This is a genomic window from Streptomyces sp. NPDC003720, assembly GCF_042875075.1.
Lineage (GTDB): Bacteria > Actinomycetota > Actinomycetes > Streptomycetales > Streptomycetaceae > Streptomyces.
The window spans coordinates 57,672-171,803 of the sequence record NZ_JBIANZ010000011.1 but is presented as its reverse complement, the minus strand read 5'-3'; the positions used below and the strand labels follow the sequence as shown (position 1 = coordinate 171,803).

Annotated in this window: 98 protein-coding genes, 4 pseudogenes and 1 riboswitch (2 of these 103 running past the window's edge); of the genes and pseudogenes, 73 read left to right on the top strand and 29 right to left on the bottom strand. The window is 71.7% G+C overall.

The genetic code is table 11. The annotated features are described in order from the left end of the window. Positions 1-595: the start of a tetratricopeptide repeat protein gene (locus ACFYU0_RS28905; protein WP_389304948.1), read on the bottom strand. 2,348 nt of this gene lie to the left of the window's left edge; 595 of the gene's 2,943 nt are visible here — the first part of the coding sequence; the start codon lies at positions 593-595; the stop codon falls past the left edge of the window. Then, positions 595-2,421 (bottom strand): HSP90 family protein, encoded by a 1,827-nt coding sequence (locus ACFYU0_RS28900; RefSeq protein ID WP_389304946.1) that lies wholly within the window; start codon positions 2,419-2,421, stop codon positions 595-597. Before ACFYU0_RS28900 ends, ACFYU0_RS28905 begins: the two co-directional genes overlap by 1 nt. A 202-nt stretch (positions 2,422-2,623) precedes the next feature. Between ACFYU0_RS28900 and recG the strand changes: the two genes are divergently transcribed. The 8 genes from recG to mutM all read left to right on the top strand — a co-directional run bounded on the left by recG (position 2,624) and on the right by mutM (position 9,917). Further along, on the top strand, positions 2,624-4,840 hold the full coding sequence (gene recG / locus ACFYU0_RS28895; protein ID WP_389304944.1) for an ATP-dependent DNA helicase RecG: 2,217 nt from the start codon (positions 2,624-2,626) through the stop codon (positions 4,838-4,840). Between the two features lie 107 nt (positions 4,841-4,947). Then, a complete protein-coding gene (rsmD, locus tag ACFYU0_RS28890; RefSeq protein ID WP_351664363.1) occupies positions 4,948-5,535 on the top strand; it encodes a 16S rRNA (guanine(966)-N(2))-methyltransferase RsmD in 588 nt (195 codons plus the stop codon). A 26-nt stretch (positions 5,536-5,561) separates the two neighbouring features. After that, on the top strand, positions 5,562-6,041 hold the full coding sequence (gene coaD / locus ACFYU0_RS28885; RefSeq protein WP_250399907.1) for a pantetheine-phosphate adenylyltransferase: 480 nt from the start codon (positions 5,562-5,564) through the stop codon (positions 6,039-6,041). A gap of 57 nt (positions 6,042-6,098) precedes the next feature. After that, positions 6,099-7,211: a cell division initiation protein gene (locus ACFYU0_RS28880; RefSeq protein ID WP_389304941.1), complete on the top strand. Its 1,113-nt coding sequence runs from the start codon at positions 6,099-6,101 to the stop codon at positions 7,209-7,211. Between the two features lie 146 nt (positions 7,212-7,357). Continuing rightward, a complete protein-coding gene (locus ACFYU0_RS28875; RefSeq protein WP_351664359.1) occupies positions 7,358-8,002 on the top strand; it encodes a DUF177 domain-containing protein in 645 nt (214 codons plus the stop codon). A gap of 2 nt (positions 8,003-8,004) precedes the next feature. Beyond that, a complete protein-coding gene (gene rpmF, locus ACFYU0_RS28870) occupies positions 8,005-8,178 on the top strand; it encodes a 50S ribosomal protein L32 (RefSeq protein WP_007493396.1) in 174 nt (57 codons plus the stop codon). 8 nt (positions 8,179-8,186) lie between these two features. Beyond that, positions 8,187-8,978 carry a ribonuclease III gene (gene rnc, locus ACFYU0_RS28865; protein WP_389304939.1) on the top strand — a complete coding sequence of 264 codons (792 nt, stop codon included), beginning with the start codon at positions 8,187-8,189 and terminating at the stop codon, positions 8,976-8,978. An 81-nt stretch (positions 8,979-9,059) separates the two neighbouring features. Beyond that, positions 9,060-9,917 (top strand): bifunctional DNA-formamidopyrimidine glycosylase/DNA-(apurinic or apyrimidinic site) lyase, encoded by an 858-nt coding sequence (mutM, locus tag ACFYU0_RS28860; protein WP_351664355.1) that lies wholly within the window; start codon positions 9,060-9,062, stop codon positions 9,915-9,917. Between the two features lie 28 nt (positions 9,918-9,945). Here mutM and ACFYU0_RS28855 read toward each other — a convergent pair whose 3' ends face one another. Beyond that, a complete protein-coding gene (locus ACFYU0_RS28855) occupies positions 9,946-10,344 on the bottom strand; it encodes a helix-turn-helix domain-containing protein (protein ID WP_351664353.1) in 399 nt (132 codons plus the stop codon). Positions 10,345-10,459: 115 nt separating this feature from the next. Between ACFYU0_RS28855 and ACFYU0_RS28850 the strand changes: the two genes are divergently transcribed. Continuing rightward, complete coding sequence (locus tag ACFYU0_RS28850) at positions 10,460-11,044, top strand: flavodoxin family protein (RefSeq protein WP_389304936.1); 585 nt, start codon at positions 10,460-10,462, stop codon at positions 11,042-11,044. Positions 11,045-11,077: 33 nt separating this feature from the next. Here the strand turns inward: ACFYU0_RS28850 and ACFYU0_RS28845 are convergent, their stop codons facing one another. Beyond that, positions 11,078-11,380, bottom strand: coding sequence for a muconolactone Delta-isomerase family protein (locus ACFYU0_RS28845; protein ID WP_389304934.1), 303 nt, complete (start codon positions 11,378-11,380; stop codon positions 11,078-11,080). A gap of 157 nt (positions 11,381-11,537) precedes the next feature. On the opposite strand from ACFYU0_RS28845, the gene ACFYU0_RS28840 reads away from it, so the two are divergent. Beyond that, entirely contained in the window at positions 11,538-11,927 is a 390-nt protein-coding gene (locus ACFYU0_RS28840; RefSeq protein WP_351664347.1) for a hypothetical protein, read from the top strand. A 242-nt stretch (positions 11,928-12,169) separates the two neighbouring features. Next, positions 12,170-12,880 (top strand): hypothetical protein, encoded by a 711-nt coding sequence (locus ACFYU0_RS28835; protein WP_389304932.1) that lies wholly within the window; start codon positions 12,170-12,172, stop codon positions 12,878-12,880. 459 nt (positions 12,881-13,339) lie between these two features. On the opposite strand, the gene ACFYU0_RS28830 is transcribed toward ACFYU0_RS28835, so the two are convergent. Together ACFYU0_RS28830 and ACFYU0_RS28825 are read right to left on the bottom strand one after the other, a co-directional pair. Then, positions 13,340-13,897, bottom strand: coding sequence for an AAA family ATPase (locus ACFYU0_RS28830; protein ID WP_389304930.1), 558 nt, complete (start codon positions 13,895-13,897; stop codon positions 13,340-13,342). Further along, positions 13,894-14,652, bottom strand: coding sequence for a GntR family transcriptional regulator (locus ACFYU0_RS28825; RefSeq protein ID WP_389304928.1), 759 nt, complete (start codon positions 14,650-14,652; stop codon positions 13,894-13,896). Before ACFYU0_RS28825 ends, ACFYU0_RS28830 begins: the two co-directional genes overlap by 4 nt. Positions 14,653-14,845: 193 nt before the next feature. Between ACFYU0_RS28825 and ACFYU0_RS28820 the strand changes: the two genes are divergently transcribed. From ACFYU0_RS28820 to ACFYU0_RS28805, 4 genes are read left to right on the top strand one after another with little or no spacing between them, the layout of a single operon-like run. Continuing rightward, entirely contained in the window at positions 14,846-15,373 is a 528-nt protein-coding gene (locus ACFYU0_RS28820) for a hypothetical protein (protein WP_380972166.1), read from the top strand. 26 nt (positions 15,374-15,399) lie between these two features. Further along, entirely contained in the window at positions 15,400-16,788 is a 1,389-nt protein-coding gene (repSA, locus tag ACFYU0_RS28815) for a replication initiator protein RepSA (RefSeq protein WP_389305154.1), read from the top strand. Then, a complete protein-coding gene (locus ACFYU0_RS28810; RefSeq protein WP_380972169.1) occupies positions 16,785-16,979 on the top strand; it encodes a helix-turn-helix transcriptional regulator in 195 nt (64 codons plus the stop codon). Before repSA ends, ACFYU0_RS28810 begins: the two co-directional genes overlap by 4 nt. Next, complete coding sequence (locus tag ACFYU0_RS28805; RefSeq protein ID WP_389304924.1) at positions 16,979-18,220, top strand: tyrosine-type recombinase/integrase; 1,242 nt, start codon at positions 16,979-16,981, stop codon at positions 18,218-18,220. The genes ACFYU0_RS28810 and ACFYU0_RS28805 overlap by 1 nt, the downstream gene beginning before the upstream one ends. Before the next feature lie 20 nt (positions 18,221-18,240). On the opposite strand, the gene ACFYU0_RS28800 is transcribed toward ACFYU0_RS28805, so the two are convergent. Then, positions 18,241-19,341 (bottom strand): CAP domain-containing protein, encoded by a 1,101-nt coding sequence (locus ACFYU0_RS28800; RefSeq protein ID WP_389304922.1) that lies wholly within the window; start codon positions 19,339-19,341, stop codon positions 18,241-18,243. Positions 19,342-19,522: 181 nt separating this feature from the next. Between ACFYU0_RS28800 and ACFYU0_RS28795 the strand changes: the two genes are divergently transcribed. The 4 genes from ACFYU0_RS28795 (at position 19,523) to ACFYU0_RS28780 (ending at position 26,051) form a co-directional block, all read left to right on the top strand. Further along, positions 19,523-19,804 (top strand): acylphosphatase, encoded by a 282-nt coding sequence (locus tag ACFYU0_RS28795; protein ID WP_351664343.1) that lies wholly within the window; start codon positions 19,523-19,525, stop codon positions 19,802-19,804. Between the two features lie 381 nt (positions 19,805-20,185). Further along, positions 20,186-20,389, top strand: coding sequence for a hypothetical protein (locus tag ACFYU0_RS28790; RefSeq protein ID WP_018544743.1), 204 nt, complete (start codon positions 20,186-20,188; stop codon positions 20,387-20,389). 243 nt (positions 20,390-20,632) lie between these two features. Then, the gene (locus ACFYU0_RS28785) at positions 20,633-24,406 is read left to right on the top strand and encodes an AAA family ATPase (RefSeq protein ID WP_389304919.1); all 3,774 of its coding nucleotides are present in this window, start codon (positions 20,633-20,635) and stop codon (positions 24,404-24,406) included. 226 nt (positions 24,407-24,632) lie between these two features. Continuing rightward, positions 24,633-26,051 carry a sugar porter family MFS transporter gene (locus ACFYU0_RS28780; protein ID WP_351664338.1) on the top strand — a complete coding sequence of 473 codons (1,419 nt, stop codon included), beginning with the start codon at positions 24,633-24,635 and terminating at the stop codon, positions 26,049-26,051. Positions 26,052-26,714: 663 nt separating this feature from the next. Here ACFYU0_RS28780 and ACFYU0_RS28775 read toward each other — a convergent pair. Continuing rightward, entirely contained in the window at positions 26,715-28,190 is a 1,476-nt protein-coding gene (locus ACFYU0_RS28775) for a cytosine permease (RefSeq protein WP_389304916.1), read from the bottom strand. A gap of 170 nt (positions 28,191-28,360) precedes the next feature. Here ACFYU0_RS28775 and ftsY point away from each other — a divergent pair, with 170 nt between their 5' ends. After that, on the top strand, positions 28,361-29,563 hold the full coding sequence (ftsY, locus tag ACFYU0_RS28770; protein ID WP_389304914.1) for a signal recognition particle-docking protein FtsY: 1,203 nt from the start codon (positions 28,361-28,363) through the stop codon (positions 29,561-29,563). A 378-nt stretch (positions 29,564-29,941) separates the two neighbouring features. Here ftsY and ACFYU0_RS28765 read toward each other — a convergent pair whose 3' ends face one another. After that, positions 29,942-30,607: a bifunctional DNA primase/polymerase gene (locus ACFYU0_RS28765; protein ID WP_351664330.1), complete on the bottom strand. Its 666-nt coding sequence runs from the start codon at positions 30,605-30,607 to the stop codon at positions 29,942-29,944. A gap of 457 nt (positions 30,608-31,064) precedes the next feature. Between ACFYU0_RS28765 and ACFYU0_RS28760 the strand changes: the two genes are divergently transcribed. The 6 genes from ACFYU0_RS28760 to ftsH all read left to right on the top strand — a co-directional run bounded on the left by ACFYU0_RS28760 (position 31,065) and on the right by ftsH (position 40,736). Then, a complete protein-coding gene (locus ACFYU0_RS28760) occupies positions 31,065-32,543 on the top strand; it encodes a hypothetical protein (protein ID WP_389305152.1) in 1,479 nt (492 codons plus the stop codon). Positions 32,544-32,874: 331 nt separating this feature from the next. Next, the gene (locus tag ACFYU0_RS28755) at positions 32,875-34,224 is read left to right on the top strand and encodes an ammonium transporter (RefSeq protein ID WP_351664328.1); all 1,350 of its coding nucleotides are present in this window, start codon (positions 32,875-32,877) and stop codon (positions 34,222-34,224) included. Beyond that, the gene (locus ACFYU0_RS28750; RefSeq protein WP_100828472.1) at positions 34,221-34,559 is read left to right on the top strand and encodes a P-II family nitrogen regulator; all 339 of its coding nucleotides are present in this window, start codon (positions 34,221-34,223) and stop codon (positions 34,557-34,559) included. Before ACFYU0_RS28755 ends, ACFYU0_RS28750 begins: the two co-directional genes overlap by 4 nt. A gap of 26 nt (positions 34,560-34,585) precedes the next feature. After that, positions 34,586-37,033 carry a [protein-PII] uridylyltransferase gene (locus ACFYU0_RS28745; RefSeq protein ID WP_389304911.1) on the top strand — a complete coding sequence of 816 codons (2,448 nt, stop codon included), beginning with the start codon at positions 34,586-34,588 and terminating at the stop codon, positions 37,031-37,033. A gap of 126 nt (positions 37,034-37,159) precedes the next feature. Further along, positions 37,160-38,707, top strand: coding sequence for a signal recognition particle protein (ffh, locus tag ACFYU0_RS28740; protein ID WP_389304909.1), 1,548 nt, complete (start codon positions 37,160-37,162; stop codon positions 38,705-38,707). 91 nt (positions 38,708-38,798) lie between these two features. Beyond that, positions 38,799-40,736: an ATP-dependent zinc metalloprotease FtsH gene (gene ftsH / locus ACFYU0_RS28735; protein ID WP_351664322.1), complete on the top strand. Its 1,938-nt coding sequence runs from the start codon at positions 38,799-38,801 to the stop codon at positions 40,734-40,736. 27 nt (positions 40,737-40,763) lie between these two features. Here the strand turns inward: ftsH and ACFYU0_RS28730 are convergent, their stop codons facing one another. Then, positions 40,764-41,648 carry a class I SAM-dependent methyltransferase gene (locus ACFYU0_RS28730; RefSeq protein ID WP_389304907.1) on the bottom strand — a complete coding sequence of 295 codons (885 nt, stop codon included), beginning with the start codon at positions 41,646-41,648 and terminating at the stop codon, positions 40,764-40,766. A gap of 525 nt (positions 41,649-42,173) precedes the next feature. On the opposite strand from ACFYU0_RS28730, the gene ACFYU0_RS28725 reads away from it, so the two are divergent. The 17 genes and pseudogenes from ACFYU0_RS28725 to ACFYU0_RS28645 all read left to right on the top strand — a co-directional run bounded on the left by ACFYU0_RS28725 (position 42,174) and on the right by ACFYU0_RS28645 (position 55,285). Then, positions 42,174-42,770, top strand: a complete 597-nt coding sequence (locus tag ACFYU0_RS28725) for a hypothetical protein (protein ID WP_389304905.1) — start codon at positions 42,174-42,176, stop codon at positions 42,768-42,770. Positions 42,771-43,095: 325 nt separating this feature from the next. Further along, on the top strand, positions 43,096-43,515 hold the full coding sequence (gene rpsP, locus ACFYU0_RS28720) for a 30S ribosomal protein S16 (RefSeq protein ID WP_132889815.1): 420 nt from the start codon (positions 43,096-43,098) through the stop codon (positions 43,513-43,515). 5 nt (positions 43,516-43,520) lie between these two features. Beyond that, positions 43,521-43,760: an RNA-binding protein gene (locus ACFYU0_RS28715; protein WP_109381758.1), complete on the top strand. Its 240-nt coding sequence runs from the start codon at positions 43,521-43,523 to the stop codon at positions 43,758-43,760. Positions 43,761-43,844: 84 nt separating this feature from the next. Beyond that, on the top strand, positions 43,845-44,390 hold the full coding sequence (gene rimM / locus ACFYU0_RS28710) for a ribosome maturation factor RimM (RefSeq protein ID WP_351664315.1): 546 nt from the start codon (positions 43,845-43,847) through the stop codon (positions 44,388-44,390). Continuing rightward, positions 44,387-45,220, top strand: a complete 834-nt coding sequence (gene trmD / locus ACFYU0_RS28705) for a tRNA (guanosine(37)-N1)-methyltransferase TrmD (protein ID WP_351664313.1) — start codon at positions 44,387-44,389, stop codon at positions 45,218-45,220. The genes rimM and trmD overlap by 4 nt, the downstream gene beginning before the upstream one ends. Before the next feature lie 135 nt (positions 45,221-45,355). Further along, complete coding sequence (gene rplS / locus ACFYU0_RS28700; RefSeq protein WP_199212174.1) at positions 45,356-45,706, top strand: 50S ribosomal protein L19; 351 nt, start codon at positions 45,356-45,358, stop codon at positions 45,704-45,706. 45 nt (positions 45,707-45,751) lie between these two features. After that, on the top strand, positions 45,752-46,456 hold the full coding sequence (gene lepB / locus ACFYU0_RS28695; RefSeq protein ID WP_351664311.1) for a signal peptidase I: 705 nt from the start codon (positions 45,752-45,754) through the stop codon (positions 46,454-46,456). Beyond that, positions 46,449-47,543 (top strand): annotated as a pseudogene (gene lepB / locus ACFYU0_RS28690) (signal peptidase I); the annotation flags it as partial. The gene lepB (ACFYU0_RS28695) and the pseudogene lepB (ACFYU0_RS28690), both read left to right, overlap by 8 nt. Continuing rightward, complete coding sequence (gene lepB, locus ACFYU0_RS28685) at positions 47,434-48,441, top strand: signal peptidase I (protein WP_351664309.1); 1,008 nt, start codon at positions 47,434-47,436, stop codon at positions 48,439-48,441. The pseudogene lepB (ACFYU0_RS28690) and the gene lepB (ACFYU0_RS28685), both read left to right, overlap by 110 nt. 111 nt (positions 48,442-48,552) lie before the next feature. Further along, positions 48,553-49,329, top strand: a complete 777-nt coding sequence (lepB, locus tag ACFYU0_RS28680) for a signal peptidase I (protein WP_351664307.1) — start codon at positions 48,553-48,555, stop codon at positions 49,327-49,329. Beyond that, positions 49,319-49,843 (top strand): NUDIX hydrolase, encoded by a 525-nt coding sequence (locus tag ACFYU0_RS28675; protein WP_389304900.1) that lies wholly within the window; start codon positions 49,319-49,321, stop codon positions 49,841-49,843. The genes lepB (ACFYU0_RS28680) and ACFYU0_RS28675 overlap by 11 nt, the downstream gene beginning before the upstream one ends. Before the next feature lie 56 nt (positions 49,844-49,899). Continuing rightward, entirely contained in the window at positions 49,900-50,208 is a 309-nt protein-coding gene (locus tag ACFYU0_RS28670) for a DUF2469 domain-containing protein (RefSeq protein WP_003965949.1), read from the top strand. Positions 50,209-50,322: 114 nt separating this feature from the next. After that, entirely contained in the window at positions 50,323-50,688 is a 366-nt protein-coding gene (locus tag ACFYU0_RS28665; RefSeq protein WP_389304898.1) for a YraN family protein, read from the top strand. A 1-nt stretch (position 50,689) separates the two neighbouring features. After that, positions 50,690-52,309 carry a YifB family Mg chelatase-like AAA ATPase gene (locus tag ACFYU0_RS28660; RefSeq protein ID WP_389304896.1) on the top strand — a complete coding sequence of 540 codons (1,620 nt, stop codon included), beginning with the start codon at positions 50,690-50,692 and terminating at the stop codon, positions 52,307-52,309. Next, positions 52,306-53,466: a DNA-processing protein DprA gene (gene dprA, locus ACFYU0_RS28655; RefSeq protein ID WP_351664299.1), complete on the top strand. Its 1,161-nt coding sequence runs from the start codon at positions 52,306-52,308 to the stop codon at positions 53,464-53,466. Before ACFYU0_RS28660 ends, dprA begins: the two co-directional genes overlap by 4 nt. Before the next feature lie 353 nt (positions 53,467-53,819). Beyond that, the gene (gene whiG / locus ACFYU0_RS28650; protein WP_351664297.1) at positions 53,820-54,662 is read left to right on the top strand and encodes an RNA polymerase sigma factor WhiG; all 843 of its coding nucleotides are present in this window, start codon (positions 53,820-53,822) and stop codon (positions 54,660-54,662) included. A gap of 65 nt (positions 54,663-54,727) precedes the next feature. After that, a complete protein-coding gene (locus ACFYU0_RS28645) occupies positions 54,728-55,285 on the top strand; it encodes a helix-turn-helix domain-containing protein (RefSeq protein WP_351664609.1) in 558 nt (185 codons plus the stop codon). A 236-nt stretch (positions 55,286-55,521) separates the two neighbouring features. Here ACFYU0_RS28645 and ACFYU0_RS28640 read toward each other — a convergent pair whose 3' ends face one another. Further along, entirely contained in the window at positions 55,522-56,097 is a 576-nt protein-coding gene (locus ACFYU0_RS28640; protein ID WP_389304893.1) for a peptidoglycan DD-metalloendopeptidase family protein, read from the bottom strand. Positions 56,098-56,385: 288 nt separating this feature from the next. On the opposite strand from ACFYU0_RS28640, the gene rpsB reads away from it, so the two are divergent. From rpsB to ACFYU0_RS28615, 5 genes are all read left to right on the top strand, one after another. After that, a complete protein-coding gene (gene rpsB, locus ACFYU0_RS28635) occupies positions 56,386-57,300 on the top strand; it encodes a 30S ribosomal protein S2 (protein WP_351664293.1) in 915 nt (304 codons plus the stop codon). Positions 57,301-57,473: 173 nt separating this feature from the next. Beyond that, positions 57,474-58,310: a translation elongation factor Ts gene (tsf, locus tag ACFYU0_RS28630; RefSeq protein ID WP_351664291.1), complete on the top strand. Its 837-nt coding sequence runs from the start codon at positions 57,474-57,476 to the stop codon at positions 58,308-58,310. Positions 58,311-58,502: 192 nt separating this feature from the next. Next, positions 58,503-59,261, top strand: a complete 759-nt coding sequence (gene pyrH, locus ACFYU0_RS28625) for a UMP kinase (protein WP_351664289.1) — start codon at positions 58,503-58,505, stop codon at positions 59,259-59,261. A 185-nt stretch (positions 59,262-59,446) separates the two neighbouring features. After that, on the top strand, positions 59,447-60,004 hold the full coding sequence (frr, locus tag ACFYU0_RS28620) for a ribosome recycling factor (protein ID WP_067041614.1): 558 nt from the start codon (positions 59,447-59,449) through the stop codon (positions 60,002-60,004). Further along, the gene (locus ACFYU0_RS28615) at positions 60,004-61,107 is read left to right on the top strand and encodes a phosphatidate cytidylyltransferase (RefSeq protein ID WP_351664287.1); all 1,104 of its coding nucleotides are present in this window, start codon (positions 60,004-60,006) and stop codon (positions 61,105-61,107) included. The genes frr and ACFYU0_RS28615 overlap by 1 nt, the downstream gene beginning before the upstream one ends. Positions 61,108-61,177: 70 nt before the next feature. Here ACFYU0_RS28615 and ACFYU0_RS28610 read toward each other — a convergent pair whose 3' ends face one another. Further along, positions 61,178-61,831: a YceI family protein gene (locus ACFYU0_RS28610; protein WP_351664285.1), complete on the bottom strand. Its 654-nt coding sequence runs from the start codon at positions 61,829-61,831 to the stop codon at positions 61,178-61,180. A 339-nt stretch (positions 61,832-62,170) separates the two neighbouring features. Between ACFYU0_RS28610 and ACFYU0_RS28605 the strand changes: the two genes are divergently transcribed. The 6 genes from ACFYU0_RS28605 to ACFYU0_RS28580 all read left to right on the top strand — a co-directional run bounded on the left by ACFYU0_RS28605 (position 62,171) and on the right by ACFYU0_RS28580 (position 69,331). Next, complete coding sequence (locus ACFYU0_RS28605) at positions 62,171-63,310, top strand: PP2C family protein-serine/threonine phosphatase (protein ID WP_351664283.1); 1,140 nt, start codon at positions 62,171-62,173, stop codon at positions 63,308-63,310. A 123-nt stretch (positions 63,311-63,433) separates the two neighbouring features. After that, entirely contained in the window at positions 63,434-64,540 is a 1,107-nt protein-coding gene (gene rlmN, locus ACFYU0_RS28600) for a 23S rRNA (adenine(2503)-C(2))-methyltransferase RlmN (protein ID WP_389304888.1), read from the top strand. A gap of 23 nt (positions 64,541-64,563) precedes the next feature. Beyond that, positions 64,564-64,671: riboswitch (TPP riboswitch) on the top strand. Between the two features lie 81 nt (positions 64,672-64,752). Then, positions 64,753-65,838 carry a thiamine ABC transporter substrate binding subunit gene (locus ACFYU0_RS28595; protein ID WP_389304885.1) on the top strand — a complete coding sequence of 362 codons (1,086 nt, stop codon included), beginning with the start codon at positions 64,753-64,755 and terminating at the stop codon, positions 65,836-65,838. 47 nt (positions 65,839-65,885) lie between these two features. Further along, positions 65,886-67,487, top strand: coding sequence for an ABC transporter permease (locus ACFYU0_RS28590; RefSeq protein WP_389305149.1), 1,602 nt, complete (start codon positions 65,886-65,888; stop codon positions 67,485-67,487). Further along, positions 67,487-68,509 carry an ABC transporter ATP-binding protein gene (locus tag ACFYU0_RS28585; RefSeq protein ID WP_389304883.1) on the top strand — a complete coding sequence of 341 codons (1,023 nt, stop codon included), beginning with the start codon at positions 67,487-67,489 and terminating at the stop codon, positions 68,507-68,509. Before ACFYU0_RS28590 ends, ACFYU0_RS28585 begins: the two co-directional genes overlap by 1 nt. A 24-nt stretch (positions 68,510-68,533) precedes the next feature. Continuing rightward, positions 68,534-69,331: a maleylpyruvate isomerase family mycothiol-dependent enzyme gene (locus ACFYU0_RS28580; protein WP_351664275.1), complete on the top strand. Its 798-nt coding sequence runs from the start codon at positions 68,534-68,536 to the stop codon at positions 69,329-69,331. Positions 69,332-69,406: 75 nt separating this feature from the next. Here the strand turns inward: ACFYU0_RS28580 and ACFYU0_RS28575 are convergent, their stop codons facing one another. The 7 genes from ACFYU0_RS28575 to ACFYU0_RS28545 form a co-directional block, all read right to left on the bottom strand. Continuing rightward, positions 69,407-70,099, bottom strand: a complete 693-nt coding sequence (locus tag ACFYU0_RS28575) for an LAETG motif-containing sortase-dependent surface protein (protein ID WP_389304881.1) — start codon at positions 70,097-70,099, stop codon at positions 69,407-69,409. Between the two features lie 161 nt (positions 70,100-70,260). Further along, positions 70,261-71,385, bottom strand: coding sequence for an LOG family protein (locus ACFYU0_RS28570; RefSeq protein ID WP_389304879.1), 1,125 nt, complete (start codon positions 71,383-71,385; stop codon positions 70,261-70,263). A gap of 44 nt (positions 71,386-71,429) precedes the next feature. Further along, entirely contained in the window at positions 71,430-71,837 is a 408-nt protein-coding gene (locus ACFYU0_RS28565; RefSeq protein ID WP_351664272.1) for a VOC family protein, read from the bottom strand. A gap of 111 nt (positions 71,838-71,948) precedes the next feature. Then, positions 71,949-73,364, bottom strand: a complete 1,416-nt coding sequence (locus ACFYU0_RS28560; RefSeq protein WP_389304877.1) for a hypothetical protein — start codon at positions 73,362-73,364, stop codon at positions 71,949-71,951. After that, positions 73,346-74,086 carry an ATP-binding cassette domain-containing protein gene (locus ACFYU0_RS28555; protein ID WP_351664268.1) on the bottom strand — a complete coding sequence of 247 codons (741 nt, stop codon included), beginning with the start codon at positions 74,084-74,086 and terminating at the stop codon, positions 73,346-73,348. The genes ACFYU0_RS28560 and ACFYU0_RS28555 overlap by 19 nt, the downstream gene beginning before the upstream one ends. Positions 74,087-74,295: 209 nt before the next feature. Beyond that, positions 74,296-75,678, bottom strand: a complete 1,383-nt coding sequence (locus tag ACFYU0_RS28550) for an aspartate aminotransferase family protein (RefSeq protein ID WP_351664266.1) — start codon at positions 75,676-75,678, stop codon at positions 74,296-74,298. Then, a complete protein-coding gene (locus tag ACFYU0_RS28545; protein ID WP_351664264.1) occupies positions 75,663-76,184 on the bottom strand; it encodes an Lrp/AsnC family transcriptional regulator in 522 nt (173 codons plus the stop codon). The genes ACFYU0_RS28550 and ACFYU0_RS28545 overlap by 16 nt, the downstream gene beginning before the upstream one ends. A 205-nt stretch (positions 76,185-76,389) precedes the next feature. Between ACFYU0_RS28545 and ACFYU0_RS28540 the strand changes: the two genes are divergently transcribed. Together ACFYU0_RS28540 and ACFYU0_RS28535 are read left to right on the top strand one after the other, a co-directional pair. After that, a complete protein-coding gene (locus tag ACFYU0_RS28540; RefSeq protein WP_351664262.1) occupies positions 76,390-77,829 on the top strand; it encodes a gamma-aminobutyraldehyde dehydrogenase in 1,440 nt (479 codons plus the stop codon). 166 nt (positions 77,830-77,995) lie between these two features. Further along, positions 77,996-79,183 (top strand): spermidine/putrescine ABC transporter substrate-binding protein, encoded by a 1,188-nt coding sequence (locus ACFYU0_RS28535; RefSeq protein WP_351664260.1) that lies wholly within the window; start codon positions 77,996-77,998, stop codon positions 79,181-79,183. Here ACFYU0_RS28535 and ACFYU0_RS28530 read toward each other — a convergent pair. Then, entirely contained in the window at positions 79,180-80,295 is a 1,116-nt protein-coding gene (locus tag ACFYU0_RS28530; RefSeq protein WP_389304873.1) for an acyltransferase family protein, read from the bottom strand. The genes ACFYU0_RS28535 and ACFYU0_RS28530 overlap by 4 nt on opposite strands. A 60-nt stretch (positions 80,296-80,355) precedes the next feature. Continuing rightward, the gene (locus ACFYU0_RS28525) at positions 80,356-82,755 is read right to left on the bottom strand and encodes an ATP-binding cassette domain-containing protein (RefSeq protein WP_389304871.1); all 2,400 of its coding nucleotides are present in this window, start codon (positions 82,753-82,755) and stop codon (positions 80,356-80,358) included. A gap of 173 nt (positions 82,756-82,928) precedes the next feature. Here ACFYU0_RS28525 and ACFYU0_RS28520 point away from each other — a divergent pair, with 173 nt between their 5' ends. Then, positions 82,929-83,456, top strand: a complete 528-nt coding sequence (locus ACFYU0_RS28520; RefSeq protein ID WP_351664254.1) for a hypothetical protein — start codon at positions 82,929-82,931, stop codon at positions 83,454-83,456. A 33-nt stretch (positions 83,457-83,489) separates the two neighbouring features. Here ACFYU0_RS28520 and ACFYU0_RS28515 read toward each other — a convergent pair whose 3' ends face one another. Together ACFYU0_RS28515 and ACFYU0_RS28510 are read right to left on the bottom strand one after the other, a co-directional pair. Beyond that, positions 83,490-84,176: a glycerophosphodiester phosphodiesterase gene (locus tag ACFYU0_RS28515; RefSeq protein WP_389304868.1), complete on the bottom strand. Its 687-nt coding sequence runs from the start codon at positions 84,174-84,176 to the stop codon at positions 83,490-83,492. A gap of 127 nt (positions 84,177-84,303) precedes the next feature. After that, a pseudogene (locus ACFYU0_RS28510) lies at positions 84,304-85,460 on the bottom strand (adenosine deaminase). 123 nt (positions 85,461-85,583) lie between these two features. Between ACFYU0_RS28510 and ACFYU0_RS28505 the strand changes: the two are divergent. Further along, positions 85,584-86,372: a DUF4190 domain-containing protein gene (locus ACFYU0_RS28505; RefSeq protein WP_351664250.1), complete on the top strand. Its 789-nt coding sequence runs from the start codon at positions 85,584-85,586 to the stop codon at positions 86,370-86,372. 43 nt (positions 86,373-86,415) lie between these two features. Here the strand turns inward: ACFYU0_RS28505 and ACFYU0_RS28500 are convergent, their stop codons facing one another. Continuing rightward, positions 86,416-86,979 (bottom strand): NADAR family protein, encoded by a 564-nt coding sequence (locus tag ACFYU0_RS28500; RefSeq protein WP_389304866.1) that lies wholly within the window; start codon positions 86,977-86,979, stop codon positions 86,416-86,418. A 211-nt stretch (positions 86,980-87,190) separates the two neighbouring features. On the opposite strand from ACFYU0_RS28500, the gene ACFYU0_RS28495 reads away from it, so the two are divergent. The 8 genes from ACFYU0_RS28495 (at position 87,191) to ACFYU0_RS28460 (ending at position 96,856) form a co-directional block, all read left to right on the top strand. Continuing rightward, positions 87,191-88,729 (top strand): gamma-aminobutyraldehyde dehydrogenase, encoded by a 1,539-nt coding sequence (locus ACFYU0_RS28495; RefSeq protein WP_351664246.1) that lies wholly within the window; start codon positions 87,191-87,193, stop codon positions 88,727-88,729. A gap of 51 nt (positions 88,730-88,780) precedes the next feature. Next, positions 88,781-90,028, top strand: a complete 1,248-nt coding sequence (locus ACFYU0_RS28490) for a PotD/PotF family extracellular solute-binding protein (protein WP_389304864.1) — start codon at positions 88,781-88,783, stop codon at positions 90,026-90,028. Beyond that, positions 90,025-91,188, top strand: a complete 1,164-nt coding sequence (locus tag ACFYU0_RS28485; protein ID WP_351664243.1) for an ABC transporter ATP-binding protein — start codon at positions 90,025-90,027, stop codon at positions 91,186-91,188. The genes ACFYU0_RS28490 and ACFYU0_RS28485 overlap by 4 nt, the downstream gene beginning before the upstream one ends. A 2-nt stretch (positions 91,189-91,190) precedes the next feature. Beyond that, on the top strand, positions 91,191-92,120 hold the full coding sequence (locus ACFYU0_RS28480; protein WP_351664242.1) for an ABC transporter permease: 930 nt from the start codon (positions 91,191-91,193) through the stop codon (positions 92,118-92,120). Continuing rightward, complete coding sequence (locus tag ACFYU0_RS28475) at positions 92,121-92,921, top strand: ABC transporter permease (RefSeq protein ID WP_389304861.1); 801 nt, start codon at positions 92,121-92,123, stop codon at positions 92,919-92,921. 23 nt (positions 92,922-92,944) lie between these two features. Next, a complete protein-coding gene (locus ACFYU0_RS28470; RefSeq protein WP_351664240.1) occupies positions 92,945-94,375 on the top strand; it encodes an FAD-dependent oxidoreductase in 1,431 nt (476 codons plus the stop codon). 123 nt (positions 94,376-94,498) lie between these two features. Next, positions 94,499-94,972: a hypothetical protein gene (locus ACFYU0_RS28465; protein ID WP_351664239.1), complete on the top strand. Its 474-nt coding sequence runs from the start codon at positions 94,499-94,501 to the stop codon at positions 94,970-94,972. A 69-nt stretch (positions 94,973-95,041) separates the two neighbouring features. Continuing rightward, positions 95,042-96,856: a chitinase gene (locus ACFYU0_RS28460; RefSeq protein ID WP_389304858.1), complete on the top strand. Its 1,815-nt coding sequence runs from the start codon at positions 95,042-95,044 to the stop codon at positions 96,854-96,856. 73 nt (positions 96,857-96,929) lie between these two features. Here the strand turns inward: ACFYU0_RS28460 and ACFYU0_RS28455 are convergent. Continuing rightward, a pseudogene (locus ACFYU0_RS28455) lies at positions 96,930-97,184 on the bottom strand (phosphatase PAP2 family protein); the annotation flags it as partial. Positions 97,185-97,833: 649 nt separating this feature from the next. Next, positions 97,834-99,168 carry a 4-aminobutyrate--2-oxoglutarate transaminase gene (gene gabT, locus ACFYU0_RS28450; protein ID WP_351664237.1) on the bottom strand — a complete coding sequence of 445 codons (1,335 nt, stop codon included), beginning with the start codon at positions 99,166-99,168 and terminating at the stop codon, positions 97,834-97,836. Between the two features lie 288 nt (positions 99,169-99,456). Between gabT and ACFYU0_RS28445 the strand changes: the two genes are divergently transcribed. The 3 genes from ACFYU0_RS28445 to ACFYU0_RS28435 all read left to right on the top strand — a co-directional run bounded on the left by ACFYU0_RS28445 (position 99,457) and on the right by ACFYU0_RS28435 (position 104,893). Then, positions 99,457-101,583, top strand: coding sequence for an ATP-binding protein (locus ACFYU0_RS28445; RefSeq protein ID WP_389304855.1), 2,127 nt, complete (start codon positions 99,457-99,459; stop codon positions 101,581-101,583). Positions 101,584-101,722: 139 nt separating this feature from the next. Then, a complete protein-coding gene (locus tag ACFYU0_RS28440; RefSeq protein WP_351664235.1) occupies positions 101,723-103,294 on the top strand; it encodes a PucR family transcriptional regulator in 1,572 nt (523 codons plus the stop codon). Between the two features lie 153 nt (positions 103,295-103,447). Continuing rightward, on the top strand, positions 103,448-104,893 hold the full coding sequence (locus tag ACFYU0_RS28435; RefSeq protein ID WP_389304853.1) for an aldehyde dehydrogenase family protein: 1,446 nt from the start codon (positions 103,448-103,450) through the stop codon (positions 104,891-104,893). A 240-nt stretch (positions 104,894-105,133) separates the two neighbouring features. On the opposite strand, the pseudogene ACFYU0_RS28430 reads toward ACFYU0_RS28435, so the two are convergent. After that, a pseudogene (locus tag ACFYU0_RS28430) lies at positions 105,134-105,269 on the bottom strand (LacI family transcriptional regulator); the annotation flags it as partial. 222 nt (positions 105,270-105,491) lie between these two features. Here ACFYU0_RS28430 and ACFYU0_RS28425 point away from each other — a divergent pair. Continuing rightward, the gene (locus tag ACFYU0_RS28425) at positions 105,492-107,429 is read left to right on the top strand and encodes an acyl-CoA dehydrogenase family protein (RefSeq protein ID WP_389304851.1); all 1,938 of its coding nucleotides are present in this window, start codon (positions 105,492-105,494) and stop codon (positions 107,427-107,429) included. A gap of 30 nt (positions 107,430-107,459) precedes the next feature. Here the strand turns inward: ACFYU0_RS28425 and ACFYU0_RS28420 are convergent, their stop codons facing one another. Beyond that, the gene (locus tag ACFYU0_RS28420) at positions 107,460-107,921 is read right to left on the bottom strand and encodes a hypothetical protein (RefSeq protein ID WP_351664232.1); all 462 of its coding nucleotides are present in this window, start codon (positions 107,919-107,921) and stop codon (positions 107,460-107,462) included. Between the two features lie 276 nt (positions 107,922-108,197). Between ACFYU0_RS28420 and dxr the strand changes: the two genes are divergently transcribed. From dxr to ispG, 3 genes are all read left to right on the top strand, one after another. Next, positions 108,198-109,463 carry a 1-deoxy-D-xylulose-5-phosphate reductoisomerase gene (gene dxr / locus ACFYU0_RS28415; protein WP_389304849.1) on the top strand — a complete coding sequence of 422 codons (1,266 nt, stop codon included), beginning with the start codon at positions 108,198-108,200 and terminating at the stop codon, positions 109,461-109,463. Then, a complete protein-coding gene (locus ACFYU0_RS28410; RefSeq protein ID WP_351664230.1) occupies positions 109,460-110,764 on the top strand; it encodes a site-2 protease family protein in 1,305 nt (434 codons plus the stop codon). Before dxr ends, ACFYU0_RS28410 begins: the two co-directional genes overlap by 4 nt. A 170-nt stretch (positions 110,765-110,934) precedes the next feature. Then, positions 110,935-112,092 carry a flavodoxin-dependent (E)-4-hydroxy-3-methylbut-2-enyl-diphosphate synthase gene (gene ispG, locus ACFYU0_RS28405; protein ID WP_389304848.1) on the top strand — a complete coding sequence of 386 codons (1,158 nt, stop codon included), beginning with the start codon at positions 110,935-110,937 and terminating at the stop codon, positions 112,090-112,092. A 212-nt stretch (positions 112,093-112,304) separates the two neighbouring features. On the opposite strand, the gene ACFYU0_RS28400 is transcribed toward ispG, so the two are convergent. Further along, positions 112,305-114,132 carry the 3' portion of a SpoIIE family protein phosphatase gene (locus tag ACFYU0_RS28400; protein ID WP_351664228.1) on the bottom strand. The gene runs 23 nt beyond the window's last position, so only the last 1,828 of its 1,851 coding nucleotides appear in the window; its start codon lies beyond the right edge, outside the window; it ends in the stop codon at positions 112,305-112,307.

The following is a 114,132-nucleotide window of genomic DNA, read 5'->3' as shown; positions in this document are numbered from 1 at the left end:
GCACCGGCCGCCACAGCCGCAGCGCCTCGGCGTCCTCACCGCACTCGACCTGCCAGGCGCCCTGCACGTGCAGCTCGCAGGCGTGGCAGTCGGCCATCGCGTCCCGGTCCGCGGCCAGCCAGGCGGCGTACGCCCGCCGCGCCCGGGGCAGGTCGCCGATGTGCGAGGCCACGCCGAACTCGGAGGCCCGCACGGCCCGTTCGGAGTGCCCGGCGAGCCGGTAGCGGTGCTCCATCTCGCCGAGCCACTTCTCGACCGCGGCCAGCGGCACGTGCGGCTGGTCCAGCATGCCCGCCGACATCCACTTGAAGACCCAGTGCAGCGAGTGCGTCTCGTACTCGTCGAAGTCCCCGGGCCGTTCGTCCCACAGGCGCAGCAGCCGCGCGAACGGGACGAACATCCTGTCCTTCTCGGAGCTGTAGTTGTAGACCTTCAGCTGGTGCCCGAGCGCCTCGATCACGGCGAGCGGGTTGTTCAGCCGCTCGGCCTGAGCGAGCAGCTCCTCCGCGCGCGCGTTGCGGGCCGGCCCCTCCGGCCGCTCCGCGTTCTCCGCCATCGCCCGGCGCAGCGCGTCGAAGTCCGCGATCCCGTCCATCAGTGACCGTTCTCCCCGTGTGTGGCCCACTCCAGCAGGCCGATGAACGCCCGGTTCAGCAGCGCCGAGTCCGCCGGCCTGAGCGGGCGCTGCGCCATCAGCAGCGCCTGTCCGTACAGCGACTCGGTGGCGGTGCCGATCAGCTCCGGGTCCCGGACCGCGGCGATCCGCCGGACCAGCGGGTTGAGGTGGTTGAGCACCAGCCGCGCGCGCGGTGCGCCGCCGCGCAGCGAGCCCAGGATGCCCGCCCACAGGTCGTCGGCCCGCTCCTCGGCCTCGGCCCGGGCCTGTTCGTGCCGGGCGGCCCGGTCGTCCAGGTGCAGCGCGGGCACCGACAGCGGGTGGAACGCGCGCAGCACGACGTCGCAGCCCAGCGGGCCGAGCTTCGCGCGCGCCGCCGCCAGGAAGCCGGACAGGGCCAGTTCCTCCGCCGGGTCCACCGCGTCCAGGTGCGCGGTCACCGTGTCCGCGTCCAGCTCGGCGACCACCGTGCCCGGCCGCACCGAGGGCAGCGCCTCCACCAGCTCGCTGTCGTACGTGTAACCGCCGTTGACCACCCCGACGCCCTGCGCGGAGGCGATCGGCGCGACCTGCCGGTACTCCTCGACCGTCCGCGTGAAGTGCACGACCGGGTGCCGCTGTGCGAACTCCTCCAGGGAAAGCCGGCCGTCGGTGGTCTCGAACGGCAGCCACGGCAGCATCGTGCGGAGCATCTCCCCGTCGTGCCGGGCCAGGGACTTCACCCCCAGATGGTGCACGGCGAGGAAAGCGCCCAGCCGCTCCGGATCGCCGGCCGCCAGCCCGGTCAGCCAGGACCTGATCCGCTCGCCCAGCGCCTCCCGCACGGCCGCCAGCGTCTCGTCCTCGTACAGCGCCTCGCGCGAGGCCGTGGGCCGCAGGCTGTCGGTGTCCAGCACGCAGCGCACGAAGAACGCCCAGTCCGGCAGGAGCTGTTCGGCCCGCTCGGTGAGCAGCATGCCCTTCAGGTGCACCCGGTGCGTGGCCCGCTGCGCCGGGCTGACCGCCGACGGCAGCACGTATGCCACCCCGCGGATCCCGGCGACCGGTACGTCCAGGCCGATCGAGTCCAGCGGCGTGAACCCGAACAGCTCCTGGCAGTGCCGGGCCAGCGCCACCCGCCGGGCGGCCGGCGACGGGTGGGGCCGGTCCCAGGGCGCCGGCAGGTCGGTGACCGCCTCCTCGCCCACCCGGACGTCGTACGGCAGCAGCGAGCCGAAGTCCCGGGCCAGGTCCAGGACCCGCTCGGGCGACAGCCACTCCTTCGCACCGGCCCGCGCCACCAGGTGCACGGTGGTGCCCGGTTCGGGCCGCTCCGCGTCCGGCAGCGTGCGCACGGTGTACGAACCGTCGTCGCACGCCGTCCACTCCACCGGCGGCGCCCCGGGCGTACGGGCGCTTCGGCTGACCACCCGGATCCGCTCGGCGACCACGAAACAGGCCAGCAGACCGATGCCGAACTGCCCGAGGAAGTCGGCCCGGGCCTCCTGCACGCCGTCCGCCCGCTTGGAGCTGCGGCCGATGGTCGCCAGCAGGCTGTGCACGTCCGACTCGGTGAGCCCGACGCCGGTGTCCTCCACCCGCAGCGTCCCGTCCGCCGCGTGCAGCCGCACCCGCGCCGGGGCGCCGGGATCCCCGGACCGCCGGGCCGTGATGGCGTCCACGGCGTTCTGCAGCAGCTCGCGCAGATAGACCCTGGGGCTGGAGTACAGGTGATGGGAGAGCAGGTCCACCAGACCGCGCAGGTCGACCTGGAACGTGTGGGGTGACGGGGATGCCTGGGGTGACTGTGGGATCTGGGAGTCCATCGTCGCGGCGCCGGCGGGGGGAGCGTGCGTTCGGCGCGGGGTCGGGCGGTCCCAGGTGGGGCGGTGACCGCGGGGGATGGCCGGAGCGCGCCATCCTAGGGCCGGAACGAGCCGCCTGACCAGCGGTTTCCCGAATCCTTACGAGGCGCGGACCCGAAGCCGCCGGGCGTTCGCTACGGCTTTGTCAGTGCGGTGGTGTGCAATGGATCTCGTGCCCGCACTGGAAGAACCACTGAAGCAGTCACTGAAGTCAGTGCTCGGCCCCGCCACCGCGAAGGTGATGGCCGAGCACCTCGGCCTGGCCACCGTCGGCGACCTCCTGCACCACTACCCGCGCAGATACGAGGAGCGCGGCCGGCTCACCCCCCTCGCCGAGCTCCCGATGGACGAGCACGTCACGGTGGTCGCCCAGGTCGCCGACGCCCGCCTGCACACCTTCGCCTCGTCCAGGGCCCCGCGCGGCAAGGGGCAGCGCCTCGAGGTCACGATCACCGACGGCAGCGGCAGGCTCACGCTGGTCTTCTTCGGCAACGGCGTGCACAAGCCCCACAAGGAGCTGCTTCCGGGCACCCGCGCGATGTTCGCCGGCAAGGTGTCCGTCTTCAACCGCCGCCTCCAGCTCGCCCACCCGGCCTACGAACTGCTTCACGGCGACAGCGAGGAGACCGTCGAGACCTGGGCCGGCGCCCTGATCCCGATCTATCCGGCGACCGCCAAACTGGAGTCCTGGAAGATCGGCAAGGCGGTCCAGACGGTGCTGCCCACCGCCCAGGAGGCCGTCGACCCGCTGCCGCCCTCCCTCCAGCAGGGGCGCGGCCTGGTCACCCTTCCCGAGGCCCTGCTCAAGATCCACCGCCCGCACACCCAGGCCGACATCGCCGACGCCCGGGCCCGCCTGAAGTGGGACGAGGCCTTCGTCCTCCAGGTCGCCCTCGCCCGCCGCCGCCACGCCGACGCCCAGCTCCCGGCGGTGGCCCGCAGACCCCGGCCTGACGGCCTCCTCACGGCGTTCGACGACCGGCTGCCCTTCACCCTCACCGAGGGCCAGCGCAAGGTCTCCGAGGAGATCTTCGACGACCTCGCCACCGAGCACCCGATGCACCGCCTCCTCCAGGGCGAGGTCGGCTCCGGCAAGACGCTCGTCGCGCTGCGCGCCATGCTCGCCGTGGTCGACGCGGGCGGCCAGGCCGCGATGCTCGCGCCCACCGAGGTCCTCGCCCAGCAGCACCACCGCTCGGTCACCGAGATGATGGGCGAGCTGGCCGAGGGCGGGATGCTGGGCGGCGCCGAGCACGCCACCAAGGTCGTGCTGCTCACCGGCTCGATGGGCGCGGCCGCCCGCCGCCAGGCCCTGCTGGACCTGGTCACCGGCGAGGCCGGCCTGGTCATCGGCACCCACGCCCTGATCGAGGACAAGGTCCAGTTCCACGACCTCGGCCTGGTGGTCGTGGACGAGCAGCACCGCTTCGGCGTCGAGCAGCGCGACGCCCTGCGCGGCAAGGGCAAGCAGCCCCCGCACCTGCTGGTCATGACGGCGACCCCCATCCCGCGCACGGTCGCCATGACCGTCTTCGGCGACCTGGAGACCTCCGTCCTCGACCAGCTCCCGGCCGGCCGTTCGCCGATCGCCAGCCATGTCGTCCCCGCCGCCGACAAGCCGCACTTCCTCGCCCGCGCCTGGGAGCGGGTGCGCGAGGAGGTGGAGAACGGCCACCAGGCCTACGTGGTCTGCCCGCGGATCGGCGACGAGGAGGACGAGTCCGGGAAGGGCGCCAGGAAGTCCGCCGAGGACGAGGCCGAGAAGCGCCCGCCGCTCGCGGTGCTCGAGGTGGCCGACCAGCTCGCCCGCGGCCCGCTGCGGGGACTGCGGGTCGAGGTGCTGCACGGCAGGATGCACCCGGACGACAAGGACGCCGTCATGCGCCGCTTCGCGGCCGGCGAGGCGGACGTCCTGGTCGCCACCACGGTCATCGAGGTCGGCGTCAACGTGCCCAACGCCACCGCCATGGTGATCATGGACGCGGACCGCTTCGGCGTCTCCCAGCTCCACCAGCTCCGCGGCCGGGTGGGCCGCGGCTCGGCCCCCGGCCTCTGCCTCCTGGTCAGCGAGATGCCCGAAGCGAGCGCCGCCCGCCAGCGGCTGAACGCCGTCGCCTCCACCCTCGACGGCTTCGAGCTCTCCCGCATCGACCTGGAGCAGCGCCGCGAGGGCGACGTCCTCGGGCAGGCCCAGTCCGGCGCCCGCACCAGCCTGCGCGTCCTCGCGGTCATCGAGGACGAGGAACTCATCGCCGAGGCCAGACAGGAGGCGGCGGCGGTGGTGGCGGCCGACCCCGAGCTGGAGGGCCTTCCGGGACTGCGGACCGCTCTGGACGCCCTGCTGGACGCGGAGCGGGAGCAGTACCTGGAGAAGGGCTGACCAGGGCCGACGAGGAGGCGCCCGGCCGTACGGCGTATGCGGCTACCGCCGCGCGGGCGCGACCGGCGACAATGAGGCGTACCACCGCCCACGGAGAAGGACCCCACATGACCCGCGTGATCGCCGGCCGGGCCGGCGGACGGCGCCTGTCAGTACCACCCGGCACCGGAACCCGCCCCACCTCCGACCGCGCCCGCGAGGGTCTCTTCTCCACCTGGCAGTCCCTGCTCGGCGGCCCCCTCGACGGCGAACGGGTCCTCGACCTCTACGCCGGATCCGGCGCCGTGGGCCTGGAGGCCCTCTCCCGGGGCGCGGGCCACGCCCTCCTGGTCGAGGCGGACGCCCGCGCGGCGAGGACCGTCCGGGACAACGTGCGCAGCCTGGGCCTGCCCGGCGCCGAGGTGAGAGCGGGCAAGGCGGAACAGGTGATCAGAACGGCACCGCCGGCCGCCCCCTACGAACTGGCCTTCCTGGACCCCCCGTACGCCGTCACGGACGACGATCTTCGGGAGATTCTGCTCACACTCCGCACGGAGGGCTGGCTCGCCGAGGAAGCCCTCGTCACCGTGGAGCGCAGCACCAGAGGCGGCCCGTTCCACTGGCCGGACGGCTTCGAGGCGATCCGGTCCCGTCGTTACGGCGAGGGAACGTTTTGGTACGGTCGCGCCGCCTCTACGTGCGAAGACGCACGATGACCGGACCGGAGAGCGAGGGATCACTAGTGCGCCGCGCCGTCTGTCCCGGGTCGTTCGACCCGATCACCAACGGACACCTCGACATCATTGCCCGCGCCTCGCGTCTGTACGACGAGGTCTACGTGGCGGTGATGATCAATCAGTCCAAGAAGGGCCTGTTCGAGATCGAGGAGCGGATCGAGCTGATCCGCGAGGTCACCGCCGAGTACGGAAACGTCCGGGTCGAGGCCTTCCACGGCCTCCTCGTCGACTTCTGCAAGCAGCGCGACATCCCCGCCATCGTCAAGGGCCTGCGCGCGGTCAGCGACTTCGACTACGAGCTGCAGATGGCCCAGATGAACAACGGCCTCACCGGTGTCGAAACGCTGTTCGTGCCCACCAACCCCACCTACAGCTTCCTCTCCTCCTCACTGGTCAAGGAGGTCGCGGCCTGGGGCGGTGACGTCTCCCACCTGGTGCCGCCCGCGGTTCTCGAGGCCCTGAACGGACGTCTGCACAAGGGCTGATGGGACTACAGTCGTCCCGTCCGTCTCCAACACAGCAGTAGAGAGTGGCGAGCACAGGTGGACGTCCAGAAGAAGCTCGACGAGATCGTCTCCACGGTCTCCGGCGCCCGGTCCATGCCGATGTCTGCCTCGTGCGTGGTCAACCGCGCCGAGCTGCTCGCGCTGCTCGAAGAGGTGCGCCAGGCGCTGCCCGGCTCCCTCGCACAGGCGCAGGAGCTGATCGGCGACCGTGAGCAGATGGTCGAGCAGGCCCGCGCCGAGGCCGGGCGGATCATCGAGAACGCCCACGCCGAGCGCGGCTCGCTGATCTCCGACACCGAGATCGTCCGCCGCTCCCAGGCCGAGGCCGACCGGATCCTCACCGAGGCCCGCACGGAGGCCGAGGAGATCCGCGCCGAGGCCGACGACTACGTCGACTCCAAGCTCGCCAACTTCGAGGTCGTCCTCACCAAGACCCTCGGCTCGGTCGGCCGCGGACGGGAGAAGCTGCTCGGCACCGGCCCCGGCCTGGACGAGAACGGCTACGAGGACGAGGACGCGCCCGAGCGCAGCCAGGACCCCGAGACCCTGCGCCACAACGCCGACGCGTACGTCGACGTCAAGCTCGGCGCCTTCGAGGCGGTCCTCGCCAAGACCCTGGAGGCGGTCGGCCGCGGCCGGCAGAAGCTGCACGGCCGGATCGCCACGGACGACCTCGGCGCCCTCGCCGACGACACCACGACCTTCCAGCACTCCAGCGACGCCGACTACCTGGCCGACCTCGCGGCCCTCGCCGACACCCCGGCCGAGCGCCCCGCCCCGGCCCGGCCGCAGCAGCCCGCCCAGCCCCCGCAGCCGTCGTACGAGCCGCAGCCGGCCTACGGCTACCAGCAGCAGCCCGACGCCTACGGGTCCTTCCCGGAGCAACCCGACTACGCGCAGCAGGACCAGTACGGCTATCAGCAGGCCGACCCCTACGCCTATCAGGGCGGCTACGACCCCCAGCAGGCCGCCTACGACCCGCAGCAGGCGCCGTACGACCCGCAGCAGGTCCACCAGTCCCAGCAGCCGCACCAGTCCCAGCAGGCGCAGGACCAGCAGGGCTACGCCCTCGACGAGACCAGCCTCTTCGACACCGGCATGATCAGCGCGGAGCAGCTGCGGGCGTACGAACAGGGGCGCGGTCTGTAGGCCCGGGCCCCCTGAGCCACCACCGGATTGGGCCCTGAGCGAAAGGTCCAGTATCCTGGCTCTTCGGTCGCGTGTACGTCCGCGATCTCCGCTGCCCGGAACACCGTCGGGCGGCGGCCCTCCGAGTTCGAAGATCGAAAGCAGGAATGGCTTCCAACGCACGGCTGGACCACCGCAACCCCCTCGTGTTCGACACGCACGAGCTGGGTCGGCGTCCTGGCGCGCTGCAGCGCCTGACCCGCACGATCGACGCCCCCAGGGACCTCGGTCTGCAGGGAGTCATCGGAGTGCCGGAAGGCGCCCCGGTGGAGCTCGAACTCCGGCTCGAGTCGGTCATGGAAGGGGTGCTCGTCACAGGCACCGCCCGTGCACAGGCCGAGGGGGAGTGCGTAAGGTGTCTGGAGCCGGTCGGGCTTGAGCTCGAAGCGGACTTCCAGGAGCTGTTCTCGTACCCTGACGCCGACGACCGGGGCCGCGTGATCGCGGAACCGGGCGACGACGCCGAGGACGACGAGGACAGGTTCTACCTCGAGGACGGACTCTTCGACCTCGAACCTCTGCTGCGCGATGCGGTGGTGCTCGCACTGCCGATGCAGCCGGTGTGCCAGGAAGACTGTCCGGGCCTGTGCTCCGAGTGCGGAGCGCGGCTCGCGGACGACCCGGACCACCACCACGACGCCGTCGACATTCGTTGGGCGGCATTGCAGGGACTCGCCGGCACCATGCAGGACGGCGAGAAGGACGAGATGAGCGGCGCCGAACCGGGCGTCGACGAGAAGCAGGAGAAGTAGCCGTGGCTGTTCCGAAGCGGAAGATGTCGCGCAGCAACACGCGCCACCGCCGGTCGCAGTGGAAGGCTGCGGTCCCCACCCTGGTTGCGTGCGAGCGCTGCCACGAGCCCAAGCTGCAGCACATCGCGTGCCCGTCTTGCGGCACCTACAACAAGCGCCAGGTCCTCGAAGTCTGAGCGGGCTGGTGAGAGGCACTGTGTCCAGTCCCAAGAAGGCGACGGAAAACCAGGCCTCGTCCCACACGCTTCTGGAAGGGCGGCTCGGCTATCAGCTCGAGTCCGCCCTTCTGGTGCGTGCGCTGACCCACCGTTCCTACGCGTACGAGAACGGCGGTCTGCCGACGAACGAGCGGCTGGAGTTCCTCGGGGACTCCGTGCTCGGCCTCGTCGTCACGGACACGCTGTACCGCACCCACCCCGACCTCCCCGAAGGCCAACTGGCCAAGCTGCGGGCCGCGGTGGTCAACTCGCGTGCGCTGGCGGAGGTGGGCCGCGGCCTCGACCTGGGCGCCTTCATCCGGCTCGGCCGGGGTGAAGAGGGCACGGGCGGCCGGGACAAGGCGTCCATCCTCGCCGACACCCTTGAAGCGGTGATCGGCGCGGTCTATCTCGACCAGGGCCTCGACGCGGCCTCCGAACTGGTGCACCGCCTGTTCGACCCGCTGATCGAGAAGTCCTCGAATCTCGGCGCCGGCCTGGACTGGAAGACCAGTCTCCAGGAGCTGACCGCGACCGAAGGGCTCGGCGTCCCCGAGTACCTGGTCACGGAGACCGGCCCGGATCACGAGAAGACCTTCACTGCTGCCGCCCGCGTCGGAGGCGTCTCGTACGGCACCGGCACCGGCCGCAGCAAGAAGGAGGCGGAGCAGCAGGCCGCCGAGTCCGCCTGGCGGGCCATCCGGTCCGCCGCGGACGAGCGCGCCAAGACGGCCGCGGAGGCCGTCCAGGACGACGACACGTCGTCCGCGCCCGCCTGACGAGCAACACCGAGCGCCCGCCCCGCCGTTCACGCCGGGGTGGGCGCTCGCCTTCATCCCACGGTTCGTACGGGGGTCACGATGCCCGAGTTGCCCGAGGTCGAGGTCGTCCGGCGCGGCCTGGAGCGGTGGGTCGCCCACCGCACGGTCGCCGAGGTCGAGGTACTGCACCCGCGTGCCGTGCGCCGGCACGTCGCCGGCGCCGACGACTTCGCGCACCGGCTCAAGGGCCACCACATCGGCACGCCCAGCCGGCGCGGCAAGTACCTGTGGCTGCCGCTGGAGGAGACGAACCAGTCCGTCCTCGCCCACCTCGGCATGAGCGGCCAGCTCCTGGTGCAGCCGCACGAGACGGCGGACGAGAAGCACCTGCGCGTCCGGGTCCGGTTCGCCGACTCCCTCGGCACCGAGCTGCGCTTCGTCGACCAGCGCACCTTCGGCGGGCTCTCGCTGCACGACAACACCCCCGACGGGCTGCCCGACGTCATCGCGCACATCGCCCGCGACCCCCTCGACCCGCTGTTCGACGACGAGGCCTTCCACCTGGCCCTGCGCCGCAAGCGCACCACCATCAAGCGGGCCCTGCTGGACCAGTCGCTGATCAGCGGGGTCGGCAACATCTACGCGGACGAGGCCCTGTGGCGCTCCCGCCTCCACTACGAACGGCCCACGGCCGGCCTCACCCGGCCGCGCACCGCCGAACTCCTCGGCCACGTACGGGACGTGATGAACGCGGCCCTCGCCGTCGGCGGCACCAGCTTCGACAGCCTCTACGTCAACGTCAACGGCGAGTCGGGCTACTTCGACCGGTCCCTTGACGCCTACGGCCGCGAGGGCCTGCCGTGCAAGCGGTGCGGTACGCCCATGCGCCGCCGCCCGTGGATGAACCGGTCCAGCTACTTCTGCCCGAAGTGCCAGCGGGCGCCGCGCGCCCAGTAGCCGACGCGCCCAGTAGCCGAGCGGAGGACTAGGACGGCTGCCGGGCGTCGTAGGCCGCGCGGGACGCGAGCACGTCGTCCATCGAACCCTCCACGCAGTGGATGAGGGCGAGCAGCCGCTCCGCGACGCGGTGGCCGAGCGGGGTCAGTTCGTAGTCCACGCGGGGCGGGTTGGTCGGCTGGGCCTCGCGGTGCACCAGACCGTCGCGCTCCAGCGCGTGCAGCGTCTGGGACAGCATCTTCTCGCTCACGCCGTCGACCCGGCGGCGCAGCTCGTTGAAGCGCAGCGAGCCCTCGTGGAGCGCGCCGAGGGTCAGTCCGCCCCAGCGGCCCGTGACGTGCTCGAGGGTGCCGCGCGAGGGGCACGCCTTGGCGAACACGTTGAACGCGAGGTCGTCCCCGATGGCGGGCTGCTGGTCTGTGCTCATACCACAAGCGTACGCGAACGCAGCGCTCACCACCAGGTTGCACTAACCAGAAGTTAGTGCTTTCCTTTCGTCATCTTCAGTGAGCAGCCCCTTCGTGTACCTCCGAGGAGTTCCCATGACCACGCCCGTTGTCTCCATCGCCTACCACTCCGGCTACGGCCACACCGCCGTGCTCGCCGAGGCCGTCCGCGCCGGTGCCGCCGAGGCGGGCGCGGAGGTCCACCTGATCGCGGTCGACGAGATCACCGACGAGCAGTGGGAGACGCTGGACCGCTCCGACGCGATCGTCTTCGGCTCGCCCACCTACATGGGCACCGCCTCCGGCGCCTTCCACGTCTTCGCCGAGGCGTCCTCCAAGCGCTGGTTCGGCCAGGACTGGAAGGACAAGCTGGCGGCCGGCTTCACCAACTCCGGTTCCAAGAGCGGCGACAAGCTGCACACGCTGCAGTTCTTCCAGATCCTCGCCGGGCAGCACGGCATGCACTGGGTCAACCTCGGCCTGCACCCGGGCTGGAACAACAGCGAGGGCTCCGAGCACGACCTCAACCGCCTCGGCGTCTTCGCGGGCGCCGCCGCCCAGACCAACGTGGACGAGGGCCCGGACGCCGTGCACAAGGCGGACATCGCCACGGCGGAGCACCTGGGCCGCCGGGTCACCGAGACCGCTCGCGTCCTGGTCCGGGGCCGCGCGGCGGCCTGAGCGAGCGGGAAGCGGTGGGGCAGGCTCGCGCGATCACGCCGTGACGTCGGGCCTGCCCGGGTCGTTCGGATGGGGTTCGACCGCGGTGACGGTCAGGGTCATCCACGACCTGAGCGGCAGCGTGCCGAGCACCTTCTCGTGCAGCTCCGCCTCGTCGGCGGCCCGCCACAGGCCGATGCTCCGCAGCTCGCCGACCGGGCGCCAGAGCCGGACCAGGTTGCCGCTCGCCGCCAGCTCCTTCGCCCGGACCGCTTCGGCGGCTCGGCGCCGGTCGACCTCGGCGGGGTCGGTGCCCTCTGGGATGTCGGTGACGATCTCCACCAGGAACTCGCGCATGCGATCAGGCTACGACCGGCCGTGCCGGTGCGCAGGGCCGCCCGGGAGGCGGGGCGTCCCGGGAAGATCCATCATGAAAGCCGGGAACGCGATCGGGCCGTACAGGAAGGCTGCTGCCATGACAACGGTGCCTGACGGAACGCGGCGAGGACACGGGGTGTCCGGCGGCGATGAGATCAACGACGAGGCCTCCCGCTTCGCCGGGATCCTGATGCTCCTCAGCGGGCCCCTGAGCATCCTGATGGGCGCGGCCGGGATCGCGCATGACACCCTGTTCGCCGCCTCCCAGTACGCCTATCGGTTCAACGTGACCGCCTGGGGCTGGATCCACCTGGTGATCGGAGTGGTACTCGTGATCGCCGGCCTGGGAGTCCTGTCGGACCGGAGCTGGGGGCGCGGGGCCGGTGGAGCGGTGGCCGCGGTCAGCCTGATCACCCAGTTCATGTTCGTTCCGTACTACCCGCTGTGGGCCATCCCCGTGATGACGCTCGACCTCCTGATCCTGTTCGCGCTGACGAGGATCCACATCGAGCGGAGGGCTCAGTAGCCGAAGAAGTGGTGGGCCGGGGTCCTGACCTGCGGCCGGGCAATCGATCAACGCTGCGACCTGCGACTTAGCTGTCGTCGGTTGTCAGCGTTGGTCGTCGTTGAGCACCCTTCGACGGCCCTACGACGGCCCGCAAGATGGCGCACCACGAAGTGGTGTAGGCGATCAATAATCGACATCAGGGCTGGGGAGATCCCGAGAATCCCTGGACCGTGTATGAGGCAAGCGCCGATTCTGTGGTGATGTCAGACAACAACGTCTACCTCGCCGTCGTCGACCCCGGCGGCAGGGAGTTAGCCATCGCGGAACTCGACACCGGCCATTGCTACTGGTGCTGTCCCGACGATGCTGTCCGCTCCGAGATCGTCGCTCGTACGGCGGCCCTCGGCGGAGGCTGGGTCATCGTCTTCGACCTACGAGAACCTCAAGAAACATCGATGCTCGAGGTCAGTAGCGATGGTGCATACCGCATCTTTCCACTGCCGGAAGGCCAGGAGGACGGCACGCGTGAGTGGGCCGGGCAACGAAGAGCCCGTCCAGATTTGCCGTGGCCCGGGGGAGAGCCTCCAGAGGTGCAGGATCTGCGAAGGGCGCGTTGGACGTGGCCAGCGCCAGTCTTGGGGCGTGTGGCGGTGGGCCCGGGGAGCGTAGTCCCCCCCGAGACGATCGCGACTTTCGCCTCCGCCGTGAAGGTGCTCCTCGGCGCCGGTACTGCAGTCGCCGCCCTCAAGGCCGTAGTAGATCTCTGTAAGAACAAGTCGGAAACGGAACGCGAGAAGATCCGGCAGGACGCCGAAACCTACCGCGAGAGGATCCGGCAGGACGCCGAAACCTACCGTGAGCAGCTCCGGCAGGGCGCGGAAACTCGGCGGGAGCTGATACGACGGCTCGAAGCCGCAACCGGGCTGCCCGTCACCGATACCGAGGAGGAACTGCCAGGAAGCCCGGATTAGGGGAGCCGATCGTGTGGGGCGAGCACAAACCGATTGATCCGCTACACCACGTGGCGGGGACACGACCACCCGGGTAGCTGCCCACGCGGTCGGCGTAGCGACTTTGGCCGGGAGCTGCTTTGGCGCGAGTGATCATGGCCCCGTAAGCTTCCGGCGCGTCGGGCAGTCTGTGGACCTGCCCGGTAAAGCACGACGTTGGGGCCATGATCTTCGAGGCTCGCGCCAAAGTGGCTGGCTAAAGTCGCGGAGCCGACCGCCTCAGCCACGACGTGTTCTGACCTCATGCCCGTGTGCCTGCCTCATGGGCGGGAGCGGGCGGGCGGCGGTGCCGAGCGGGGCGGAGACATGAGCGCGGGCGCCGCCGGCCGCCCGCGCCCGCCCGGAGGAGCGAAGCGACGACGGGTGCTTGATGAGGTAGAGAAACCTGTAACTCGTGCTCTGGCGGCCTCGTGGTCCCGGCTATGAGCGGTCCAGCGCTGAGTGCAGAGTCTTGAAGACAGACTCAGGGTCCCCGTCATAGACAAGGTGCGGCTCGTCGGGCATCGGAGCCACGAATCGCTTCCGGTAGCGGATCAGGTCGCTCTCGGCAAAGTAGATCGAGTTCGGATCGTCCTCGTGCCGGGCATTGCGCTTGCTCACACGGGACCACAGCTCCTCGTGGCTGGCCTCGAGGTAGACCACGACCGAGACGGCGCCGCCTTCGGTTGCAACCGATCGCCAGTGAGCACGGTCTTCCGGCGTCCAGAAGCCATGGTCCACCACCACATCGTGCCCGGCCTGGAGCTGCTCACGGAGCTCTACCGATGTCTCTTCGAGGATCGGCCGCTCAAGGGTCGGAAACGTCCCTCGTGGGAAGTCGACCCCGTACACGCCGTGTCGGCGGAACATCTCTTCGTCCGGGCAGAGCCTGACGAAGCCTCGTGCTGTCAGCGCACGGGCCAGAGTGGTCTTCCCTGAGCCGGGAAGCCCCGCCATGAGGACACAGAACGGTTGACGAGCGGTGTCCGCGGCGGTCACTGGGTGACTTCCGATTCCGTCTGCCACGTACGACCGGGGCCGCCGAGGTCGACGCCGTACTCAACGACGGTGCCTTCACTGTCGACGAACTTCGCAGTCATGACGACTACCGGGTCCCGCAGGGCCTTCTTGGGGTCCAGCTCCAGCAGCTCGGCATCTTCCGGGGTGAGCAGTCGAGCCGACGCGGTGTCGAACCGGTGCGTGATGGGGCGGCCGGTTGCTTGCACGATGAGTTGCAGCGACGTTCCCCCGGACAGTCGCTCACTGCTGGTGAGCTGCGGGATCAGCTCTCCATACCTGACGGGAATCCATGACGTGGAGTGCGCGACGATGCCGTGTCGGTCGCGGTAGACCCGGCTGCGCCGGATCACGTTCGAGCCGGGCTTGAGATCCAGCGCTTGCGCCACGTTTGCGGGCGCCGGCACCACCGAAGCCTGATGCGAGTCGGACCGTTCGCCGGTTCCCCAACTAGACCCGGTGCGGCGGCCTCGGTCCTGGCGCTGAGACCCGGAGGACATTGGGGCAGGACGGTCCAGGACCTCGGTCCCGATGCCGTGGATGCCCCTGACAAGGCCCTCGTTGCGCAGCTTCCGCAACGCCTTCTCGGCAGTCGCGGCGCTGACGCTCCACTCCTGGGAGAGGTTCTTGATGCTCGGCAGAAGGGATCCCGGCTGAAGTCCGCCGGATGTGATCAGCTCCGCGTAGTGGGCGGCAATCTGCGCATAGGGCGCTCGATTGTCGGCCTGGTCTGCCATCGGGTCAGCTCCCTTGTCTCAGTTGACTGCATCCCTAGCGTACCCCTTGACACCCTAAGGTGCCCTAGGGAACCTTAGGGATGTACCTGCTGCTGAATGAGCGAGGTTCAGCACCAACTACGCCTGCCCAGGGGCGGCGCTCAACCGCCAAGAAGAACCGCCGCCCCTGGATCCCTCGAAGGGAAGTCCCATCATGCCCGCGACTCTGGTTGCTAAGCACGCCCCCTCGGTCGCTTTATCTGTGCCGTCCGTGTCGGTCGAAGACCTGTCGAACGGCGAGCGGACTGTGGCGCTGTACGCCTCGGATCTGCCGGACGGCTATCGCTACAAGCGCGGGGACGAAGCGCAGCTTGTCGCTTGGATCATTCAGGGGGTCGCCCGGGTCGGCCTGGACCGGCTCCGTCACGTCGCCGCACTGGATGCCGGATTCCGGCGTCTTGAAGCGCGGAAGAGGGTTACGGCTGAGCAGAAGCGAGCCCACGCCGAGCGGTTCCCGAACCGCAAGCGCGACCGGCGGGCTGGGGAGCTTGCAGCGCTTGTTACGCACTTCTCCTCCATGAGCGATGAGGCTCGGGAGCGTGGCGGTCGGTTCCTGCTGGACGGGCCGTGCCCCGAGTGTGGCGACACCCGACAGGTGTGGGCGTGCTGGGCCGTCGACGTGGATGCGGACTGGTACGAGGAGGGCTACGGCCCGTGCTCGCTGTGCGGGGGTGCCGCGTGACGGTGTTCCCCGTCTCTCCGGAGGCCGTGGCCGGTGCTGCGGCTTCCATGGGCGTCGACCCTCTGACCCTGGCAGACCTGCTGCGGGTGGCGAACTCGCCCGACTTCGATCGGTGGCAGGACCAGGTGCGCCGTACCGGCGGCTGCGCTCACCCGATCCGGCTCATGGGCCAGACCGTGACCCGTGATGCCAAGACTGGTGACGTGCTGTACTCCTACAGCACTGAGCAGGAGCCGGGCGGCATGCTGCGAGTCGCCTGCGGCAACCGGCGGGCCTCCCGCTGCCCGGCCTGCGCGTGGACTTACGCGGGCGACACCTATCACCTGATCCGGGCTGGGATCACGGGGGATGATCGCAAGGACGTGCCTGCGACTGTGCGGGATCATCCTCGAGTCTTCGCCACCCTCACTGCCCCGTCGTTCGGCCCGGTACACAACCGGCCCGACTCTGGCCGCTGCCGCTGCGGGAGCTCCCACGCCGAGGATGACCCGGCCCTCGGCACAGCCCTTGATCCGGAGCGGTACGACTACGCGGGCGCGGTGCTGTTCAACAACTACGCCGGGGATCTGTGGCGGCGCTTCACTATCTATCTGCGCCGGGAGATCGCCGCGCGGGCGGGGCTGACACAGTCGGCGCTGCGGGAGGTGTGCCGGGTCTCCTTCGGTAAGGTCGCCGAGTTCCAGAAGCGCGGGGCCGTGCACTTCCACGCCGTGGTGCGCCTGGACGGTCCGGCTGGTCCCGACACCGCTCCGCCAGCCTGGGCAACGGTGGCTCTGCTGGACGGGGCGATCCGGGCCGCCGCTGGGCGCGTCTCGGTGCTGGTGCCCGAGTCCGGCGACCATCCGGAGCGGGTCCTGCGCTGGGGCTCGCAGGTCGACGTGCAGGCCATCGGTGCGCTGGGCCGTGAGGAACTGACTGAACAGGCGGTCGCCTCCTACGTGGCGAAGTACGCCACGAAGGCCGCCGAGACCACGGGCACCGTCGACCGCCGCATCGGAGAGCTGGCGGAGCTGGACAAGCTGCCGCTGCCTGGACACACCCGGCGGCTCATCGAAGCCTGTTGGGCGCTGGATGACGCCTACCCGGAACGGTTGCTGGCCCGGTGGGCTCACATGCTCGGCTTCCGTGGCCACTTCTCCACCAAGTCCCGCAGCTACTCAACCACTCTCGGCGCGCTGCGCCAGGCGCGGGCCGACTTCCGGGCCCGGCAGGAACGCCGCGAACGCGGGCTCTCCGAAGACCTCGACGACTCGGAGGGCTCCACGCTCGTGCTCGCCCACTGGGCTTACGCCGGGCAGGGACACACCCCCGGTGAATCCTGGCTCGCCTCCTCCATCGCGCGGGATATCCGGCTGAACCGCGAGACAGCACGTGAAGCCTTGGCAGACCTTGACGCCTGGGAGGGGGCCGCATGAAGCGCTCGTTGCCCTCTCGCTATCTGACCCCGATCGACGTCGCTGACCTGCTCGGTGTGCCGGTCGAGACCGTCTACCAGTGGCGGCGCAAGGGCACCGGCCCCCGCGGCTTCCGCGTCGGCCGGCATCTCCGCTTCGACCCCGAAGACGTCCGCACCTGGGTCGAGTCTCTGATGGAAGGGGCCGCCTGATGGCCGGACACATCCAAGACCGGTGGTACAAGACTGAGCCGGGACCGGACGGCAAGCCCGTGAAGGTCAAGACTGAACGCTTCGGCGTCGGTCTCCGCTACCGAGCCCGCTACATCGGCCCGGACGGGTCCGAGAAGTCCAAGAGCTTTCCGGACAAGCAGAAACGCAAGGCGGAACAGTGGCTCGCCAACATCGAGGCCGACATGTCGCGCGGCGATTACGTCGACCCCGACGCTGGCAAGGTCACGTTCGAGCAGTACGCCGTAGCGTGGATGGCCACGCAGATCACGGACCCGCTGACCCGTGAGTCCGTGGAGAGTCGGCTGCGGCTGCACGCCATTCCGTACCTCGGCACGCGGCCACTGGCGTCGTTTACGCCGTCACACCTGAGGCTCTGGCTGCGGACCCTGGAGGATCGTGGGCTTTCCGCGGGGTACCGGCGCGGCATCTTCGCCCATGTCTCCACTGTTTTCACGGCTGCCGTCGAGGACCGGATCATCCGGGCCAACCCGTGCAGCGCTCGGTCTGTGCGGGCGCCGCGCCTGGAGCCTCGCAAGGTCAAGCCGTGGCCTGCCGAACGAATCAAGGCCGTGCGCTCAGCACTGCCGGACCGCTACCAGGCCCTCGTCAACATCGCGGCCGGGTGCGGCCTGCGTCAGGGTGAGGCCTTCGGCCTGGCCGTGGAAGACGTGGACTTCCTCGGGGGAGTGGTGCACGTCGTACGGCAGGTCAAGCTACTGCGGCTGTCCCGGCCGGTGTTCGCCCCGCCGAAGGGTGGCAAGCAGCGTGACGTCCCTCTGCCTGAGTCCGTCGCCTTCGCGCTGGCCGGTCACCTCAAGCGGCATCCGGCCACGAGGATCACGCTGCCGTGGAAGACCCTCGACGGTCCGCCCGTCACGGCCTCGCTGATTTTCACCGGACCCATGGGGCTGGCGCTGGATCGGAACCGCTTCAACGACCGGGTATGGCGGCCGGCACTTCGGGCCGGGGGCGTCGAGACCGGACGGGACAACGGCATGCACGCGCTGCGGCACTTCTACGCCTCGGTGCTGCTGGACGCGGGGGAGAGCATCAAGGCTCTCAGTGAGTACCTGGGCCACCATGACCCCGGCTTCACGCTGCGGACGTACACGCACTTGATGCCGTCGAGCGGGACGCGGACTCGGGCCGCCGTGGATCGCGTCTTCGCGGACGAGGAACCCACGGCTGACGGCCCCGACACGGCCCAGGAGGGTGCTTAGCCGTCTGACCTGCGGTTATCTCAATAGCCGAAGTCCTGCGTCCACCAGGGGCCGCCCGGGCCCGTGTGCACGCCGACTCCGAGGGTCTTGAAGTCGCAGTTCAGTATGTTGGCGCGGTGGCCGGGGCTGTTCATCCAGGCTTCCATCACCGCTGCCGCGTCCGCCTGGCCGCGGGCTATGTTCTCGCCGCCGAGGTCGGTTATGCCCGCCTTCGCGGCCCGGTCCCAGGGGGTGGCCCCGTCGGGGTCGGTGTGGTCGAAGAAGCCTCGCGCGGCCATGTCGTCGCTGAAGGCCTCGGCCAGCGCGGTCAGCGAGGAGTTCGCCGACAGGGCGCTGCACCCGACCTTGGCCCGCTCCTCGTTCACCAGCTTGAGCACCTCCGCCTCGACGGCGGCCTGCGTCGACACCGTCACCGGCGCGGAGGTCGCCTTCGGGGGCGTCGTCGCCGGGCGCGACGGGATGCTCTTCCGCTCGGGGGCCTTCGCCGTCGGCGAGGGCTTCTTCGACGGCGTCCTGGTCGGGGTGGGGGACGCCGAGGCCGACCTGGAGGCGTCGCCGGAGGGAGCGGACGAGGCCGCCCGCCCGCTGTCGCGGCTCGCGGCGGAACCGCCGCCGCCCGGGCGGTCCGCGCTGCCCGAGTTTCCGCCCTGCTCGGACGCGGTGTTGCTGGGGGAGTCCGCCGCCTGCACCCGGTCGCCGCCGGTGGTGTTCGTGCCGCCGCCGAGCTGGTAGTTCTCCAGTCCGGGTACGACACCGGTGGCCACCGCCACGGTGCCGAGGGCCACGGCGGCGGAGACGCCGAGCAGTCCGGTGCGTACCGGGGTGGCCGCCCTCTTCTTGCGCCGGCGGCCGTGGGACGGGCCGTCGGCCGGGGCGAAGCCGCCGTCGCCGGCCACCCGCGCGGGCTCGTCGTCCACCGAGTACAGGTAGGCGGTGCTCCGGGCGGTGGTCTCGGCGTACGCCTCGGGGTGCAGATACGGCGCGATGCCCATGGGCTCGCGGTCGCCCGCGTACGGCTCCTGCGGGTTCCCGCCGCCCGTGGCCGAGTGGTGCGTCTGTGTGACCCCTGTGGCCCGGCCGGTGGCGGCGCGGCCGGCGGCGGAGCGTCGGTGGCGTCCCATGCCCTTGCCCTCTTCCTCGTCTCGCGGCCGTCCCGGCGCTCACCTGGTGGGCGACTCCGCATGGCCAACTCCACTCACTCGAACGAGTGAGTTTCATATGAGATTCATTGGGTCCGGACGGTACCGCATGCCACTGGGGCGGGATGTGTCCCGAGTGACATTGGCCGGTTAGGTTGCACCCATGAGCGAGGATGTTCGACTGGTCGCCTGGGTGAGGGGACGCGTCCAAGGTGTGGGTTTCCGCTGGTTCACGCGGGCCAAGGCGCTGGAGATCGGCGGCCTGAGTGGTTTTGCTCTCAATCTGGGCGACGGACGGGTCCAGGTCGTCGCCGAGGGGTCCCGGAAGGGCTGCGAAGGTCTGCTCGACTGGCTCCAGGACGGCGACACGCCCGGACGCGTCGACGGTGTCACCGAGATCTGGGACACACCCCGCGGCGGGTACGACGGCTTCGCCATCCGGTGAACCGATTCTGTAAAGCCGCCCAGGCCACCGCGCGGTGACCTGCCTCTGGCACGTGCCGGCAGCAGAAAGGGGCTGGTGGTTGCCAAGAAGAGCGCCACGTGGCAGGCTCCGCTGGTACAGCTGATCGCCACGCCCCGAGGGCCCCGCAGGAGACGCAGCGCCACGTTCCGGTGGCCGTGCGCCCCGGGTTCGCCCGCCAATACGGGGTGTGATCGTGTTGACCGTCAAACTTTTTGGTGAGACGCTGAAAGCCCCGCGCACCTCAGCTGTTTGGCATGTAGGAACGCAGAGCAACACTCGAGTGTGCCAAGCACCGCGGGTGCGAATCCCTCACGACCCACACCGCATCGGTCGGTCACTCATTGTGGAGGACCATCCATCATGGCAAAGGCGCTTCTCGGTTACGTCGGCGGCTCCGACCCTCGACTCCTCGCCGAGATGCGACGGCTGCAGCAGCGTGTACAGGACCTGGAGTCCGAGCTCGTACGGATCCAGGCGGAGAACGACGCGCTGGCGGCTGCCGCCTCTCAGGACAGGATCATGGAGAGCATCGACGCACACCAGGCGGAGCCTGCGCTCACCTGATCGCTGCATCGCTCCACGAAAGCAGTCGCAGCGGTTGGGGTGCCCGTATCAACCGCACTAGTTGACGGCGTCCGCGACCCGGTCGTCAGAGTTGCAAGGGACGCTTCGGCGTCCCTTCTTTCTTCCCCCGCGCATCCTTTCACCCTCTTCAACGTTTGATTTGCCCTCCGTGTTCACTGGCGAAACCGTGCGGTTGCGAGTGTCCGTGGAGTGAGATAGCGGCGGCGGGTAGAGTCCAGCGGCGTGCACCTCAAGGCCCTGACTCTCCGCGGGTTCAAGTCGTTCGCCTCCGCGACCACGCTCCGGTTCGAACCGGGGATCACGTGCGTCGTCGGTCCGAACGGCTCGGGCAAGTCCAACGTGGTGGACGCGCTGAGCTGGGTCATGGGCGAGCAGGGCGCCAAGTCGCTGCGCGGCGGCAAGATGGAGGACGTCATCTTCGCCGGCACCACCGGCCGCCCGCCGCTGGGCCGCGCCGAGGTGTCCCTGACCATCGACAACTCCGACGGCGCACTGCCCATCGAGTACGCCGAGGTCACCATCACGCGGATCATGTTCCGCAACGGCGGCAGCGAGTACCAGATCAACGGCGACACCTGCCGACTGCTGGACATCCAGGACCTGCTCTCCGACTCCGGCATCGGCCGCGAGATGCACGTCATCGTCGGCCAGGGGCAGCTCGACTCCGTCCTGCACGCGGACCCCACCGGCCGCCGGGCGTTCATCGAGGAGGCGGCGGGTGTCCTCAAGCACCGCAAGCGCAAGGAGAAGGCGCTGCGGAAGCTCGACGCGATGCAGGCCAACCTGGCGCGCGTGCAGGACCTCACCGACGAACTGCGCCGCCAGCTCAAGCCGCTCGGCCGGCAGGCGGCGGTGGCCCGCCGCGCCGCCGTCATCCAGGCGGACCTCCGCGACGCCCGGCTGCGTCTGCTCGCCGACGACCTGGTACGCCTGCGCGAGGCGCTGAAGTCCGAGATCGCCGACGAGGCGGCCCTGAAGGAGCGCAAGGAGACCGCCGAGCGGGAGCTGCGCAAGGCGCTCCAGCGGGAGACCGCCCTGGAGGACGAGGTACGGCGGCTCGCCCCGCGCCTGCAGCGCGCCCAGCAGACCTGGTACGAGCTGTCCCAGCTGGCCGAGCGGGTGCGCGGCACCGTCTCGCTGGCCGACGCCCGGGTGAAGAGCGCCACCTCCGCGCCCCCCGAGGAGCGCCGCGGCCGCGACCCGGAGGACATGGAGCGCGAGGCCGCCCGCATCCGCGAGCAGGAGGCCGAGCTGGAGGCGGCTCTGGAGGCCGCCCAGCGGGCCCTGGACGACACGGTCGCCCACCGCGCCGAGCTGGAGCGCGAACTCGCCGTCGAGGAACGCCGACTGAAGGACGCCGCCCGCGCCATCGCCGACCGGCGCGAGGGCCTCGCCCGCCTCTCCGGACAGGTCAACGCGGCCCGCTCGCGCGCCGCCTCGGCCCAGGCCGAGATCGACCGGCTGGCCGCAGGCCGCGACGAGGCCCAGGAGCGCGCGGTCCGGGCCCAGGAGGAGTACGAGGTCCTGAAGGCCGAGGTCGACGGACTCGACGCCGACGACGCCGACCTCGCCGGGCGGCACGAGACGGCGAAGCGGGCGCTCGCGGAGGCCGAGGCCGCGCTGACCGAGGCCCGCGAGGCGGCCACCGCCGCGGAACGCCGGCGCGCCGCGACCCAGGCCCGGCACGAGGCGCTGTCGCTGGGCCTGAGGCGCAAGGACGGCACCGGCATACTCCTGGGCGCCCGGGACCGCATCACCGGAGTCCTGGGCCCGGCGGCCGAACTGCTGACGGTGACCCCCGGCCACGAGGCCGCGCTGGCCGCGGCCTTCGGCGCGGCGGCCGACGCCGTCGCCGTGACGTCCCCGGCCTCGGCGGCCGAAGCGATCCGCCTCCTGCGCAAGCAGGACGGGGGCCGGGCCGCCCTGCTGCTGACCGACACCCGGCAGGACGCCTCCGGCGACGCCGCGGCCGGCACCGGTGTTCCCGGCCATCCGGCCGGCGTGAACGGCGGGGCCGGCCCGGACGCGCCCCGCCCCGGCGCCTCGGCGGCACCTGCGCCTCCCGCGACCGATCCCGCCGGCGGGACGGGCTCGACGGGCGCCGACGGGACGGGCCGGACCGGCGCCGGCGACCCCCCGCCGGCGGCCGACGTGGACGTTCATCGCGGTGGCGCCGCCGGTGAGGAAGGCCCTGCCCCGCTCTACGCCGCCGACCTGGTGAAGGGTCCCGTCGGGCTCATGCCCGCCGTGCGGCGGCTGCTGCACGGGATCGTGGTCGTCAGCACCCTGGAGGACGCCGAGGACCTGGTCCAGGCGCACCCCGGGCTGACCGCCGTCACCGCCGAGGGCGACCTGCTCGGCGCGCACTTCGCGCACGGCGGCTCGGCCGGCGCGCCCAGCCTGCTGGAGGTGCAGGCCTCCGTGGACGAGGCGGCCGCCGAGCTGGAGGAGCTGGCCGTCCGCTGCGAGGAGCTGACCGGGGCCCAGCACACGGCGGCCGAGCGGCGCACCGACGCCGCCGCGCTCGTGGAGGAGCTGGGGGAGCGGCGCCGGGCCGCCGACCGGGAGAAGTCGGCCGTGGCCCAGCAGCTCGGGCGGCTCGCCGGGCAGGCGCGGGGCGCGGCGGGGGAGGCCGAGCGGTCGGCCGCGGCCGCGGCACGCGCGCAGGAGGCGCTGGACAAGGCAGTACAGGAGGCCGAGGAGCTGGCCGAACGGCTCGCCGTCGCCGAGGAGACGCCGGTCGACGAGGAACCGGACACCTCGGTGCGGGACCGGCTCGCCGCCGACGGCGCCAACGCGCGGCAGACCGAGATGGAGGCCCGCCTCCAGGCCCGTACGCACGAGGAGCGGGTCAAGGCACTCGCCGGACGGGCCGACTCGCTGGACCGGGCCGCCCGGGCGGAGCGCGAGGCACGCGCGCGTGCCGAGCAGCGGCGGGCCCGGCTCCGGCACGAGGCCGCCGTCGCGGAGGCCGTCTCCTCCGGCGCCCGGCAACTGCTCGCGCACGTCGAGGTGTCCCTCGGCCGGGCGGAGGAGGAGCGGGCCGCCGCCGAGGCCGCGAAGGCCCGCCGGGAGCAGGAGCTGGCCGCCGCCCGGAACACGGGCCGCGAGCTGAAGTCGGAGCTCGACAAGCTGACGGACTCGGTGCACCGGGGCGAGGTGCTCGGCGCCGAGAAGCGGCTGCGGATCGAGCAACTGGAGACGAAGGCGCTGGAGGAGCTGGGCGTCGAGCCGGCGGGGCTGGTCGCGGAGTACGGCCCGCACCAGCTCGTGCCGCCCTCTCTCCCCGCCGCCGGCGAGGAGCTGCCGGAGGATCCGGAGCACCCGCGCAACCTGCCCCGGCCGTTCGTGCGGGCCGAGCAGGAGAAGCGGCTCAAGGCCGCCGAGCGCGCCTACCAGCAGCTCGGCAAGGTCAACCCGCTGGCGCTGGAGGAGTTCGCGGCGCTGGAGGAGCGGCACAAGTTCCTCAGCGAGCAGCTCGAGGACCTGAAGAAGACCCGCGCCGACCTCCTTCAGGTGGTGAAGGAGGTGGACGAGCGCGTCGAGCAGGTCTTCACCGAGGCCTACCGGGACACCGCCCGGGAGTTCGAGGGCGTGTTCAGCCGGCTGTTCCCGGGCGGCGAGGGCCGCCTGGTGCTGACGGACCCCGACAACATGCTCACCACCGGCGTGGACGTCGAGGCGCGCCCGCCGGGCAAGAAGGTCAAGCGGCTGTCCCTGCTCTCGGGCGGCGAGCGCTCGCTGACCGCCGTGGCGCTGCTGGTGTCGATCTTCAAGGCCCGGCCCAGCCCGTTCTACGTCATGGACGAGGTCGAGGCGGCCCTGGACGACACCAACCTCCAGCGGCTGATCCGGATCATGCAGGAGCTCCAGGAGAGTTCGCAGCTCATCGTGATCACCCACCAGAAGCGCACGATGGAGGTCGCCGACGCGCTCTACGGCGTCTCCATGCAGGGCGACGGCGTGTCGAAGGTCATCTCGCAGCGCCTCCGCTGACCGGCAATCCAAGATCAACTCACCTCGTGTTCACTTTTTGAACACGAGGTGATCGGCCACGTCTCAAAACTCACAGCCGTACGGGTATTGACTTCGAAACTTGAAGGCATAGTCTCTGCAACGTTGCTTTTACCTTCAGGTGTAAGTGGTGTGAACGCGGCATCACTGGATACCTGTAAGGGCTCACCCCCACACGGCAGCGTTGCCGTGGCCCGAGGAGTTATTCGTGACCAGCACAGCGCAGGCACCCAAGCCACGAGCCGGGACGGCTCACCCCGATCATCTCGGGCACGTCATCTTCATCGCGGCGGCGGCCGCCATGGGCGGTTTCCTGTTCGGCTACGACAGCTCCGTGATCAACGGCGCCGTCGAGGCCATCCGGGACCGTTACGACATCGGGTCCGCGGCCCTGGCCCAGGTCATCGCCATCGCCCTGATCGGCTGCGCCATCGGTGCCGCGACCGCCGGCCGGATAGCCGACCGGATCGGCCGCATCCGCTGCATGCAGATCGCCGCCGCGCTGTTCACGGTCAGCGCCGTCGGCTCCGCGCTGCCCTTCGCGCTGTGGGACCTCGCGTTCTGGCGCATCGTCGGCGGCTTCGCCATCGGCATGGCCTCCGTCATCGGCCCGGCCTACATCGCCGAGGTCGCCCCGCCCGCCTACCGCGGCCGGCTCGGCTCCTTCCAGCAGGCCGCGATCGTCGTCGGCATCGCCATCTCCCAGCTGGTCAACTGGGGCCTGCTGAACGCCGCCGGCGGCGACCAGCGCGGCACGCTGATGGGCCTCGAGGCCTGGCAGGTCATGCTCGGCGTCATGGTGGTCCCCGCCGCCCTGTACGGCCTGCTCTCCTTCGCCATCCCCGAGTCCCCGCGCTTCCTGCTCTCCGTCGGCAAGCGTGACCGCGCCCGCGCGATCCTCGCCGAGGTCGAGGGCAAGGACGTGGACCTGGACGCCCGCGTCGCCGAGATCGAGCACGCGATGAAGAGCGAGGACAAGTCCACCTTCAAGGACCTGCTCGGCGGCGGCTTCTTCTTCAAGCCGATCGTCTGGGTCGGTATCGGCCTGTCGGTGTTCCAGCAGTTCGTCGGCATCAACGTCGCGTTCTACTACTCCTCGACGCTGTGGCAGTCGGTCGGCGTCGACCCGACGGACTCGTTCTTCTACTCCTTCACGACGTCGATCATCAACATCGTCGGCACCGTGATCGCGATGATCTTCGTCGACCGCATCGGCCGCAAGCCGCTCGCCCTCATCGGCTCCGTCGGCATGGCCGTGGGCCTGGCGCTGGAGGCCTGGGCGTTCTCGTACCACCTCGTCGACGGCAAGCTGCCCGCGACCCAGGGCTGGGTCGCCCTGGTCGCCGCCCACGTCTTCGTGCTCTTCTTCGCCCTGTCCTGGGGCGTGGTCGTCTGGGTCATGCTCGGCGAGATGTTCCCGAACCGGATCCGTGCCGCCGCGCTGGGCGTGGCCGCCGCCGCCCAGTGGATCGCCAACTGGGCGATCACCGCGAGCTTCCCGTCGCTGGCCGACTGGAACCTGTCCGGCACGTACGTGATCTACACGTTCTTCGCCGCGCTCTCCATCCCGTTCGTCCTGAAGTTCGTCAAGGAGACGAAGGGCAAGACGCTGGAGGAGATGGGCTGACCGCCCGCCGAGTCCCGAGGAGAAGGGCCAAGTCCCCGCTGCCCCTCTCCTCGAACCCCCGCCGCCCCCGCTCGGTCACTGCCCGAGCGGGGGCGGCTTCGCTGTCCGGCGCAGGCCGGCGGGCGGCCCCGCCGGGATCGGTCGCCCTGCGCGCACTGCTCGGCGGCGAGAATCCGGTCCACGCCCTCCGCGCGCGGGTAGCGCACCGTCGTCGTGGCCGCCGAGCGCGTCCCGCCGGACCGCCGGAAGGCGTACGTCCGCGCCTCGTGCGGCAAGTGCTGGCCGTACTCGGCCCGGGCCCGGTCGGGGCCATCGCCGTCCAGTCCCCGGTGCCGCACTCGGTGAGCGGCTCTTCGCAGGAGGCCGCCGGCTGCGGCAGGGACGCGCTGTGGAAGCGGATCGTGCCGCGGGCCGATCGCCACGACCGTCACGGAGATCCGGAGGCACGGGCACGGAGGTGACCCCGTGCCCGTCGGCGCAGGTGGTCCGGCGCGGTGCGGTAGCGCGCGGAGAGGGGGGCCGGGGCGGCGCCGTGCTCGGCCAGGTCGCGACGTACGACCGTGACGGGCATGACGGCGTCCCCCTGCACCGGGTGGGTGCAGGGGGACGCCGTCTGACGGAACGTCAGATGACCGCCGACGCGAACCGGCGGGGCGGGCGCGCTCAGACGCCGGCGGTCGCGGGTGCCTCGGCGGGCTCGCCGGATCCGGCGGCGGGCTCGTGGGCGGCCTCCGCCGGGCGCACCACGGCCGGCTTCGGCAGAGCGGTGTACAGCAGCCCGGAGATCACGACCGTGGCGACCCAGCCGAGGCCGTACTCGCCGATGACGTTGTTCTTCGCCAGCGGCCCGGTGAACCAGTCCGAGGTGGTGAACAGCAGTCCCGCGACCAGGCCGACCGCCCAGGCCGCCACCGCGGCGGGGGAGAAGCCGCCCCGGTACCAGTAGGCGCTGGTGCGCGTGGTGTCGGCCATGGCCCGGCCGTCGTACTCCGTGCGCCGCAGCATGTCCGCGCCGAACACGCCGACCCAGGCCGAGAAGGCGACCGCCAGCAGGGAGAGGAAGGCGATGAACGAACCCATGAAGCTCGTCGCCACCAGCATCAGCACGCCGCCGAAGACCAGCGAGATCACGGCGTTCACCGAGACCGCCCAGTGCCGCGGCACTCGGAAGCCCAGGGTCTGCGCGGTGAAGCCCGCCGAGTACATCGACATGGAGTTGATCAGCAGCATGCCGATCAGCGCGATGAGCAGGTACGGCACGGCGATCCACGTCGGCAGGATCTCGCCGAGGAAGGAGACCGGGTCCGCCGCCGAGGCCAGGTCGGGCGTCGAGACCGCCATCACCGCGCCCATCAGCACCATCGGCAGTACGACGATCCCGGCGCCGCCCACCGCGGTGCCCACGATCGCCTTCGACGAGGCGGTGCGCGGCAGGTAGCGGGTGAAGTCCGGCGCGGACGGGATCCAGCTGACCCCGCCCGCCGCGATCATTCCGATGCCGGTGATCACGGCGGCCGTGGAGCCCGCGCCGTGGTGCATCACCTTCGACCAGTCCGTGGTCGCGGCCAGGTAGCCGAGGACCAGCACGGAGAAGACGCCGAACACGTAGGTCGCGTACTTGTTGCACTTCTGCACGGCGTTGATGCCGAGACCGGAGATCGCGAAGGTCGCGACGACGAAGGCCAGCAGCATCACCATGTCCAGCAGGCTGTTCGCCCGGATGCCGAACACGATGTCCAGGATGGTCAGCATCGCGTACGCGCCGGTCACCGCGTTGATCGTCTCCCAGCCCCAGCGGGCTACCCAGATCAGCGAACCCGGCAGCAGATTGCCGCGCTGGCCGAACACCGCGCGCGACAGCGCCATGCCCGGGGCGCCGCCCCGCTTGCCGGCGATGCCGATCAGGCCGACCAGCCCGTACGCCACGACGGGCGCGGCGGCCGCGACGACGAGGGCCTGCCAGATGTTCAGGCCGTACGCCACCACCAGGCTCGCGCCCATGGTGAGCAGCAGCACGCTGATGTTGGCGCCGACCCAGGTCGGGAAGAGCTCGCGGGTTCTCGCGGTCCGTTCGTCGTCGGGTACCTGCTCGATGCCTCGGGTCTCGAGTGCGCCTTCGGCCTCGGCTGTCTTGCTCATGAAAGAGGGTGCCTCGGTGTGGGGGACGGGGATGTCGGGGACTCTACGCGGGGGAACGGAGCCGGAACCATCGTACTTTGATCCGACTGATGACTTCCTGTGGCTTTTGTCTCTCGGAGGAAGCCACGAACCCCGGCAGCCGCCTACCCATGGCCGATACTGGACGCGTTATGGAAACCATCATCCTTGCTGTAGTCATCGCCGTGGTCGTCCTCGGCGCGCTCGGCGGGCTCATCGTCGGCAGCCGGCGCCGCAAGCCGCTGCCCCCGCCGCCGCCCAGGACGCCCGACATCACCGCGCCCCCGGCCGAGCCGCACGTCGGCGAAGAGGCCGAGACGCCGCGCGACGAACCGCGCCGGACGATCGAGGAGGTGGATCTTCCCGGCGGCCCCGCCCCGGTCGTCGTCGAGGAGCCGCCCACCGTCGAGGCTCCCGAGATCGAGATCCCGGAGCCCACCGCGGGGCGGCTGGTCCGCCTGCGCACCCGTCTCTCCCGCTCGCAGAACGCCCTGGGCAAGGGCCTGCTCACGCTGCTGTCCCGCGAGCACCTCGACGAGGACACCTGGGAGGAGATCGAGGACACGCTGCTCACCGCCGACGTCGGTGTGCAGCCCACCCAGGAGCTGGTCGAGCGGCTGCGCGAGCGGGTGAAGGTGCTCGGCACCCGCACCCCGCAGGAGCTGCGTGGCCTGCTGCGCGACGAGCTGCTCAAGCTGGTCGGCACCGAGGCCGACCGCTCGGTCAGGACCGAACCCGAGGGCCGCAAGCCCGGCATCGTGATGGTCGTCGGGGTCAACGGCACCGGCAAGACCACCACCACCGGCAAGCTCGCCCGGGTGCTCGTGGCCGACGGCCGCACCGTCGTGCTCGGCGCCGCCGACACCTTCCGGGCAGCCGCCGCCGACCAGCTCCAGACCTGGGGCGAGCGCGTCGGCGCCTACACCGTGCGCGGTCCCGAGGCCTGCGACCCCGCCTCCGTCGCCTTCGACGCGGTGAAGGAGGGCAAGGAGATGGGGGTCGACGTGGTCCTCATCGACACCGCCGGCCGGCTGCACACCAAGACCGGTCTCATGGACGAGCTGGGCAAGGTCAAGCGCGTGGTCGAGAAGCACGCGCCGCTGGACGAGGTGCTGCTCGTCCTGGACGCCACCACCGGCCAGAACGGTCTGGTGCAGGCCCGCGTGTTCGCCGAGGTCGTGGACATCACCGGCATCGTGCTGACCAAGCTGGACGGCACCGCCAAGGGCGGCATCGTGGTCGCGGTCCAGCGCGAGCTGGGCGTCCCGGTCAAGCTCATCGGTCTCGGCGAGGGCGCGGACGACCTGGCGCCGTTCGAGCCGGAGGCGTTCGTGGACGCGCTCATCGGTGACTGACGACGGGGTGTGCTCACCCGCCGGATCGACGAAGCGCCCGCCCACAGGACAGTGGGGCGGGCGCTTCGTCGTTCCCGGTCCGCAGCCGCGGGACGCTCGCGGCCGGCGCCCGGGCGGGCGGCGCTCGTGCGGAGGGCCTTCACGTGGACGGCGCGTACGCCGAGGACCCGGCGGAGGGCCTCCACGTGGACGGCGCTCTCGCGGACAAGGCGTCCCCGTGGACGGCGCGTACGCCGAGGACCCCGCGGAGGGCCTCTACGTGGACGGCGCTCTCGCGGACCGGGCGTTCACGTGGACGGCGCGTGCGCCGAGGCCCCTCCCGTGGAGGGGTTTCGCGCGGCCGGCTGCTCGTGCGGCCGGACTTCACGCGGAGGGCGTTCAGGAGGCCCTGGCCGCCGACCGGTGGGCCACGTAGGCCAGCGTGCCCAGCAGCAGCCGGGCAGCGGGCGGCCGGGTCGCGCAGTCCAGCGCGGGCGGGCGCAGCCAGCGCACCGGGCCGAGGCCGCCCCGGTCCGAGGGGGGCGCGGTGACGTACGTGCCCGGGCCGAGGCCGCGCAGGTCCAGCGCCGAAGGGTCGTCCCAGCCCATGCGGTAGAGCAGCTGGGGGAGGTCGGCGGCGGCGCCGGGGGCGACGAAGAAGTGGGCGCGTCCGTCGGGGGTCGCGGTGACCGGGCCGAGCGGGAGGCCCATGCGCTCCAGCCGGACCAGCGCGCGGCGCCCGGCGGCCTCGGCCACCTCGATGACGTCGAACGCGCGACCCACCGCGAGCATCACCGACGCGCCCGGGAACCCGGCCCAGGCCCTGGTCACCTCGTCGAGGGTGGCGCCGGCCGGCACCGGCGGCGCGAAGCCGAGCGGATGCGCTCCGGGAGCCCGGCAGCCGGCGTGCCCGCAGGAACAGACGCCCGCCGCGGCCCGTGCGCCCGGCACCACGTCCCAGCCGCACAGGCCGGTGAACTCCGCGACAGCCGTGCACTCCGACGAACGGAAACGCCGGCGCGTGCCGGAGCGGATCTCGCGAATGCCGCCGATCGTGAAGCCCATGCCCCCTCCAACGGGTCCGGCGCGCCGGTGGTTACGACGCGGAACGAGACGGAAGCGGAACGTGACGCTACGGCCGCGGTTCCGCTCGCTCCGTGAGGCCGAGGCGGCGCGTCGAAGCATCTCGGGTGGCGCGAGGAGGAACGTGCGCCCCCGCGTGCATCACCCCGCCGACGTCCTGTCGTCCTATGTCAAGTGAATCGCGTTGTGCGGACGGTGAGTTCATTCGAAGGGGTGGCGAATGGTGGCGTTTCCAGGTTCGCCATGGCTGGACGGGTGATCGTGGGATTACTGTGAGTGTGTGAGGCCTGAGGGCACATGCTCTCGCGGGTATGCCGGAGGCAAGGCCGTCGGTTCGTTCGAAGGGTGAGAACCGGCGGACGGGAGGCCCTATTTACCGGCATTCTGATAGGGCTTGGCGCACTCGGCGACAAGTGGTCTCAGGGATGGGGGCGTGCCAGTGGGCGGCAACGGCGGAAGCGGGACGATCGCTGACAAGCGCCCCAACGAGCTGCTCGGTTCGTGGTTCGTGCGCAGCGGCTGGTCCAAGGGCGAGCTGGCCCGCCAGGTGAACCGCAGGGCCCGCCAGCTCGGCGCCAACCACATCTCCACGGACACCTCGCGAGTGCGTCGCTGGCTGGACGGGGAGAACCCGCGCGAGCCGATCCCGCGGATCCTGTCCGAGCTGTTCTCCGAGCGCTTCGGCTGCGTCGTCTCCGTCGAGGACCTCGGTCTGCGCGCCGCCCGCCCGGCACCCTCCGCGTCCGGCGTCGACCTGCCCTGGACGGGCCCGCAGGCGGTGGCCCTGCTCAGCGAGTTCTCGCGCAGCGACCTGATGCTGGCGCGGCGCGGCTTCCTCGGGACCTCGCTGTCCCTGGCCGCGGGCCCGTCCCTGGTCGAGCCCCTGCAGCGCTGGCTCGTGCCCGCCCCCTCCTCGGCGGCCCCGTCCCAGCCCGAGACCGTCCTCGACTCGCGCAGGCCGGGCCGGCTGTCCAAGCCCGAGCTGGACCTGCTGGAGTCCACCACGCGGATGTTCCGCCAGTGGGACGCCCAGTGCGGCGGCGGCCTGCGCCGCAAGGCGGTCGTCGGCCAGCTGCACGAGGTGACCGACCTGCTCCAGGAGCCCCAGCCCGAGGCGACCAGCCGCAAGCTCTTCAAGGTCGCCGCCGAACTCGCCGAACTCGCGGGCTGGATGTCGTACGACGTGGGTCTCCAGCCCACCGCGCAGAAGTACTTCGTCCTCGCCCTGCACGCGGCGAAGGAGGCCGGCGACAAACCGCTCGGCTCCTACGTGCTGTCCAACATGAGCCGCCAGATGATCCACCTCGGCCGGCCCGACGACGCCCTGGAGTTGATCCACCTCGCGCAGTACGGCAGCCGCGACTGCGCCAGCCCGCGCACCCAGGCCATGCTGTATGCGATGGAGGCCCGCGCCTACGCCAACATGGGCCAGCCCGGGAAGTGCAAGCGGGCGGTCCGCATGGCCGAGGACACCTTCGCCGACGCCGACGACTGGGACGAGCCGGACCCCGACTGGATCCGCTTCTTCTCCGAGGCCGAGCTGTTCGCGGAGAACTCGCACTCCTACCGCGACCTCGCCTACGTGGCCGGCCGCAGCCCCACCTACGCCTCCCTGGCCCAGCCGCTGATGGAGCGGGCCGTGGAGCTGTTCGCCGAGGACCGCGAGCACCAGCGGTCGTACGCGCTGAACCTGATCGGCATGGCCACCGTGCACCTGCTGCGGCGCGAGCCCGAGCAGAGCACCCAGTACGCCTCCGACGCCATGCGCGTCGCCAAGAAGGTGCGCTCCGAGCGGGTCAACACCCGGATCCGCAAGACGGTCGACACCGCCGTGCGCGACTTCGGCGACCTCACCGCCGTCGTCGACCTCACCGACCAGCTCGCCGTGGACCTGCCGGAGGCCGCAGAGGCCGTCTGACCCCGCAGGACACCCAAGCGCCGGCCGCGGCCGGTCCTCCCGAACCGCCCGACTCGGCTCCCCCGCGCCAGGTCATCGGAGAGGCCCGCCGCGGCCGGTTCTCTTCGCACCGTGGAGGTTGCGCCACGATAACGATCCCGCAGCCGGACATCCCGCTCTTCACCGACGCGTAACACGCAGGGCGCCTTCGTCACCCCGGCGAAATAACGAGGGGCTTCCACCGAAACGGCGCTGCGCGAGTCTCATGGCGCAGAACAGCCCCACCCCTCACCCGACCGGACCGCCCAGGCACCGCCCGCACGGGGCCGTACCAACCGACGAGGAGACGCCGATGGCACCAGCCATCACGCTTGCCGCGGAGGCACCCAAGTTGTCCGCCGCGAACACAGGCTTCATGCTCATCTGTTCCGCCCTGGTACTGATCATGACCCCGGGCCTGGCCTTCTTCTACGGAGGCATGGTCCGCGTCAAGAGCACCCTGAACATGCTGATGATGAGCTTCATCAGCATGGGCATCGTCACCATCCTCTGGGTGCTCTACGGCTTCTCCCTCGCCTTCGGCTCGGGATCCGGCCTGCTCGGGTGGAACGCCGACTGGCTCGGCCTCAGCAACATCGGCCTGACGGAACTCTGGGACGGCTACACGATCCCGATCTACGTCTTCATGGTCTTCCAGCTGATGTTCGCCATCATCACGCCGGCCCTGATAAGCGGCGCGCTCGCCGACCGCGTCAAGTTCTCGGCCTGGTCGCTCTTCATCGCGCTGTGGGTCACGATCGTCTACGTCCCGGTCGCCCACTGGGTCTGGGGCGCCGACGGCTGGGCCTACAAGCTCGGTGTGATCGACTTCGCCGGTGGTACCGCGGTCCACATCAACGCGGGCGCCGCGGCCCTCGGCGTCATCCTGGTCATCGGCAAGCGGGTCGGTTTCAAACGGGACCCGATGCGCCCGCACAGCCTGCCGCTGGTCATGCTCGGCGCCGGTCTGCTGTGGTTCGGCTGGTTCGGGTTCAACGCCGGCTCCTGGCTCGGCAACGACGACGGCGTCGGCGCGCTGATGTTCGTGAACACGCAGGTCGCCACCGCCGCCGCCATGCTGGCCTGGCTCGCCTACGAGAAGATCCGCCACGGCGCGTTCACCACGCTGGGCGCCGCCTCCGGCGCGGTCGCCGGCCTGGTCGCGATCACCCCGTCGGGCGGCGCGGTCTCCCCGCTCGGCGCGATCGCCGTCGGCGCCATCGCCGGTGTCGCCTGCGCAGCGGCCGTCGGCCTGAAGTTCAAGTGGGGCTACGACGACTCCCTCGACGTCGTCGGCGTCCACATGGTCGGCGGCATCATCGGCTCGCTGCTCATCGGCTTCTTCGCCACCGGCAAGGGCCAGTCCGACGCGACCGGCGTCTTCTACGGCGACCACTCCTTCGACCAGCTGTGGAAGCAGTGCGCCGGCGTCTTCGCGGTCCTCGCCTACTCCCTGGTCGCCTCCGCCGTCCTCGCCTTCCTGATCGACAGGACGATGGGCATGCGGGTCACCGAGGACGAGGAGGTCTCCGGCATCGACCAGGCCGAGCACGCCGAGAGCGCCTACGACTTCAGCGGCACCGGCGGCGGCGTCATCGGCTCCGCAGCCCCGGCCCCCGGCCCGGCCGCGGCCGCCAAGCCCTCCAAGAAGGTGGACGCATGAAGCTCATCACCGCCGTCGTCAAGCCGCACCGGCTGGACGAGATCAAGGAGGCCCTCCAGGCCTTCGGCGTCCACGGACTGACGGTCACCGAGGCCAGCGGCTACGGTCGTCAGCGGGGCCACACCGAGGTCTACCGCGGTGCCGAGTACACCGTCGACCTGGTTCCCAAGATCCGCATCGAGGTACTGGCCGAGGACGACGACGCCGAGCAGCTGGTCGAGGTCATCGTCAAGGCGGCCCGCACCGGCAAGATCGGTGACGGCAAGGTCTGGTCGCTGCCGGTGGAGACGGCCGTACGGGTCCGCACCGGCGAGCGCGGCCCGGACGCGCTCTGACACGACGCGAGGACAGGAGTCGCTGGGTGACGGGTACGGATGTACGCAAGGACACGGACGACTCGGGACCCGGCGGCTACGCGGCGGCCCGGCTGCGTCTCCTCAACGAGGAGGCGCGGCCAGGGCCGCCGCGCCGTTCCGCCCTCGCCGGGCTGACCGACGACTGGCTCGCCGGCCTCTTCACGGCCGCGGCCCGGGAACCGAGAGGCGTCTCGCTCGTCGCCGTCGGCGGCTACGGCCGCGGGGAGCTGTCGCCGCGCAGCGACCTCGACCTCCTGCTGCTGCACGACGGCGGCGACCCCGGCGCGATCGCCGCCCTCGCCGACCGCCTCTGGTACCCGGTCTGGGACCTCGGCCTGGCCCTCGACCACTCCGTGCGCACCCCGGCCGAGGCCCGCCGGACCGCCGGTGAGGACCTGAAGGTCCAGCTCGGCCTGCTGGACGCCCGGCACCTCGCCGGAGACCTTGGCCTCACCGCAGCGCTGCGCACCGCCGTCCTGGCCGACTGGCGCAACCAGGCCCCCAAACGCCTCCCCGAGCTGCAGGAACTCTGCGCCGAGCGCGCCGAACGGCAGGGCGAGCTGCAGTACCTCCTGGAGCCCGACCTCAAGGAGGCCCGCGGCGGCCTCCGCGACGCCACCGCCCTGCGCGCCGTGGCCGCCTCCTGGCTGGCCGACGCCCCGCGCGAGGGCCTCGCGGACGCCCGCCGGCGGCTGCTCGACGTCCGGGACGCCCTGCATCTGGCCACCGGCCGCGCCACCGACCGGCTCGCGCTCCAGGAACAGGACCAGGTCGCGGCCGGGCTCGGCCTGCTGGACGCCGACACCCTGCTGCGCCAGGTGTACGAGGCGGCGCGCGTCATCTCGTACGCCAGCGACGTCACCTGGCGCGAGGTGGGGCGCGTGCTGCGCTCCCGCGCCGTCCGTCCGCGCCTGCGCGCCATGCTGGGCGGGAAACCGGCCACCGAGCGGTCGCCGCTGGCCGAGGGCGTCGTCGAGCAGGAAGGCGAGGTGGTGCTCGCCCGCGCCGCACGCCCCGAACGCGACCCCGTGCTGCCGCTGCGCGCCGCGGCCGCCGCGGCCCAGGCCGGCCTTCCGCTCTCCCTGCACGCCGTACGGCGCATGGCCGCCACCACGCGCCCGCTGCCCACGCCCTGGCCCGCCGAGGCCCGCGAACAACTGGTCACCCTGCTCGGCTCCGGCCGCCCCACCATCGACGTCTGGGAGGCGCTGGAGGCGGAGGGCCTGATCAGCCGGCTTCTGCCCGACTGGGAACGGGTCCGCTGCCGGCCGCAGCGCAACGCCGTCCACATCTGGACCGTGGACCGGCACCTCATCGAGACCGCGGTCCGCGCCTCCGAGCTCACCCGCCGCGTCAGCCGCCCCGACCTGCTCCTCGTGTCCGCGCTGCTGCACGACATCGGCAAGGGCTGGCCAGGCGACCACTCCGTGGCCGGTGAGATCATCGCCAAGGACGTGGCCGCGCGGATCGGCTTCGACCGCGCCGACGTCACGGTGCTCGCCACGCTCGTCCGGCACCACCTGCTGCTGATCGAGACGGCCACCCGGCGTGACCTGGACGACCCCGCCACCGTCCACGCGGTCGCCGAGGCCGTCGGCAGCCAGAGCACCCTGGAGCTGCTGCACGCCCTCACCGAGGCCGACGCGCTCGCGACCGGCCCCGCCGCCTGGTCCGCCTGGCGCGGCTCCCTCGTCGCCGACCTGGTCCGCCGCGTGGCCGCCGCCCTGGCCGGCGACGCGGCCGAGGAACCCGAGCCCGCCGCGCCCACCGCCGAGCAGGAACGCCTCGCCATCGAGGCCTTCCGCACCGGCGGCCCCGTCCTCGCGCTGCGCGCGCAGCCCGAACCGGCGCCCGAGGAGGAGGGCCCGGGCGAGCCCGAACCGCTCGGCGTCGAGCTGCTCATCGCCGTACCGGACCAACCGGGTGTGCTCCCGGCGGTCGCCGGCGTCCTCGCCGTGCACCGGCTGACCGTCCGCACGGCCGGGCTGCGCGCCCTGCGCCTGCCCCACGACGTCGAGGACGCGTCGGTCCTGCTGCTGAACTGGCGGGTCGCCGCGGAGTACGGCTCCCTGCCGCAGGCCACCCGGCTGCGCGCCGACCTGGTCCGCGCCCTCGACGGCTCCCTCGACATCGCCGGCCGCCTCGCCGAGCGGGACGCCGCCTACCCGCGCCGCCGCGGATGGGTGGCCCCGCCGCCCCGGGTGACGGTGGCCTCGGCGGCCTCCCACCACGCCACGGTGATCGAGGTGCGCGCCCAGGACGCCCCCGGGCTGCTGTTCCGCATCGGCATGGCCCTGGAGAAGGCGGCGGTGCGAGTGCGCAGCATGCACGTCAGCACCCTGGGCGCCAACGCGGTCGACGCCTTCTACGTGACGACGGGCGCCGGGGCGCCGCTGCCGCCGGAGGACGCGGCGTCGACGGCCAAGGTGCTCGAGGAGACCCTGCGCGGATGACGCGGCGTCGCGCTCCCCGTCCGCCGCACGCGGCGGGCGGGGAGCGGGCGGGGGATATCCGCTCTCCGGGCGGATATCCTGGAGGGCAGCCCAGAACGCCCCCGACTCCCGAGGACCGACGCCGCCGTGTTCGATACCCTCTCCGACCGCCTCAGTGCGACCTTCAAGAACCTCCGTGGGAAAGGCCGACTGAGCGAAGCGGACATCGACGCCACGGCGCGCGAGATCCGCATCGCACTCCTCGAAGCCGACGTCGCCCTGCCCGTCGTCCGGACGTTCATCAAGAACGTCAAGGAACGCGCGCTCGGCGCCGAGGTCTCCAAGGCGCTGAACCCCGCCCAGCAGGTCCTCAAGATCGTCAACGACGAACTGGTGACCATCCTCGGCGGCGAGACCCGCCGGCTCCGCTTCGCCAAGCAGCCGCCCACCGTGATCATGCTCGCGGGTCTGCAGGGCGCCGGTAAGACCACCCTCGCGGGCAAGCTCGGCCGGTGGCTGAAGGAGCAGGGCCACTCGCCGCTGCTCGTCGCCGCCGACCTCCAGCGCCCGAACGCCGTGAACCAGCTCAGCGTCGTCGCCGAGCGCGCCGGCGTCGCCGTCTACGCGCCCGAGCCGGGCAGCGGCGTCGGCGACCCGGTGAAGGTCGCCAAGGACTCCATCGAGCACGCGCGGACCAAGGTCCACGACATCGTGATCGTGGACACCGCGGGCCGGCTCGGCATCGACCAGGAGATGATGCAGCAGGCCGCGGACATCCGCGACGCCGTCTCCCCGGACGAGATCCTGTTCGTCGTCGACGCGATGATCGGCCAGGACGCCGTCAACACCGCCGAGGCCTTCCGCGACGGCGTGGGCTTCGACGGCGTGGTGCTCTCCAAGCTCGACGGCGACGCCCGCGGTGGTGCGGCCCTGTCGATCCGGCAGATCACCGGCAAGCCGATCATGTTCGCGTCGAACGGCGAGAAGCTCGACGACTTCGACGCCTTCCACCCGGACCGGATGGCCTCCCGCATCCTCGACATGGGTGACCTGCTCACCCTGATCGAGCAGGCGGAGAAGACCTTCAGCCAGGAAGAGGCCGCCAAGATGGCCTCGAAGCTGGCGTCCAAGAAGGGCCAGGACTTCACCCTGGACGACTTCCTGGCCCAGATGGAGCAGGTCAGGAAGATGGGCTCCATCTCCAAGCTGCTCGGCATGCTCCCGGGCATGGGCCAGATCAAGGACCAGATCAACAACCTGGACGAGCGGGACGTCGACCGCACCGCCGCGATCATCAAGTCGATGACGCCGGTCGAGCGGCAGGACCCGACGATCATCAACGGCTCCCGGCGCGCCCGTATCGCCAAGGGTTCCGGTGTCGACGTCAGCGCGGTGAAGAACCTCGTCGAGCGGTTCTTCGAGGCCCGCAAGATGATGTCCCGCATGGCGCAGGGCGGCGGCATGCCGGGCATGCCGGGGATCCCGGGCATGGGCGGCGGCCCCGGCCGTACCAAGAAGCAGCCGAAGAAGGCCAAGGGCAAGCAGCGCTCCGGCAACCCGATGAAGCGCAAGCAGCAGGAGCAGGAGGAGGCGGCCCGGCGCGCGGCGGCCGCCGAGGGCGGCGCCTTCGGGCTGCCGCAGCAGGGCGGCCAGGAGTTCGAGCTGCCCGACGAGTTCAAGAAGTTCATGGGCTGATTCCCGCCCGCACGTCCCTGAGGGCGCCCTCCCGGACCGGGGGGCGCCCTCAGCGCATGCCGAGGCAGGCGCGGTGCCGTAACGTCCAGGTATGAGCAATGCGGCGCCACCCCGCAAAGCCCCTGACCAGCCGTGGCGCGCCGAGGGCACCCCGGACGAGAGACCCCGGCCGGCCGGCGGCGGACTGCGCGGCGGCAAGTGGTGGGGCCTGCTCGTCACCGCGGTGATCGTCTTCCTGCTGGCGTACGTCGGCCTGAACTACCTCGGCCAGGGAAACGAACCGACGATCTCCTACACGGAGTTCAGCCGGGAGGTCGGCGCCGGCAACGTCGCCAAGATCTACTCCAAGGGCGACGCGATCCAGGGCCAGCTCAAGAGCCCCCGGGCCAACCCCGACGGCGGCGGCGACTACACCAAGTTCCGGACGCAGCGGCCCGCCTTCGCCGACGACAGGCTGTGGCAGAACCTCACCAGCCACGGCGTCACCGTGACGGCGCGTCCCGTCGTGCAGGAGCGCGGGCTCCTGTCCAACCTGCTGATCTCCCTGATCCCGATCGTGCTGCTGGCGGCCGTGTGGATCTTCATCGCCCGACGGGTCGGCACGGGGCTGGGCGGCGCGGGCGGCATGTTCGGGCGCAAGGCGCCGCCCAGACCGGTCGAGCTGCGGCCCGGCACCGGGCGCACCACATTCGCCGACGTGGCCGGCATCGACGAGGTCAAGGGCGAGCTGGACGACGTCGTCGACTTCCTGAAGCACCCCGACACCTATCGCAGGATGGGCGCCAAGCTGCCCCGCGGAGTCCTGCTCGCCGGATCCCCGGGCACCGGCAAGACCCTGCTCGCGCGCGCGGTCGCGGGCGAGGCCGGGGTGCCGTTCTTCTCGGCCTCGGCGTCCGAGTTCATCGAGATGATCGTCGGCGTCGGCGCCTCCCGGGTCCGCGAGCTGTTCGCCGAGGCCCGCAAGGTGGCGCCGTCGATCATCTTCATCGACGAGATCGACACCATCGGCCGGGTGCGCGGCGGCGGCGCCTCGATGAGCGGCCACGACGAGCGCGAGCAGACCCTGAACCAGATCCTCACCGAGATGGACGGCTTCTCCGGCTCCGAGGGCGTGATCGTCATCGCGGCGACCAACCGCGCGGACATCCTCGACCCGGCGCTGACCCGGCCCGGCCGCTTCGACCGGGTGGTCAGCGTGGCCCCGCCGGACCGCGGCGGACGCGAGGCGATCCTGCGCATCCACACCCGCGAGATGCCGCTCGCCGGCGATGTGGACCTGGCGCAGCTGGCCCGGGTGACGCCCGGCATGACGGGTGCGGATCTGGCCAACCTCGCCAACGAGGGCGCGCTGCTCGCGGTCAAGGCCAAGCGGGAGCGGGTGACGCGGGCGGATCTGTCCGAAGCGCTGGAGAAGGTCCAGCTCGGCGCCGAGCGCACCCTGGTCATGCCCGAGGAGGACCGCCGCCGCACCGCGTACCACGAGAGCGGCCACGCCCTGCTCGGCATGCTGCAGACCGGCGCCGACCCGGTCCGCAAGATCACCATCGTGCCGCGCGGCCGGGCGCTCGGGGTGACCATGTCCACGCCCGAGGTGGAGCGGTACGCCCACTCGGAGGGCTACCTGCGCGGCCGCATCATCGGCGCGCTCGGCGGCATGGCCGCGGAGGAGGTCGTCTACGGAGTCGTCACCACCGGCGCCGAGAGCGACCTCGAGCAGGTCACCAACATCGCGCGCGGGATGGTGGCCCGCTGGGGCATGAGCGAGCGCGTCGGCCGGCTCTCCGCGCTCCCCAGCGACGCCCAGCAGGCGTACGGACTGTCGGCCGCCCCGCGTACCCTCGACGTGATCGACGACGAGATGCGCCGCATCGTCGACCAGTGCTACGAGGAGGCCTGCCAGAAGCTGCGCGACCACCGCGGCCGGCTGGACGCGCTGGCGCACGCGCTGCTGGAGAACGAGACGCTGGAGGAGGCGGACGCCTACCGGATCGCCGGCATCACCCGCCTGACCAAGGACGTGGAGGCCTAGCGGGCGGGCCGATCGCCGCAAGCACCTCTACGGCACGCGGGCGACGAGATAGCGGAAGACGTTCGGCATCCAGACCGTCCCGTCCGCGCGCCGGTAGGGATGCAGCGCCTCCGCCAGCTCCTTGTCCACCTGCTTGCCGTCGGTGGCCGCGATCGCCGCGTCGAAGAGCCCGGTCGACAGCAGGCCGCGCACGGCGCTGTCGGCGTCGGCGTACCCGAACGGGCAGGCCACCCGTCCCGAGCCGTCCGGTTTCAGCCCCGCCCGCTGGGCGACCTCCTCCAGGTCGTCGCGGCGGGCCGGCCGCCAGCTCCGCGCGCTGCGCAGCGGATCGGCGAGCTTCGTCGCCACCCGCAGCACCGAGGAGGTGGCGCACCGCTCGGGCGGCCCCCAGCCGACGAGCACCACGGCCGCGCCGCGCGCGGCCAGCGGCAGCGCGCCCGACAGCAGGCCGCCCAGGCCCTCGGAGTCGCCCGCCAGACAGCCGATCGGCTCGAAGACGGTCACCAGCGTGTACCCGCGCGTCCCCGCGCCGGCCGCGTCCCCCGGCAGTTCCTCGACCAGCCTCGTGCGCGTGCCCGCGTCCGCCTCTGCGCCCGCACGCGCGCGCGTGCCGTGCCCCGGGTCCGGTGACAGGCGCCCGCGCGCGAGGGCGAGCAGTTCCCGGCAGGAGTCGACGCCGGTCATGGCGGCCCCTCTGGAGGCCGCCATCAGCAGGGCCAGGCCGGAACCGCAGCGCAGGCCCAGCAGCCGTGTCGCCGGGCCCACGTCGAGCCGTTCGTACACCGCCTCGTAGAGCGGGACCAGCATCCGCTCCTGGATCTCGGACCAGTCACGCGCGCGTGCGCACGGGTTCACTCCGGGTGGTGCTGAACCCGGGTGGGCCAAGTGCTCCCGCGCGAGCGTAGGTGTCATGGGTAAGCGCCCCTATCCGCCGACAGTTCGTCGCAGTGCCCGATTGCGAGGCCCCCGTGCCGATCGCTCGCACCCTCCACCTATGTCAGGTAACTCCCGGCTCGCGGTGCCGTCCAGGGGGCGTGGGGCCCCGCTTGGGGACTGAGCGCACATGTGGCGAGATTTCACATCCACGCAACCCGGGCGACCGGTACGGTGTCCGCTCCCGTGGGGGCGGGCCGGTGACGAGGGGCGCGGGCCCACCCGGTAACGTCGCGATCGGCGCGGACGCCCGCACGGGCGACGGCGCCACGCGAGAGCGACCGAAACACGCCTTGCGCACCGGCCGCCCCCGTCCACAGCACCGCTTACGCGCCGCGTCGTACGTCGGACTACGCACCGGCTTGGTATGAGCTGTGAGGCTTCTCCGCAGATCAGCGCACCCGCCCTCGTCAGGACGCATCAGCGGCAACTGACGGGTACGTGCAAATTATTTGGGATGCCCCGGAATAGGAACACAGTGGCACCCACGCTCGTTGTCATTACGTGAGCACGACACAGACACCACCTGTTCTCGCCGCAGAGCTGGCACAGGCGTGGGCCGACATTCAGCGGTACCACCCCGAACTGCCGGACCTTGCCGCGCCAGAGTCCCTGATCGGGGAGTCGTCGTCCGCGTGCGGTCACGAACTCTCCTTCGAGCGCCTGCTCCACGAGGCCGTCCACGGCATCGCCGCCGCGCGAGGTGTCCGCGACACCTCCCGCGCCGGCCGCTACCACAACCGCCGCTTCCTGGCCGTCGCCGAGGAACTGGGCCTGGACCACCCCGACGAGCCGCATCCCAGCAGCGGCTTCTCGCTGGTCACGCTCAACCCCGAGGCGAAGCGGCGCTACCGTCCGACCATCGAGCGCCTGCAGCGCGCCCTGAAGGCCCACACGGCGGCCACCTCCGCCGACACCTCCCGCACCTTCCGGGGCCCGGCCGCCCGCCACGGCTCCTCCGGCGGCGGCGTCCGCGTCAAGGCGGTCTGCGACTGCGGCCGCAACGTCCGCGTGGTGCCCTCGGTCCTGGCCCAGGCCCCCATCGTGTGCGGCGGCTGCGGCAAGCCGTTCCAGATCCCGGAGGTCGTGGGAGTGGCGTAGCCGCGAGCCGCGAGTACCGGCATCTCGTGGGTGCCGGAAGCGGACTCGTCCCCGCGCGGCCGCCGGCGGCGGTCCGCGGCGCCGAGCGGCGCACCCGACGCGGCCTCACCCCCGCGCCGGGTGCCGCTCCGGCGTGCCCTGGTCCGGCGCTCACCCCGTGGCGGGGAGTGACCCGGCGCGTATGGCACAATGGCTAGCTGTACTCGACAGTCGCACAGGACCCCTCTCTCCTCCGGCTGACGCGTCCATCGGGCATTCGGGTACCGCAACCCCACGCGGCAACTCGCCGTGCCCAACCACGTCAAAACCAGGAGAATCCACTCCCGTGGCAGTCAAGATCAAGCTGAAGCGTCTGGGCAAGATCCGTTCGCCTCACTACCGCATCGTCGTCGCCGACTCCCGTACCCGCCGTGACGGCCGGGCCATCGAGGAGATCGGCAAGTACCACCCGACCTACAACCCGTCGGTCATCGAGGTGGACGCCGACCGTGTGGCGTACTGGCTGGGTGTCGGCGCGCAGCCGACCGAGCCCGTCCTCGCCATCCTGAAGAAGACCGGCGACTGGCAGAAGTTCAAGGGCGAGCCGGCTCCCGCGCCGCTGCTCGTCGCGGAGCCGAAGTCGACGCGCCCGTCGTTCGAGGCTCTCGGCGGTGACGACGAGGGCAAGGGTGAGGCCATCACCCAGAAGAAGAAGGCTGAGAAGAAGGACGAGGCCGCTGCCGAGTCCGAGTCGACCGAGGCCTGAGCACCATGCTCGAAGAGGCGCTTGAGCACCTCGTGAAGGGCATCGTCGACAACCCTGACGATGTGCGGGTCGCCTCGCGTGACCTGCGCCGCGGGCGCGTGCTGGAGGTCCGGGTCCACCCCGACGACCTCGGCAAGGTGATCGGCCGCAACGGCCGTACCGCGCGTGCTCTGCGCACCGTCGTGGGTGCCATCGGCGGCCGCGGTGTCCGTGTCGACCTCGTCGACGTGGACCACGTCCGCTGACGCTCAACGCAGCACCGGCTCGGGCCGGGGAGGGCCACTGGGCCGTCCCCGGCCCGTAGTCGTATCGACAGGAGATCAAGCACAGTGCAGCTGGTAGTCGCACGGATCGGCCGCGCCCACGGCATCAAGGGCGAGGTCACCGTCGAGGTACGTACCGACGAGCCCGAGCTGCGGCTCGCCCCGGGCGCCGTTCTGGCCACCGAACCGGCCTCCGCCGGACCCCTCACCATCGCCACCGGCCGGGTGCACAGCGGACGGCTCCTGCTGCGCTTCGAGGGCGTCGGGGACCGCAGCGCCGCCGAGGCCCTGCGCAACACCCTGCTGATCGCCGAGATCGACCCCGAGGAACTGCCCGAGGGCGAGGACGAGTACTACGACCACCAGCTCATGGACCTCGACGTGGTCACCGAGGACGGCACGGAGGTCGGCCGGATCACCGAGATCTCCCACCTGCCCTCCCAGGACCTGTTCATCGTCGAGCGCCCGGACGGCAGCGAGGTGATGATCCCCTTCGTCGAGGAGATCGTGACCGAGATCGACCTCGAGGAGCAGAAGGCCGTCATCGCGCCCCCGCCGGGTCTGATCGACGACCGCGCCGAGATCGCCTCGTCCCGGGAAGAGGACGCATGAGGCTCGACGTCGTCACGATCTTCCCCGAGTACCTGGAGCCGCTGAACGTCTCCCTCGTCGGCAAGGCACGCGCGCGCGGGCAGCTCGACGTCCACGTCCACGACCTGCGCGCGTGGACGTACGACCGGCACAACACCGTCGACGACACCCCCTACGGCGGCGGACCCGGCATGGTCATGAAGACCGGGCCCTGGGGCGACGCGCTGGACACGGTGCTCGCCGACGGTTACGAGTCCGGCGACCGCACCCCCGCCCTGATCGTGCCCACCCCCAGCGGCCGTCCCTTCACCCAGGAACTGGCGGTCGAACTCTCCGAGCGCCCCTGGCTGATCTTCACGCCGGCCCGCTACGAGGGCATCGACCGGCGCGTCATGGACGAGTACGCGACCCGGATGCCCGTCTACGAGGTCTCCATCGGCGACTACGTGCTCGCCGGCGGCGAGGCGGCCGTCCTGGTCGTCACCGAGGCCGTGGCCCGGCTGCTGCCCGGGGTCCTCGGCAACGCCGAGTCCCACCGGGACGACTCCTTCGCGCCCGGCGCGATGGCCGCCCTCCTGGAGGGCCCCGTCTACACCAAGCCGCCCGTCTGGCGCGGCCGGGACATCCCCGAGACGCTGCTCAGCGGCCACCACGGCCGGATCGCCCGCTGGCGCCGCGACGAGGCCCTGCGGCGCACCACGGCCCACCGGCCCGACCTGATCGAGCGCTGCGACCCCAAGGCCTTCGACAAGAAGGACCGCGAGATGCTCTCCATCCTGGGCTGGGAACCGGACCCGGAAGGCGAGCCGTACGGCCGGTTTTGGCGCCACGCCGACGACGTGGAACAATAGGCCGCTGTTGTGCGTCCGTCCGGCGTGCGCCCCTGCCACAGGGGGACACGACGCCCGCACCGACCCGCACGGCAGTCCTCCTGGAAACCTAGTTCCCGTTGATGACCTGTGGCATCAGCGAAGAAAGCAGACGAAATGTCTCACCTGCTCGACACCGTCGACGCCGCGTCGCTGCGCAGCGACGTCCCCGCCTTCCGCCCGGGTGACACCGTCAACGTCCACGTCCGCGTCATCGAGGGCAACCGCTCCCGTGTGCAGCAGTTCAAGGGCGTTGTGATCCGTCGCCAGGGCTCCGGTGTCCGCGAGACCTTCACGGTCCGCAAGGTCTCGTTCTCCGTCGGCGTCGAGCGCACCTTCCCGGTGCACACCCCGATCGTCGAGAAGATCGAGCTGGTCACCCGTGGTGACGTGCGCCGCGCCAAGCTGTACTACCTCCGTGAGCTGCGCGGCAAGGCCGCGAAGATCAAGGAGAAGCGCGAGAACTGAGCGCTTTTCCTTCGGTCGCATCGGGGCGGATAGCATCTGGCTCCGATGGACACCGAAGCACAGCCGACGCAACGCGACCGCACCTCCCGACCCGGTACTCCGGGGACGGAGGGGCGGTCGCGTTTCGCGTTGGTGCCGCGGCTCGCCGCATGGCTGCCGGGCGGCCGGGCCACCCTCACCCTCTTCGTCTGCCTGGCGTTTTTGCTCCTCCTCAACGCTTTCGTGGTGCAACCGTTCCAGATTCCGAGCGGATCCATGGAACAGGGATTGAGGATCGGTGACCGCGTCCTCGTAAATAAGTTGGCGTACCGTTTCGGGGCCCAGCCGCTCCGCGGTGACGTGGTTGTCTTCGACGGGACCGGGTATTTCGGGGACGCCGACTACATCAAGCGCGTTGTGGGGGTAGGGGGAGACCACGTGGTCTGCTGCGACAAGGAGGGGAGGCTCCAGGTGAACGGCCGGCCGGTCGACGAGACGGCGTTCCTCCATCCCGGGGACAGCCCGTCCAGCGTCCCCTTCGACGTCGTCGTGCCCGCGGACCGCCTGTTCCTCCTCGGGGACCACCGCAGCCGCTCCAGCGACTCCCGCGACCACCTGGGCTCACCCGGCGGCGGCATGATCCCCGTGGAGGACGTCGTCGGCCGGGCCGACTGGATCGCCTGGCCGCACGGCCACTGGCGGCACCTGACCCGGCCGTCGGCCTACGCGCGCGTGCCCGCGGCCGCCTCTCCGGACGGCGCGCATGGGTAACCGTGGCAGGCCGCGCGGAGCGCCGGCGACCGCAGCCGAGAGCCTGCTGCCCACCGGGACCCGCCGCACCGGCTCCGGAACGGGCGGCGGCCGCACGCGCGCGGAGCGCCGCAAGCTCCAGCGCAAGGTGAAGCGCAAGCGCAGGCGGTCAGCCGTTCGGGAGATCCCCCTTCTGGTCGGTGTCGCGGTGCTCATAGCCCTCGTCCTGAAGACGTTCCTCGTGCAGGCGTTCGTCATCCCGTCCGGCTCCATGGAGCAGACGATCCGGATCGGCGACCGCGTGCTGGTCGACAAGCTCACCCCGTGGTTCGGCTCCAGGCCGCAGCGCGGGGACGTCGTCGTGTTCCACGACCCGGGCGGCTGGCTGGCCGACGAGCAGACCACCCAGAAGAAGGACGACCCGGTCGTCGTCAAGCAGTTCAAGGAAGGCCTCACCTTCATCGGCCTGCTGCCCTCCGACAACGAGAAGGACCTGATCAAGCGGGTCATCGGGGTCGGCGGGGACCACGTCAAGTGCTGCGACGCCGAGGGCCGGGTCACCGTCAACGGAAGTCCGCTCAGCGAGACCGGTTACCTGAATCCGGGCAGCGCCCCGTCCGTCACCCCCTTCGACATCACCGTGCCGCAGGGACGGCTGTGGGTGATGGGCGACCACCGCGACAACTCCGCCGACTCCCGCGCCCACCAGAACACGCCGTACGGCGGCACGGTCTCCGAGGACTCGGTCGTGGGCCGCGCCATGGTGATCGGCTGGCCCATCGGCCACTGGACCAGCCTCGACGAACCTAAAACCTTTGCAAGCGTTGCCGACTCCGTGTCGGGGTCGACCGCGGCCCCTGCGCTGTCGCATAGGGTTGCCTACGGCGATCCGAACGGAACGACCCGCCTCCCGACCCCTGCGGAACTCCCGCTCGTTATGGGAGTGGTGGGCCTGCACCGTGGATGGCGCAGGCGGCGGCAGAGAGTAAGGAGTTGGCGTGGGGGATGTGGCGGTTGGCGCACGGTCGGGACACGACGGCGAGGAGCACCGCGGGCACCCCGTGGAGGCGAACTCCCCCGCTCCGGACGGCGCCGTGATGTCGGGGAGTTCCGGCCACCCGGCGTCCGGGGACGGCGAATCGGAGGCGCAGCGGCACCAGAGCGACGGCACGGACGGGACGGCGAACCAGCCGAAGAAGCCGCGCTCCTTCTGGAAGGAACTGCCGATCCTGATCGGCATCGCGCTGGTCCTGGCGCTGCTGATCAAGACGTTCCTGGTGCAGGCGTTCTCGATTCCCTCGGACTCGATGCAGAACACCCTCCAGCAGGGTGACCGCGTCCTGGTCGACAAGCTCACCCCGTGGTTCGGCTCCGAGCCCGAGCGCGGCGAGGTCGTCGTCTTCCACGACCCCGACGACTGGCTGGCGGGCGAGCCCGCGCCCAACCCGAACCCGGTCCAGAAGGTCCTGAGCTGGATCGGCCTGATGCCGTCCGCCGAGGAGAAGGACCTGATCAAGCGGGTGATCGGGGTCGGCGGCGACACGGTCGAGTGCAACAAGACCGGCCCGCTCACGGTCAACGGCAAGGCGCTGAACGAGCCGTACGTCTATCCGGGCAACACGCCGTGCAGCCTGGACGACCAGGGCGGCCAGTTCAAGGTGAAGGTCCCCAAGGGCTACATCTGGGTGATGGGCGACCACCGCCAGAACTCCCGCGACTCCCGCTACAACCAGTCCGACAGCCACCACGGCATGGTCCCCGTCGACAAGGTCGTCGGCCGTGCCATCGTGCGCGCCTGGCCGATCAACCGCTGGGGCACGCTGCCGGTGCCGGACACCTTCGACCAGCCCGGCCTCGACTCGCAGTCCTCCGCTGCGGCGACCCTGACCGTGGCGCCGCAGGGCGTGGCGCTGGCTGCCGTGCTGCCGGTGGCGGTCTGGCGGCGCAGGCGTGCGGACCGGCTCCGCACCGGCGTCCGGACCACCGCGGCCACCGGAGGGCGCTGAGCCTGCCCGCCGTACGTGTGGAGCCCCTCTGTGAAGCTCTGGGAAAGCTGTTCCCAGGGTCCTGAAAGAGGGGCTCCCCCCGTTCGGTACCGGCAGGTAGGGTGCGGGTCCATGAGCGGCGAGAGCACGACGCGTACGGCCCCGCACACCGCGGGCACAGACACGGCACGGGCCGGCGGCGGCCGGCTCGCGGAGCGGCTGTCCGGGGTGGCCATGGCGCTGGGCCTGGTGCTGTTCCTCGGCGGCTTCGCCTGGGGAGCCGTGGTCTACCGGCCGTTCACCGTGCCGACCAGCTCGATGGCGCCGACCATCGACGCCGGCGACCGGGTCCTGGCCCAGCGCGTCGACGGCGCCGAGGTGCGGCGCGGCGACGTGGTCGTCTTCCGCGACAAGAGCTGGGTCACCAACGCCAACGTGGTCAAGCGGGTCGTCGCGGTCGGCGGCGACACCGTCTCCTGCTGCACCGACGGCAAGCTCACCGTCAACGGCAAGCAGATCGACGAGCCCTACCTGCCCGTGGGCAGCCCGGCCGAGATCAAGAAGATCCCGGCCATCACCGTCCCCAAGGGCCGGCTGTTCCTCCTCGGCGACGAACGCCAGGGCTCCCTGGACTCCACCGCCCACCTCACCGACGCCGCGCGGGGCACGGTGTCGCGCGGCGCCGTCTCCGCCCGCGTCGACTCCGTCGTCTGGCCCATGAACGGCATGCTCGAGCGCCCCACCGGCTTCGAGACGCTGGGCGCCCTCTCGCAGCCGGGCCCGCTGAGGACCATCGAGCTGATGATCGTCGGCGGCGCCGTCCTGGTGCTCGGCGGCGGCGCGTTCGGCTCGATCGCCAAGCGGCTCGGCCGCGGGCGCAACCGTCCGGGGCCCGCAGGTGCCCGCTGAGGCCGCGCGGCCGGGCGAGGACACCTACCAGGGCGGACTGCGCCGGGTGGCCCGGGTGGTCCTGCTCGACCCCGAGGACCGCATCCTGCTGCTGCACGGTCACGAGCCGGACAACCCGGCCGACGACTGGTGGTTCACCCCAGGCGGCGGTCTGGAGGGCGACGAGACGCGCGAACAGGCCGCGCTGAGGGAACTCGCCGAGGAGACCGGCATCACCGACGTCGCCCTCGGCCCGGTGCTGTGGCGGCGGCGCTGCTCCTTCCCGTTCGCGGGCCGGCGCTGGGACCAGGACGAGTGGTACTACCTGGCCCGCACCACCCAGACGGCCACCGCGGCGCTGGGCCTGACCGAGCTGGAGCGGCGCAGCGTCGCCGGAGCGCGCTGGTGGACGTGCCAGGAACTGACCCGGGCACATGAGACGGTGTATCCGACCAGACTCGCCGGGCTGCTGCGCACGCTGCTCGACGAAGGTCCCCCCGCCAGGCCCGTGACCCTGGACACGGAAATCGTCTGAGGGCTCGTCGGACTGGCGCACAATGGGGGGATCGCACGGCTGAAGGGGAACATGCCATGAGCGCCGAGGACCTCGAGAAGTACGAGACCGAGATGGAGCTGAAGCTCTACCGGGAGTATCGAGATGTCGTCGGTCTGTTCAAATACGTGATCGAGACCGAGCGGCGCTTCTACCTCACCAACGACTACGAGATGCAGGTGCACTCGGTCCAGGGCGAGGTGTTCTTCGAGGTGTCCATGGCGGACGCCTGGGTCTGGGACATGTACCGGCCGGCCCGGTTCGTGAAGCAGGTGCGTGTCCTCACGTTCAAGGACGTGAACATCGAGGAGCTGAACAAGAGCGACCTCGAGCTTCCGGGCGGCTGACGGCCGTGATTCCGTCGAACGGGTGACGGGGATGTCCACAACCCGCGAGTAGCTCACCAAGATCCACTTCTGTCGGCCCGCTGCGTGACCGTGGGTGCCGGAGGTGGTGCCGACATGAGCAGGGCACGCAGTGGACTCGGCAGGTACGGCGAGGATCTCGCCGCGCGGCGGCTGACCGATACGGGGATGACCATCCTGCGGCGCAACTGGCGCTGCGGTCGCTCCGGCGAGATCGACATCGTGGCCCGGGACGGGGACACGCTGGTCGTCTGCGAGGTGAAGACCCGCAGGGCCGACGGCTTCCAGCACCCCATGGCAGCCCTCACGCCGCAGAAGGCACGACGCCTGCACGCCCTGGCCGAACGCTGGATCCAGGCCCACGGCGGGGCCCCGCCGGGCGGCGTCCGCATCGACCTGGTCGGCGTGCTGCTGCCCCGCCGGGGCGCCCCGGCCGTCGAGCACGCGCGGGGAGTGGTCTGACATGGGATTCGCCCGTACGTGCTCCGTCGCCCTCGTCGGCGTCGAGGGCGTGGTCGTCGAGGTGCAGGCCGATCTGGAACCAGGAGTGGCGGCCTTCACCCTGGTGGGCCTGCCGGACAAGAGCCTGACGGAGAGCCGGGACCGGGTCCGGGCCGCGGTGGTGAACTCGGGCGGCGAATGGCCGCAGAAGAAGCTCACCGTCGGACTGAGCCCGGCGTCCGTGCCGAAGGCCGGCTCCGGCTTCGACCTGGCCGTCGCCTGCGCGGTCCTCGGCGCCGCCGAGCGGATCGACCCCCGCGTCCTCGCCGAGATCGTGATGATCGGCGAGCTGGGACTGGACGGCCGCGTCCGGCCGGTGCGGGGCATCCTGCCCGCCGTCCTCGCCGCCGCCGACGCGGGGTACGAACAGGTGGTCGTGCCCGAGAGCGCCGCCGCCGAGGCCGCGCTGGTCCCCGGGGTGTCCGTGCTCGGCGTGCGCAGTCTGCGCCAGTTGATCGCCGTCCTCACCGACGAGCCCCTGCCGGAGGAGGAACCGGACGGGCAGGGCCGCCCGGACCCCCTGCTGGCAGGCCTGCGCGTGCCCGGCGCCGGGGCGGCCACCGGCATGGACGGCGGCGGCGCCCAGCAGCCCGACCACGATCTCGCCGACGTCGTGGGCCAGACCTCGGCGCGCACGGCCGTCGAGGTGGCCGCCGCCGGCGGGCACCACCTGTTCCTCGAGGGCCCGCCGGGCGCGGGCAAGACCATGCTCGCCGAGCGGCTGCCCGCGGTGCTGCCCCCGCTCACCCGGCAGGAGTCGCTGGAGGTCACGGCGGTCCACTCGGTGGCCGGACTGCTGCCACCCGGCAAACCCCTCGTCCAGGTCGCGCCCTACTGCGCCCCGCACCACTCGGCCACGATGCAGTCCCTCGTCGGGGGCGGCCCGGGCGTGGCGCGCCCCGGCGCGGTGTCCCTGGCCCACCGGGGCGTGCTGTTCCTGGACGAGGCGCCCGAGTTCCACGGCCAGACCCTGGACGCCCTGCGGCAGCCGCTGGAGTCCGGGCACGTGGTGATCGCCCGCAGCGCGGGAGTGGTCCGGTACCCCGCCCGGTTCCTGATGGTGCTCGCGGCCAACCCCTGCCCCTGCGGGCGGTTCTCGCAGCGGGACTCCCTGTGCGACTGCCCGCCGTCCGCGATCCGCCGGTACCAGGCCCGGCTCTCCGGCCCGCTGCTCGACCGGGTCGACCTGCGGGTCGAGGTGGACCCCGTCACCCGTGCCCAGCTCACCGCACCCGGGGCCCGTGGCGAGTCCTCGGCCGCCGTCGCCGGGCGGGTCCGGGCGGCCCGGGAGCGGGCCGCCGCCCGCCTCGCCGGAACTCCCTGGAGCACCAACAGCGAGGTACCGGGAAGAGAGCTGCGCAGCCGCTTCCACGCCGCCGCCGGCGCGATGGACGAGGCAGAGCGCAGCCTCGAACGGGGCGTGCTCACGGCCCGCGGCGTCGACCGGGTGCTCCGTGTCGCCTGGACGGTCGCGGACCTCGTCGGCCACGACCGCCCGGACGCCGGCGACGTCCGCCTCGCCCTGCAACTGCGCACCGGGATCCCACGCGGCGCGCCCATGGCCCTCGGGGCCCTGGCATGAGCGCCGGGGCCGATGCGGGGGAGGAGCGGCTGGGGCGGGCGTTCCTCGCCCGGGTCATCGAGCCGGGGGACGAGGCCGGCGGGCGGTGGCTGCGGGAGTTCGGGGTGGCGGAGGTGGTCCGGCGGCTGCGCGACGGCGGGCGGCCGCTGCCGGGGGTGAGTGGCAGACGCTGGGCCGGGCTGGTGGCGCGGGCCGGGCGGGCCCAGCCGGAGCGTGACCTTCACGAGGCGCGTGACGCCGGGGTGCGGTTCGTGTGCCCGGGGGACACCGAGTGGCCGGGCCGGCTCGACGACCTGGGCGACGCAAGGCCCACCGGCCTGTGGGTGCGCGGCACGCCCAGCCTGCGGATATGGGCGCTCGGCTCCGTCGCCGTGGTCGGGGCGCGCGCCTGCACCGAGTACGGGACGCATGTGGCGGCCACCCTCGCCGCCGAGCTGGCCGAGCGCGGATGGGTGGTCGTGTCCGGCGGTGCCTATGGAGTCGACGGGGCCGCCCACCGGGGCGCCCTCGCCGCCGGCGGGGCCACCGTCGCCGTACTGGCCTGCGGCGTCGACCGGCCCTACCCGCGCGGGCACACCGCGCTGATCGACCGGATCGCCGAGCAGGGCCTGGTGGTGGGCGAGCTGCCGCCCGGCGATCACCCGACACCGAGCCGGTTCATCCTGCGCAACCGGGTGATCGCGGCGCTCACCCGGGGCACGGTCGTCGTGGAGGCCGCCTGCCGCAGCGGCTCGCTGGTCACCGCGCGGGCCGCCGAGCGGCTCGGCAGATACACGATGGGCGTCCCCGGGCCCGTCACCAGCTCGCTCTCCGCCGGTGTGCACGAACTGCTGCGCGGCGGGGCCACGCTGGTCACCGATGCCGCGGACGTCATCGAACTCGTGGGGGACATGGGTGAGCTGGCGCCGCCCCGGCGCGGTCCCGTTCTGCCCCGTGACCTGCTGGAACCGGCCGCGCGGGCCGTCCTCGCCGCACTGCCCGGCAATCGCCCGGCCGGCGCCGCGGAGATCGCGCGCGGCGCGCGGACCACTCCGGATGAGGCGATCGCGAGACTGTACGAACTCCGAGCACTTGGTTACGTCGAACGACACGACGACGGCTGGAAGTTGACACGCCAGGCGCTGATCTCGGCTCGAAGTGGCCCGACTCCGTGTTGACCGACCGTGTTCGGCCGTCCGGGGGAATGGCCTAAGCCCTTGGCATTCCCCGGAGTTGGCGCATCCGGGTGGTCACGCAGAGCGATCCGCCCGCTGCGGTGGCACGACCCGCAGAGGAGCTCCGCGCAGGGGTGGTGCCTCGTTGTTCGCACACCGCGACTCCGCAGTCACGCTACGCTCACGAAGTCCGGGCGCAGACCGCGCCGACCCGACTCCAGACCGGCAGCTCACCCGGGTGCCCCACCGCACCCCACGGTGACGCACCGCGCACCACCTCCGCCCACCACCACCCGACCCCGCAGCACCGCACGGCAGATCACGGCACTTCACGGCAGAACGGCACAAGGCGACGAATGCCCCAGCACACCTCCGGCTCCGACCGGGCGGCGGTCCCACCAGCCGCCCGCGACGGTGGCAGCGTGCGGCCGCCCGCTCCCTCGACGCTCGACGAACTGTGGCGGTCGTACAAGGCGACGGGGGACGACCGGCTGCGGGAGCAACTGATCCTGCACTACTCGCCGCTGGTCAAGTACGTGGCGGGCCGGGTCAGCGTCGGTCTGCCGCCCAACGTGGAGCAGGCCGACTTCGTCTCCTCGGGAGTGTTCGGACTGATCGACGCGATCGAGAAGTTCGACATCGACCGCGAGATCAAGTTCGAGACGTACGCGATCACCCGGATCCGGGGCGCCATGATCGACGAGCTGCGGGCGCTGGACTGGATCCCGCGGTCCGTCCGGCAGAAGGCCCGCAACGTCGAACGGGCCTACGCCACCCTGGAGGCACGGCTGCGGCGGACCCCGACGGAGGGGGAGGTCGCCGCCGAGCTGGACATGGAGGTGGAGGAGCTGCACGCCGTGTTCAGCCAGCTCTCGCTGGCCAACGTGGTGGCGCTGGAGGAGCTGCTGCACGTCGGCGGCGACGGCGGCGACCGGCTCAGCCTCATGGACACGCTCGAGGACACCGCGGCCGACAATCCGGTCGAGGTCGCCGAGGACCGGGAACTGCGGCGGTTCCTGGCGCGCGCGATCAACACCCTGCCGGAGCGGGAGAAGACCGTCGTCACGCTCTACTACTACGAAGGGCTCACCCTCGCCGAGATCGGCAATGTGCTCGGAGTCACCGAGAGCCGGGTCAGCCAGATCCACACCAAGTCGGTGCTGCAGCTGAGGGCGAAGCTGGCGAGCTTCGGACGCTGAGTCGCTCCCGTTCGCGGGGGCGCGTCCGTAAAGTGGTGGACGTGCCAAGGATTCGAGCGGCCTCCGTGGCCGAGCACCGGTCGATGCAGCGAGCCGCCCTGCTGGACGCGGCTCGGTCCCTGCTGTCCGACGGCGGGACCGACGCGCTGACCTTTCCCGCGCTGGCCGAACGGACGGGCCTGGCGCGGTCGTCCGTGTACGAGTACTTCCGCTCCCGCGCCGCCGTGGTCGAGGAGCTGTGCGAGGCCGACTTCCCCGTCTGGGCGGCGGAGGTCGCGGCGGCGATGGAGCGCGCGGCGACGCCCGAGGCCAAGGTCGAGGCGTATGTGCGCCGGCAGCTCGCGCTGGTCGGGGACCGCCGGCACCGGGCCGTCGTGGCGATCTCGGCGAGCGAGCTGGACGCGGGGGCGCGCGAGAAGATCCGCGCGGCTCACGGCGGCCTGGTCGCGATGGTCGTCGAGGCGCTGGCGGAGATGGGGCACGAGCAGCCCCGGCTGGCGGCCATGCTGCTGCAGGGGGTCGTGGACGCGGCCGTGCGGCGGATCGAACTGGGCGCGGCCGAGGAGCCGGCCTGCATCACGGACGCCGCGGTGCGCATGGCCCTGCGGGGGGTCCAGGGCTGAGCGGCGAGTCCGAGCCGGCCGGCTGCGGGCATGCGTGCCGCCCGGGCGGCACGGGTGGGCGCAGCGGCGCCCCGCAGGCGCGGGCAAGCTCGACGCCCACCGGCCCGGAGCAGCACAGGGCGCCCCTGAGAGCGGAGCGGGTCCCGCACCCACCAGCGGGCACGCGCCACCCGGGGAGCAATGGGGCAGCCCGGCCCCGCACGCCTCAGCCGGCGGCGGCACTCCGCTCCTCGCCGCTACGCCGGCACCCTCAGTACCGGGAGCAGTCGCGACGGCCCGCTGTGCAGCAGCCACGGGGGGAGCAGGGCCAAGGGGTTCAGGTAGGTCTCGCCGGTCAGCAGGCCCCAGTGCAGGCAGGTGGTGGGGCAGTGCGGGGGCGCCGCCTCCACCGTGCCGACCACGTCGCCCGCGTCCACCTCGTCCCCCTCGCGCACCGACGGGACCACCGGCTCGTACGTCGTGCGGAGCTCCGTCCCCGCCAGTCGCACCGCGACCACGCCCCGCCCCGCCACCCGCCCCGCGAAGGACACCCGGCCGGGCGCCACCGCCCGTACCGGGGCGCCGGCCGGCGCGTCCAGATCCACACCGCGGTGCCCGGGGCCGTACACCGTCGCCGGCGGCTCCCAGCCCCGTACCACCACCGGCCTCACCCCCACCGGCCAGGCGCGGGCGAGGGCCGGAACCGGCGCCCGCGAGGGCGCCGGGGGCGCGGGGGCGGGGGTGTCCGCGGAGGCCAGGGAGGTCGGCGCGAGTACCGCGAGACCGAGCACCAAGCCCGCCCACCCACCCGAATGCCGCATCGCTCGTCGCATGCCCGAACCCTCCCGTACCCACGTGATCCCGGCCGGGACCTGTGGACGACCGCCCGGTTGTGGGCAGCGGCGTCACCCGGTACCCCGCGGGTCCCGTACACTTCTTCTGGCGATCCGGGTCACCGGGTCGACTTCGCACGCCCCAATGCGGGTCTCGTCGGACGGTGTCCGTCGGACGGTCCGCATCAGCGCCCCTCGGTCCTTCGTGGCACCGGCGCGACGCGGGCGTCAGGCGCGACGGCCGACCGGCTGTCGCGGCACAACCGAGAAATTCAAGGAGATACGGCCATGGCCGTCGTCACGATGCGGGAGCTGCTGGAGAGCGGCGTCCACTTCGGTCACCAGACCCGTCGCTGGAACCCGAAGATGAAGCGCTTCATCTTCACCGAGCGCAACGGCATCTACATCATCGACCTGCTCCAGTCGCTGTCGTACATCGACCGCGCCTACGAGTTCGTCAAGGAGACCGTGGCCCACGGCGGCACGGTCATGTTCGTCGGCACGAAGAAGCAGGCGCAGGAGGCCATCGCCGAGCAGGCGACCCGCGTCGGCATGCCCTACGTCAACCAGCGCTGGCTGGGCGGCATGCTCACCAACTTCTCGACCGTCTACAAGCGTCTGCAGCGCCTCAAGGAGCTCGAGCAGATCGACTTCGAGGACGTGGCCGCCTCCGGCCTCACCAAGAAGGAGCTGCTGGTCCTCTCCCGCGAGAAGGCCAAGCTGGAGAAGACCCTCGGCGGTATCCGCGAGATGCAGAAGGTGCCCAGCGCCGTCTGGATCGTGGACACCAAGAAGGAGCACATCGCCGTCGGTGAGGCCCGGAAGCTGAACATCCCGGTCGTCGCGATCCTCGACACCAACTGCGACCCCGACGAGGTCGACTACAAGATCCCGGGCAACGACGACGCGATCCGCTCCGTCACCCTGCTCACCCGCGTGATCGCCGACGCGGTCGCCGAGGGCCTCATCTCCCGCTCCCGTGTCGCCACCGGCGACAAGGGCGAGAAGGCCGCGGGCGAGCCGCTCGCCGAGTGGGAGCGCGACCTGCTCGAGGGCGAGAAGAAGGCCGACGAGGCTCCGGCCGCCGAGGCCGAGAAGCCGGCTGAGGCCCCCGCCGCCGAGGCCCCCGCCGCCGAGGCCGAGAAGCCGGCCGAGGCTCCCGCCGCCGAGGCCGCTCCGGCCGCCGAGGGCGAGCAGGCCTGACGTCAGCGTCGACAGTGGGGGCGGTGAGGAATCGACCGCGCCTCAGGCGCGGAGAGTCCGCCCCCACTGTTCACCCGTAGGTCGGCACGCCGTCCGTGATCCACGGCTACAAGTGGACACGGACCGTGCTCATCTCCGATCTTTCGAAGACTTCGAGAAAGACTCACAGACTCATGGCGAACTACACCGCCGCCGACGTCAAGAAGCTCCGTGAGCTGACCGGCGCCGGCATGATGGACTGCAAGAAGGCGCTGGACGAGGCCGAGGGCAACGTCGACAAGGCCGTCGAGGCGCTGCGCATCAAGGGCCAGAAGGGCGTCGCCAAGCGCGAGGGCCGCTCCGCCGAGAACGGCGCCGTGGTCTCCATCATCGCCGACGACAACTCCTCCGGCGTCATCGTCGAGCTGAAGTGCGAGACGGACTTCGTGGCCAAGGGCGACAAGTTCCAGGCCGTGGCCCGGACCATCGCCGAGCACGTCGCGAAGACCTCCCCGGCCGACATCGAGGCCCTGCTCGCCTCCGAGATCGAGGCCGGCAAGACCGTCCAGGCGTTCGTGGACGAGGCCAACGCCAACCTTGGCGAGAAGATCGTCCTGGACCGCTTCGCGCAGTTCTCCGACGGCTACGTCACCGCGTACATGCACCGCACGATGCCCGACCTGCCCCCGCAGATCGGTGTCCTCGTCGAGCTGGACAAGCCGAACGCCGAGGTCGCCAAGGGCATCGCCCAGCACATCGCCGCCTTCGCGCCGAAGTACCTCGCCAAGGAGGACGTGCCGGCCGACGTCGTCGAGTCGGAGCGTCGCATCGCCGAGGAGACGACCCGCGCCGAGGGCAAGCCCGAGGCCGCGATCGCCAAGATCGTCGAGGGTCGCGTCAACGGCTTCTTCAAGGACGCCACGCTGCTCGGCCAGCCCTACGCGCTGGACAACAAGAAGTCGGTCCAGAAGGTGCTGGACGAGGCCGGTGTCACCCTGAAGCGCTTCACGCGCATCAAGGTCGGCATCTGAGTCCGTACCGCGATCGACGCGCGACCCCTATAGGGTCGACAGCAGTCGTCCGCGCACACCGCCGCACCCGGGCATGTGGCGGACGGCAGCAGATCTGACGAGGAGGCCATTGCCGCGCATGGGAGCGAAAAGCGACCCCAACCGGCAATGGCCTTCTTCGTATGTGCAACACGTGAAAGAGGCGGGATCTCCATGACCACCAAGGCCCAGAAGAGCGACGACGGCAAAGTACGCGGCCGGTTTCTGCTGAAGCTGTCCGGAGAGGCCTTCTCCGGGGGCGGGGGCCTGGGCGTGGACCCGGACGTGGTGCACAAGATCGCCCGCGAGATCGCGGCCGTCGTCCGGGACGGCGCCGAGATCGCGGTCGTCATCGGCGGCGGCAACTTCTTCCGCGGCGCCGAACTCCAGCAGCGCGGCATGGACCGCGCCCGCTCCGACTACATGGGCATGCTCGGCACCGTGATGAACTGCCTCGCCCTCCAGGACTTCCTGGAGAAGGAGGGCATCGACAGCCGGGTGCAGACCGCCATCACCATGGGCCAGGTCGCCGAGCCGTACATCCCGCTGCGCGCCGTGCGCCACCTGGAGAAGGGCCGCGTGGTCATCTTCGGCGCCGGTATGGGCATGCCGTACTTCTCCACCGACACCACCGCCGCCCAGCGCGCCCTGGAGATCGACGCCGAGGCGCTGCTCATGGGCAAGAACGGCGTGGACGGCGTCTACGACTCCGACCCCAAGGCCAACCCCGACGCGGTCAAGTTCGACGCCCTCGGCTACGGCGAGGTCATCACCCGGGACCTCAAGGTCGCCGACGCCACCGCCATCACCCTGTGCCGTGACAACAGCCTGCCGATCCTCGTGTTCGAGCTGCTCGCCGAGGGCAATATCGCCCGGGCCGTCAAGGGTGAGAAGATCGGCACGCTGGTGGGTGACCAGGGCAGCCGGGACTGACCGGCACACCCCGGGCGCCCGGGGTACGGCGCCTGTCCGGGGGACGGACGGGACGCACCCTGGCCGGGGGATGGACAATGTCCTGCCGGTCGGGAAACGTGCAGGAAGAAGACGCGACGCAGCCGGCCGCCGTACGACTTCAGGAACCGCAGCCGGGCCTTACTCAAGACACGCAGGAGCAAGTGGTGATCGAAGAGACCCTCCTCGAGGCCGAGGAGAAGATGGAGAAGGCCGTCGTGGTCGCCAAGGAGGACTTCGCCGCGATCCGCACCGGCCGTGCGCACCCGGCGATGTTCAACAAGATCGTGGCCGACTACTACGGCGCGCCGACGCCGATCAACCAGCTGGCCTCGTTCTCCGTGCCGGAGCCGCGCATGGCGGTCGTGACCCCGTTCGACAAGAGCGCGCTGCGCAACATCGAGCAGGCGATCCGGGACTCCGACCTGGGCGTCAACCCGAGCAACGACGGCAACATCATCCGCGTGGTGTTCCCCGAGCTCACCGAGGAGCGCCGCCGCGACTACATCAAGGTCGCCAAGGGCAAGGCGGAGGACGCCCGGGTGTCGATCCGTTCGGTGCGCCGCAAGGCCAAGGACGCCATCGACAAGCTGATCAAGGACGGCGAGGTCGGCGAGGACGAGGGCCGCCGTGCCGAGAAGGAGCTCGACGACACCACCGCGAAGTACGTCGCGCAGGTTGACGAGCTGCTGAAGCACAAGGAAGCGGAGCTGCTCGAAGTCTGATGAGCCACTCTTCCTGGGGGGCGCCGCCGACGGCGGGGCAGACCGGTTACTGGGGGCCCGCCGGCGGTGGGCCTGTCCAGGGGGCTGCCCCGGCGGGTCCCGCGTACGATGCGCCAGAGGCGCAGCAGACTCGCCCCATGCCCATCGTGCCCGACGTACCCGCACCCGGCGGAGACCAGGACGACGACCGGGGGGCCGCTCGGCTGAGCGGCCCCTTGTTCCGCGACGAGACGCAGAATCCGGAGCCCATGCCCGACGCCCCGCAGCCGGCGCCCGCGCCGCAGAAGAAGAGCGCGGGCCGCGACCTGAGCGCCGCCATAGGCGTCGGGGTCGGGCTCGGTGTGGTGATCATCGCGTCCCTCTTCGTCGTCAAGGCCGTCTTCGTCGGTGTCATCGCGGTCGCGGTGGTCGTCGGGCTGTGGGAGCTGACCAGCAGGCTGCGGGAGCGCAAGGACATCGGGGCGCCGCTGGTGCCGCTCGCGGTGGGCGGCGCGGCGATGGTCGTCGCCGGGTACGTCCGCGGCGCCGAGGGCGCGTGGGTCGCGATGGCGCTGACCGCGCTCGCGGTCCTGGTCTGGCGCATGACGGAACCGCCGGAGGGCTACCTCAAGGACGTCACCGCCGGCGTCTTCGCCGCGTTCTACGTGCCGTTCCTGGCCACGTTCGTCGCGATGATGCTCACCGCCGACGACGGCTCCTGGCGGGTCCTGACCTTCCTGCTCCTGACGGTCGTCAGCGACACCGGCGCCTACGCCGTCGGCTGGCGCTTCGGCAGGAACAAGCTCGCCCCGCGCATCAGCCCCGGCAAGACCCGCGAGGGCCTGCTCGGCGCCGTGGCGTTCGCCATGGTCGCGGGCGCGCTGTGCATGCAGTTCCTGATCGACGACGGCCGCTGGTGGCAGGGCCTCCTCCTGGGCCTCGCCGTCGCCGCCAGCGCCACTCTCGGGGACCTCGGCGAATCCATGATCAAGCGCGACCTGGGCATCAAGGACATGGGCACCCTGCTCCCCGGTCACGGCGGCATCATGGACCGCCTGGACTCACTGCTGCCGACGGCGCCGGTGGTCTGGCTCCTCCTGGTGCTGTTCGTCGGCTCCGCCTGAGCCTCCCCGCCTACGACGACGGGCCCCACCCTGGTCGCAGGGTGGGGCCCGTCGTCGTAGGCGGGGAGGCTCAGGAAGCGGTGCGGATGGCGGCGATGTCGAACTGGAGGCGGACCTTCTCGCTCACCATGGCCCCGCCCTGGGCGAGCCTGGCGTCGTAGGTCAGACCCCAGTCGCACCGGTTGATGGTGGTGGTGCCGTCGAAGCCGACGCGCTCGTAGCCGAACGGGTCCGTCACATGGCCGATGTAGGTGAGCTCGAGGTCGACGGGGCGGCTGACGTTCTTGATGGTGAGCTCGCCGCTCATCCGGTAGACGTCGTCGCCCGCGAGCCGCACGGCGTTGCTCGTGAAGGTCATCCGCGGGTACGTGGCCGCGTCCAGGAACTCGCGGCCCACCAGGTGGGCGTCGCGCTGCTCCACCCCGGTGTCGACGCTCGCCGTGTACATCACGATGTCGGCCCGGGAGCGGGCCGGGTCGCCCGCGTCGAAGTAGAGCCGGCTCTCGTACTCGGTGAAGGCGCCGCGCACCGTGGTCACCATCGCGTGCCGCACGGAGAACCCGATCCGGCTGTGCGCCGGGTCGATCGCCCACTCCCCGGTGAGGGACGCCAGACCGGGGTCGGGCAGGACGGCGGTGGCGCCGGACGCCGAGGCAGTGTGCGCGGCGGGGGAGGCGGACGCCTCCGGACGCCGCTGGAAGGGGGTGCGGCCGAAAAGGTTCATAGAGCACCTTGCTACGGCAGCGCGCCCGGTCCGGCAAGACCCGACCAGAAAACCCGACCGTTCACCCGCAGAACTTCACAGGTGCGGAGGGAGTCACTGCTCCGCAGCCGACGAGGCCGCACCGGCGCCGTGACGCCCGGACCCGCCTCGAAGGGCAGCCCGTGGCGGACGGGCTTCGTGAGCAACGTCTTCAACCCGAAGATCGCCGTCTTCTACACGGGTCTGCTAGGCCGCCGCCCCGGCGGGTCCGTCTGGCCCAGACGCCGTCGCGTCTGCTCGTCGGGCGTCCCCGACGGTGGCAATGTGGGAGTTGTGAAAGCTGAGGACAGCTCAGCCGGCATGTGGCAGCTACGGCGCTCGAACTACGCGCTGCTGCTGATTCCGATCGCCCTCATCGTGGTGATCACGGCGGTCGACCAGCTCGTGCCGGAGGACATCCACCTCGGCCCGCTGCTCGTAATCGCCCCCGCCATCACCGCCTCGTTCACCGGCGCCTGGCTCACCGGCGTGGTCGGCGCCCTGGCGGTGGCGGCGCAGGCCTACATCGGCTGGCACTTCGGCGTCCTCTTCTCCCGCAACGTGCTGGTCCAGATCCTCGCCCTGGCGGTGCTCTCGGCGCTGAGCGTGGTCTTCTGCCTGATGCGCGAGCGACGCCAGCGCCAGCTCGCCCAGGTGCGGTCGGTAGCCGAGGCCGCGCAGCACGGCCTGCTGTGGCCGCTGCCGGAGCGCATGGGCGCGCTGCAGATCGCCTGCCTGTACCTCGCCGCCGAGGACGAGGCGAAGATCGGCGGCGACCTCTACGCGGCCACCCGCGTCACCGGCGGCGTGCGCCTCATGATCGGCGACGTCCGGGGAAAGGGGCTGTCCGCCATCGGCGAGGCCGCCCTCCTCCTCGGCGCCTTCCGCGAGGCCGCGCACCGGCACGCCACCCTCCCCGACCTGGCGGCCACGCTGGACCACAGCGTGACCCGCTACCTGGCCGACTTCGAGCCGACCGCGGAGGCCGGCGAGCGTTTCGCGACCATGCTGCTGCTGGAACTCCCCGACGACGACCACACCATCCGGATGATCAGTTGCGGCCACCCCCCGCCGCTGCTGCTCAGCCCGACCAGCGCCCTCACGGTCCCGAGCCTGCACCCCGCGCCGCCACTCGGGACCACGGAGACGGGACCGGAGGCCTACGCCATCGACACGGCCTCCTTCGAGCCCGGCGACACACTCCTGCTCTACACCGACGGGGTCATCGAGGCCCGCGACCGTGACGGCCGCTTCTACCCCCTGGAGACGCGCGTCGCCCGGTGGAACACGAGCGGCCCCGAGTCGCTGCTCCACCACATCCACCGCGATCTGCTCTCCCACACCCGCGGCCGCCTCAACGACGACGCCGCCCTCGTCGCCCTCCACCGCCACTCGGACCGCCAGGCACACCGCCGCCACGGCCGCGTCATCCACTCGAGCGGCTTCGGCCACACCCCGTGAGGGGTCGCGCCCGGCGAGAAGCCCGTCGTCACCGGGCCCTGTCGCCAGGGCCGGCCACCGACGACGGCCCCGGCCGGCGACGGCCCCGGGTCACCCGATTGGATCTGCGACACTGGTACCACCATGCCCAAGCCCGGAGAACTCACTTTCGTCGCCCCCCGCGGAGCCAAGAAGCCGCCGCGGCATCTCGCTGATCTCACGCCCGCCGAGCGCAAGGACGCCGTGGCCGAGATCGGTGAGAAGCCGTTCCGTGCCAAGCAGCTTTCGCAGCACTACTTCGCGCGGTACGCGCACGACCCGGCGGAGTGGACGGACATCCCCGCCGCCGCGCGCGGCAGGCTGCAGGAGGCGCTGCTGCCCGAGCTGATGACCGTCGTGCGGCATCTGTCGACCGACCAGGGGACGACCCGCAAGACGCTGTGGCGGCTGTTCGACGGCACGCTCGTGGAGTCCGTGCTGATGCGGTACCCGGACCGGGTCACCATGTGCATCAGCTCGCAGGCCGGGTGCGGGATGAACTGCCCGTTCTGCGCGACCGGGCAGGCCGGTCTGGACCGGAACCTGTCCACCGCGGAGATCGTGCACCAGATCGTGGACGGGATGCGGGCGCTGCGGGACGGAGAGGTGCCCGGCGGGCCGGCGCGGCTGTCCAACATCGTCTTCATGGGGATGGGCGAGCCGCTCGCCAACTACAAGCGGGTCGTGGGCGCCGTCCGGGCGCTGACCGACCCCGCTCCCGACGGGCTCGGGCTGTCGCAGCGCGGCATCACCGTGTCGACGGTCGGGCTGGTCCCGGCCATCCACCGGTTCTCCGACGAGGGCTTCAAGTGCCGGCTCGCGATCTCCCTGCACGCCCCCGACGACGAGCTGCGCGACACCCTCGTCCCCGTGAACACGCGGTGGAAGGTGCGTGAGGTGCTGGACGCCGGGTTCGAGTACGCCGAGAAGACCGGGCGCCGGCTGTCCATCGAGTACGCGCTGATCCGGGACATCAACGACCAGGCCTGGCGCGGCGACCGGCTCGGCCGGCTGCTGCGGGGCAAGCCCGTCCACGTCAACCTCATCCCGCTGAACCCGACGCCGGGCTCGAAGTGGACCGCCTCGCGGCCCCAGGACGAGAAGGCGTTCGTGGAGGCCATCGCGGCCCATGGTGTACCGGTCACGGTCCGGGACACCCGGGGGCAGGAGATCGACGGGGCCTGTGGTCAGCTCGCGGCCACCGAGCGATAATCTGGCCACGTCGAAACATCTGCATATTCCGACAGGGGAGCGCCACAGCGCTGAGAGTGCGGCAACCGGGCCGCAGACCCTCTGAACCTCGCCCAGGTCATTCTGGGTAGGAAGTTCGGTCTTCACTCGAGCTGTTGCGCCCTGCCCGGGACTCCCTCGCGGAGCCCGGGCAGGGCCGCGTCTCTTCCTGGCCAACCCCAGGAGGACATCCAGTGCACAACAAGACCCTCGTGGCCGCGGCCGCCGGGCTCGGCCTCCTCGCCCTGCCCGTGCTGACCGGGTGCGGCTCGGGCGACGCCAAGGGCTCCGCCGCGGACTCCAGGACCGTGACCCTCGTCAGCCACGACTCGTGGCTCGTGTCGAAGAGCGTCATGAAGGACTTCGAGCGGAAGTCCGGGTACAAGGTCAAGGTACTCAAGAGCGGCGACGCCGGGCAGGCCGTCAACAAGGCGCTGCTGACCAAGGACAACCCGCAGGGCGACGTCTTCTTCGGCGTCGACAACACCCTGCTCTCCCGCGCCCTCGACAACGGCCTCTTCCAGTCCTACCAGCCGAAGGACGCCGGGAAGGTGCTGCCCCAGTACCGCGTCGACCAGGGCAAGCACCGCGTCACGCCCGTCGACACCGGTGACATCTGCGTCAACTACGACAAGGCCTACTTCAGCGAGCACGGGCTGACCCCGCCGCAGTCCTTCGCCGACCTGGCCGAGCCCGAGTACAAGAACCTCCTCGTCACCGAGAACGCCGCCACCTCCTCGCCGGGCCTCGGCTTCCTGCTGGGCAGCGCCGCGAAGTTCGGCGACGACCACTGGCAGGACTACTGGAAGAAGCTGAAGGCCAACGGCGTCAAGGTCGTCGACGGCTGGGAGCAGGCCTACTACCAGGAGTTCTCCGGGTCGTCGGAGGGCCGGAAGGCCGGCGGCGACCGGCCGCTGGTGGTGTCGTACGCCTCCTCGCCGCCCGCCGAGGTCATCTACGCGAAGAAGCGGCCCAGTACCGCCCCCACCGGGGTGTCCCAGGGCACCTGCTTCCGGCAGACCGAGTACGCGGGCCTGCTGAGCAACGCGAAGAACACCAAGGGCGGCAAGGCGTTCCTGGACTTCCTGCTCACCAAGGAGTTCCAGGAGGACATGCCGCTCAACATGTTCGTCTACCCGGTACGCGAGGGCGCGGCGGTGCCGCCGGACTTCGCGAAGTACGGGCCGCAGGCCAAGGACCCCGAGACCATGGCCCCCGGCACCATCGCCGCCAACCGTGACAGCTGGGTCAAGTCGTGGACGTCGCTCGTACTGAGGTAGCGGCGCGCAAGGGCACCGCGCGCGGGAGCGCGGCGCGGCTGGGGCTGATGGCCCTGCCCGTCGCGTTCTTCGCCGTGTTCTTCGCCTGGCCCGTCGCCGCGATCGTGTCGCGCGGGCTCAAGGCGGACGGCGTCTGGCAGTTCGGACGGATCGCGGACGTCGTCACCCAGCCGGACATCCGGCACGTGCTGTGGTTCACCACGTGGCAGGCGCTCGCCTCCACCGCGCTGACCCTGCTGCTCGCCCTGCCCGCCGCCCATGTCTTCGCCCGCCTCGACTTTCCCGGCAAGCAGCTGCTCCGGGCCGTCGTCACGGTCCCGTTCGTGCTGCCGACCGTCGTCGTCGGCACGGCGTTCCTCGCGCTCGTCGGACACGGCGGCCTGCTCGACGACCTGTGGGGCGTACGGCTGGACACCACCGTGTGGGCGATCCTGCTGGCGCACGTCTTCTTCAACTACGCGGTCGTCGTACGGACCGTCGGCGGGCTCTGGGCCCAGCTCGACCCCCGGCAGGAGCAGGCCGCGCGGATGCTGGGCGCCTCCCCGCTGACGGCGTGGCGGAAGGTGACCCTGCCGGCCCTCGCGCCCGCCGTTGCCGCCGCCGCGCTGATGATCTTCCTGTTCACCTTCACCTCCTTCGGTGTGGTGCAGATCCTCGGCGGCCCCACGTTCTCCACCCTGGAGGTGGAGATCTACCGGCAGACCTCGGAGCTGTTCGACCTCTCCACGGCGGCCGTCCTGACCCTCGTGCAGTTCGTGGCGGTGGGCGCGATCCTCGCCGTGCACGCCTGGACGGTACGGCGGCGCGAGAGCGCCCTGCGCCTGGTCGACCCGAAGGTGACCGCCCGCCGGCCGCGCGGCGCGGGGCAGTGGGGGCTGCTCGCCGGGGTCCTGCTCACCGTCGTGCTGCTGCTCGTGCTGCCGCTCGCCGTCCTCGTGCAGCGCTCGCTGGACGCGCCCGGCCTCGGCTACTACCGGGCGCTGACCGACGCCGACGGCGGCACCTTCCTGGTGGCGCCGCTGCACGCCGTGTGGACCTCCCTGGAGTACGCCGTCGCCGCCACCGCCATCGCCCTGGTGATCGGCGGTCTCGCCGCCGCCGCGCTGGCCCGCCGGGACGCGGGACGGCTGGTGCGCGGCTTCGACGCCCTGCTGATGCTGCCGCTCGGCGTCTCCGCCGTCACCGTCGGGTTCGGCTTCCTCATCGCCCTGGACCGGCCCCCGCTGGACCTCAGGCAGTCCTGGATCCTCGTGCCGCTCGCCCAGGCGCTGGTCGGCGCCCCCTTCGTGGTGCGGACCATGCTGCCCGTGCTGCGGGCGGTGGACGGCCGGCTGAGGGAGGCGGCGGCCGTGCTCGGCGCCTCGCCCTGGCGGGTGTGGCGGGAGGTCGACCTGCCGCTGGTGCGGCGGGCGCTGCTGATCGCGGCCGGGTTCGCCTTCGCGGTGTCCCTGGGCGAATTCGGGGCGACCGTCTTCATCGCGCGCCCCGACAACCCGACGCTCCCGGTCGCCGTGGCCCGGCTGCTGAGCCGGCCCGGCGAGCTCAACTACGGTCAGGCGATGGCCCTGTCCACGATTCTGATGGTGGTGTGCGCCGCCGCGCTGCTGCTCCTGGAGCGGCTGCGGACGGACCGGACGGGGGAGTTCTGATGCTGCTGAGCCTTGAGGCCGCGACCGTGCGCCTGGGCGGACGGCCCGTGCTCGACGCGGTCGGTCTCGACGTCGCCGAGCACGAGGTGGTGTGCGTGCTCGGGCCCAGCGGCAGCGGGAAGTCCACGCTGCTCAGGGCGGTGGCCGGGCTCCAGCCGCTGGACTCGGGGCGGGTGCTGCTCGACGGCCGGGACCAGGCGGGCGTGCCGGCGCACCGGCGCGGTGTCGGCCTGATGTTCCAGGACCACCAGCTCTTCCCGCAGCGGGACGTCGGCGGCAACGTCGCCTTCGGGCTGCGGATGCACGGAGTCGGCAAGGGCCGTCGGGACGCCGAGGTGGCGGAGTTGCTGGAGCTGGTCGGTCTGCCGGGGGCGGCCGGGCGGGCCGTGGCCGGGCTGTCCGGTGGTGAGCAGCAGCGGGTGGCGCTGGCCCGGGCGCTCGCGCCCCGGCCCCGGCTGCTGATGCTGGACGAGCCGCTGGGCCAGCTCGACCGCTCGCTCCGGGACCGTCTGGTCGTCGAACTCCGGCAGCTCTTCGACCGGTTGGGCACCACGGTGCTCGCCGTGACGCACGACCAGAGCGAGGCGTTCGCGCTGGCCGACCGGGTGGTGGTGATGCGGGACGGGCGGATCGCCCAGTCCGGCACGCCGCTGGAGGTGTGGCAGCGGCCCGCGGACGAGTTCGTGGCCCGCTTCCTCGGCTTCGAGAACGTGGTGCCCGCGACCGTCTCCGACGGCGCGGCGGACACCCCCTGGGGCAAGCTGCCCGTCCCCGACGGATCGTCCCAGGGCGACCGGCCGCTGCTGGTCCGGCCCGCCGGTGTGCGGCTCGTGGCCGCCGACGAGGGCCTGCCCTGCGCGGTGACCGCCCGCACCTTCCGGGGCACCCATGTGGCGGTACGGCTGCGGCCCCTGGACGGCGGCCCGCCCCTGGAGGCGGCCTGCGCGCTGCGGGCCGCGCCGGAGCCCGGGGCCGAGCTGGGCGTCGCGTTCGACGTGGCCGAAATCGTCGTGCTCGGGTGATCACCGTGTGCCTAGGGTGAGGGCATGACCTTGCTCGCACATGACCGGTACTGCGACGAAATCGAGCTGCAGGTGCGGCAGTTGAGAGCCGTGGTGACCTCCGGCGCCGATCTCGCCGCCACCGTGCCCACCTGCCCGGAGTGGTCGCTGGAGGACCTGGTGCGCCACATGGGCGGTGCCCTGCGCTGGGTGGACACCCTGGTGCGCGCCCGGGCGCAGGAGAACATCCCGCTGGAGCGGGTGCCCTCCGGGTCCGGGCCCGAGGAGCGGGGCGACGCGGCCGCCCTGGACAAGTGGCTGGCGGAGACGGGCGAGTTGACCGTGGCCGCACTGCGTGAGGCGGGGGCCGGCACGGCGGTGTGGACGTGGGCGGGAAACCTCGACTCCGGCTTCTGGGCGCGGCGCATGGCCCACGAGATCACCGTGCACCGCGCCGACGCGGCTCTCGCGGCGGGCCTGCCCTACGACGTGGCGCCCGACATCGCCGCCGACGCGGTGGACGAGTGGCTCCAGCTCGTGGAGTGGGTGCAGCGGAACGCGGCCCATCCGGCGGCGGCCGAGCTGCGCGGCCCGGCCCGCAGCATCCACCTGCACGCCACGGACGCCGGACCGGAGCTGAACGCAGAGTGGATCGTCGAGCTGGGCGAGGAGGGGGTCCGCTGGCGCCGCGGCCACGAGAAGGCCACCGTCGCCCTGCGCGGCCCGCTCACCTCGGTGCTGCTCGCCTTCTACCGGCGGCTGCCGCTGGACGCCCCCGGTCTCGAAGTGCTGGGCGAGCGCGCGGTGCTGGAGTTCTGGCTCGAGCGGACCAGCTTCGGCTGAACACGACCGCGGCCCGCCCCCCGGGGATACGGGGACGGGCCGCGGTGTTGCACGAGCGGTGTGCGAAGTCGGGCGTCAGCCGCCGTTCTTCGCCCCACGGCGGCGCATGCCGAGGAAGACGGCGCCACCGCCGACGACGACCAGCGCGCCGGCGACACCGGCGATCATGCCGGTGTTGGAGTTGGCGCCGGTCTCGGCGAGGTTCGAGTCGCCGGCCGCCGGGGACGGCGCGTTGTTCGAGGTGCCGGCCGGGGCGGTGCTGCTCTCCGACGCCGACGGAGCCGGCGTGGCGGACTCCGCCGGAGCGGACGGGGACGGCTTCTCCGACGGGCTGGCCGGCGCGCTCGGGGAGGAGGACTCCTCCTTCTTGCAGGCCGTGGCCGGGGTGGTCAGACCGCCCTTGATGTCCTCGTCGACGTTGAACCGGTCCGTCTTGACGTGGATGCGGTACGTCGCGTTCGGCTTCCAGTCCTCCTGGAAGGTCACCGTGGTGCCCTCCTTGGAACCCTTGACCACCTGCGGCTGGCCGACCGGCGTCTCACCGGCGTCGGTCTTCACGAACACCGTGATGGTGGCCGGGGTGCCGGAGCCGTCCTTGTCGGTGACGACGATGACGCCCTTGTCGCCGTCGCACTTGGCTTCGGCGGAGAACTCACTGATGTTGCATGCGAGCGCCTGGCCGGCGACACCGAGCGCCAGCGCGGCGGTGGCGGAGGCGACACCCAGGATGCGCACGGAACGACGTGCGTTACGGCGAGTTATGGACACGTTTGTCCTTTACAGAGTGCATAACTGCGGGGGGTAACGGGGGAGTTGGACCGCGGGATGAGACGCGGTCCCAGCACCCCCAAGAGACACACAGGTCTATAAGCGTTCCATAAGAAGTGTCAATGCATATGCCCCGCAAGCCTGTTGACTTTGCCTGCTTATTACATGTGGAGACGTTTCAGCGCCGCGGGAGCCTGCTCGATCCGGTCAACGAGGCTGATTCGGGACTCCATTGCCCGGCCCTCGGCCAGCGACCGCAGCAGTGGCCACGCGGGCAGCCGCCGTGTCCAGTGCTCCTCGTCCACCAGCACCATCGGCGTGGGCCCGCCCCGGGACTCGTAGTAGTTCGGCGTCGCGTTGTCGAAGATCTCCTGCACGGTCCCGGCCGCGCCCGGCAGGAACACCACCCCGGCGGTGGAGCGGGCCAGCAGGCCGTCCTCGCGGATGGCGTTGGTGAAGTACTTGGCGATGTGCGCGGCGAAGGCGTTCGGCGGCTCGTGACCGTAGAACCAGGTGGGGATGCCCACCGACTCGCCGCCGCCGGGCCAGCGGGTCCGCACCTCGAAGGCGGCCCGCGCCCAGTCGGTGACCGACGGCCGGAAGGACGGCGCCTTGGCGAGGAGCACGAGCGCCTCCTCGAGCATGCCGTCGGCGAAGGGCGCGGCGTACGCGCCGAGGTTCGCCGCCTCCATCGCGCCGGGCCCGCCACCGGTGGCGACCGTGAAACCGGCGCGCGCCAGCTCGCGGCCCAGCCGCGCCGCGCCCGCGTACTCGGTGGTGCCGCGGGCCATCGCGTGCCCGCCCATGACGCCCACCACCCGTGCGCCGGCGAGGAGTTCGTCGAGCGCGTCGGAGACCGAGTCGTCGTGGACGGCGCGCAGCATCGAGGCGAAGACGTCGCCGTCCGCCTTGGTGTGCTGGAACCAGGCATAGGCCCGCGCGTCGGGCGTCGCCTCGTAGCCGTCGTCGAGCGACGCGAACAACTCGTCGGGCGTGTAGGCGAAACCGCGGTACGGATCGAAGGGGAGGCCCGGTATCGGCGGGAAGACCAGGGCGCCGGCCGAGCGGACGTGCGCGGCGGCCTCGGGCTCCATCGGGCAGCCGAGGAAGACGGCGCCCGCGGTGTCGGCGGTGAGCAGCTCGTCCGTACGGGCCGTCAGATCGACCGCCTGGACGCGGAATCGGGTCAGTGTGCCGTGCGCGGCGACCACCTCGTCGAACTCGGCGAGGGACTCGATCTCACGGTCGTGGGCGGCTCGGTTCGGCTGGGCGGGTGTCTGATCCACCCGCCCATGCTAGGCGTGCGCCCGCGCGTGCCCGGCCGACGGGTTCAGCCCTGGACGGCGGCCGGGTCCATCCACATGACCTCCCAGCTGTGGCCGTCGAGGTCGTCGAAGGCGCGGCCGTACATGAAGCCGTGGTCCTGGGTCTCGCCGCTCGCCGAGCCGCCGGCCGCGATCGCCTTCTCGACCAGCTCGTCCACCTTCTCGCGGCTCTCCGCGCTCAGGCAGATCAGCACCTCGCTCGTCGTGGTGGAGTCCGCGATCTCCTTCTTGGTGAAGTCGGCGTAGCGCTTCTTGCTCAGCAGCATCGCGACGATCGTGTCGCTGATCACCACGCAGGCGCAGTCGTCGGTGCTGAACTGCGGGTTGATCGAGTAGCCGAGTTCGGTGAAGAACTTCTTCGACGCCTCGACGTCGTCGGTGGCCAGGTTCACGAAGATCATCTGCTGGTACACGGGGTGCCTCCCTGGGCTGCGGTCGCTGCTGTCGTGGGTTGGACACCGGACGGCGGGAAAACTCATCGCCGGGCGGCGGGATTTTTTTCCGCCCGGCTCCGGGGCGGGCGCTCAGCGGGCCGCGGCGGGCGCCGCGAGGTGCGCGAGCGCCAGCGTGAGCGGGCCGAACAGCGCCAGCAGGGCGGCCGCGCGCAGCGCGGCGGCGGTGCGCAGCATCCCCGCCGGGGCGCCGAGCCGCAGCAGGGCGGCGGTCGTCTCGGCACGGCACTGACGGGCCTCGACGGCGGCCGTCAGCAGGGTCGACACGGTGCAGCCGGTGACCACGATCGCGGCGAGCGCGGTGAGCGGGCCGGGGGACGCGGCCGGGCCGCCGTACAGGACGGTCACCGCGTAGGCGGCCGAGGCGGCCGCGCAGGCCACGCCGAGCGGCCGGCCGATCCGGGGGGCCTCCGCCATGAGCACGCGGCCCGCCAGCAACCGGAGCGCTCCGGGGTGGGTGGACTGCAGCAGGCGTCCGCAGAGGTGGGTGAGGCCGGGGGCGGCGAGCACCAGCCCGGCCGCCATGAGCACCCAGCCGGCCAGGACGGCCATGGTCCCGGCGGGCAGGTGGGTGAGGGCGGCGGTGGCCGGGGGCCGGCCGGAGTAGGCCTGCACGGCGAGCCCGGCGGCGACGGCCGCGACGCCCCAGGGCAGACCCGCGGGGGCGGTGGCCGGGGACGGCCGGCGGCCGGAGGCGTGGGCTTCGCCGGCCGCCGGGACGCCGGCCTCGTGCACGTCCGTGCCGTTGACCTCCGTGACCTCCGTCCCGTTCACCTCGGCGCCGTGCGGCTCGGGATCGGTGACCGCCGTCGTGGTGGTTCCGTCGGCCGGGGGCCGCTCCGCGCCCCGCTTCGACTCCGCTGGTGTGCGCAGCCGTGCCCCGAACCTTCCGTACGCCCCGAACGTCTCGCGCGGAGCCGGGTGGCCGTACGCGCCGAAGCGGCCGAGGGCGCGCGGGGCGCCGGCCGGGGGGCGCGGGTCACGGGGGCGCAGAGCGGCCGCGACGGTCACGGCGGCGAGCGCCGGGACCGGGGTCAGCAGGGTGAGCGCCGCCGCCAGCGGCAGGGGCTGGTCCGTGGCGAGGAACCGGGCCGCCGCGCCGTGGAGCGGCGCGCCCGCCAGGTCGCCGCGCAGTTGCAGGAAGACCAGCAGGGCCACCAGCGAGCCCAGCCCGCAGGACAGGACCGTGGTCACGACCGAGACCGCCATCAGCCGCGCCGGGCCGAGCCCCACGGCCGACAGCCCAGGACGCGGCCTGGTGCCGGGGTCCGTGCGGGCCACGGCGAGCGCGAGGTGCACGGTGGCCGCGAGCGGGACCAGGCACCAGGCCAGCCGGGGCACCGCCGCGCCCGGCGCCCCGGGGTGGGCCAGCGCGTAGCCGAGGGAGGACAGCAGGAGGAACGAGGTGCCCGCCGAGGCGGCGGCCACCAGCAGCCGGCGCAGCTGTACGGCGGGCCGGGCCGCGCGGGTCAGACGGAGAGCGAGCACGCGGCCCGGCCTTCCGTCTCCGCCGCCTCCGGCAGCGGCACGGTCCGCACCCGCCGCCCGTCCAGCAGCGAGACGGTGCGGTCGGCGAGCGCGGCGGTGTCCGCGTCGTGCGTGGCGAGGACGACCGTGATGCCGTGCGAGCGGGCCGCCGTGGTGAGGGTGCGGAGCACGTGCGCCCGGTCACCGCGGTGCAGCGGGGCGGTCGGCTCGTCCGCGAAGAGGACCGTGGGCCCCGGGGCGAGCGCGCGGGCGATGGCCACGCGCTGGCGTTCGGCCTGCTGCAGCTCCCGCGGGTACCTGCGCGCGTGCTCGCCGGCGTCCAGGCGCTCCAGCCACTCCAGCGCGGCCACCTTGGCGCGCCGGCGGCCGGTGCCGCGCAGCATCAGGGGCAGCGCGGTGTTCTCCCAGACGTTCAGCTCGGGTACCAGGACCGGCGCCGGTTCGACCCAGCCGAAGTGGTCGCGGCGCAGCCGCTCGCGGGCCGCCGGGCCCATGGTGTGCACGGGCGAGCTGTTGAACCAGACCTCGCCGTCACGCACCGGGAGGAGCCCGGACAGGCACCGCAGCAGGGTCGTCTTGCCGCTGCCGCGCGGGCCGGCGACGGCCAGGATCTCGCCCACCCGCACGCCGAGCGAGACCCCGGCGAGGCCGGGGGAGCCGTCCTGGTGCCTGAAGTGCAGGGTGCGTGCCCACAGCACGTCGTTGTCCGGCGGGGCCTCCATGGCGTACACCTCGGTTCTGAGCCGTTTTCCCGTGCCTGATCGCTCGTCCGGGTGAACGAAGGCAGGGCCGATCGGTCACTGGCACGCTAGGCAGCCCGCCGCGGGAGCCCGGACAGCACACGGCCCCGGGCCCCCGTTCTCACTCGAACGGGTGGCACCGGGGCCGGTGTTGATCATCCGGTCGGATGATCCGGGCTCGCGCCGGAGGCTCAGAGCTTCGTCCACGCCTCCGTGAGGGTGGCGCGCAGGATCTGCTCGATCTCGTCGAACGTCTCCTGGTTGGAGATCAGCGGCGGGGCGAGCTGGATGACCGGGTCGCCGCGGTCGTCGGCACGGCAGTACAGGCCGTTGTCGAACAGCGCCTTGGAGAGGAAGCCGTACAGGACGCGCTCGGTCTCCTCGTCGTTGAAGGACTCCTTGGTGTGCTTGTCCTTCACCAGCTCGATGCCGTAGAAGAAGCCGTTGCCGCGGACGTCGCCGACGATCGGCAGGTCGTGCAGCTTCTGCAGGGTCTTCAGGAAGGCGCCCTCGTTGTCCAGCACGTGCTGGTTGAGGCCCTCGCGCTCGAACAGGTCGAGGTTGGCCAGGCCCACGGCCGCGGAGACCGGGTGGCCGCCGAAGGTGTAGCCGTGCAGGAAGGTGTTGTCGCCCTTGTAGAACGGCTCGGCGAGGCGGTCGGAGACGATGCAGGCGCCGATCGGGGAGTAGCCCGAGGTCATGCCCTTGGCGCAGGTGATCATGTCCGGGACGTAGCCGAACTTGTCGCAGGCGAACGTCGTGCCCAGGCGGCCGAAGGCACAGATGACCTCGTCGGAGACGAGCAGGACGTCGTACTGGTCGCAGATCTCGCGCACCCGCTGGAAGTAGCCGGGGGGCGGCGGGAAGCAGCCGCCGGCGTTCTGCACCGGCTCCAGGAAGACCGCGGCGACGGTGTCGGGGCCCTCGAAGAGGATCTGCTGCTCGATCTGGTCGGCGGCCCAGCGGCCGAAGGCCTCCGGGTCGTCGCCGAAGAGCGGGGCGCGGTAGATGTTGGTGTTCGGCACCTTGTGCGCGCCCGGCACCAGCGGCTCGAAGGGGGCCTTCAGGCCCGGCAGACCGGTGATGGACAGGGCGCCCTGCGGGGTGCCGTGGTAGGCGACCGCGCGGGAGATGACCTTGTACTTGGTGGGCTTGCCGACCAGCTTGAAGTACTGCTTGGCGAGCTTCCAGGCGGTCTCGACGGCCTCGCCGCCGCCGGTGGTGAAGAAGACCTTGTTCAGGTCGCCGGGGGCCTCGTGGGCCAGCCGCTCGGCCAGTTCGACGGCCTTGGGGTGGGCGTAGGACCACACCGGGAAGAAGGCCAGCTCCTGGGCCTGCTTGGCGGCGGTCTCGGCGAGCTCGGTGCGGCCGTGACCGGCCTGGACCACGAACAGGCCCGCGAGACCGTCGAGGTAGCGCTTGCCCTTGTCGTCGTAGATGTAGGTGCCCTCGCCCCGGACGATGGTCGGGACGGGGGAGTTCTCGTACGAGGACATGCGGGTGAAGTGCATCCACAGGTGGTCGTACGCGGTGCGGCTGAGGTCCTTCTCGGTCACGGTTATCGGGTTCCCCACATGTAGGTCTGCTTCTTGAGCTTCAGGTAGACGAAGCTCTCGGTGGAGCGCACGCCGGGCAGCGCCCGGATGCGTTTGTTGATGACGTCCAGCAGGTGGTCGTCGTCCTCGCAGACGATCTCGGCGAGGATGTCGAACGAGCCCGCGGCCATCACCACGTACTCGACCTCCGACATGCCGGTCAGCGCGTCCGCGATCGACTCGACATCGCCCTCGACGTTGATCCCGACCATCGCCTGCCTGCGGAAGCCCACGGTGAGCGGGTCCGTGACGGCGACGATCTGCATCACGCCCTGGTCCAGCAGCTTCTGCACCCGCTGGCGCACGGCCGCCTCGGACAGGCCGACGGCCTTGCCGATCGCGGCGTACGGCCGGCGGCCGTCCTCCTGGAGCTGCTGGATGATGGCGAGGGAGACGGCGTCCAGCTGGGGGCTGTTGCCGTTCCTGGACTCGCGGGGCGAGTCCCTCTGGTCTGCGCTTCGACTGGCCACGGCCTCACTGTGCACGACGTCTCGACAGTTTTGCAAGGCCGTCGCGATGAATTTCGTTGTTTACGAGTCCAAACCTTGCGGATTTCGCAGAACGCATGGCGGCGGGGGTGTTGAAAACGTGGGTGTGCCGATTAGGGTGGGGTGTCTCAGTCTTCGGACAGCCGGAGCGGCTGGCCGGGCTGAAGAGCACGAACCCTCGAACCAGATCAGGAGGCCGGCAGTGAGCACCGAGCTGCGTCGTCTGCGCAACTACATCGACGGTGAGTTCCGGGACGCCGCCGACGGACGGACCACCGAGGTGGTCAACCCCGCGACGGGCGAGGCGTACGCGACCGCGCCGCTGTCCGGTGAGGCGGACGTGGACGCCGCCATGGCGGCCGCCGCCGCGGCCTTCCCGGCCTGGCGCGACAGCACCCCCGCGGAGCGCCAGAAGGCCCTGCTGAAGATCGCCGACGCGTTCGAGGAGCGCGCCGAGGAGCTGATCGCGGCCGAGGTGGAGAACACGGGCAAGCCCACCGGGCTGACCCGCTCCGAGGAGATCCCGCCGATGGTCGACCAGATCCGCTTCTTCGCGGGCGCGGCCCGGCTGCTCGAGGGCCGCTCGGCCGGTGAGTACATGGACGGGATGACCTCGATCATCCGCCGCGAGCCGGTGGGCGTCTGCGCCCAGGTGGCGCCGTGGAACTACCCGATGATGATGGCCGTGTGGAAGTTCGCCCCGGCCATCGCCGCGGGCAACACGGTCGTGCTGAAGCCCTCGGACACCACCCCCGCCTCGACCGTGCTGATCGCCGAGATCCTCGGCTCGATCCTGCCCAAGGGCGTCTTCAACGTCGTCTGCGGCGACCGCGACACCGGCCGCCTGATGGTCGAGCACCCGACCCCGGCGATGGCCTCCATCACCGGCTCGGTCCGGGCCGGCATGTCGGTCGCCGAGTCCGCGTCGAAGGACGTCAAGCGCGTCCACCTCGAGCTGGGCGGCAAGGCCCCGGTCGTGGTCTTCGAGGACACCGACATCGCCAAGGCGGTCGAGGACATCTCCGTGGCGGGCTTCTTCAACGCCGGCCAGGACTGCACCGCCGCGACCCGCGTCCTGGTCCACGAGTCGATCCACGACGAGTTCGTCTCCGCGCTGGCCAAGGCCGCCGCCGAGACCAAGACCGGGCAGCCGGACGACGAGGACGTCCTCTTCGGCCCGCTGAACAACCCCAACCAGCTCAAGCAGGTCGCCGGCTTCATCGAGCGGCTGCCCGCGCACGCCAAGGTGGAGGCCGGCGGCGAGCGGGTCGGCGACAAGGGCTACTTCTTCGCCCCGACCGTGGTCTCCGGCCTGAAGCAGGACGACGAGATCATCCAGAACGAGGTCTTCGGCCCGGTCATCACCGTGCAGTCCTTCGCGGACGAGGACCAGGCCGTCGAGTGGGCCAACGGCGTCGAGTACGCCCTCGCCTCCTCGGTGTGGACCAAGGACCACGGCCGCGCGATGCGCATGTCCAAGAAGCTCGACTTCGGCTGCGTGTGGATCAACACCCACATCCCGCTGGTCGCCGAGATGCCCCACGGCGGCTTCAAGAAGTCCGGCTACGGCAAGGACCTGTCGGCGTACGGCTTCGAGGACTACACGCGCATCAAGCACGTGATGACGTCGCTCGACGCCTAGCCTCCCGGCGCCTGAGCCGCGGCCCCGGACGGGACACCTCCCCGCCCGGGGCCGCGCGCTTGTGTGCGGCGCCTTCGAGGCCGGTGGACAGGGTGTCGGGTACGGCCCGGTCCGCTCGACGCACCGTCAATTGCCGTGCCGGGCACGGCGACCGCATCCTTCCGTGGTGACCCGGACTCCGCCGCCCGCCCCGTCCCGCCGTTCCGTGCTGCGCTCGCTCACCGGCGCCGCCGCGCTCGGCACCCTCGCCGGCTGCGGGGTGCCCGCCGCCTACGTCGAGCCCGGCGACCGGTCCGTGCCCGACGAGTCCGCCGCCGACCGCAGGCTCGCCTGGGCGAACTGGCCGCTTTACATCGACACCGACGACGACGACGCGAGCCGCCGGCCCACGCTGGACGCCTTCGAGAAGCACACCGGGATCTCCGTCGGCTACACCGAGGAGATCAACGACAACGACGAGTTCTTCGGCAAGATCAGCCCCGCGCTGATGAACCACCAGCGCACCGGGCGCGACCTGATCGTCATCAGCGACTGGATGTGCGCGCGGTTCGTCCGGCTCGGGTGGGTGCAGCGGATGGACCGCTCCCGCCAGCCCAACGTGGCCGAGCACCTGGACCCGCTGCTGCGCTCGCCCGCCTTCGACCCCGGCCGGAGGTCCACGGTGCCGTGGCAGTCCGGCATCACCGGCATCGCCTACGACCGCCGCCGGCTGGGCCGCGAGATCAGGGGAGTGGCGGACCTCTGGGCGAGCGACCTGAAGGGCAGGGTGACCCTGCTCTCCGGACTGGACGAGGCGTTCGCGCTGCTGATGCAGGGCGACGGGGTGGACATCACCCGGTGGACCGCGGACGACTTCCACCGGGTCTGCGACCGGGTGGAACGGGAGGTCCACCGGGGCCAGATCCGCCGCTTCACCGGGAACGACTACACCAAGGACCTGGTCAGCGGCGACGTCCTCGCCTGCCAGGCCTACTCCGGCGACGTCATCCAGCTCCAGGCGGACAACCCCGACATCCGCTTCGTCGTCCCCGAGGAGGGTGCCGAACTGTGGTCGGACTCCCTGATGATCCCCGACCGGGCCCGCCACAAGTCCAACGCCGAGCGCCTGATCGACTACTACTACGAACCCGAGGTCGCCGCGAGGCTCGCCGCCTGGGTCAACTACGTCTGCCCCGTCCCGGCGGCCAGGGAGGTCCTGGCCGCGTCGAGGGACAAGGACACCGCCGCGCTGGCCGGCAACCCCCTGATCTTCCCCGACTCCACGCTGCGCGGACGGCTGGCCGTCGCCCGCGACATCACCTCCGCGGAACGCCCGGAACTGGCGAAGCGGTGGAACACGATCGTGGGGCTCTAGCGGGACCCCAGGGGCGCCGGCCGGAAGGCCCAGTCCATCCTCGGTTCCAGCGCGAACCGGAAGACGCGGCGGACGGGCGGGGCGCACAGCGCGGTCACCAGGGCGGCGGCCAGCACGGAGACGGTGATCTCACCGACGGGGGTGTGCGGCCAGAGGTGGCCGGACCAGTGCCAGTGGTTCGCGGCCTGGACGAAGAAGCCGTGCAGCAGGTAGCCGTAGAGCGTGCCCGCGCCCAGCGAGGTGAACCGCAGACGGCGTCCCGGTACCCAGGCGAAGAAGCACGCGGTCAGTGTCACGGAGCAGCCGAACAGCGCCGCGGTCATCACGGGCCCGTACCAGGCGGGCACCGCGAAGGCCGCGGCGGCGGAGCGGTGGAAGAGCCACGCGTCGTCCATCCTGGGCACCGCCCAGTAGGCGAAGGCGAGCGCGCCCGCGAACACCGGTACGGCGAGAACGCGCACCAGGCGGCGGCGCACCAGCCGGAAGTGCTCCCGCCTCAGGCCCAGGCCCAGCACGAAGTACGGCAGGAACTGCAGCGTGCGCTGCAGGTCGAGGTCCTTGCCGATGGACGGGGACAGGGTCGCCAGCGCCGCCACACCGAGCGCGAGCGGCAGCGGATGGGGCACGAGCCTGAAGACCGGCGAGAGAAGCCGCCAGATCAGCAGGGCGGCCAGGAACCAGGTCAGGTACAGCGGGTCCAGCAGGCTGACCGGCCGGTCCGGCACGCCGTCGGTCCACCGGGTGAAGTAGGTGTACGCCGTCTCGAAGACGACGTAGGGGACCACGACGCCGGTGACGAGACGCCTGATGTTCTTCGGAGTGGCCTCGAAGGTGCGGGAGAAGTAGCCGGAGATGACGATGAACGCCGGCATGTGGAAGGCGTAGACGAACATGTAGAGCGCGCTGACCGCACGGCTTCCGGAGCGCAGCGGCTCCCACGCGTGTCCCATCGCGACCAGGACGATCGCCAGGTACTTCGCGTTGTCGAAGAACGCGTCCCGCCGCGCGGGCGGTTGGCGATCGGCGTGCGGCGCGGGCACGGGCACGCTCGCGGCGGCGTCGCCGGCCGGTCTCGCGTCGCCGGCCGCCGTCCTGGCCTCGAAGTGCGGCATTCCGTGCGTCTGACCGCTCCCGGGCGCGCCAAACGCGTGCCCGGGAGCGGACGGGAGGGGTCAGTTCCTCCCGCCGTCGCCGACGTACGCCGCCAGGTGCTCGCCCGTCAGGGTTGAGCGGGCCGTGATCAGATCGGCGGGGGTGCCCTCGAAGACGATCCGGCCGCCGTCGTGGCCGGCGCCGGGGCCGAGGTCGATGATCCAGTCGGCGTGCGCCATGACCGCCTGGTGGTGCTCGACCACGATGACCGACTTGCCGGCGTCGACGAGCCGGTCGAGCAGGCCCAGCAGTTGCTCGACGTCGGCGAGGTGCAGGCCGGAGGTGGGTTCGTCGAGCACGTAGACGCCGCCCTTGTCCCCCATGTGGGTGGCCAGCTTCAGCCGCTGCCGCTCGCCGCCGGACAGGGTGGTCAGCGGCTGGCCGAGGGTGAGGTAGCCGAGCCCGACGTCCGAGAGCCGGGTGAGGACGCGGTGCGCGGCCGGGGTGCGCGCCTCGCCGTCGCCGAAGAACTCCTCGGCCTCGGAGACGGACATCGCGAGCACCTCGCTGATGTCGCGGCCGCCGAGGCGGTACTCCAGCACCGACGCCTCGAACCGCTTGCCCTCGCACTCCTCGCAGGTGGTGGCGACGCCGGCCATCATCGCCAGGTCGGTGTAGACGACGCCGGCGCCGTTGCAAGTGGGGCAGGCGCCTTCGGAGTTGGCGCTGAACAGGGCCGGCTTGACGCCGTTGGCCTGGGCGAACGCCTTGCGGATCGGGTCGAGCAGCCCGGTGTAGGTCGCCGGGTTGCTGCGCCGCGAGCCGCGGATCGGGGTCTGGTCGACCGACACCACGCCGGCGCCGGCCGGGATCGAGCCGTGCACGAGGGAGCTCTTGCCGGACCCCGCGACACCGGTGACGACGGTGAGCACCCCGAGCGGGATGTCGACGTCGACGTCGCGCAGGTTGTTCGCCGACGCCCCGCGGATCTGCAGCGTGCCGGTCGGCTCGCGCACCGTCTTCTTGACCGCCGCCCGGTCGTCGAGGTGACGGCCGGTCAGCGTGCCGCTGGCGCGCAGGCCGTCGAGGGTGCCCTCGAAGCAGACGGCGCCACCGGCCGTTCCGGCGCCGGGGCCGAGGTCGACGACATGGTCGGCGATGGCGATCAGCTCCGGCTTGTGCTCCACGACGAGCACCGTGTTGCCCTTGTCCCGCAGCCGCAGCAGGAGTTCGTTCATCCGCTGGATGTCGTGCGGGTGCAGACCCGCGGTGGGCTCGTCGAAGACGTACGTGACGTCGGTGAGCGAGGAGCCCAGGTGGCGGATCATCTTCACGCGCTGCGCCTCGCCGCCCGAGAGAGTGCCCGCCGGCCGGTCGAGGGCGAGGTAGCCGAGGCCGATCTCCACGAACGAGTCCAGGGTCTGCCGCAGCTTCGCCAGCAGCGGCGCCACCGACGGCTCGTCCAGGCCGCGCACCCACGCGGCCAGGTCGCTGATCTGCATCGCGCACGCGTCGGCGATGCCGACCTTGCCGATCTTCGACGACCGGGCTCCCTCGTTGAGCCGGGTGCCGTCGCAGTCGGGGCAGGTGGTGAAGGTGACCGCGCGGTCCACGAACTCCCGGATGTGCGGCTGCATCGCCTCCCGGTCCTTGGCGAGCATCGACTTCTGGATCCGCGGGATCAGACCCTCGTAGGTCATGTTGATGCCCGCGATCTTCATGCGGACCGGCTCGTGGTGCAGGAAGTCCCGCAGTTCCCTCTTGGTGTACTTGCTGATCGGCTTGTCCGGGTTGTAGAAGCCCGACTCGCTGTAGAGCCGGTAGTTCCAGCCGCCCGCCTTGTAGCCGGGGATGGTGAGCGCCCCCTCGCTCAGCGACTTGGAGTCGTCGTAGAGCTGGGTGAGGTCGATGTCGGAGACCTTGCCACGGCCTTCGCAGCGCGGGCACATGCCGCCGGTGATGCTGAAGCTGCGCCGCTCCTTCACGGTCTGCCCGGCGCGCTGCACGGTGACCGCGCCCGCTCCGCTGATCGAGGCGACGTTGAAGGAGAACGCCTTGGGGGAGCCGATGTGCGGCCGCCCGAGCCGGCTGAAGAGGATGCGCAGCATCGCGTTGGCGTCGGTGGCGGTGCCGACCGTGGAACGCGGGTCGCCGCCCATCCGCTGCTGGTCGACGGTGATCGCCGTCGTGAGCCCGTCGAGCACGTCGACGTCGGGCCGGGCGAGAGTCGGCATGAAGCCCTGTACGAAGGCGCTGTACGTCTCGTTGATCAGCCGCTGCGACTCGGCCGCGATGGTGTCGAACACCAGTGAGCTCTTGCCGGAGCCGGAGACACCGGTGAACACCGTCAGCCGGCGCTTGGGGAGCTCGATGCTGACGTCCTTGAGGTTGTTCTCGCGCGCGCCGTGCACCCGGATCAGGTCGTGGCAGTCGGCGACGTGCGGCGCAGGCGGCTGGGTGGCGTCCGTCCTCGTGGCCATGTCCTTGGTGTCTCCATCCGTCGGGGGCGTCGCCCGGCTCGGTCCCTCGGCTCGGTCCTGGCAGCACGCTAGCCGCGCGTCCCGGCCCGGCGCTTCTCGATTCCTGACCGGTCCGCCGATTTCTCGTCCGGACGTAGTTTTGAACATGTTCAAATCATGGGTACGCTGCTGCCATGAGCGACAGAGCCGCCCTGCTCCGGGGCATCCGCGTCTGGTTGGTCCTCTTCGTCGTATGCCTCGTGCTCAGCGGGGCCACCGCGTTTCCGCTGGTGCACGAGCTGCGCTGGACGGAGAGCGGACTGCGGGCGCTGAACGCGCCCGAACTGCTGCCGGGACTCATGGAGTGGATCTCGCGGGTGCGCGAGGGGCTCGACGCCGCCGACGCCGAATATCCGTTCGTCCTCTACGGCACGGACTGGCTGGCCTTCGCGCACCTCGTCATCGCGGTCGCCTTCTACGGGCCCTACCGCGACCCGGTGCGCAACGTCTGGGTCGTCGAGTTCGGGATGATCGCGTGCGCCGGGATCATCCCGCTCGCCCTCGTGTGCGGGCCGGTCCGCCAGATTCCCTTCTGGTGGACGCTGATCGACATGTCCTTCGGGGTGTTCGGCGTCGTCCCGCTGTACGTCGTCCGCCGGAAGATCAAGCGGCTCGAGGCGCTCACGGTGCCGGCCGCCGCGGCGCCGGCGCCCGCGGGCTGACCGGCGCGCTGACCGGCGCCGCGGCCGGCCGGATCAGCCGGCCACGCGCAGCGCGTGCAGGGCGTCGACGCGGTTCGTGGTGATCGAGTCGACGCCCAGGCCGAGCAGCCGGCGCAGGGAGCGGCGGGTGTCCGGGGTCCACACGGACAGCAGATACCCGTCCCGGTGGACGCGGGCCGCCAGGTCCCGGTCGACCAGGGAGAAGCGGTAGTTGAGCCAGCGGGGGCGCACCGCGTCCAGCAGTGCGGGGCGCGGCGGGGCGAGCGTCGTCCAGGTCAGGGCGATCTCGGCGGCCGGATCGGCGGCCCGGACGGCGAGCATGGCCTCGGCGCCCGCGCAGTAGTACACCCGGTCCCCGGCGCCGCTCTTCCGGACCACGTCCATGACCGCCCGCACGGTCCGGCGGTCGACCCGGCCGCACAGGTCCACCATCACCCGGCTGCCGTCCGTCGCGGCCAGCGCCTGCTCCAGCGTCGGCACCCCGCCCGCGGTGAGCCCGCTCAGCTCGGCCGCCGACAGCGAGCGCAGCGGCCGGCGGTGCCCCCACAGCCGCTCCAGCGTCTCGTCGTGCAGCAGCACGGGGACGCCGTCGCGGGTGAGCCGTACGTCGATCTCGACCGCGTCCGCGCCCAGGCCGGACGCGCAGCGCAGCGAGTCGAGGGTGTTCTCGCGGAAACGGTAGGGGGCGCCGCGGTGGGCCACGGCGGTCACGGTCTGCATGGCCCCCATTGTGCGGGGCGCCCCCGCCGGGCAGCCCTCCGGGCGGTGCGCCGGGCGGCGCACCGGTCGGGCCCCAAACCCGTGTCCGACCGGGGCCTCAGGGGGCGAGCCGGCCCCGGCCCGGGTTTCAGGGGGCGAGCCAGGCCTCGGTGTAGGCGTCGATCTCCGCCGCGATGCGCGTCTTGCCCGCCGCGTCCAGGAAGGACGCCTCGACGGCGTTCTTCGCCAGGCCGGCCAGCCCCCGCTCGTCCAGTTCGAGCAGGCGCGCGGCCACCGCGTACTCGTTGTTGAGGTCGGTGCCGAACATCGGCGGGTCGTCGGAGTTGATCGTGACGAGCACCCCGGCCCGGGCGAACTCCTTGATCGGGTGCTCGTCCAGGGCGGCGACCGCGCGGGTGGCGATGTTGGAGGTCGGGCAGACCTCCAGCGGGATGCGGTGCTCGGCGAGGTGGGCGAGCAGCCGGGGGTCCCGGGCGGAGCTGGTGCCGTGCCCGATGCGCTCGGCGCGCAGCTCGGTCAGCGCGTCCCACACCGTCTCCGGGCCGGTCGTCTCGCCGGCGTGCGGGACGGAGTGCAGGCCGGCGGCGATGGCGCGGTCGAAGTACGGCTTGAACTGCGGGCGCGGTACGCCGATCTCGGGGCCGCCGAGTCCGAACGACACCAGGCCCTCCGGGCGGATCCGGTCGTCGGTGGCCAGCCGGGCGGTCTCCTCGGCGGACTCCAGACCGGCCTCGCCGGGGATGTCGAAGCACCAGCGGAGCACGGTGCCGAACTCGGCCTCGGCCGCCTTGCGGGCGTCCTCTATCGCCGACATGAACGCCGTCTCCTCGATGCCGCGCCGGGTCGAGGAGAACGGGGTGATGGTCAGCTCGGCGTACCGCACCTGCTGCCGGGCCAGGTCGCGGGCCACCTCGTAGGTCAGCAGCCGGACGTCCTCCGGGGTGCGGATGAGGTCCACCACGGACAGGTAGACCTCGATGAAGTGCGCGAAGTCGGTGAACGTGAAGTAGTCGGCCAGGGCCTCGGGGTCGGTGGGGACCTTGGAGTCCGGGTGGCGGGCGGCCAGTTCGGAGACGATGCGCGGGGAGGCGGAGCCGACGTGGTGGACGTGCAGTTCGGCCTTGGGCAGTCCGGCGATGAAGGCGTGCAGATCGCGGTCGGGCGTGCCGGCGGCGGGTACCGAGCGGGATGCGGCGCTGCGGTCGGTCAAGGGTTCCTCCCCGGGAACGGCGCCCGCGGACCGAGATCCGTGGTCCGGGCGCGGGTGATCGGCTGATCGGTGATCCGGGGGTCATCGTAGGCCGGGCCGGCGGCGGCGCCCGTGGCGCCCGGGGGAACGGCGACCCGGCGCGGGGCCCCGGAACCGACGCTTTACCATGGCCTGACCATCGATGGAGGGGCGGGGACGTGGCGGACCAGGGACAGCAGGGCGCGGGCGGGGGCGGGGGCTTCGACCCGTGGGCGCCGCCGGAGAGCAAGCCTTCGCTGGAGAAGGGCCCGCGGCCGGGCGCGCCCGGGCAGCAGCCCCCCGCGCAGCAGCCCCCGGTGCAGGACCAGCCGCCCGGTCAGGCCCCGCAGCCCCCGGCCGCCGGTCCGCAGCAGCCGCCGGCGCCGCAGCCGTCCGTGCACGACCAGGCCACCATGATCTCGGCGCCGGGCCCCGGCTTCGGCGCGCCGAACTACGGTCCCCCGGCCCCGCCGCCCCCGGCCCAGGGCTCCCAGGGCTGGTCCGAGTCCGCCATGCCGCCCCCGCCGGCCGCGCCCGGCGGCCCGGGCCCCGCCGCCCCCGGCGGGTACGGCTACCCCGCGTACCCGCAGCAGGGCTACGGCTGGCCGGGCATGCCGATGGGCCCGCAGAACGGCATGGGCACCGCGGCGATGGTGCTCGGCATCCTGTCCATATGCCTGTTCTGCCTCTACGGCGTGGTGTCGCTCGTGCTCGGCGTGATCGCGGTGGTGCTCGGGGTCAAGGGCAAGAAGCGGGCCGAGCGGGGCGAGGCCACCAACCACGGTCAGGCCCAGGCCGGCTTCATCACCGGCATCATCGGGATCATCGTCGGCCTCGCCACCATCGCGTTCTTCGTGTTCGTCATCGCGGTGGCCGTCAACGAGGACAAGAAGCACGACAGCGAGTACGACGACCCGTACTACAACTCCGCGCCCCGGGTCTCGGCACCCGTGCTGACGCAGGGCTGATCCCGGTCCCGGGGGCGGCCCGGTCCAGGGCCGCCCCCGGGGCTCAGCGCGCGGACGCGGCGAGCCGCTCGCGCGCCTCCATCAGCGCGAACCCCAGCAGGTTCGGCCCCCGCCAGCGCTCGGGGTCCGAGGCCGCCTCGTCGCCGGCCGCCAGCCCGATGCCCCACACCCGGTCCACGGGGCTCGCCTCCACCAGGACCCGGTCGCCGGTGCCGAGCAGGAACGCGCGGAGGTCCGCGTGCGCGGCGAACTTGTGCGCACTGCCCTCGACCACGATCCGGAAGCGTTCCCGCTCCCAGGTCGCCCCGTCGAAACCGCGGACCAGCCGCCCGGCCTTCTTGGCCTCCGCGGGGTGCTCCGCCGCGAGCACCCGGCGCTCCGCCTCCGCGTCCCCGAACAGCCGGGCCTTCTGCGCCATCATCCAGTGCTCGGCCGTCGCGTAGTGAACCTCCTCCACCACGAACGGTGACGGCCACCACTGGCTCAGACAGCTCGCGCCGATCCGGCCGTCCGGCAGCGGCCGGTGCCCCCAGAAGTGCAGGTACTTGATCCGGGCCCCGGCCCGTACCTCTCTGATCAGGGCCTCCACCCCGTCGATCCTCCCCATGCACGCGAGTGTGGCACGCACCACTGACACTCCGTCCGTCCTTTTCCGTGCCGACTCGACACCTGGTCGACAGATTCCGTCGCGTAACCAAAAGGCAACAACGGAATCACTTGTTGGAGTGCACTCCCTCTGTCAGGATCGGCACTCAAATCGAGCTGGAGCTACGCCACCCACCCCTCGGGGAACGGGACGAACGGCGGAGGAGAGCGACATGCACAACCCGGGCAGCACCGCCAACCCGGAGCGATTTCCCGCCCAGGACCGCCTCGCGGACGGCGCGCAGTTCATCGCCGGCCGGCTGACGAAGGGCACCTCGGGACGCACCCACACCGTGGTCGACCCGGCCACCGGCGAGGAGGTGTACACCTACGACCTGGCCGGCGCCGACGACGTCGACGCGGCCGTCGCCGCGGCACGCGCGGCCTTCCCCGGCTGGGCCGGCGCCACCCCCGGCGAGCGCTCCGACGCCCTGCACCGGTTCGCCGCCGTGCTCGCCGAGCGCGCCGAGGAGTTCGCCCGCGCCGAGTCCCTGCAGTGCGGCAAGCCGCTGAAACTCACCCGCGAGTTCGACGTGCCGGGGACGATCGACAACACCGCCTTCTTCGCCGGCGCCGCCCGCCATCTGCAGGGACAGGCGGCCGGCGAGTACTCCGGCGACCACACCTCGTACGTCCGGCGCGAGCCGATCGGCGTCGTCGGATCGATCGCGCCCTGGAACTACCCGCTGCAGATGGCCGCCTGGAAGATCCTCCCGGCCGTCGCCGCGGGCAACACCATCGTGCTGAAGCCCGCCGAGCTGACGCCGCTCACCTCGCTGCTGTTCGCGCAGGCCGCCACGGACGCGGGCATCCCGGACGGCGTGATCAACATCGTCACCGGCACCGGCCGGGAGGCCGGCGAGCGCCTCGTCGGCCACCCGGACGTGGCCATGACCTCCTTCACCGGGTCCACCGCCGTGGGCAAGCGGGTCGCCGAGCTCGCCACCGCCACGGTCAAGCGCCTCCACCTGGAGCTGGGCGGCAAGGCGCCGTTCGTCGTCTTCGACGACGCGGACCTGGAGGCGGCCGCCAACGGCGCCGTCGCCGGCGCCCTCATCAACACCGGCCAGGACTGCACGGCCGCCACGCGCGCGTACGTGCAGCGACCGCTGTACGAGGCCTTCGTGGAGCGGACGGCCGCGCTGATGGAGACCGTGCGGCTCGGCGACCCGTTCGCGCCCGGCACCGACCTCGGCCCGCTCGTCTCGCACGCCCAGCGCGACCGGGTCGCCGGCTTCGTGGACCGGGCGCGCGGCTACGCGCGCGTGGTGACCGGCGGCGAGGCCCCCGGCGGAGACCTGGGCAAGGGCGCCTACTACCGGCCAACCCTGGTCACCGGCGCGGCCCAGGACAGCGAGATCGTCCAGTCCGAGATCTTCGGCCCGGTGCTGGTCGTCCTGCCGTTCGACAGTGACGACGAGGGCATCCGGCTGGCCAACGACACCCCGTACGGCCTGGCCGCCTCCGCCTGGACCGGCGGCGTGTACCGGGCCGGGCGCGCCACCCGCGAGATCAAGGCCGGCTGCGTGTGGATCAACGACCACATCCCGATCATCAGCGAGATGCCGCACGGCGGCTACAAGGCCTCCGGCTTCGGCAAGGACATGTCGGCGTACTCGTTCGAGGAGTACACCCAGGTCAAGCACGTAATGTTCGACAACACCGCGGTGGCAAGGAAGGACTGGCACCGCACCGTGTTCGGGGACCGCTAGCGACAACCGGCCGCAGACCAGGCCGACCCCATCCGAAAGGGCACCACGCGCATGGAGCAGTACGAGCCCGACCGCCTCACCCCGGCCCAAGTGGCCGCCATGCGGCGCAGTCTGCGCAACGGCAGGGCCGCGATGACCCGCCGGTCGCTGCTGCGCGCCTCCGCGGGCGGCGCGCTCGCGGTCGGCGGTCTCGGGGCGCTGAGCGGCTGCGGCATCCCCGCGGCGGGCAAGACCGCGGGCGGCACGTCAGCCGAGGACCACTCGGCGCAGGAGAAGACCGTGAACTTCTCCAACTGGACCGAGTACATCGACGTCGACGACAGCGGCAAGCACCATCCCACGCTCGACACGTTCCGCAGGCGGACCGGCATCACGGTCAAGTACACCGAGGACATCAACGACAACAACGAGTTCTTCGGCAAGATCAAGCCGCAGCTCGCCGCCGGCCAGGCCACCGGCCGCGACCTCGTCGTCCTCACCGACTGGCTGGCCGCCCGGCTGATCCGCCTCGGCTGGGTCCAGAAGCTGGACCCGTCCAACCTGCCGCACGCCTACACCAACCTGTCGCCGCAGTTCCGCGATCCCGACTGGGACCCCGGCCGCGCCTACTCGTACCCCTGGCAGGGCATTCCCACGGTCATCGCCTACAACAAGAAGGCGCTCGACGGCATCGAGGTGAAGTCGGTCTCCGACCTGCTCGACAACCCGAGGCTCAAGGGGCGCGTCTCCTTCCTGTCCGAGATGCGCGACAGCATCGGCATGACCCTGCTCGACATGGGCAAGGACCCGGCGAAGTTCACCGGCGACGACTTCGACGCGGTGACAGCCCGGCTGCAGAAGGCCGTCGACAAGGGCCAGATCCGGCGCTTCACCGGCAACGACTACACCTCGGACCTGACCAAGGGCGACATCGCCGCCTGCGTCGCCTGGGCCGGGGACGTGGTCCAGCTCAAGCACGACAGCCCGGACGTCGACTTCGTCATCCCGGACAGCGGCTACATGACGTCGACCGACAACATGCTGGTGCCGAACAAGGCGCGCCACAAGACGAACGCCGAGCGGCTGATCGACTTCTTCTACGAGCCGGAGCAGGCCGCCGCGCTCGCCGCGTACATCAACTACGCGACTCCCGTCGACGGCGTGAAGCCCTACCTTGCGAAGATCGACAAGGACGCGGCGAACAACCCGCTGATCGTCCCGGACAAGGCCATGCAGGCCAGGTCGCACTCCTTCCGCTCGCTGAGCCAGAAGGAAGAGACGGCCTACGAAGAGAAGTTCGCGAAGCTCACAGGGGCGTGACGACCATGACGACAGACACCAGCGGCGACGTCCGCCTCTCCGGTATCAGCAAGACCTACGACAACGGCTTCACCGCCGTGCAGCCGCTCGACCTGACCGTGCCGCAGGGTTCCTTCTTCGCCCTGCTCGGCGCCTCCGGCTGCGGCAAGACGACCACCCTGCGCATGATCGCCGGCCTGGAGGACCCCTCCTCCGGCACCGTGCACCTCGGCGACCAGGACGTCACCCGGCTGCCGCCGTACAAGCGCCCGGTGAACACGGTCTTCCAGTCCTACGCCCTCTTCCCGCACCTCGACATCTTCGAGAACGTCGCCTTCGGCCTGCGCCGGCGCGGCGTCAAGAGCGTCAAGAAGCAGGTCGAGGAGATGCTGGAGCTGGTCCAGCTCGGCGAGCAGGCGCGCAAGAAACCGCACCAGCTCTCCGGCGGCCAGCAGCAGCGGGTCGCGGTGGCCCGTGCCCTGATCAACCACCCGAAGGTGCTCCTCCTCGACGAGCCCCTCGGCGCCCTCGACCTCAAGCTCCGCCGCCAGATGCAGCTCGAGCTCAAGCGCATCCAGACCGAGGTCGGCATCACCTTCGTGCACGTCACCCACGACCAGGAGGAGGCCATGACGATGGCCGACACGGTCGCGGTGATGAACGCCGGCCGGGTGGAGCAACTGGGCTCGCCCAGCGACCTGTACGAGAACCCGCGCACGACCTTCGTGGCGAACTTCCTCGGCACCTCCAACCTCATCGAGGCCGAGGTCGACACCAGCAGCGGCGACGACATCGTGCTCAAGGCCGGCGGCGGCAAGCTGGTGCTGCCCCGGGCCCGGTGTTCCGCGCCGGCGACGGCCGGAGGCAAGGTGCTGGTCGGCGTCCGCCCCGAGAAGATCGCACTCGCGCACGCCGACGACGCCGGCACCATCCCCGAGGGCCGCAACCGCCTCACCGGCAGGATCGCCGACGCCAGTTTCATCGGCGTCTCCACGCAGTACGTCATCGACAGCCCCGTCTGCGACGAACTCGCGGTCTACGTCCAGAACATCGAGCGCGACGGCCGCCTGGTCCCCGGCGCCGAGGTCGTCCTGCACTGGAACCCGGCGCACACCTTCGGCCTGGACGCGGCCCAGGACATCGACGCGGGTGTCGAGACCGTCGAGGAAGAGGCCGCCTGACCATGTCGACGCTGCAAGAGGCGCCACCGCCCCTCGCCACCGCCGAACCGGCGCCGAAGCCCCCGCGCGGGCGCGGCCGGTTCACCCCGTACTGGCTGCTGCTGCCCGGCCTGCTGTGGCTGGTCGTGTTCTTCGCGCTGCCGATGATCTACCAGGCCTCCACGTCCGTGCAGACGGGCTCCCTGGAGGACGGCTACAAGGTCACCTGGCACTTCGCGACCTACTGGGACGCCCTGGCCGAGTACTGGCCGCAGTTCCTGCGCTCCGTCCTGTACGCGGTCGCCGCGACCGTCCTGTGCCTGCTGCTCGGCTACCCGCTGGCCTACCTCATCGCCTTCCGGGCGGGCCGCTGGCGCAACCTGATCATGGTGCTGGTGATCGCGCCGTTCTTCACCAGCTTCCTGATCCGCACCCTGGCCTGGAAGACGATCCTCGCCGACGGCGGTCCGGTCGTGCACGCGCTGAACTCGCTGCACATCCTGGACCTGACCGACTGGATCGGCTGGACGGCGGGCGACCGCGTCCTCGCCACCCCGCTGGCGGTGGTCTGCGGTCTCACGTACAACTTCCTGCCGTTCATGATCCTGCCGCTGTACACCTCGCTGGAGCGGATCGACGGCCGGCTGCACGAGGCGGCCGGCGACCTGTACGCCAAGCCCTGGACCACCTTCCGCAAGGTGACCTTCCCGCTGTCGATGCCGGGCGTGGTCTCCGGCACGCTGCTCACCTTCATCCCCGCCACCGGCGACTACGTCAACGCCGAACTCCTCGGCTCCACCGACACCCGCATGATCGGAAACGTCATCCAGACCCAGTTCCTGCGGATCCTGGACTACCCGACCGCGGCTGCGCTCTCCTTCATCCTCATGGCCGCGATCCTGCTCATGGTCACGGTCTACATCCGCCGGTCCGGGACGGAGGATCTGGTCTAAATGCCCTTCGTCACCTGGCTCAAGCGCCGTCTCGTGGTCATCGCCGGACTGTGCACCCTCGCCTATCTGCTGCTGCCGAACGTCGTCGTCACCGTGTTCTCCTTCAACCGGCCGAAGGGGCGCTTCAACTACGAGTGGCAGCAGTTCTCCACGGCGGCCTGGAAGGACCCGTGCGGGGTCGCCGACATGTGCGGCTCGCTGTCCCTCAGCCTCCAGATCGCCTTCTGGGCGACGGTCGGGGCCACCCTCCTCGGCACCATGATCGCCTTCGCGCTGGTCCGCTACCGCTTCCGCGCACGGTCCGCCGTGAACTCGCTGATCTTCCTGCCGATGGCCATGCCCGAGGTCGTCATGGCGGCCTCGCTGCTCACCCTGTTCCTCAACATGGGCGCCCAGCTCGGCTTCTGGACGATCCTGATCGCGCACATCATGTTCTGCCTCAGCTTCGTCGTCGTCGCGGTCAAGGCGCGCGTGATGTCGATGGACCCGCGTCTGGAGGAGGCCGCCCGGGACCTGTACGCCGGCCCGGTGCAGACGTTCCTGCGGGTGACCCTGCCGATCGCGGCGCCGGGCATCGCGGCGGGCGCGCTGCTGTCGTTCGCGCTCTCCTTCGACGACTTCATCATCACCAACTTCAACGCCGGTTCGACCGTCACCTTCCCCATGTTCGTGTGGGGCTCGGCGCAGCGCGGAACGCCGGTGCAGATCAACGTCATCGGCACGGCCATGTTCCTGGTCGCCGTGCTGTTCGTGCTGGTCTCGATGCTCATCACCAACCGCCGCAGCAGCCAGAAGGCGTAAAAGCCCTGTAGGGAGTTGAAATCATGGCCCCGAGCGCCATGAGTCGTGGCAAAGACAACTGGATCTCCGCCCTCTCCGAAGCCCAGCCGGTGCCGTACTGGCTGGAAGACCCGGGCAAGCCCCGCCCGGAGCCCGCGCTCACCGGCGCCGAGACCTGCGACCTGCTGGTCGTCGGCGGCGGGTACAGCGGACTGTGGGCCGCGCTCGTCGCCAAGGAGCGCGATCCGCAGCGGGACGTGGTGCTGCTGGAAGGCCGCGAGGTGGGCTGGGCCGCCTCCGGCCGCAACGGCGGCTTCTGCGCCGCCTCGCTCACCCACGGCCTGCCCAACGGCCTGACCCGCTGGCCGGACGAGATCCACCGGCTGGAGGAGCTGGGCCGGCGCAACCTCGACGGCATCGAGGCCGCCGTCGCCCGGTACGGCATCGACTGCGACTTCGAGCGCACCGGTGAGATCGACGTGGCCACCGAGACCTACCAGGCCTGGGAACTGCGCGACTGGCACCGGGAACTGGAGGAGAAGGGCCTCGCCGACGGCATCGAGTTCCTGGACGCCGACGCGGTGCGCGAGCAGGTCAACTCGCCCACCTTCGAGGCGGGCCTGTGGGACCGCCGGGGCGTGGCCATGCTGCACCCGGCCAAGCTGGCCTGGGGCCTCAAGCGGGCCTGCCTGGAACTCGGGGTGCGCGTCTACGAGCACACCCCCGCCCTCACCCTGAAGCAGTACGGCGCCGGGATGGCCGTACGCACCCCGTACGGCACGGTCCGCGCCCGCGGGGTCGCGCTCGGCACGAACATCTTCCCGAGCCTGCTGCGGCGCGTGCGCTCGTACACCGTCCCGGTCTACGACTACGCGCTGATGACCGAGCCGCTGAGCGCCGGTCAACTGGAGTCCATCGGCTGGAAGAACCGCCAGGGCCTCGGCGACTCGGCTAACCAGTTCCACTACTTCCGGCTGTCCGCCGACAACCGGATCCTGTGGGGCGGCTACGACGCCGTCCACCACTACGGCGGCCGGGTGCGCGCCGAGTACGACGACCGCCCGGAGACCTACGCCAAGCTCGCCGGGCACTTCTTCACCTGCTTCCCGCAGCTCGAGGGCGTCCGCTTCACCCACGCCTGGGGCGGCGCGATCGACACCTGCTCGCGCTTCTCCGCGTTCTTCGGCACCGCCCACCAGGGCAAGGTGGCCTACGCGGCGGGCTACACCGGCCTCGGCGTCGGCGCCACCCGCTTCGGCGCCGAGGTGATGCTGGACCTGCTGGACGGGGAGCGCACCGAGCGGACCGAGCTGGAGATGGTGCGCCGCAAGCCGCTGCCGTTCCCGCCGGAGCCCTTCGCGTGGACCGGCATCGCCCTGACCAAGTGGTCGCTGGCCCGCGCGGACGCGCACGGCGGCCGGCGCAACCTGTGGCTGCGCACGATGGACCGGCTCGGGCTCGGCTTCGACAGCTGACCCCGGCGCGGGGTGAGGCGGCTCACTCGAAAGAGAAGCGGCAACCCGCGTAATGCACCCAGGACGGCCTCCTTCTTCCTTCTGGACGCGACCGCGTCCGGAACGCAGAGGGAGGTCTTCTTGATGAGTACGGCCAAGACGGCGATCGAATGGCTGGTGGCCGTCGCGCCGGACCCGGACGCCTGCCGCTGGGCGTGGGAGCGCAATCCGCTCGGAGTCGCGCTGCTGCCCGCCGGCCGGGCCTGGGACGTGCTGATCCTGCCGGGGGAGCTCGGGTATCCGACGCTCGACGTGCTCACCCGCGTGCTCGGCCGCCCCGGCCCGGTGCTCGTCGACTTCGGCGACAGCCGGGTCGGCTTCTTCGTGCCGCCCGGCACCGCGGCCCGCTGGCTGGGCACCGGCGTCCGCACCGCCGGAGCCGGGACCTGGATCGTCGTGCCGTACCCCGGCCGGGCGACCCGGAGCGTGCGCTGGCTGGTGCCGCCGGACGGCTCGGGGACGCTGACCGACCCCGCGCTGCTGGAGCTCGCGATGCACGAGGCGGCGGCGGAGCTGGCCCGGGGCGGGCTAGGGACGGACAGCGGCTCGACCCCTTGACAACCGGATTGGTCTGGACCAAGTTGAGTGCGCTCCGCTCCTCCAACTCCCCACGCACCGGAGGCCCTTGTGCACCGCGCCAGACGCGACCGACGCCCCAGATCCCCGCTCGCCCTGTTCACGGCCGCGCTGCTGGCCGTACCAGGCGTCACCGCGCTCTCGTCGGCCGCCCACGCGGCCGACGCGGACCTCGCGAAGAACGGCGGCTTCGAGTCCGGCCTCGACGGCTGGACCTGCACCGCCGGGACGACGGTCACCTCACCCGTGCACACCGGCGCTTCCGCGCTGCAGGCCACCCCGGCCGGCAGCGACAACGCCCAGTGCGCGCAGACGGTGACCGTGCGGCCGAACGCGCAGTACACCCTGTCCGGCTACGTCCGCGGCTCCTACGTCTACCTGGGCGCGACCGGCACCGGCACCACCGACGTCTCCACCTGGACCCAGTCCGCCGCCGACTGGCAGAAGCTGACCACCACCTTCACCACCGGCGCCGCCACCACGAAGGTGACGGTGTACACGCACGGCTGGTACGGCACCGGCGCCTACTACGCCGACGACATCTCCCTGACCGGCCCGGGCGGCGGCACGCAAGCGCCGCCCGCCGCGCCCACCGGCCTGAAGACCGGCGCCGTCACCTCGTCCTCCGTCGCCCTGTCCTGGTCGGCGGTGGCCGGCGCCACCGGCTACGCGGTCTACCGGGACGGCGTCAGGGTGCAGACGGCGAGCGGCACCTCGGCCACCGTCACCGGACTCGCGCCCTCGACGGCGTACGGCTTCCAGGTCACCGCGACCAACGACGCGGGCGAGTCCGCGAAGTCGGCCACCGTGACCGCCACGACCCCGGCCGGCACCGGCGGCGGCTCGCCCGGCCTGCCCGCGCACGCGCTGGTCGGCTACCTCCACACCACCTTCGCCAACGGCTCCGGCTACACCCGCCTCGCCGACGTGCCCGACAGCTGGGACGTCATCGACCTCGCCTTCGGCGAGCCGACCTCGGTCACCTCCGGCGACATCCGGTTCGACCGCTGCCCGGTCACCGAGTGCCCGAACGTGGAGAGCGACGCCGACTTCAAGGCGGCCGTCAGGGCCAAGCAGGCGGCCGGCAAGAAGGTGCTGATCTCCATCGGCGGCCAGAACGGCCAGGTCCAGCTCACCACCACGGCCGCGCGGGACGCCTTCGTCGCCTCGGTCTCGAAGATCATCGACGACTACGGCCTGGACGGCCTCGACATCGACTTCGAGGGCCACTCGCTCTCCCTGAACACGAACGACACGGACTTCAGGAACCCCACCACCCCGGTGATCGTCAACCTGATCTCGGCCCTGAAGACCCTGAAGGCCAGATACGGCTCGAAGTTCGTGCTGAGCATGGCGCCGGAGACCTTCTTCGTGCAGAACGGCTACCAGTACTACGGCACCGGCAAGTGGGGCGGCCAGGACCCGCGCTGCGGGGCGTACCTCCCGGTCATCCACGCCCTGCGCGACGACCTGACGCTGCTGCACGTCCAGGACTACAACTCCGGCCCGATCATGGGCCTGGACAACCAGTACCACTCCATGGGCGGCGCCGACTTCCACATCGCGATGACCGACATGCTGCTCACCGGCTTCCCGGTGGCCGGCGACGCGAACAACGTCTTCCCGCCGCTGCGCCCCGACCAGATCGCCATCGGCATGCCGGCCTCGGTCAACGCGGGCAACGGCTACGTCTCGCCGTCCGAGGTCACCAGGACCCTGGACTGCCTCACGAAGAGGACGAACTGCGGCTCGTACGCGACCCACGGGACCTGGCCCGCCCTGCGGGGTCTGATGACGTGGTCGGTGAACTGGGACCGCTACGCGAACTGGGAGTTCGAGAAGAACTTCGACGCGTACTTCGGCTGAGCACGACGCGCGGTACGAGGAACAGGGCGGTCAGCAGCACGGTGCTCAGGCACCAGCTGGCCACCACGTCCAGCGGCCAGTGCCAGCCCCGCCGGACCAGACCGTAGGAGACGCCGAGCACGAGGGCCGCGCAGCAGCCGACGAGGAGCCGGCGGGCGGCGGGGGAGCGGAGCCAGGGAAGCAGCAGCAGGGCCGTGGAGCCGTACGCGATCGCCGCCGTCGCCGTGTGGCCGGACGGGAAGTACCCGGTCCCCGGGGGCACCACCGGTGTCCCCGGGCGGGCCGTCCACTCCTTCAGCGGGACCACGATCGCCGGGACCAGCGCCATCAGGGCCGCCGCGACGGCCGGCCGCAGCCACCACAGGTCCGCTCCCGCCGTCCGGCCGCGCCAGGCGACGTACCCGGCGGCCAGGAGCAGCACGGGGACCGCCACCTCGACGTTGCCGAGGTCGGAGAGGCCGCCGGAGAACCGGTCCGGATGGACCAGGGCCTGGCTGAGCCGCTCGTCCGCACGCGTCAGCGGACCGCCGTCGATCACCTGCCAGGTGATCACCGCGAAGAGGGCGAGAAGGACGAGGCACAGACCCAGGAGCACAGTCATGAGGGACAGACTGGCAGGTTTCGGCCGGGAAGGAGGTCGGCCGCCCAGGAACAGGGGGGGTGGTTCCGGGGCGGCCGTCCGGACCGGAACGTCGCTCGCCCCGGGGGGTTTGGGGCGGCGACCGTCCGATCGGTGAGGAGATCCCGGAGCCGTCAGGCCCCGGTTGTGTGCGCGAGGGCACGACCAGGTCGAAGCTGGGGAGGCCCCGGCCTGAGCTCGCCCGCAGTCCCCTGCGGGCGGGGTGTATCTCTCATCTGGGTAGAACCTACGGCAGGCCGGGACGCTTGGGCAGACGGAATCGCGTCCCGCCATCCACCCCGCACACCTTCTTCACACGGCCTGCCGCAGGGACTGTCCATCGGTGCGGCCGGGTCGCTCAGATGCGCGAGAAGGCCTGCTCGATGATGTCGAGGCCCTCGTTCAGCAGGTCCTCGCCGATCACCAGCGGGGGCAGGAAACGCAGCACGTTGCCGTAGGTGCCGCAGGTGAGCACCAGCAGGCCCTCGGCGTGGCAGGCCTTGGCGAGCGCCGCGGTGGCCTCCGGGTTCGGCTCCTTGGTGGCGCGGTCCTTGACCAGCTCGATGGCGATCATCGCGCCGCGTCCGCGCACGTCGCCGATGATGTCGAACTTCTCGGCCATGGCGCCGAGGCGGGCCTTCATGACCGCCTCGATGTCCTTGGCCCTGGCGTTGAGGTCCTGCTCCTTCATCGTCTCGATGGCGCCGAGCGCACCGGCGCAGGCCACCGGGTTGCCGCCGTAGGTGCCGCCGAGGCCGCCCGCGTGCGCGGCGTCCATGATCTCGGCGCGACCGGTGACGGCGGCCAGCGGCAGACCGCCGGCGATGCCCTTCGCGGTGGTGATCAGGTCCGGGACGATGCCCTCGTCCTCGCAGGCGAACCACTGGCCGGTGCGGCAGAAGCCGGACTGGATCTCGTCCGCGACGAACACGATGCCGTTGTCGGCGGCGAACTGGCGGATGGCCGGCAGGAAGCCCTTGGCCGGCTCGATGAAGCCGCCCTCGCCGAGCACCGGCTCGATGATGATCGCGGCCACGTTGTCCGGGCCGACCTGCTTGGTGATCTGGTCGATGGCCTGCTTGGCGGCCTCCGGACCGGCGTTCTCCGGGCCGGTCGGCCAGCGGTAGCCGTAGGCGACCGGGACGCGGTAGACCTCGGGGGCGAACGGACCGAAGCCGTGCTTGTACGGCATGTTCTTCGCGGTCAGCGCCATGGTCAGGTTCGTGCGGCCGTGGTAGCCGTGGTCGAACACGACGACCGCCTGGCGCTTGGTGTAGGCACGCGCGATCTTGACGGCGTTCTCGACCGCCTCGGCGCCGGAGTTGAACAGCGCCGACTTCTTCGCGTGGTCGCCCGGGGTCAGCTCGGCGAGGGCCTCGGCGACCGCCACGTAGCCCTCGTACGGGGTGACCATGAAACAGGTGTGGGTGAAGTCGGCGAGCTGGGCGCTCGCACGCCGCACGACGGCCTCGGCGGAGGCGCCCACCGAGGTCACGGCGATGCCGGAACCGAAGTCGATCAGGCGGTTGCCGTCGACGTCCTCGATGATGCCGCCGCCGGCGCGGGTGACGAAGACCGGCAGCGTGGAGCCCACGCCCTGCGCGACCACGGCGGTGCGTCGGGCCTGAAGTTCCTGCGACTTCGGGCCGGGGATGGCGGTGGCGACGCGGCGCTCCTGCGGAAGTGCGGTCATGGGGGGCTCCCTGTGATCTTGCGTACCGGGTGTTCCCGGGGGTTCCGGACGGTGCGTTTTTCGGACGCTTGTCTCTTTATTCGCAGGTTAGGGCCGGGGAAGGAGGGTGGGCATGCTCCATGTGGGCGTTGTCGGCCGGGCCCGTTGTCCGTCGTGGACATAGCGACGGACGGCGAATGCGCCAGGACCGTCCGTCCGCCCGGCCGCGTAAGCGGTGAACTCCCGTTCCCGGGGCGTTAGATTGGCTCGCTGACGGTGGACGGAACGGCAGGTCAGGGGGAAAGGGCCATGGACAGCGACCGGACGCGGGACGCGCGCGGCACGCATGCGAATCCGGTGCCGCGTCCGGCGGTGCCGCCGGAGGGCGCCGCCCTGCCGCCCATGCCCCCGGTTCCGCCGGGCGCGCCGCCGCGACCGGACGGCTCGGCCTTCCTCGCCTGGCTGCGGGCGTCCAGGCCACAGGCGGCGCCGGGCGTGTGGCGGTTCGGGCACCGGCCGCGGCCCGAGCAGGAACCCGAGCTGATCCCCGCCCGGCAGCTGCTGAGCGGCGCGCTGATCGCGTTCCTGGTGGGCTGGCTGGTGTGGTCCCTGCTGTGGAACGGCTACCTCGGCGGCTGGTGGGTGCTGCCGCTCGAGCTGTTCACCCCGGACTCCTGGCGCCAGGGCAACAGCCGCGTCGGCAACGCCGTCCTCTGGTACTCGTACTACACGCTCATCGCCGTCGTCATCATGCTCGTCGTCGGCCGGCTCGGCCGCTGGGGCGAGGTCTGGCGGCGCTTCGGCCCGCCCGCCTGGCGTCCGGCCGCGCCCGCCGCCGAACCGCCTCCCGCACCCGAGCAGGACCCCGCCGAGTGGCCCCAGCTGCGTGCCTCCGGCGCGCACGAGGCCGCGGCCCGGCTGGCCGCCGACGCGCGGGCCGGACTGATGCGGGACGTCGACCACGCCCGGATCAGCCGGGCCTGGCAGGGCGTGCGGTCCGGCGCGCACAGCCTCGCCGCCTTCACCGGCGCCGTGCTGAAGGACGGCGCCGCCGCCTGCCCGCACCCCTCCGGCGAGCGCGACCTGCCCGCCCGGCAGGCCCGGCACGACCTGCTCACCGGCCAGGTGCGGCTCGGCACCACCGCCGACGACCCGCGCAACCCCTACCACTACCGGGGCGCCGGTCTCGCCCTCGGCCCCGAGCTGCTCGGCACCTCCCTGCTCGCCGTCGGCCCGGCCGGTTCCGGCAAGACCGGCTCCGTGATCCGGCCGCTCGCCGAGTCGCTGTGCCTGCACGCGCTCGCCGGACAGGCCGCGCTCGTCGTCGTCGGCGCGGCGGGCTCCGGGCTCGGGCCGGCCGAGGCCTACGACGTCGTCGTGCGGGTCGGGCACCCCGACTCCGTCTACGACCTCGACCTCTACGGCGGCACCACCGACCCCGACGAGGCCGCCGCCATACTCGCCGAGGCACTCGTCGGCGACCTCGCCGACCCGCACCCCGGCAGCGACAGCCGCCGCTCCACCACCGTCCTCGCCCAGCTCCTCGGCCCCTTCCGGGCCGTCCACGGCCGCTTCCCCTCCGTCCCCGAGCTGCGCCAGCTCCTCGACGGCACCCCCGGCCCGCTGGCCGCCCTGCGCAAGGCGCTCACCGACACCGGGCACGCCTCGCTGCTGCGCGAACTGGACGCCCGCGAGCGGCAGATGGCCCACCCGGGCGACGTCGGCACGGTGCTCGCCGACCGGGTCGCACTGCTCGACCGGCCCGCCTTCGCCGCCTTCTTCGACACCTCCGGGCAGTCCCGGCCGTTCTCGCTGAAGGCCCTGGACCACCCGGTGCGGGTCCGCATCGACCTGCCGCAGCGCGGCCACGCCGACGCCTCCCGGATCCTGGCCCGGCTGGTGCTCGCCCAGTTCACGGCCGGCGTGACGGCGCGGGAGGACCGGTCGCTCTTCGCCTGCCTGCTGCTGGACGACGCCTCCAGCGTGGTCACTCCCGAGGCGGTCCGCGGCATCCAGCGGCTGCGGTCGGCGGGCGCGGGCGCCGTGCTGACGCTGCGCACCCTGGACGACGTGCCCCGGCCGCTGCGCGGCCCGCTGCTCGGCTCCACCGGGTGCCGGATGGCGCTGTCCGGGCTCACCCCCTGGGACGGGCAGGACTTCGCCGAGGTGTGGGGCAAGGAGTGGACCGAGACCCGGGACGTCACCGACCGGCAGATCATCGCCGAGACACCGGCCGGCAAGGCCGTGCACATGCTGCGCCGGGTCATCACCGGGCAGGCGCCCACGGCCCGGGCCGTCACCGTCCGCCAGGTGGAGCGCGAGCGCTGGTCCGCCTCCGAGCTGGCACACGGGGTGCCGCCCGGGCACGCGGTGCTGTCGCTGACCACCGTGCGGGGTGAGCACGCGCCGCCGCTGCTGGTGGACCTGCGGGGCTGAGGAAGGGCCGAACGGCCATCGGCGGACCGTACGGTGCGGCAGAATCGGCATAGGCTGTTCGTACGCGGCGGCCAAATGATCCCGATCCGGCCGTCACCCGGACCCCCGTCCGGCCGGTTCACCACGACCTGAAGGCCCCATGCCCCCGACGCTCGCCTCGCTCGTCCACCACTCCGCGCTCAAGCTGACCGTGCGCGCGGGCGAGGACCGCCTCGACGTGCCCGTCAAGTGGGCGCACGTGAGCGAGCTGGCCGACCCCGTGCCCTACATGGAGGGCGGCGAGCTGCTGCTGATCACCGCGCTCAAGCTGGACGCGGAGGATCCGCAGGCCATGCGGCGGTACGTGCGGCGGCTGGCCGGGGCGGGAGTCGTCGGGCTCGGCTTCGCGGTCGGCGTCAACTACGCGGAGATCCCCGAGGCACTCGTCGCCGCCGCCGAGGAGGAGGGGCTGCCGCTGCTGGAGGTGCCGCGCCGCACCCCCTTCCTCGCCATCAGCAAGGCCGTCTCCGCCGCGATCGCCGCCGACCAGTACCGGGCCGTCACCGCGGGCTTCGCCGCCCAGCGCGAGCTGACCCGGCAGGCGCTGAACGCCGGCCCCGAGGGACTGCTCGGCGCGCTCGCCGCGCAGATCGACGGCTGGGCGGCGCTGTACGACGCCTCGGGCGCCGTCGTCGCCGCGGCGCCCGAATGGGCCGGCCGGCGCGCCGCCCGGCTCACCGCCGAGGTGGAGCGGCTGCGGGAACGGCCCGCTCCGGCGTCCTCGGTGGTGGGCGGACCGGAGAACGAGGACCGGGTGGAGCTGCACTCCCTGGGGACGGGGAAGCGCCCGCGGGACGCGCTCGCCGTGGGCACGGCGGCCGCCCTGGGCACCGCCGAGCGCTACGCCCTGCACTCCGCGATCGCCCTGCTCACCCTCACCACCGAACGCTCCCGCTCGCTGCACGCGGCCGAACAGCGGATCGGCGCCGCGGTGCTGCGCATGCTGCTCGCCGGCGAACCCGACCACGCCCGGGCGGTCGCCGGGGACCTGTACGGCGGGCTGCTCGACGCGCCGTTCCGGATGGTCGTCGCCGAGTCGGTGTCCGGCGGCGACCCGCTGGGCGCGCTCGCGGAGACCGTCGAGGCCGCGGCGGCGCGCTCGGGTGAGGCGGTGCTCGTGGTGCCGGAGGGGGAGCGGCTGGTGGTGCTGGTCGCCGACGGGGGTGCGGCGGCGAGCGCGTGCACCGGGTACGCGTCGGCTCTGGAGAGCGCGCGGGCCGGGTCCGAGCAGGGGGCGGCGGAGGAGGACGACCTGGTCGTCGGCCTCTCGGCGCCGGCCGGCCCGATAGCCGCGGCCGCCGCCTACAAGCAGGCGGAGCAGGCGCTCTCGGTGGCGCGGCGGCGCGGCCGGGTGCTCGTCGGGCACGACCAGCTCGCCGCGGGTTCGGTGCTGCCACTGCTGGCCGACGACGCGGTGAAGGCCTTCGCCGACGGGCTGCTGCGGCCCCTGTACGAGCACGACGCCACCGGCCGCGGGGACCTGGTCGCCTCGCTGCGCGCCTGGCTCTCCCGGCACGGCCAGTGGGACGCGGCCGCCGCGGACCTGGGCGTCCACCGGCACACCCTGCGGTACCGGATGCGGCGCGTCGAGGAGATCCTGGGCCGCAGCCTCGACGATCCCGACGTCCGCATGGAACTGTGGCTGGCCCTGAAGACGACGTCCACCGAGTAGCGGAGAGCGGCGGCCGCACCCCACCGTGCCAAACCGGCGCACCCGGGACCCCGACTGCTACGACTCGGACAAGCGCCCGCCGCCCGCGCCCGCCCTACCGTTGACCTCGAACCGAACGCACACCCACAACGCGGAAGGGCCGGGACGACTCACATGACTTCCACCCACGCCTTCTGGCTCGCCGGCCGCCAGGCCACCGGCGAGGACACCTTCGACGTCACGTCCCCGTGGGACGGCCGTCTCGTCGGCAAGGTCAGCGTGCCGACCGAGGCCCAGGTCGAGGAGGCCGTGGCCGCCGCGTACGCCGTCCTCGAGGACTTCGCCGCCACCCCGGCCCACGTGCGCGCCGCCGCCCTCGACCACGTCAGCAGGCGTCTGGCCGAGCGCACCGAGGAGATCGCCCAGCTCATCTCCGCCGAGAACGGCAAGCCGGTCAAGTGGGCCCGGGGCGAGGTCGGCCGTGCCGTCTCCGTCTTCCGGTTCGCCGCCGAGGAGGCCCGCCGCTTCAACGGCGGCGAGGCCCAGCGGCTGGACACCGACGCCGGCGGCCAGGGCCGGCTGGCGCTGACCCGCCGCTTCCCGAAGGGCGTCGTCCTCGGCATCGCGCCGTTCAACTTCCCGCTGAACCTGTGCGCGCACAAGATCGCCCCGGCCATCGCCGCCGGCGCCCCGATCATCCTCAAGCCCGCACCGGCCACCCCGCTGTCCGGCCTCATCCTCGGCGACCTGCTCGCCGAGACCGAGCTGCCCGCCGGCTCCTGGTCGATCCTCCCGGTCTCCAACGACCGCATGCCCGCCCTGGTCCAGGACGAGCGCCTGCCGGTGATCTCCTTCACCGGTTCGGAGAAGGTCGGCTACGCGATCATGGACTCGGTGCCGCGCAAGCACTGCACCCTGGAGCTCGGCGGCAACGGGGCGGCCGTCGTGCTCGGCGACTTCGCGAGCGACGAGGACCTGGACTGGGCCGCGACCCGTATCGCGACCTTCTCCAACTACCAGGGCGGCCAGTCCTGCATCTCCGTGCAGCGGGTCATCGCGGACGCCGCCGTGTACGACCGCCTGCTGCCGCGCATCGTCGCCGCCGTCGAGGCCCAGGTCACCGGTGACCCGAGCGACGCCAAGACGGATGTCGGCCCGCTGGTCAGCGAGGACGCCGCCAAGCGCGTCGAGTCCTGGGTCGACGAGGCCGTCGCCGCCGGGGCGAAGCTGCTCACGGGCGGCGAGCGCGACGGCGCCTCCTACGCGCCGACCGTCCTCGCCGAGGTGCCCGCCGACACCACCCTCGCCTGCGAGGAGGTCTTCGGACCGGTCCTCACCGTGCGGAAGGTGGACGGCGAGGCCGAGGCCTTCGCCGCCGTCAACGACTCCAAGTACGGCCTCCAGGCGGGTGTGTTCACGCACGACCTGCAGGTCGCCTTCCGCGCCCACCGCGCCCTCGAGGTCGGCGGCGTCGTGATCGGCGACGTGCCGTCCTACCGCGCCGACCAGATGCCGTACGGCGGCGCCAAGCAGTCCGGCGTGGGCCGCGAGGGTGTGCGATTCGCGATGGACGACTACACATACGAGCGCGTGCTGGTCCTCACCGGGCTCGCGCTCTGACCTGACACCAGCAGGTCACCGAGACGGCCGGAGCCCACTGTGCGGGGGCTCCGGCCGTCTCGTTCCTCCGGGCCGTCCCTCAGCCGGAGAAGCCCGCGTGCGCGAGGCATAGCGGTCCGCGCAGGCGGAGGCGGACGTCGTGCAATCCCTCGGCGGGGAACGGCGCGTCAGCGGTGACGTAGGTGCACTCGTCGGCCGTAGCGACGGCGAGGGTGAGCACGGCGAGCGGCGGGCCGCCGCCCAGGTCCACGTCCATCAGGATCATCGCGTCGGCGAGCCCGCTGCCGGTGACCCGGCGCACCGCGACGGGACCCTCCTCGCCCGTGAGCAGCAGAACGTCGTACCCGTGGGCGCGGGCCGTGGTGGCCCCCGCGAGGGTGTCCATAGGCTGTCGAAGCGCTTCGACGGCAATTCCCGGAGGCGGGATGTGCCGGGCGAAACCGGTACAGCGCGCCGTCACCCGCCTTGCGCGGCCATTCCACCTGAACGGCGCGCGAGGGGTGGTGGGGTCGGCCCGTTTCGGGTACCAACGATCCAGTAGCACCGGTCGGTAACGAACGACCGTCAATGATCCCTCTTCGCGGCGAGGTGAGCCTCAATGTCCGCCCCCACCACCCAACGCACGAACGTCAGCGAACGCGAGGCCCGGCAGGTGGCGGAGGCCGCCCGGGAACAGGACTGGCACAAGCCGAGTTTCGCCAAGGAGCTGTTCCTCGGGCGCTTCCGGCTCGACCTCATCCACCCCCATCCGCTGCCCGACGACGAGTCCGTCCGGCGCGGCGAGGAGTTCCTGGCGAAACTGCGCGCGTTCTGCGAGTCGTCGGTCGACTCCGCCCGCATCGAACGCGAGGCCCGCATTCCCGACGAGGTCATCACGGGCCTGAAGGAACTCGGCGCCCTCGGCATGAAGATCGACCCGAAGTACGGCGGTCTCGGCCTGACCCAGCTCTACTACAACAAGGCGCTGGCCCTGGCCGGCTCCGCCAGTCCCGCCGTCGGCGCCCTGCTCTCCGCCCACCAGTCGATCGGCGTGCCGCAGCCGCTGAAGATCTTCGGCACCCAGGAGCAGAAGGACGCCTTCCTGCCCCGCTGCGCCCGCACCGACATCTCGGCCTTCCTGCTCACCGAGCCGGACGTCGGCTCCGACCCGGCGCGCCTTGCCACCACGGCCGTGCCCGACGGCGACGACTACGTCCTCGACGGGGTCAAGCTGTGGACCACCAACGGCGTCGTCGCCGACCTGCTCGTCGTCATGGCCCGGGTGCCGAAGTCCGAGGGCCACAAGGGCGGCATCACCGCCTTCGTGGTGGAGGCCACCGCCGAGGGCATCACCGTGGAGAACCGCAACGCCTTCATGGGGCTGCGGGGCATCGAGAACGGCGTCACCCGCTTCCACCAGGTCCGGGTCCCCGCCGCCAACCGCATCGGCCCGGAGGGCGCGGGTCTGAAGATCGCGCTCACCACCCTCAACACCGGCCGGCTGTCGCTGCCCGCGATGTGCGCCGGAGCCGGCAAGTGGTGCCTGAAGATCGCCCGGGAGTGGGCGGCGGAGCGCGAGCAGTGGGGCAAGCCGGTCGCGCTGCACGAGGCCGTCGGCTCCAAGATCAGCTTCATCGCGGCCACCACCTTCGCCCTGGAGGCGGTGCTCGACCTGTCCTCGCAGATGGCCGACGAGGACCGCAACGACATCCGCATCGAGGCCGCCCTCGCCAAGCTGTACGGCTCCGAGATGGCCTGGCTGATGGCCGACGAACTGGTCCAGATCCGCGGCGGCCGCGGCTACGAGACCGCCGAGTCCCTCAGGGCGCGCGGCGAGCGGGCCGTGCCCGCCGAGCAGATGCTGCGCGATCTGCGCATCAACCGCATCTTCGAGGGCTCCACGGAGATCATGCACCTCCTGATCGCCCGCGAGGCCGTCGACGCCCACCTCTCGGTCGCCGGCGACCTCATCGACCCCGAAAAGACCCTCTCGGACAAGGCGAAAGCGGGCGCGAACGCGGGCGTCTTCTACGCCAAGTGGCTGCCGAAGCTGGTCGCCGGCCCGGGACAGCTGCCGTCCTCGTACGGCGAGTTCAAGCGCGAGGTCGACCTCTCCGGCCACCTGCGCTACGTCGAGCGGCACGCCCGCAAGCTCGCCCGCTCCACCTTCTACGCCATGTCCCGCTGGCAGGGCCGGATGGAGACCAAGCAGGGCTTCCTCGGCCGGATCGTGGACATCGGCGCCGAACTCTTCGCGATGAGCGCGGCCTGCGTCCGTGCCGAGCGGCTGCGCGTCGACGGCGAACACGGCCGCGAGGCCTACCAGCTCGCCGACGCCTTCTGCCGCCAGTCCCGCATCCGGGTCGAGGAACTCTTCGGCCGGCTGTGGGCCAACACCGACGACCTCGACCGCAAGGTGGTCAAGGGAGTCCTCGGCGGCGCCTACACCTGGCTCGAGGAGGGCGTCATCGACCCGTCCGGGGACGGCCCGTGGATCGCCGACGCGACCCCCGGACCGTCCGCACGGTCCAACGAACGGCGCCCCTTCGGCGCCTGACCATCCCGTCCCGGACCGGGGCGCCCGGGCTCAGACGCCCCAGGTGCCCTGGTTCGAGGCGCAGTTCCAGCCCGTGCCCTTCAAAGTGAACTTCACCTTGTAGGAACGGGTGTTGAGCAGATGCGTGGGCACCTTCACCCCGAGGCTGGTCTTCTTCTTGAGCGTCGAGGTGTACACGGCCACCGTCTTGGTCGTGTTCTTCGTGACCTTGCCGTTCTTCGCCTTGGCGGTGCCGAAGCGGATGTTGCGGACGTTCGTGACGGTGAAGGTGACCTTCTGGAAGCTCTTGGTGGTGCTCTTGTTCTTGATCCCGAAGTACAGGCCGCCGTTGGTCACCCAGCCGTGCGAGTCGACGTAGAAGCGGCTCGGGTAGACCAGGTCGACCGGGCAGCCGGTGCTCGTCGCCGTCGCGGCCGAGGCCACCCCGGCGAAGCCGAGCTGAGCTGCGGTGACGACCCCCGCCGCGGCCAGGACGGTCGCGGTCGTGCGCATGCGGTTCATCGTGAAGTCTCTCCTCCCCCTGTGAGCCATTCGGACTTGGCTCCAGCGGGCAGAATGCCATGACCGAGCGCCGCACGCCCGGGAATTCACCCGGTCCGGCGGTACTCGCCGCCGTGCCGTTGACGCCCGGCCGCGGACGATCCTCACGTCGGACCCATATCAGGAGAGATGGGGACGATCACCCCGTCCGGCGGCGAAAACGGTGACACGGCCCTACACGGGGGACGCCCTGTCCGGACGGCCGCGGCTTGCGGCGACAATGGGGGGATGACCGACAGTCCCGCCAGCCCCGCGCCCCTCGCCGACCCGCACCTCGTGTACGACCCGCTCGCGGGAGACGGCCCGAAGGACGTGGTGATCCTCGGCTCCACGGGGTCCATCGGAACCCAGGCCATCGACCTCGTGCTGCGCCATCCCGACCGCTTCCGGGTCACCGCCCTCTCCGCGAACGGCGCCCGGCCGGCCCTGCTCGCCGAGCAGGCGCACCGCCTGCGGGCGCGGACCGTCGCGGTGGCCCGAAAGGACGCGGTGCCGGCCCTGCGCGAGGCGCTGACCGGGCTCTACGGCGCCGCGGAGCCGCTGCCCGAGATCCTCGCCGGACCGGACGCGGCCACCCAGGTCGCCGCCTCCGACTGCCACACCGTGCTGAACGGCATCACCGGGTCCATCGGCCTCGCGCCGACCCTGGCCGCCCTGGAGGCGGGCCGCACCCTCGCGCTCGCCAACAAGGAGTCGCTGATCGTCGGCGGTCCGCTGGTCAAGGCGCTCGCCAAGCCGGGGCAGATCATCCCGGTCGACTCCGAGCACGCCGCGCTCTTCCAGGCGCTCGCCTCCGGCACCCGCGCCGACGTGCGCAAGCTCGTCGTCACCGCCTCCGGCGGCCCCTTCCGCGGCCGCACCAAGGCCGAGCTGGCGAACGTCACCGTGGAGGACGCCCTCGCGCACCCCACCTGGGCGATGGGCCCGGTGATCACGATCAACTCGGCGACCCTCGTCAACAAGGGCCTGGAAGTCATCGAGGCGCACCTGCTCTACGACATTCCCTTCGACCGCATTGAGGTCGTCGTGCATCCGCAGTCGTATGTCCACTCGATGGTCGAGTTCACCGACGGATCCACGATCGCCCAGGCGACGCCCCCCGACATGCGCGGGCCGATCGCCATCGGTCTGGGCTGGCCCGAACGCGTCCCGGACGCGGCGCCCGCCTTCGACTGGAGCAAGGCCTCCACATGGGAGTTCTTCCCGCTCGACGACGAGGCCTTCCCCTCGGTGAACCTCGCCCGGCACGTGGGGCGGCTCGCGGGCACCGCGCCGGCGGTGTTCAATGCCGCCAACGAGGAATGCGTCGAGGCCTTCCGCAACGGCGCACTGCCCTTCAACGGCATCATGGAGACCGTCACGCGGGTGGTGGAGGAGCACGGCACCCCGGCCACGGGAACTCCGCTCACCGTGTCGGACGTCCTCGAAGCGGAGACCTGGGCGCGGGCCCGGGCCCGCGAACTGACAGACCGGACCGCGGAGGCGCGTGCATGACGACCTTGATGTTCATCCTCGGCATAGTGGTCTTCGCGGTCGGCCTGCTCGTCTCCATCGCGTGGCACGAGCTGGGGCACCTGTCCACGGCCAAGCTCTTCGGCATCCGCGTCCCGCAGTACATGGTCGGATTCGGCCCGACCATCTGGTCGCGCCGGAAGGGCGAGACCGAGTACGGCATCAAGGCCGTGCCGCTCGGCGGCTACATCCGCATGATCGGCATGTTCCCGCCCGACGACGCCGGCCGGGTCTCCGCCCGCTCCACCTCCCCGTGGCGCGGCATGATCGAGGACGCCCGGTCCGCCGCCTTCGAGGAGCTGAAGGAGGGCGACGAGACGCGCATGTTCTACACGCGCAAGCCGTGGAAGCGCGTCATCGTCATGTTCGCGGGCCCGTTCATGAACCTGGTGCTCGCGGTCGCGCTGTTCCTCACCGTGCTGATGGGCTTCGGCATCCAGCAGCAGACCACCACCGTCGCCTCCGTCTCGCCCTGCGTCATCGCGCAGAGCGAGAACCGCGACACCTGCAAGAAGTCCGACCCCGCCTCCCCGGCGGCGGCCGCCGGCATGAAGAACGGCGACCGCATCGTCTCCTTCGCCGGCACGCCGACCAGGGACTGGAACACGCTGTCCGACCTCATCCGGGACAGCGCGGGCAAGGACGTCGCGATCGTCGTCGACCGCAAGGGCCAGGAGCTGACCCTGCACGCGAAGATCGCCACGAACCAGGTCGCCAAGAAGGACTCCAGCGGTACCTACGTCCAGGGGAAGTACGTCAAGGCGGGCTTCCTCGGCTTCAGCTCGGCCACCGGCGTGGTCAAGCAGGACTTCGGCCAGTCCGTGACCTGGATGACCGACCGGGTGGGCGACGCCGTCGACTCGCTCATCGCCCTGCCCGGCAAGATCCCGGCCCTGTGGGACGCGGCCTTCGGCGACGGCCCGCGCGAACCGGACTCCCCGATGGGCATCGTCGGCGCGGCCCGGGTCACCGGCGAGATCGCCACGCTGGACATCCCGGCCTCGCAGCAGCTCGCCATGGCCGTGTTCGTGGTCGCCGGGTTCAACCTCTCCCTGTTCCTGTTCAACATGCTCCCGCTGCTCCCGCTCGACGGCGGGCACATCGCGGGCGCCCTGTGGGAGTCGCTGCGGCGCAACGTGGCCCGGGTGCTGCGGCGCCCGGACCCGGGCCCCTTCGACGTGGCGAAGCTGATGCCGGTGGCGTACGTGGTGGCGGGCGTCTTCGTCTGCTTCACGGTCCTCGTGCTGATCGCCGACGTCGTCAACCCGGTGAAAATCTCCTAGCCGCCGGATGGCGGAAGGCGGCCCGGAACACCGTGTTCCGGGCCGCCTTCCCATGAGTGTGTTTGCCGGGTGGGATGTGCCCGCGGCCGCGCCCGTGCCGTAATCTCGGAGCCTGGAGCCCGCTGCTGACGGGACCGGACCTTGATCCACGACTTGGGGTTGCACAGCAGATGACTGCGATTTCTCTCGGCATGCCGTCCGTTCCGACCAAGCTGGCCGAGCGCCGGAAGAGCCGGCAGATCCAGGTCGGATCCGTGGCGGTCGGCGGGGACGCGCCCGTCTCGGTCCAGTCGATGACCACGACCCGCACCTCCGACGTGGGCGCCACCCTGCAGCAGATCGCCGAGCTGACCGCGTCCGGCTGCCAGATCGTCCGGGTCGCCTGCCCCACGCAGGACGACGCCGACGCCCTCGCGACCATCGCGAGGAAGTCGCAGATCCCGGTGATCGCGGACATCCACTTCCAGCCCAAGTACGTCTTCGCCGCCATCGAGGCCGGCTGCGCCGCCGTCCGGGTGAACCCCGGCAACATCAAGCAGTTCGACGACAAGGTCAAGGAGATCGCGCGGGCCGCGAAGGATCACGGCACCCCGATCCGGATCGGCGTCAACGCGGGCTCCCTGGACCGCCGGCTGCTGCAGAAGTACGGCAAGGCCACCCCCGAGGCGCTGGTCGAGTCGGCCCTGTGGGAGGCGTCCCTCTTCGAGGAGCACGACTTCCGCGACATCAAGATCTCGGTCAAGCACAACGACCCGGTCGTGATGATCGAGGCCTACAAGCAGCTCGCCGCCCAGTGCGACTACCCGCTGCACCTCGGCGTCACCGAGGCCGGCCCGGCGTTCCAGGGCACGATCAAGTCGGCCGTCGCCTTCGGCGCCCTCCTCTCCCAGGGCATCGGCGACACCATCCGCGTCTCGCTGTCCGCGCCTCCCGTGGAGGAGGTCAAGGTCGGCAACCAGATCCTGGAGTCCCTGAACCTCAAGCAGCGCGGCCTGGAGATCGTCTCCTGCCCGTCCTGCGGCCGCGCCCAGGTCGACGTCTACAAGCTCGCCGAAGAGGTCACCGCCGGTCTGACCGGCATGGAGGTCCCGCTCCGCGTCGCCGTCATGGGCTGCGTCGTGAACGGCCCCGGTGAGGCCCGCGAGGCCGACCTCGGCGTCGCCTCCGGCAACGGCAAGGGCCAGATCTTCGTCAAGGGCGAGGTCATCAAGACCGTCCCGGAGTCCAAGATCGTGGAGACCCTCATCGAGGAGGCCATGAAGCTCGCCGAGGCCATGGAGGCCGACGGAGTGGCCTCCGGCGAGCCCGAGGTCTCGGTGGCGGGCTGACCCTCCGGGCCCCGCTTCCCAACGCCGGGCCCCCCGCACCCCTCCCGCGCCCCGCGCCGGAAGCCCCGTCGAACGTCTCCGGGGGTGGACCGGCCCGGGGCGTCCGGCTGTCACGAGCCACGGTGGGGACGGGCGCCAGGCTGTTTTCCCGAGCGGCCTGCGCAACGAGGCGGGGACTCTTCCCCGCGGGCCCGCCCCTGCATGCAGGCCACTCACTCCTCTTCCTCGTCCCGTGTCGGGTCCTGTACCGGGGCGTCCTGCTGGACGGAGCCCGGGGCGGCGCGGTCGGGGGCGGCGGGGCTGTAGGAGGACTGCGGTGGCGGTGGGGCGCTGCGGTCGCCGGGAGCGCCCGCGCCCGCGGCCGGTACGCGCAGGGCGAGCAGGGCGACGTCGTCGCCGCTCGGCTTTATCCGCTTCAGCAGCTCGTCGCAGAAGTCGTCCACCGTCCCGTCGCCCAGCCGCCCGGCCAGCATGGCGGCGTGGTGGCGCAGCTTGGCCATGCCCAGGTCGATCGGGCGGTCCCGGCTCTCCACGAGGCCGTCGGTGTAGAGCAGCAGCGTGCACTCGGCGGGCAGTTCCGCGATGGCGTCCGGCCAGGTCAGGCCCAGGTGCAGGGTGGCGCTCATGCCGATCAGCGGCCCGTGCCCGTCGGTCAGGAACCGCGCGTCGCCCTCGCGGGTCACCAGCAGCGGCGGCGGGTGCCCGGCGTTCACCCAGCTCAGCCGCCAGGGCCCGCCCTCGGGACCCTCGACCCGGGCGAAGAGCAGCGTGGCCATGGGGGCGTCACTGGTGTTCGTCACCGCCTCGTCGAGGCGGCGCATGATCACGCTGGGCGGCTCCCGGTCGACCCAGGCGAGGCCCCGCAGCATGTTGCGGACCTCGGCCATGTGGGCTGCGGCCTTCAGATCGTGGCCCACCACGTCCCCGATCACCAGGGCCATCACCCCGTCGCCGAGCAGGAACGCGTCGTACCAGTCGCCGCCGATCTCCATCGCCCGCTGAGCGGGCAGGTAGCGCGCGGCCATCCGCAGGTGGTTCACCTGCGGCAGCGGAGCCAGCAGTTGGCGCTGCATGGTCGCGGCGACGTTGCGCTGCTCCTCGTAGAGCCGCTCGTTGTCCAGCACCAGCGCCACCCGCCAGCCCAGGTCGGCGAGGAGCCGTACCTCGGCGTCGGTGAACGCGGGGGACGCCTCGGCGCGGCCGACGGTCAGCATCCCGTAGTGATGCCGGCGGGCGCGCAGCGGCACCACCACGGCCGAGTGGCCGCCGAGCCGCTCGAACAGCGGCCCGTGCGTCGCGGCGAGCGGGGCGTCCCGGTCCCGCAGCTCCTCCGCGAGCAGCAGTACGGGCTCCTCGGAGCCCGCCGCCCGCGCCAGCGCCCGGCGGGTCCTGGGCGGCAGCGGTGGCAGCGGCCCCTCCAGCCGCCTCGCCCGGTGCGGGTACGCGAGAGAGCGGACGGCGACCCGCTCCAGCGCCCCGGTCCGCTCCGAACGCAGGGCCACCGCGGCCCAGTCGCCCAGCTCCGGTACGAGCATCCGCAGCACCCGGCGCACCTGCCCGGTCGGATTCCGCGCCGAGATCAGCACCGAGGAGATCCGCGACACCAGATTCAGCCGGGCCGTCAGCGCCTCCAGGGCGGCGGTGCGCGCCGCCGCCCGCCGCTCGGCCTCCCGGTGCAGGCTGAAGTCGCTGAAGACGATCGCCAGCCCGGCTCTGCGGCCCGCCAGCCGCAGGGGAGTGGTCGCCCAGATGATCGGCAGGGTCGTGCCGTCGGCGCGCAGGAAGTACTCCTCGCTGCCCTGCTCGACCGACCGGTTGTCGTGCAGCGGAGTCCGCATCAGGCACTGCTCGCGGGGCACCGGGCTGCCGTCGGGGCGGCGGTGCAGCAGGTCGTGCGCGTCCTGGCCGAGCATCTCGCCGGCGGACCGTTCCAGGAGCTGCTCGGCCCACGGGTTGACGTACGTGATCAGTCCGGCCAGGTCGATGGTGAAGACGCCGGTGCCGAGATCGCGCAGGATCGCGTGCGGGAACTCCGGCTCA

Excerpts from the sequence above, each read along its gene's own strand:
- ACFYU0_RS28900 (WP_389304946.1), bottom strand. The coding sequence starts at position 2,421 with ATGGACTCCCAGATCCCACAGTCACCCCAGGCATCCCCGTCACCCCAC.
- recG (WP_389304944.1), top strand. The coding sequence starts at position 2,624 with ATGGATCTCGTGCCCGCACTGGAAGAACCACTGAAGCAGTCACTGAAG.
- rsmD (WP_351664363.1), top strand. The coding sequence starts at position 4,948 with ATGACCCGCGTGATCGCCGGCCGGGCCGGCGGACGGCGCCTGTCAGTA.
- ACFYU0_RS28875 (WP_351664359.1), top strand. The coding sequence starts at position 7,358 with ATGGCTTCCAACGCACGGCTGGACCACCGCAACCCCCTCGTGTTCGAC.
- mutM (WP_351664355.1), top strand. The coding sequence starts at position 9,060 with ATGCCCGAGTTGCCCGAGGTCGAGGTCGTCCGGCGCGGCCTGGAGCGG.
- ACFYU0_RS28855 (WP_351664353.1), bottom strand. The coding sequence starts at position 10,344 with ATGAGCACAGACCAGCAGCCCGCCATCGGGGACGACCTCGCGTTCAAC.
- ACFYU0_RS28850 (WP_389304936.1), top strand. The coding sequence starts at position 10,460 with ATGACCACGCCCGTTGTCTCCATCGCCTACCACTCCGGCTACGGCCAC.
- ACFYU0_RS28845 (WP_389304934.1), bottom strand. The coding sequence starts at position 11,380 with ATGCGCGAGTTCCTGGTGGAGATCGTCACCGACATCCCAGAGGGCACC.
- ACFYU0_RS28835 (WP_389304932.1), top strand. The coding sequence starts at position 12,170 with ATGTCAGACAACAACGTCTACCTCGCCGTCGTCGACCCCGGCGGCAGG.
- ACFYU0_RS28825 (WP_389304928.1), bottom strand. The coding sequence starts at position 14,652 with ATGGCAGACCAGGCCGACAATCGAGCGCCCTATGCGCAGATTGCCGCC.
- ACFYU0_RS28820 (WP_380972166.1), top strand. The coding sequence starts at position 14,846 with ATGCCCGCGACTCTGGTTGCTAAGCACGCCCCCTCGGTCGCTTTATCT.
- ACFYU0_RS28810 (WP_380972169.1), top strand. The coding sequence starts at position 16,785 with ATGAAGCGCTCGTTGCCCTCTCGCTATCTGACCCCGATCGACGTCGCT.
- ACFYU0_RS28805 (WP_389304924.1), top strand. The coding sequence starts at position 16,979 with ATGGCCGGACACATCCAAGACCGGTGGTACAAGACTGAGCCGGGACCG.
- ACFYU0_RS28800 (WP_389304922.1), bottom strand. The coding sequence starts at position 19,341 with ATGGGACGCCACCGACGCTCCGCCGCCGGCCGCGCCGCCACCGGCCGG.
- ACFYU0_RS28795 (WP_351664343.1), top strand. The coding sequence starts at position 19,523 with ATGAGCGAGGATGTTCGACTGGTCGCCTGGGTGAGGGGACGCGTCCAA.
- ACFYU0_RS28790 (WP_018544743.1), top strand. The coding sequence starts at position 20,186 with ATGGCAAAGGCGCTTCTCGGTTACGTCGGCGGCTCCGACCCTCGACTC.
- ACFYU0_RS28775 (WP_389304916.1), bottom strand. The coding sequence starts at position 28,190 with ATGAGCAAGACAGCCGAGGCCGAAGGCGCACTCGAGACCCGAGGCATC.
- ftsY (WP_389304914.1), top strand. The coding sequence starts at position 28,361 with ATGGAAACCATCATCCTTGCTGTAGTCATCGCCGTGGTCGTCCTCGGC.
- ACFYU0_RS28765 (WP_351664330.1), bottom strand. The coding sequence starts at position 30,607 with ATGGGCTTCACGATCGGCGGCATTCGCGAGATCCGCTCCGGCACGCGC.
- ACFYU0_RS28755 (WP_351664328.1), top strand. The coding sequence starts at position 32,875 with ATGGCACCAGCCATCACGCTTGCCGCGGAGGCACCCAAGTTGTCCGCC.
- ACFYU0_RS28750 (WP_100828472.1), top strand. The coding sequence starts at position 34,221 with ATGAAGCTCATCACCGCCGTCGTCAAGCCGCACCGGCTGGACGAGATC.
- ftsH (WP_351664322.1), top strand. The coding sequence starts at position 38,799 with ATGAGCAATGCGGCGCCACCCCGCAAAGCCCCTGACCAGCCGTGGCGC.
- ACFYU0_RS28730 (WP_389304907.1), bottom strand. The coding sequence starts at position 41,648 with ATGACACCTACGCTCGCGCGGGAGCACTTGGCCCACCCGGGTTCAGCA.
- ACFYU0_RS28715 (WP_109381758.1), top strand. The coding sequence starts at position 43,521 with ATGCTCGAAGAGGCGCTTGAGCACCTCGTGAAGGGCATCGTCGACAAC.
- trmD (WP_351664313.1), top strand. The coding sequence starts at position 44,387 with ATGAGGCTCGACGTCGTCACGATCTTCCCCGAGTACCTGGAGCCGCTG.
- rplS (WP_199212174.1), top strand. The coding sequence starts at position 45,356 with ATGTCTCACCTGCTCGACACCGTCGACGCCGCGTCGCTGCGCAGCGAC.
- lepB (WP_351664311.1), top strand. The coding sequence starts at position 45,752 with ATGGACACCGAAGCACAGCCGACGCAACGCGACCGCACCTCCCGACCC.
- lepB (WP_351664307.1), top strand. The coding sequence starts at position 48,553 with ATGAGCGGCGAGAGCACGACGCGTACGGCCCCGCACACCGCGGGCACA.
- ACFYU0_RS28670 (WP_003965949.1), top strand. The coding sequence starts at position 49,900 with ATGAGCGCCGAGGACCTCGAGAAGTACGAGACCGAGATGGAGCTGAAG.
- ACFYU0_RS28665 (WP_389304898.1), top strand. The coding sequence starts at position 50,323 with ATGAGCAGGGCACGCAGTGGACTCGGCAGGTACGGCGAGGATCTCGCC.
- ACFYU0_RS28660 (WP_389304896.1), top strand. The coding sequence starts at position 50,690 with ATGGGATTCGCCCGTACGTGCTCCGTCGCCCTCGTCGGCGTCGAGGGC.
- dprA (WP_351664299.1), top strand. The coding sequence starts at position 52,306 with ATGAGCGCCGGGGCCGATGCGGGGGAGGAGCGGCTGGGGCGGGCGTTC.
- whiG (WP_351664297.1), top strand. The coding sequence starts at position 53,820 with ATGCCCCAGCACACCTCCGGCTCCGACCGGGCGGCGGTCCCACCAGCC.
- ACFYU0_RS28640 (WP_389304893.1), bottom strand. The coding sequence starts at position 56,097 with ATGCGACGAGCGATGCGGCATTCGGGTGGGTGGGCGGGCTTGGTGCTC.
- rpsB (WP_351664293.1), top strand. The coding sequence starts at position 56,386 with ATGGCCGTCGTCACGATGCGGGAGCTGCTGGAGAGCGGCGTCCACTTC.
- tsf (WP_351664291.1), top strand. The coding sequence starts at position 57,474 with ATGGCGAACTACACCGCCGCCGACGTCAAGAAGCTCCGTGAGCTGACC.
- pyrH (WP_351664289.1), top strand. The coding sequence starts at position 58,503 with ATGACCACCAAGGCCCAGAAGAGCGACGACGGCAAAGTACGCGGCCGG.
- ACFYU0_RS28615 (WP_351664287.1), top strand. The coding sequence starts at position 60,004 with ATGAGCCACTCTTCCTGGGGGGCGCCGCCGACGGCGGGGCAGACCGGT.
- ACFYU0_RS28610 (WP_351664285.1), bottom strand. The coding sequence starts at position 61,831 with ATGAACCTTTTCGGCCGCACCCCCTTCCAGCGGCGTCCGGAGGCGTCC.
- ACFYU0_RS28605 (WP_351664283.1), top strand. The coding sequence starts at position 62,171 with ATGTGGCAGCTACGGCGCTCGAACTACGCGCTGCTGCTGATTCCGATC.
- rlmN (WP_389304888.1), top strand. The coding sequence starts at position 63,434 with ATGCCCAAGCCCGGAGAACTCACTTTCGTCGCCCCCCGCGGAGCCAAG.
- ACFYU0_RS28590 (WP_389305149.1), top strand. The coding sequence starts at position 65,886 with ATGGCCCTGCCCGTCGCGTTCTTCGCCGTGTTCTTCGCCTGGCCCGTC.
- ACFYU0_RS28585 (WP_389304883.1), top strand. The coding sequence starts at position 67,487 with ATGCTGCTGAGCCTTGAGGCCGCGACCGTGCGCCTGGGCGGACGGCCC.
- ACFYU0_RS28580 (WP_351664275.1), top strand. The coding sequence starts at position 68,534 with ATGACCTTGCTCGCACATGACCGGTACTGCGACGAAATCGAGCTGCAG.
- ACFYU0_RS28555 (WP_351664268.1), bottom strand. The coding sequence starts at position 74,086 with ATGGAGGCCCCGCCGGACAACGACGTGCTGTGGGCACGCACCCTGCAC.
- ACFYU0_RS28530 (WP_389304873.1), bottom strand. The coding sequence starts at position 80,295 with ATGCCGCACTTCGAGGCCAGGACGGCGGCCGGCGACGCGAGACCGGCC.
- ACFYU0_RS28525 (WP_389304871.1), bottom strand. The coding sequence starts at position 82,755 with ATGGCCACGAGGACGGACGCCACCCAGCCGCCTGCGCCGCACGTCGCC.
- ACFYU0_RS28520 (WP_351664254.1), top strand. The coding sequence starts at position 82,929 with ATGAGCGACAGAGCCGCCCTGCTCCGGGGCATCCGCGTCTGGTTGGTC.
- ACFYU0_RS28515 (WP_389304868.1), bottom strand. The coding sequence starts at position 84,176 with ATGCAGACCGTGACCGCCGTGGCCCACCGCGGCGCCCCCTACCGTTTC.
- ACFYU0_RS28500 (WP_389304866.1), bottom strand. The coding sequence starts at position 86,979 with ATGGGGAGGATCGACGGGGTGGAGGCCCTGATCAGAGAGGTACGGGCC.
- ACFYU0_RS28495 (WP_351664246.1), top strand. The coding sequence starts at position 87,191 with ATGCACAACCCGGGCAGCACCGCCAACCCGGAGCGATTTCCCGCCCAG.
- ACFYU0_RS28490 (WP_389304864.1), top strand. The coding sequence starts at position 88,781 with ATGGAGCAGTACGAGCCCGACCGCCTCACCCCGGCCCAAGTGGCCGCC.
- ACFYU0_RS28480 (WP_351664242.1), top strand. The coding sequence starts at position 91,191 with ATGTCGACGCTGCAAGAGGCGCCACCGCCCCTCGCCACCGCCGAACCG.
- ACFYU0_RS28475 (WP_389304861.1), top strand. The coding sequence starts at position 92,121 with ATGCCCTTCGTCACCTGGCTCAAGCGCCGTCTCGTGGTCATCGCCGGA.
- ACFYU0_RS28470 (WP_351664240.1), top strand. The coding sequence starts at position 92,945 with ATGGCCCCGAGCGCCATGAGTCGTGGCAAAGACAACTGGATCTCCGCC.
- ACFYU0_RS28465 (WP_351664239.1), top strand. The coding sequence starts at position 94,499 with ATGAGTACGGCCAAGACGGCGATCGAATGGCTGGTGGCCGTCGCGCCG.
- gabT (WP_351664237.1), bottom strand. The coding sequence starts at position 99,168 with ATGACCGCACTTCCGCAGGAGCGCCGCGTCGCCACCGCCATCCCCGGC.
- ACFYU0_RS28445 (WP_389304855.1), top strand. The coding sequence starts at position 99,457 with ATGGACAGCGACCGGACGCGGGACGCGCGCGGCACGCATGCGAATCCG.
- ACFYU0_RS28440 (WP_351664235.1), top strand. The coding sequence starts at position 101,723 with ATGCCCCCGACGCTCGCCTCGCTCGTCCACCACTCCGCGCTCAAGCTG.
- ACFYU0_RS28435 (WP_389304853.1), top strand. The coding sequence starts at position 103,448 with ATGACTTCCACCCACGCCTTCTGGCTCGCCGGCCGCCAGGCCACCGGC.
- ACFYU0_RS28425 (WP_389304851.1), top strand. The coding sequence starts at position 105,492 with ATGTCCGCCCCCACCACCCAACGCACGAACGTCAGCGAACGCGAGGCC.
- ACFYU0_RS28420 (WP_351664232.1), bottom strand. The coding sequence starts at position 107,921 with ATGCGCACGACCGCGACCGTCCTGGCCGCGGCGGGGGTCGTCACCGCA.
- dxr (WP_389304849.1), top strand. The coding sequence starts at position 108,198 with ATGACCGACAGTCCCGCCAGCCCCGCGCCCCTCGCCGACCCGCACCTC.
- ACFYU0_RS28410 (WP_351664230.1), top strand. The coding sequence starts at position 109,460 with ATGACGACCTTGATGTTCATCCTCGGCATAGTGGTCTTCGCGGTCGGC.
- ispG (WP_389304848.1), top strand. The coding sequence starts at position 110,935 with ATGACTGCGATTTCTCTCGGCATGCCGTCCGTTCCGACCAAGCTGGCC.